Annotated in this window: 104 protein-coding genes and 1 tRNA gene (1 of these 105 only partly in view); 44 read left to right on the top strand and 61 right to left on the bottom strand. The window is 52.5% G+C overall.

What is annotated here, in order from left to right; all coding sequences use genetic code 11:
* Positions 1-92 precede the first annotated feature (92 nt).
* Complete coding sequence (locus V9K92_RS19060) at positions 93-590, top strand: hypothetical protein (protein WP_115052839.1); 498 nt, start codon at positions 93-95, stop codon at positions 588-590.
* Positions 591-644: 54 nt separating this feature from the next.
* On the opposite strand, the gene V9K92_RS19055 is transcribed toward V9K92_RS19060, so the two are convergent.
* Both V9K92_RS19055 and V9K92_RS19050 read right to left on the bottom strand, forming a co-directional pair.
* Positions 645-857 (bottom strand): hypothetical protein, encoded by a 213-nt coding sequence (locus V9K92_RS19055; RefSeq protein WP_337354671.1) that lies wholly within the window; start codon positions 855-857, stop codon positions 645-647.
* Positions 858-895: 38 nt separating this feature from the next.
* A complete protein-coding gene (locus V9K92_RS19050) occupies positions 896-1,144 on the bottom strand; it encodes a DUF2171 domain-containing protein (protein ID WP_115052837.1) in 249 nt (82 codons plus the stop codon).
* A gap of 128 nt (positions 1,145-1,272) precedes the next feature.
* Between V9K92_RS19050 and V9K92_RS19045 the strand changes: the two genes are divergently transcribed.
* A complete protein-coding gene (locus tag V9K92_RS19045) occupies positions 1,273-2,778 on the top strand; it encodes an NAD(P)H-hydrate dehydratase (RefSeq protein ID WP_337354670.1) in 1,506 nt (501 codons plus the stop codon).
* A gap of 240 nt (positions 2,779-3,018) precedes the next feature.
* Here V9K92_RS19045 and V9K92_RS19040 read toward each other — a convergent pair whose 3' ends face one another.
* Genes V9K92_RS19040 through V9K92_RS19025 form a run of 4 tightly spaced genes read right to left on the bottom strand, consistent with a single transcriptional unit; the run spans position 3,019 to position 7,624 of the window.
* Positions 3,019-3,978, bottom strand: coding sequence for a Csu type fimbrial protein (locus V9K92_RS19040; protein WP_307285501.1), 960 nt, complete (start codon positions 3,976-3,978; stop codon positions 3,019-3,021).
* Positions 3,975-6,404: a fimbria/pilus outer membrane usher protein gene (locus tag V9K92_RS19035; protein ID WP_443094476.1), complete on the bottom strand. Its 2,430-nt coding sequence runs from the start codon at positions 6,402-6,404 to the stop codon at positions 3,975-3,977. Before V9K92_RS19035 ends, V9K92_RS19040 begins: the two co-directional genes overlap by 4 nt.
* Positions 6,376-7,095: a fimbrial biogenesis chaperone gene (locus V9K92_RS19030; RefSeq protein WP_115052835.1), complete on the bottom strand. Its 720-nt coding sequence runs from the start codon at positions 7,093-7,095 to the stop codon at positions 6,376-6,378. The genes V9K92_RS19035 and V9K92_RS19030 overlap by 29 nt, the downstream gene beginning before the upstream one ends.
* A gap of 22 nt (positions 7,096-7,117) precedes the next feature.
* Positions 7,118-7,624 carry a Csu type fimbrial protein gene (locus V9K92_RS19025; RefSeq protein ID WP_115052834.1) on the bottom strand — a complete coding sequence of 169 codons (507 nt, stop codon included), beginning with the start codon at positions 7,622-7,624 and terminating at the stop codon, positions 7,118-7,120.
* 572 nt (positions 7,625-8,196) lie between these two features.
* On the opposite strand from V9K92_RS19025, the gene V9K92_RS19020 reads away from it, so the two are divergent.
* A complete protein-coding gene (locus V9K92_RS19020) occupies positions 8,197-9,450 on the top strand; it encodes an SAM-dependent methyltransferase (protein ID WP_115053282.1) in 1,254 nt (417 codons plus the stop codon).
* The gene (locus V9K92_RS19015; protein ID WP_115052833.1) at positions 9,447-9,806 is read left to right on the top strand and encodes an MmcQ/YjbR family DNA-binding protein; all 360 of its coding nucleotides are present in this window, start codon (positions 9,447-9,449) and stop codon (positions 9,804-9,806) included. Before V9K92_RS19020 ends, V9K92_RS19015 begins: the two co-directional genes overlap by 4 nt.
* Positions 9,807-9,966: 160 nt before the next feature.
* Here the strand turns inward: V9K92_RS19015 and V9K92_RS19010 are convergent, their stop codons facing one another.
* Positions 9,967-10,458 (bottom strand): Lrp/AsnC family transcriptional regulator, encoded by a 492-nt coding sequence (locus tag V9K92_RS19010; RefSeq protein WP_115052832.1) that lies wholly within the window; start codon positions 10,456-10,458, stop codon positions 9,967-9,969.
* Positions 10,459-10,607: 149 nt separating this feature from the next.
* Here V9K92_RS19010 and ald point away from each other — a divergent pair, with 149 nt between their 5' ends.
* On the top strand, positions 10,608-11,723 hold the full coding sequence (gene ald, locus V9K92_RS19005) for an alanine dehydrogenase (protein WP_115052831.1): 1,116 nt from the start codon (positions 10,608-10,610) through the stop codon (positions 11,721-11,723).
* A 47-nt stretch (positions 11,724-11,770) separates the two neighbouring features.
* Here the strand turns inward: ald and V9K92_RS19000 are convergent, their stop codons facing one another.
* The 7 genes from V9K92_RS19000 to V9K92_RS18970 form a co-directional block, all read right to left on the bottom strand.
* Entirely contained in the window at positions 11,771-12,241 is a 471-nt protein-coding gene (locus tag V9K92_RS19000; RefSeq protein ID WP_337354796.1) for a DUF1203 domain-containing protein, read from the bottom strand.
* A gap of 83 nt (positions 12,242-12,324) precedes the next feature.
* Positions 12,325-12,843 carry a GNAT family N-acetyltransferase gene (locus tag V9K92_RS18995; RefSeq protein ID WP_337354669.1) on the bottom strand — a complete coding sequence of 173 codons (519 nt, stop codon included), beginning with the start codon at positions 12,841-12,843 and terminating at the stop codon, positions 12,325-12,327.
* A 2-nt stretch (positions 12,844-12,845) separates the two neighbouring features.
* Entirely contained in the window at positions 12,846-13,697 is an 852-nt protein-coding gene (sseA, locus tag V9K92_RS18990) for a 3-mercaptopyruvate sulfurtransferase (RefSeq protein WP_337354668.1), read from the bottom strand.
* Position 13,698: 1 nt separating this feature from the next.
* Positions 13,699-14,445 (bottom strand): alanine--tRNA ligase-related protein, encoded by a 747-nt coding sequence (locus tag V9K92_RS18985; protein ID WP_115052827.1) that lies wholly within the window; start codon positions 14,443-14,445, stop codon positions 13,699-13,701.
* Positions 14,445-15,476, bottom strand: coding sequence for a cysteine synthase A (locus V9K92_RS18980; RefSeq protein WP_337354667.1), 1,032 nt, complete (start codon positions 15,474-15,476; stop codon positions 14,445-14,447). The genes V9K92_RS18985 and V9K92_RS18980 overlap by 1 nt, the downstream gene beginning before the upstream one ends.
* A gap of 175 nt (positions 15,477-15,651) precedes the next feature.
* The gene (locus V9K92_RS18975; protein WP_115053281.1) at positions 15,652-16,995 is read right to left on the bottom strand and encodes a DEAD/DEAH box helicase; all 1,344 of its coding nucleotides are present in this window, start codon (positions 16,993-16,995) and stop codon (positions 15,652-15,654) included.
* A gap of 315 nt (positions 16,996-17,310) precedes the next feature.
* On the bottom strand, positions 17,311-18,174 hold the full coding sequence (locus V9K92_RS18970) for a DMT family transporter (protein ID WP_337354666.1): 864 nt from the start codon (positions 18,172-18,174) through the stop codon (positions 17,311-17,313).
* A 150-nt stretch (positions 18,175-18,324) separates the two neighbouring features.
* On the opposite strand from V9K92_RS18970, the gene V9K92_RS18965 reads away from it, so the two are divergent.
* The gene (locus tag V9K92_RS18965) at positions 18,325-19,695 is read left to right on the top strand and encodes an aminotransferase-like domain-containing protein (protein WP_337354795.1); all 1,371 of its coding nucleotides are present in this window, start codon (positions 18,325-18,327) and stop codon (positions 19,693-19,695) included.
* Here the strand turns inward: V9K92_RS18965 and V9K92_RS18960 are convergent.
* From V9K92_RS18960 to ade, 3 genes are read right to left on the bottom strand one after another with little or no spacing between them, the layout of a single operon-like run.
* A complete protein-coding gene (locus V9K92_RS18960; RefSeq protein WP_115052823.1) occupies positions 19,671-20,201 on the bottom strand; it encodes a DUF1697 domain-containing protein in 531 nt (176 codons plus the stop codon). The two genes, V9K92_RS18965 and V9K92_RS18960, sit on opposite strands and share 25 nt — an antisense overlap.
* A gap of 8 nt (positions 20,202-20,209) precedes the next feature.
* Positions 20,210-21,469: a threonine ammonia-lyase IlvA gene (gene ilvA, locus V9K92_RS18955; protein WP_307285519.1), complete on the bottom strand. Its 1,260-nt coding sequence runs from the start codon at positions 21,467-21,469 to the stop codon at positions 20,210-20,212.
* A complete protein-coding gene (ade, locus tag V9K92_RS18950) occupies positions 21,466-23,277 on the bottom strand; it encodes an adenine deaminase (RefSeq protein ID WP_337354665.1) in 1,812 nt (603 codons plus the stop codon). Before ade ends, ilvA begins: the two co-directional genes overlap by 4 nt.
* 254 nt (positions 23,278-23,531) lie before the next feature.
* On the opposite strand from ade, the gene V9K92_RS18945 reads away from it, so the two are divergent.
* The 9 genes from V9K92_RS18945 (at position 23,532) to V9K92_RS18905 (ending at position 34,277) form a co-directional block, all read left to right on the top strand.
* Complete coding sequence (locus V9K92_RS18945; protein ID WP_115052820.1) at positions 23,532-24,509, top strand: tripartite tricarboxylate transporter substrate binding protein BugD; 978 nt, start codon at positions 23,532-23,534, stop codon at positions 24,507-24,509.
* 78 nt (positions 24,510-24,587) lie between these two features.
* A complete protein-coding gene (locus tag V9K92_RS18940; protein ID WP_115052819.1) occupies positions 24,588-25,049 on the top strand; it encodes a tripartite tricarboxylate transporter TctB family protein in 462 nt (153 codons plus the stop codon).
* Between the two features lie 9 nt (positions 25,050-25,058).
* Positions 25,059-26,561, top strand: a complete 1,503-nt coding sequence (locus tag V9K92_RS18935; RefSeq protein WP_337354664.1) for a tripartite tricarboxylate transporter permease — start codon at positions 25,059-25,061, stop codon at positions 26,559-26,561.
* A gap of 110 nt (positions 26,562-26,671) precedes the next feature.
* Positions 26,672-26,757, top strand: a tRNA-Leu gene (locus V9K92_RS18930).
* A gap of 142 nt (positions 26,758-26,899) precedes the next feature.
* Positions 26,900-27,658, top strand: coding sequence for a molybdopterin-binding protein (locus V9K92_RS18925; protein ID WP_115052817.1), 759 nt, complete (start codon positions 26,900-26,902; stop codon positions 27,656-27,658).
* A gap of 70 nt (positions 27,659-27,728) precedes the next feature.
* Positions 27,729-28,571 (top strand): universal stress protein, encoded by an 843-nt coding sequence (locus V9K92_RS18920; RefSeq protein WP_162802476.1) that lies wholly within the window; start codon positions 27,729-27,731, stop codon positions 28,569-28,571.
* 140 nt (positions 28,572-28,711) lie between these two features.
* Positions 28,712-29,209 carry a xanthine phosphoribosyltransferase gene (gene gpt, locus V9K92_RS18915; RefSeq protein ID WP_115052815.1) on the top strand — a complete coding sequence of 166 codons (498 nt, stop codon included), beginning with the start codon at positions 28,712-28,714 and terminating at the stop codon, positions 29,207-29,209.
* Positions 29,210-29,464: 255 nt separating this feature from the next.
* On the top strand, positions 29,465-29,896 hold the full coding sequence (locus V9K92_RS18910; RefSeq protein WP_336440212.1) for an NUDIX hydrolase: 432 nt from the start codon (positions 29,465-29,467) through the stop codon (positions 29,894-29,896).
* A 589-nt stretch (positions 29,897-30,485) separates the two neighbouring features.
* Entirely contained in the window at positions 30,486-34,277 is a 3,792-nt protein-coding gene (locus V9K92_RS18905) for a vitamin B12-dependent ribonucleotide reductase (protein ID WP_337354663.1), read from the top strand.
* A gap of 84 nt (positions 34,278-34,361) precedes the next feature.
* Here the strand turns inward: V9K92_RS18905 and V9K92_RS18900 are convergent, their stop codons facing one another.
* Entirely contained in the window at positions 34,362-34,628 is a 267-nt protein-coding gene (locus V9K92_RS18900; protein ID WP_337354662.1) for a hypothetical protein, read from the bottom strand.
* Between the two features lie 664 nt (positions 34,629-35,292).
* On the opposite strand from V9K92_RS18900, the gene V9K92_RS18895 reads away from it, so the two are divergent.
* Complete coding sequence (locus tag V9K92_RS18895; RefSeq protein WP_337354661.1) at positions 35,293-35,571, top strand: SRPBCC domain-containing protein; 279 nt, start codon at positions 35,293-35,295, stop codon at positions 35,569-35,571.
* Positions 35,572-35,717: 146 nt separating this feature from the next.
* Here V9K92_RS18895 and V9K92_RS18890 read toward each other — a convergent pair whose 3' ends face one another.
* The 6 genes from V9K92_RS18890 to V9K92_RS18865 all read right to left on the bottom strand — a co-directional run bounded on the left by V9K92_RS18890 (position 35,718) and on the right by V9K92_RS18865 (position 42,683).
* Positions 35,718-36,770, bottom strand: a complete 1,053-nt coding sequence (locus tag V9K92_RS18890) for a Stealth CR1 domain-containing protein (RefSeq protein ID WP_115052811.1) — start codon at positions 36,768-36,770, stop codon at positions 35,718-35,720.
* A 185-nt stretch (positions 36,771-36,955) separates the two neighbouring features.
* Positions 36,956-38,068 carry an ABC transporter permease gene (locus V9K92_RS18885; RefSeq protein ID WP_337354660.1) on the bottom strand — a complete coding sequence of 371 codons (1,113 nt, stop codon included), beginning with the start codon at positions 38,066-38,068 and terminating at the stop codon, positions 36,956-36,958.
* 1 nt (position 38,069) lies between these two features.
* Positions 38,070-39,230 (bottom strand): ABC transporter permease, encoded by a 1,161-nt coding sequence (locus V9K92_RS18880; protein WP_337354659.1) that lies wholly within the window; start codon positions 39,228-39,230, stop codon positions 38,070-38,072.
* Complete coding sequence (locus V9K92_RS18875) at positions 39,227-40,987, bottom strand: ATP-binding cassette domain-containing protein (RefSeq protein WP_307285549.1); 1,761 nt, start codon at positions 40,985-40,987, stop codon at positions 39,227-39,229. The genes V9K92_RS18880 and V9K92_RS18875 overlap by 4 nt, the downstream gene beginning before the upstream one ends.
* Positions 40,984-41,997, bottom strand: coding sequence for a secretion protein HlyD (gene hlyD / locus V9K92_RS18870; protein ID WP_337354658.1), 1,014 nt, complete (start codon positions 41,995-41,997; stop codon positions 40,984-40,986). Before hlyD ends, V9K92_RS18875 begins: the two co-directional genes overlap by 4 nt.
* Positions 41,994-42,683 (bottom strand): CerR family C-terminal domain-containing protein, encoded by a 690-nt coding sequence (locus V9K92_RS18865; protein ID WP_443094483.1) that lies wholly within the window; start codon positions 42,681-42,683, stop codon positions 41,994-41,996. The genes hlyD and V9K92_RS18865 overlap by 4 nt, the downstream gene beginning before the upstream one ends.
* Before the next feature lie 219 nt (positions 42,684-42,902).
* Here V9K92_RS18865 and V9K92_RS18860 point away from each other — a divergent pair, with 219 nt between their 5' ends.
* The 3 genes from V9K92_RS18860 (at position 42,903) to V9K92_RS18850 (ending at position 45,217) form a co-directional block, all read left to right on the top strand.
* Positions 42,903-43,232: a hypothetical protein gene (locus tag V9K92_RS18860; protein WP_115053278.1), complete on the top strand. Its 330-nt coding sequence runs from the start codon at positions 42,903-42,905 to the stop codon at positions 43,230-43,232.
* Positions 43,233-43,927: 695 nt separating this feature from the next.
* Positions 43,928-44,311, top strand: a complete 384-nt coding sequence (locus V9K92_RS18855; protein WP_115052806.1) for a YciI family protein — start codon at positions 43,928-43,930, stop codon at positions 44,309-44,311.
* A gap of 9 nt (positions 44,312-44,320) precedes the next feature.
* Positions 44,321-45,217, top strand: coding sequence for a dihydrodipicolinate synthase family protein (locus V9K92_RS18850; RefSeq protein WP_337354656.1), 897 nt, complete (start codon positions 44,321-44,323; stop codon positions 45,215-45,217).
* Positions 45,218-45,235: 18 nt separating this feature from the next.
* Here V9K92_RS18850 and modC read toward each other — a convergent pair whose 3' ends face one another.
* The 6 genes from modC to V9K92_RS18820 form a co-directional block, all read right to left on the bottom strand.
* Positions 45,236-46,318 carry a molybdenum ABC transporter ATP-binding protein gene (modC, locus tag V9K92_RS18845; protein ID WP_337354655.1) on the bottom strand — a complete coding sequence of 361 codons (1,083 nt, stop codon included), beginning with the start codon at positions 46,316-46,318 and terminating at the stop codon, positions 45,236-45,238.
* Positions 46,315-47,016, bottom strand: coding sequence for a molybdate ABC transporter permease subunit (gene modB / locus V9K92_RS18840; RefSeq protein ID WP_337354654.1), 702 nt, complete (start codon positions 47,014-47,016; stop codon positions 46,315-46,317). The genes modC and modB overlap by 4 nt, the downstream gene beginning before the upstream one ends.
* Positions 47,017-47,064: 48 nt before the next feature.
* Positions 47,065-47,859: a molybdate ABC transporter substrate-binding protein gene (modA, locus tag V9K92_RS18835; protein WP_337354653.1), complete on the bottom strand. Its 795-nt coding sequence runs from the start codon at positions 47,857-47,859 to the stop codon at positions 47,065-47,067.
* Positions 47,860-48,002: 143 nt separating this feature from the next.
* Positions 48,003-48,365 (bottom strand): DUF6481 family protein, encoded by a 363-nt coding sequence (locus V9K92_RS18830; RefSeq protein ID WP_115052801.1) that lies wholly within the window; start codon positions 48,363-48,365, stop codon positions 48,003-48,005.
* A 134-nt stretch (positions 48,366-48,499) separates the two neighbouring features.
* Entirely contained in the window at positions 48,500-48,709 is a 210-nt protein-coding gene (locus V9K92_RS18825) for a cold-shock protein (RefSeq protein ID WP_115052800.1), read from the bottom strand.
* A 159-nt stretch (positions 48,710-48,868) separates the two neighbouring features.
* Positions 48,869-49,228 (bottom strand): hypothetical protein, encoded by a 360-nt coding sequence (locus V9K92_RS18820; protein ID WP_337354652.1) that lies wholly within the window; start codon positions 49,226-49,228, stop codon positions 48,869-48,871.
* A gap of 137 nt (positions 49,229-49,365) precedes the next feature.
* Between V9K92_RS18820 and V9K92_RS18815 the strand changes: the two genes are divergently transcribed.
* Positions 49,366-50,697 carry a PQQ-dependent sugar dehydrogenase gene (locus tag V9K92_RS18815; protein WP_337354651.1) on the top strand — a complete coding sequence of 444 codons (1,332 nt, stop codon included), beginning with the start codon at positions 49,366-49,368 and terminating at the stop codon, positions 50,695-50,697.
* On the opposite strand, the gene otsB is transcribed toward V9K92_RS18815, so the two are convergent.
* Positions 50,684-51,487: a trehalose-phosphatase gene (otsB, locus tag V9K92_RS18810; protein WP_336439924.1), complete on the bottom strand. Its 804-nt coding sequence runs from the start codon at positions 51,485-51,487 to the stop codon at positions 50,684-50,686. The genes V9K92_RS18815 and otsB overlap by 14 nt on opposite strands.
* A gap of 149 nt (positions 51,488-51,636) precedes the next feature.
* Here otsB and V9K92_RS18805 point away from each other — a divergent pair, with 149 nt between their 5' ends.
* The 3 genes from V9K92_RS18805 (at position 51,637) to V9K92_RS18795 (ending at position 56,806) form a co-directional block, all read left to right on the top strand.
* Positions 51,637-53,061, top strand: coding sequence for an alpha,alpha-trehalose-phosphate synthase (UDP-forming) (locus tag V9K92_RS18805; RefSeq protein WP_337354650.1), 1,425 nt, complete (start codon positions 51,637-51,639; stop codon positions 53,059-53,061).
* A 29-nt stretch (positions 53,062-53,090) separates the two neighbouring features.
* Positions 53,091-55,694, top strand: coding sequence for a malto-oligosyltrehalose synthase (treY, locus tag V9K92_RS18800; RefSeq protein WP_337354649.1), 2,604 nt, complete (start codon positions 53,091-53,093; stop codon positions 55,692-55,694).
* 134 nt (positions 55,695-55,828) lie between these two features.
* Complete coding sequence (locus V9K92_RS18795) at positions 55,829-56,806, top strand: bile acid:sodium symporter family protein (RefSeq protein WP_336439921.1); 978 nt, start codon at positions 55,829-55,831, stop codon at positions 56,804-56,806.
* Here V9K92_RS18795 and V9K92_RS18790 read toward each other — a convergent pair.
* The 4 genes from V9K92_RS18790 to V9K92_RS18775 all read right to left on the bottom strand — a co-directional run bounded on the left by V9K92_RS18790 (position 56,799) and on the right by V9K92_RS18775 (position 62,386).
* Positions 56,799-58,181 carry a virulence factor family protein gene (locus tag V9K92_RS18790; RefSeq protein WP_307285596.1) on the bottom strand — a complete coding sequence of 461 codons (1,383 nt, stop codon included), beginning with the start codon at positions 58,179-58,181 and terminating at the stop codon, positions 56,799-56,801. The two genes, V9K92_RS18795 and V9K92_RS18790, sit on opposite strands and share 8 nt — an antisense overlap.
* Entirely contained in the window at positions 58,178-60,772 is a 2,595-nt protein-coding gene (gene mprF / locus V9K92_RS18785) for a bifunctional lysylphosphatidylglycerol flippase/synthetase MprF (RefSeq protein WP_443094482.1), read from the bottom strand. Before mprF ends, V9K92_RS18790 begins: the two co-directional genes overlap by 4 nt.
* A 191-nt stretch (positions 60,773-60,963) precedes the next feature.
* Entirely contained in the window at positions 60,964-61,443 is a 480-nt protein-coding gene (locus tag V9K92_RS18780) for a hypothetical protein (protein ID WP_115052791.1), read from the bottom strand.
* Between the two features lie 250 nt (positions 61,444-61,693).
* A complete protein-coding gene (locus tag V9K92_RS18775) occupies positions 61,694-62,386 on the bottom strand; it encodes a fumarylacetoacetate hydrolase family protein (protein WP_337354647.1) in 693 nt (230 codons plus the stop codon).
* Between the two features lie 400 nt (positions 62,387-62,786).
* Between V9K92_RS18775 and V9K92_RS18770 the strand changes: the two genes are divergently transcribed.
* Together V9K92_RS18770 and V9K92_RS18765 are read left to right on the top strand one after the other, a co-directional pair.
* On the top strand, positions 62,787-63,836 hold the full coding sequence (locus V9K92_RS18770; RefSeq protein WP_337354646.1) for a glucoamylase family protein: 1,050 nt from the start codon (positions 62,787-62,789) through the stop codon (positions 63,834-63,836).
* A gap of 44 nt (positions 63,837-63,880) precedes the next feature.
* Positions 63,881-64,825 carry a diacylglycerol/lipid kinase family protein gene (locus V9K92_RS18765; RefSeq protein ID WP_337354645.1) on the top strand — a complete coding sequence of 315 codons (945 nt, stop codon included), beginning with the start codon at positions 63,881-63,883 and terminating at the stop codon, positions 64,823-64,825.
* 12 nt (positions 64,826-64,837) lie between these two features.
* Here the strand turns inward: V9K92_RS18765 and V9K92_RS18760 are convergent, their stop codons facing one another.
* The 5 genes from V9K92_RS18760 to V9K92_RS18740 all read right to left on the bottom strand — a co-directional run bounded on the left by V9K92_RS18760 (position 64,838) and on the right by V9K92_RS18740 (position 67,745).
* Positions 64,838-65,266, bottom strand: a complete 429-nt coding sequence (locus V9K92_RS18760; RefSeq protein WP_337354644.1) for a hypothetical protein — start codon at positions 65,264-65,266, stop codon at positions 64,838-64,840.
* Positions 65,267-65,380: 114 nt separating this feature from the next.
* Entirely contained in the window at positions 65,381-66,259 is an 879-nt protein-coding gene (locus V9K92_RS18755; protein ID WP_443094475.1) for an alpha/beta hydrolase, read from the bottom strand.
* Complete coding sequence (locus V9K92_RS18750) at positions 66,256-66,957, bottom strand: XdhC family protein (RefSeq protein ID WP_337354643.1); 702 nt, start codon at positions 66,955-66,957, stop codon at positions 66,256-66,258. Before V9K92_RS18750 ends, V9K92_RS18755 begins: the two co-directional genes overlap by 4 nt.
* A 2-nt stretch (positions 66,958-66,959) precedes the next feature.
* A complete protein-coding gene (locus V9K92_RS18745) occupies positions 66,960-67,238 on the bottom strand; it encodes an XdhC family protein (protein WP_337354793.1) in 279 nt (92 codons plus the stop codon).
* Between the two features lie 51 nt (positions 67,239-67,289).
* Positions 67,290-67,745: a flavin reductase gene (locus V9K92_RS18740; protein ID WP_307286584.1), complete on the bottom strand. Its 456-nt coding sequence runs from the start codon at positions 67,743-67,745 to the stop codon at positions 67,290-67,292.
* A 186-nt stretch (positions 67,746-67,931) separates the two neighbouring features.
* Here V9K92_RS18740 and V9K92_RS18735 point away from each other — a divergent pair, with 186 nt between their 5' ends.
* From V9K92_RS18735 to purB, 5 genes are all read left to right on the top strand, one after another.
* Positions 67,932-69,014, top strand: coding sequence for a branched-chain amino acid ABC transporter substrate-binding protein (locus V9K92_RS18735; RefSeq protein ID WP_337354642.1), 1,083 nt, complete (start codon positions 67,932-67,934; stop codon positions 69,012-69,014).
* Positions 69,014-70,021, top strand: a complete 1,008-nt coding sequence (locus V9K92_RS18730) for a P1 family peptidase (RefSeq protein WP_337354641.1) — start codon at positions 69,014-69,016, stop codon at positions 70,019-70,021. Before V9K92_RS18735 ends, V9K92_RS18730 begins: the two co-directional genes overlap by 1 nt.
* Before the next feature lie 63 nt (positions 70,022-70,084).
* Complete coding sequence (gene rpe / locus V9K92_RS18725) at positions 70,085-70,759, top strand: ribulose-phosphate 3-epimerase (protein ID WP_307285621.1); 675 nt, start codon at positions 70,085-70,087, stop codon at positions 70,757-70,759.
* 59 nt (positions 70,760-70,818) lie between these two features.
* The gene (locus V9K92_RS18720; protein WP_337354640.1) at positions 70,819-71,496 is read left to right on the top strand and encodes a DUF2259 domain-containing protein; all 678 of its coding nucleotides are present in this window, start codon (positions 70,819-70,821) and stop codon (positions 71,494-71,496) included.
* Between the two features lie 101 nt (positions 71,497-71,597).
* Positions 71,598-72,914: an adenylosuccinate lyase gene (gene purB, locus V9K92_RS18715; protein WP_115052779.1), complete on the top strand. Its 1,317-nt coding sequence runs from the start codon at positions 71,598-71,600 to the stop codon at positions 72,912-72,914.
* A 239-nt stretch (positions 72,915-73,153) separates the two neighbouring features.
* Here the strand turns inward: purB and V9K92_RS18710 are convergent, their stop codons facing one another.
* On the bottom strand, positions 73,154-73,381 hold the full coding sequence (locus V9K92_RS18710) for a DUF1127 domain-containing protein (RefSeq protein ID WP_115052778.1): 228 nt from the start codon (positions 73,379-73,381) through the stop codon (positions 73,154-73,156).
* Positions 73,382-73,473: 92 nt separating this feature from the next.
* On the opposite strand from V9K92_RS18710, the gene V9K92_RS18705 reads away from it, so the two are divergent.
* The gene (locus V9K92_RS18705) at positions 73,474-74,907 is read left to right on the top strand and encodes an aminotransferase-like domain-containing protein (RefSeq protein ID WP_337354639.1); all 1,434 of its coding nucleotides are present in this window, start codon (positions 73,474-73,476) and stop codon (positions 74,905-74,907) included.
* A 50-nt stretch (positions 74,908-74,957) separates the two neighbouring features.
* On the opposite strand, the gene V9K92_RS18700 is transcribed toward V9K92_RS18705, so the two are convergent.
* Both V9K92_RS18700 and V9K92_RS18695 read right to left on the bottom strand, forming a co-directional pair.
* On the bottom strand, positions 74,958-75,395 hold the full coding sequence (locus tag V9K92_RS18700) for a VOC family protein (protein WP_115052777.1): 438 nt from the start codon (positions 75,393-75,395) through the stop codon (positions 74,958-74,960).
* A 111-nt stretch (positions 75,396-75,506) separates the two neighbouring features.
* Positions 75,507-76,427, bottom strand: a complete 921-nt coding sequence (locus tag V9K92_RS18695) for a LysR family transcriptional regulator (protein ID WP_115052776.1) — start codon at positions 76,425-76,427, stop codon at positions 75,507-75,509.
* 129 nt (positions 76,428-76,556) lie between these two features.
* Here V9K92_RS18695 and V9K92_RS18690 point away from each other — a divergent pair, with 129 nt between their 5' ends.
* Together V9K92_RS18690 and V9K92_RS18685 are read left to right on the top strand one after the other, a co-directional pair.
* Positions 76,557-77,714, top strand: a complete 1,158-nt coding sequence (locus V9K92_RS18690; RefSeq protein WP_337354638.1) for a M20 metallopeptidase family protein — start codon at positions 76,557-76,559, stop codon at positions 77,712-77,714.
* Positions 77,715-77,748: 34 nt separating this feature from the next.
* The gene (locus tag V9K92_RS18685; RefSeq protein ID WP_337354637.1) at positions 77,749-79,239 is read left to right on the top strand and encodes an AbgT family transporter; all 1,491 of its coding nucleotides are present in this window, start codon (positions 77,749-77,751) and stop codon (positions 79,237-79,239) included.
* Between the two features lie 29 nt (positions 79,240-79,268).
* On the opposite strand, the gene cckA is transcribed toward V9K92_RS18685, so the two are convergent.
* On the bottom strand, positions 79,269-81,866 hold the full coding sequence (gene cckA / locus V9K92_RS18680) for a cell cycle histidine kinase CckA (RefSeq protein WP_115052774.1): 2,598 nt from the start codon (positions 81,864-81,866) through the stop codon (positions 79,269-79,271).
* A gap of 310 nt (positions 81,867-82,176) precedes the next feature.
* Here cckA and V9K92_RS18675 point away from each other — a divergent pair, with 310 nt between their 5' ends.
* Positions 82,177-83,301 (top strand): hypothetical protein, encoded by a 1,125-nt coding sequence (locus V9K92_RS18675; protein WP_337354636.1) that lies wholly within the window; start codon positions 82,177-82,179, stop codon positions 83,299-83,301.
* Positions 83,302-83,412: 111 nt separating this feature from the next.
* Here V9K92_RS18675 and dksA read toward each other — a convergent pair whose 3' ends face one another.
* On the bottom strand, positions 83,413-83,829 hold the full coding sequence (gene dksA, locus V9K92_RS18670; protein WP_040854267.1) for an RNA polymerase-binding protein DksA: 417 nt from the start codon (positions 83,827-83,829) through the stop codon (positions 83,413-83,415).
* A gap of 383 nt (positions 83,830-84,212) precedes the next feature.
* Here dksA and V9K92_RS18665 point away from each other — a divergent pair, with 383 nt between their 5' ends.
* From V9K92_RS18665 to V9K92_RS18650, 4 genes are all read left to right on the top strand, one after another.
* Positions 84,213-84,728: a SixA phosphatase family protein gene (locus V9K92_RS18665; RefSeq protein ID WP_307285650.1), complete on the top strand. Its 516-nt coding sequence runs from the start codon at positions 84,213-84,215 to the stop codon at positions 84,726-84,728.
* Between the two features lie 122 nt (positions 84,729-84,850).
* A complete protein-coding gene (locus V9K92_RS18660) occupies positions 84,851-86,326 on the top strand; it encodes a YcjX family protein (protein WP_337354635.1) in 1,476 nt (491 codons plus the stop codon).
* Positions 86,323-87,402, top strand: coding sequence for a YcjF family protein (locus V9K92_RS18655; protein ID WP_337354634.1), 1,080 nt, complete (start codon positions 86,323-86,325; stop codon positions 87,400-87,402). Before V9K92_RS18660 ends, V9K92_RS18655 begins: the two co-directional genes overlap by 4 nt.
* A 122-nt stretch (positions 87,403-87,524) precedes the next feature.
* Entirely contained in the window at positions 87,525-88,061 is a 537-nt protein-coding gene (locus V9K92_RS18650) for a hypothetical protein (RefSeq protein ID WP_115052770.1), read from the top strand.
* Between the two features lie 60 nt (positions 88,062-88,121).
* On the opposite strand, the gene folK is transcribed toward V9K92_RS18650, so the two are convergent.
* Together folK and folP are read right to left on the bottom strand one after the other, a co-directional pair.
* Entirely contained in the window at positions 88,122-88,637 is a 516-nt protein-coding gene (gene folK, locus V9K92_RS18645; RefSeq protein WP_337354633.1) for a 2-amino-4-hydroxy-6-hydroxymethyldihydropteridine diphosphokinase, read from the bottom strand.
* Positions 88,634-89,473: a dihydropteroate synthase gene (gene folP, locus V9K92_RS18640; RefSeq protein WP_336439905.1), complete on the bottom strand. Its 840-nt coding sequence runs from the start codon at positions 89,471-89,473 to the stop codon at positions 88,634-88,636. The genes folK and folP overlap by 4 nt, the downstream gene beginning before the upstream one ends.
* A gap of 128 nt (positions 89,474-89,601) precedes the next feature.
* Between folP and V9K92_RS18635 the strand changes: the two genes are divergently transcribed.
* A complete protein-coding gene (locus V9K92_RS18635; RefSeq protein ID WP_337354632.1) occupies positions 89,602-90,225 on the top strand; it encodes a DUF922 domain-containing Zn-dependent protease in 624 nt (207 codons plus the stop codon).
* 160 nt (positions 90,226-90,385) lie between these two features.
* Here V9K92_RS18635 and V9K92_RS18630 read toward each other — a convergent pair whose 3' ends face one another.
* From V9K92_RS18630 to V9K92_RS18620, 3 genes are all read right to left on the bottom strand, one after another.
* Complete coding sequence (locus V9K92_RS18630) at positions 90,386-91,411, bottom strand: NAD(P)/FAD-dependent oxidoreductase (protein ID WP_337354631.1); 1,026 nt, start codon at positions 91,409-91,411, stop codon at positions 90,386-90,388.
* Positions 91,412-91,785: 374 nt separating this feature from the next.
* The gene (locus tag V9K92_RS18625; protein ID WP_115052766.1) at positions 91,786-92,106 is read right to left on the bottom strand and encodes a 2Fe-2S iron-sulfur cluster-binding protein; all 321 of its coding nucleotides are present in this window, start codon (positions 92,104-92,106) and stop codon (positions 91,786-91,788) included.
* An 85-nt stretch (positions 92,107-92,191) separates the two neighbouring features.
* A complete protein-coding gene (locus V9K92_RS18620) occupies positions 92,192-92,560 on the bottom strand; it encodes an Hpt domain-containing protein (protein WP_115052765.1) in 369 nt (122 codons plus the stop codon).
* A 304-nt stretch (positions 92,561-92,864) separates the two neighbouring features.
* Here V9K92_RS18620 and V9K92_RS18615 point away from each other — a divergent pair, with 304 nt between their 5' ends.
* Entirely contained in the window at positions 92,865-97,952 is a 5,088-nt protein-coding gene (locus tag V9K92_RS18615; RefSeq protein ID WP_337354630.1) for a kinesin, read from the top strand.
* Between the two features lie 261 nt (positions 97,953-98,213).
* Here the strand turns inward: V9K92_RS18615 and ftrA are convergent, their stop codons facing one another.
* Positions 98,214-99,236, bottom strand: coding sequence for a transcriptional regulator FtrA (gene ftrA / locus V9K92_RS18610; RefSeq protein WP_337354629.1), 1,023 nt, complete (start codon positions 99,234-99,236; stop codon positions 98,214-98,216).
* 66 nt (positions 99,237-99,302) lie between these two features.
* On the opposite strand from ftrA, the gene V9K92_RS18605 reads away from it, so the two are divergent.
* The gene (locus tag V9K92_RS18605) at positions 99,303-99,725 is read left to right on the top strand and encodes a rhodanese-like domain-containing protein (protein ID WP_307285686.1); all 423 of its coding nucleotides are present in this window, start codon (positions 99,303-99,305) and stop codon (positions 99,723-99,725) included.
* A 203-nt stretch (positions 99,726-99,928) separates the two neighbouring features.
* On the opposite strand, the gene V9K92_RS18600 is transcribed toward V9K92_RS18605, so the two are convergent.
* The 4 genes from V9K92_RS18600 to V9K92_RS18585 form a co-directional block, all read right to left on the bottom strand.
* Complete coding sequence (locus tag V9K92_RS18600) at positions 99,929-100,513, bottom strand: ABC-type transport auxiliary lipoprotein family protein (RefSeq protein ID WP_442958520.1); 585 nt, start codon at positions 100,511-100,513, stop codon at positions 99,929-99,931.
* 61 nt (positions 100,514-100,574) lie between these two features.
* Entirely contained in the window at positions 100,575-101,567 is a 993-nt protein-coding gene (locus V9K92_RS18595) for an MlaD family protein (RefSeq protein ID WP_115052760.1), read from the bottom strand.
* Between the two features lie 47 nt (positions 101,568-101,614).
* Complete coding sequence (locus tag V9K92_RS18590) at positions 101,615-102,493, bottom strand: ABC transporter ATP-binding protein (RefSeq protein ID WP_307285695.1); 879 nt, start codon at positions 102,491-102,493, stop codon at positions 101,615-101,617.
* A 45-nt stretch (positions 102,494-102,538) separates the two neighbouring features.
* Complete coding sequence (locus V9K92_RS18585) at positions 102,539-103,714, bottom strand: ABC transporter permease (RefSeq protein WP_115052758.1); 1,176 nt, start codon at positions 103,712-103,714, stop codon at positions 102,539-102,541.
* A 59-nt stretch (positions 103,715-103,773) separates the two neighbouring features.
* On the opposite strand from V9K92_RS18585, the gene dgcA reads away from it, so the two are divergent.
* On the top strand, positions 103,774-104,757 hold the full coding sequence (gene dgcA / locus V9K92_RS18580; protein WP_337354628.1) for an N-acetyl-D-Glu racemase DgcA: 984 nt from the start codon (positions 103,774-103,776) through the stop codon (positions 104,755-104,757).
* Between the two features lie 10 nt (positions 104,758-104,767).
* Here dgcA and V9K92_RS18575 read toward each other — a convergent pair whose 3' ends face one another.
* From V9K92_RS18575 to V9K92_RS18565, 3 genes are all read right to left on the bottom strand, one after another.
* Positions 104,768-105,970, bottom strand: coding sequence for an MFS transporter (locus tag V9K92_RS18575; protein ID WP_337354627.1), 1,203 nt, complete (start codon positions 105,968-105,970; stop codon positions 104,768-104,770).
* Positions 105,971-106,133: 163 nt separating this feature from the next.
* A complete protein-coding gene (locus V9K92_RS18570) occupies positions 106,134-107,207 on the bottom strand; it encodes a glycosyltransferase family 4 protein (RefSeq protein WP_337354626.1) in 1,074 nt (357 codons plus the stop codon).
* Positions 107,197-108,018: a UDP-2,3-diacylglucosamine diphosphatase gene (locus V9K92_RS18565; protein ID WP_115053272.1), complete on the bottom strand. Its 822-nt coding sequence runs from the start codon at positions 108,016-108,018 to the stop codon at positions 107,197-107,199. Before V9K92_RS18565 ends, V9K92_RS18570 begins: the two co-directional genes overlap by 11 nt.
* 195 nt (positions 108,019-108,213) lie before the next feature.
* Between V9K92_RS18565 and V9K92_RS18560 the strand changes: the two genes are divergently transcribed.
* Complete coding sequence (locus V9K92_RS18560) at positions 108,214-110,511, top strand: phosphate acyltransferase (RefSeq protein WP_115052753.1); 2,298 nt, start codon at positions 108,214-108,216, stop codon at positions 110,509-110,511.
* Positions 110,512-110,578: 67 nt separating this feature from the next.
* Positions 110,579-111,628 (top strand): DUF2865 domain-containing protein, encoded by a 1,050-nt coding sequence (locus V9K92_RS18555; RefSeq protein ID WP_337354625.1) that lies wholly within the window; start codon positions 110,579-110,581, stop codon positions 111,626-111,628.
* Here V9K92_RS18555 and gltX read toward each other — a convergent pair.
* The 3 genes from gltX to V9K92_RS18540 form a co-directional block, all read right to left on the bottom strand.
* A complete protein-coding gene (gene gltX / locus V9K92_RS18550; protein ID WP_115052751.1) occupies positions 111,546-112,919 on the bottom strand; it encodes a glutamate--tRNA ligase in 1,374 nt (457 codons plus the stop codon). The genes V9K92_RS18555 and gltX overlap by 83 nt on opposite strands.
* Before the next feature lie 66 nt (positions 112,920-112,985).
* Positions 112,986-114,800, bottom strand: a complete 1,815-nt coding sequence (locus tag V9K92_RS18545) for an ABC transporter ATP-binding protein (protein WP_337354624.1) — start codon at positions 114,798-114,800, stop codon at positions 112,986-112,988.
* A gap of 361 nt (positions 114,801-115,161) precedes the next feature.
* On the bottom strand, positions 115,162-115,343 hold the final stretch of the coding sequence (locus V9K92_RS18540) for an NAD+ synthase (RefSeq protein WP_336439894.1). 1,492 nt of this gene lie beyond the right edge of the window; 182 of the gene's 1,674 nt are visible here — the last part of the coding sequence; the start codon falls outside the window, past its right edge; its stop codon occupies positions 115,162-115,164.

The raw sequence follows: 115,343 nt of genomic DNA, 5'->3' as shown, positions 1-115,343 counted from the left end.
ATATTAATTCGCCGATCATCTCCCGTTCATTTTGGCAACGCTACGGTCTGTACACGGAGCGGACAATCCGCTCGCGCTACAGGAGAGAAAAAATGAAACGAATTATCGCTCTCGCTTTGTCCGGAACCTTTTTGACGGTCTTTGCTCTCGGCGGCGCGTTTGCCCAGACGCAAACACCCGAACAGCCTCCCGTGGCCAAAGAAGCGACTAAAACTCCGGGCCATGAGCATAAGAGAAATGCCCGGCTCGATGCGAACGACGACGGCGCCTTGGATCAGGCAGAATTTACCAATATTGATCGCCTGAAGGAAGCAGACACCGATAAGGACGGCACCCTTTCCAAACAGGAAATTGAAGCCATGGCGATGAAACGTCTGGTTGAGCGGCAAGCTCAGCGCATGACCAAGCGCCTTGATGTAAATGGCGACGGCGTGGTTACGATTGCCGAAGTCGAAAAGCAGAAGGCCAAACGCTTCGCCCTCATGGATCGCAATGAAGACGGGAAAATTGACAAAAGCGAAATGCGCCATGGCCACAAGAAGCACCATGGCCAAAGACATCATGACAAGAACATGCCTTCGAAAGGTTGATAAGCTCAGCACAAACGTAACGGTCGCTCATTGAGCGACCGTTTTGCTTTTTTTTCATACGTGCTGAGGCGGCTCGCGTACTTCGTCCGGATTGGGCAAAGGCAACTCATCCGGCAATTGCTCCGGCGGTGGCGGTTCTTCTATCGGAATTTCGCCGGGCAGCGGATTCGGTAGCGGCGGTGTTTCATCCGGACGCGGACCAGGCACCGGATCAACAGGCCGGTTCGTATCCGGACCCGGATCAGGAATTTGCGATGGATCACCCAAAGCGATTCTCCTTGCGAAAAATACAGTCGGTTTCTGGTTTACCTGTCGTCCGAAGCCTCTTCTTCGAACATGACCGCAACATCGGAATTTGCGGAAAGACGTACCTTGTCGCCTTCGACCTCCGCTACGAGTGCTGTTGAAATATAGTGATGATGGCCTTTATGGGAGCCCTCACCGCTGTCTTTCTTGGTCAGTTTAATGCGGCCACCCTCTACGCGGTCCACCGTTCCAACGTGAATCCCATCGGCACCGATGACTTCCATGTGTTCTTTGATACTTGTTGTCATGATTTACTCCTGGCGTGATAGATCACTAACGCGCGACGCGCAGTTTGGATGCATTGTCACGGCAAAGTCTTTCACCATAAAAATTTAGCGATTAAGCTCGAATGACAACGGCAGGAAACGCGCGCGACATGGCAAATGAGATTTTAACTCCCGCCGAAATGGCCCACGCCGATCAATCGACGATCAAGGCCGGTATTCATGACGGCTATCACCTGATGCTCAATGCCGGCAACGCTGTTGCACGCCATCTCCTGCGCCATCATGGCGATGCCAGCGCGTTTCATATTCTTTGCGGGCCGGGCAACAATGGCGGTGACGGCTATGTCGTGGCCAGCATTCTCGGCGCGAGCGGTGCCTCGGTAAACCTTTGGACGCATGGCGAGCCAAAGAACGGAACCGATGCCGCGCAAGCTGCGAAGCATTGTCCGATCAAAGTGCAGGACATTGCCGATTTCAAATCCGCACCTTCTGGCGTGATTGTCGATGCCCTCTTCGGCGCGGGCCTCAATCGCGCGGTGAGCGGCTCGGCCGCCACTGCCATCAGCACTGCAAACGGCTCCACCTGCCATCGCGTTGCCATCGACATACCCTCAGGGTTGGACGGGTTGACCGGTCAGGTTCTTGGTACGGCTTTTCAGGCAGACACGACGATCACGTTCTTCCGCAAGAAACCCGCCCATCTGCTTTATCCCGGACGCACTCTGTGTGGAGAAGTTATTGTCGCTGATATCGGTATCGCCGATAATGTTTTGACCGCCATCAGGCCTCAGTGTTTTGAAAACACGCCCGCCTTATGGAAAGCGCGGCTGCCGGTTCTGGAAGAAAACACCCATAAATATGCCCGTGGACATGTCGCCGTTTTTTCCGGCAATGCCACGTCGACAGGCGCCGCGCGTTTGTCGGCCTTGGCAGCGGCACGCAGTGGAGCTGGTGCTGTCACATTGCTCGCACCAGAAGAAGCGCTTGCGGCCAATGCCGCGCACCTCACATCGATTATGCTGCATAAATGCGAGAACCGGCGCGATCTCGCAACTTTCACGGAAACCCGCAAAGTTGCGGCGTTTGTACTCGGGCCAGCTTTCGGTGTAGGGCGGAAAGCCCGGGAATTTGCACTGGCTCTTCTCAGCGAAACCAAGGCCGGTGTCGTCTTCGATGCAGACGTGATCACATCGTTCAAGGATGAGCGCGAAACACTGTTTAATGCTGCAGCTGGACCCGGTGCCATCAGACTGGTGCTGACACCGCACGAAGGCGAGTTCAAGCGCCTCTTTCCAGAGCTAACGGAAACCAGCATGCCGTCCAAGGTCGAGCGTGCCCGTGCTGCGGCAAAGCTCGCTTGTGCAATCGTCATATATAAGGGAGCCGACACAATTATTGCATCGCCTGACGGTCGTGCTGCAATCAACACAAATGGCACGCCGCTTTTGGCGACGGCAGGCTCAGGCGATGTGCTTGCTGGCCTGACTGCGGGCTTGATGGCGCAAGGCATGCCAGCCTTTGAGGCAGCCTGTGCCGCAGTCTTCATTCATGGTGCGGCCGCCCATCATCTCGGCTTTGGCCTTATCGCCGAGGATCTCCCGGCTGCCGCGGGGAAAATTATCGGCAAGTTGCTCGCAAACCCGACCACTTTCTGATTTCCATTAACCCTGTCTTTACCTTGATCGTCCACCTTGGTCTCAAGCGCGATTTGTACTGCGTACGCGCTCAAGTTTCTTGGAGAATGTCATTATTCTGTCGCAATGAGAGGGTAATGGTTATGTATAGCGAATAGCTTATTTCCATTTTTGACCACGGATGTACTGGCACTGATGTTGAGATAAGTTTAGGAAGGTCGGGTAGCTCCCGGCCTTTTGCTTTTTCAAGGCTCCCACTGCTCAATAGGTTACAGTAATAACCACCGTATCTGTATAAGTCCCCGGTGATGGCGTGTTCTGTGGTGGAACCGTTGCATAAACGGGGATGTTTTGTGCCAAGCCATTTCCGGTACCGGCGACCGTATTGGTAGGAATAGTCTCACCCCACGGCAAAAGTCGGTTTACATCGCGATAAAGCCCGTAAGTTACATATTCTGTCCCCACGCCCTTCCTCATGCGCCGCGCGGTCGGAGCAGTGCCATTCAAACCATTTCCTAGAGAGACGGAGTAAGGCGTTGTTGCTGAACAGGTTACGTTCACTGCGCCGGTTGCATCAACGTTCGAGCTCAAAATACCCCGTGAGCCAAAATTGACATTAGTGGCAGAGACCAGGCAATCCTTGGCAACATTCAGGCTGGCGGTAAAGCTTGTCGCTGCAGTTGTTCCTGCACCACTTCCGCATCCGTTGCCATCATCAAACCGATATCGGAATGGCGTTTGCGCCCCGGAAAACACAGAACTGTAAGCGCCGGGTGGTGTTGTCGTCTGGTTGGGCAATATTCGTCCATAGATCGTCGTCGTAGTGGTGCCAGTGCCCAAGATCGGAAAAATACCGACCAGGATGGCAGGCGGTCTGGTGGCGAATGCCCAATTATACGAACCCCAAACAACTTGTCGCGCTGAGTCCTGATAGAGCTGGAACTGCAATGCAGTTGGCCCTGTCATTGTGCGGGCACCGGAAGCAACCGTGCCACCCGTTCCGGCATTAATATTTGGGCAGACCAAAACTTCTCGAAACAAACCCAGCACGGCCGTACAGGTTGATGTGAGGGTTGCAGTGGCATCGATCGCACCGCCTTGCAAAGGCGATCCGGAAAATGTCATGGCCGTGGTGGTGAATGTACAGGACTGCGCCAGTGCGGAAGCCGGAGCCAGTCCCAAGCCGAAGACAAATAGCATTCTCAAAACGAAAATCTTCATTGGCACACCACATTCTTTATTTTGACCTGTGTCCCGCGCGCAGCTTGATAGGCAAATCTGGCAGTGCAGGTGCTGCCGTCGGCGAGTTCGACGGAAACGCTGTTTTTCGCTTCCAGACCTGAAATATAGGCCTCGCCATCATAGCCGACGACGAATTCCTCTCCCGAATCGCCGACCCGCCCGCTCAATCCGGCATCCAGCGGCTTGCCAGCTGCGTCCATCAGGCTGACAAGCGCTGAGGCCGTGGTCTGCGCCACATTGAAGTTCACCACAACGCCGCTGCGATCGGCGGGAACCACAATATCGCGCGTTGAGCCTATACTGGCATCGACGGGCAAATTCGCAGGATCAATAGCAAGCGTGTTGGGCTCATAAGCCCGAAGGTCAGGCACCAATATTCTGCCCCGTCCATTGGTACGGCCGACCGGGCGATTCTCATAGCTGACATCGACGCCGGGCGCGCCCGCATCGACCACCGCAAAAGCATCATCAATGCGGTTAGTGGCAAATACGCCGCCACCGGCAACTGCAATCGCGCCTTCGATCTGAGCCGTGGCGCGCACATTGTCATCATATTGCTGTACGCTGCCTTCAACGCGAGCATGCCTGCCACGATAGCTGGCAGAGGCATAGCGATCTGGTGTTTCGCCCTCTCTCGTGCGCAAACGCCAGCCATAACCGCCTTCCACGCGCTGCTCCGACTTGGCAATCTCGGCAAATCCTGATGGGCCATCATTTGTTTGTTCGTAGCCGGTCGAAACGGAGATATTATTGTCAAACGGAATGGTCAGCCCGGCGAAAATACCGAAACTGCCGCTATCCTCCAGATCAGTGAAAGCAGTGGCAAAAAACGAGCTGCTCTTGAAGAGCTGCTGGTTGTAGGAGGCACTGACAATAGTACTCTTATCTCGGGATTCCAGCGTTTGCTGTGTATAGGAAAAGTTCATACTGCTGCCTTCAAACGGTCCAGGCATTGAAAGCGTGGCTTGCACCAGTGATTTCGGCACCCGTGTGCTGATAGCAGGCAGTCCGGAAACGCCGTAAATATAATTGAACTGGTCGCTCGCCGTCACCGAAGCAATATCGTCGTAGTTTCCGAATGTGTGCTGGACGCGGCCATAGATCGTGTACCTGTTCTTATAGGTCATTTCGATTGAGCCGTTGAGCAACAATCCCGTATCGCGGTCATGGTGGCTGCCGGCAGCTGCCAATGAGGTGACACCATATGCACCCAGCGGAAACGCAACGCCTAGTCCGCCATTCACCAGATCGGCGCCCCCTTCAAGATGGCCTTCCAACGTCAGCCAGTTGGTCAAGCCGTAACGCGTGGTAAGAGCGCCCATGACATCATCATCGTAATCGTTCGATTCCGTGCCAAAGTTACGCCGTGCCACGCCCACATCGGCTGAAAAATCCCATAATCCTTTGCGGAGCAGCGAGCTCGACGAATAGAATGGTACGGTTGTACGTGTCTCTCGCCCCAAGGTGTCCCGCAACACAATCTGCGCCTCGCCTTGTCCGGAAAAGACCGGGAAATTGGTGACCTCAAAAGGACCGGAAGCCACGTCGCCACTATAGGTTCGAACGTTCTGCGTATAGACTTCCAATGTGGAAGGCACCGCGGCGGTTCCTGAAAGTACCGGCACCGGCAGCGTTACCAAATCTGAGCGCAGGGTAAAATTACGCTGAATCTGCATGCCGCCAAGGAAAACGGGGCGTGTCCATGGCAATCCGCCGGAAATAAAGTCACCCGCACGGTAAGTAATGAGCCGTTCAGGATCAGAAAAGCTCCACGTGGTGTTTAACCGCCGAACTCCTTCCAGTTCTCCTTGCGATAAGTTTGCTGTGAATGACTGGCTCAGCGTCCCATAGGGACTGAAGAACCGAGCATCAAACCCGCCTGACACGCCTTGAAACGGTTTTACATTGCTCGACATCAAATCATCTGTGCTGGCAAACAGAGAATAATTCAGAACAGCGCCATAGCCCGATTGAGGTTTGGGGGTGTCCCTTTCAGGCCGTGGATTGGCATCGATAATTTTGGCGGATCGCGCTCCATTGTCAGTGTAGATATAGAGGCGCTGTGTTTCGACCTCGACACGAAATTCGACATTGGCGAGATGATTGATTCGAATTGATCCATCCTGATCCCGCGCATTGTCCATCGGCTTCAGACCAACCTCCCGTAATTCCTCGGGTTGTGCTGACAAATCACCATCGGGCAATTGTCTGAAGCTACCGATCAACCCCGTCGGTTCATCATTGATGTAGACTTCAAGATGTAGATCCTGCGCTTCCCCACTCGGGGACACAGACAAGTCAACAGGATCAACTTCTGGTTGTTGAGACTGTCCAATTGATACCATGCACAGACTTATGCAAAGGATGCCGCCGAGTTTAGCGGCCGCTGATCGCAACATCTGCATTGACAGGTCCGGCGTCGCTGAGAGCCTTAAGCGCTACCCGACCGGATGAGATTGATTTGCTTGCGCCAATGGGCCATTGCATGCTGGCGCCGCCAAGGACATATCCAACGAGCCCCCCGCGCGTGCCAAGGACACGTCCGCCTTGTGACAATTGCACTTCGGCCAATCGAAGTCGCGTATCACCCGTATTTCGGGCGGTCAGCATCAGCGATCCTTTTGTTTTTGCAACACCCCATGCGACCTTCGGCGGAGACGCATCCTGGCCTCTGAAGAATACCGGGATCGAATATCGCACCACCAAAGTCACCGTGCCCCCTTGCTTGCGCGATGGGTCGGGCAGTTCATCAACAACAACCCTGTAGCTTTCCTCTGCGGCAACAGGCTGTTTCGAAACGCGGACAACACGAACAGCATAGTCCTTGCCGCCAGTGAGTTTTGTTGAAGGCGGACTGACCACAACATCATTCGTCGGCTCAAGCCGCTCCACGCCATTGGCCTGTGTCCAGCGGAAAATACGTATCTGCACATTTATAGGCCGTTTGGCCTCATTGGTGAGCGTCAATACACCCGCGCTGCCCGGCGCAACCAAATCAATGTTTGTCGGGGAAACACGCAGTGAAGCGGCATGGAGTGGGCCAGAAAAAAGCACACAGAGGCTCATGACGCCAATGCTATAAAGCATGGATCGCACTTTGTTCTCCTTTGTGAAAAGGTCAGTAGGTAACTTCGATCGCGACTGTATCGGTGTATGTTCCGATGGCCGGTGTCGTTTGAGCCGTCACACGGCCATAGACCGTTATGGCTTGGCTCGCACCATTCCCCGTACCTGAAACCAGATCTGCCGGCACGGCATTGCCCCAGAGCGTGGTATAGGCCGCATCCTTATAAAGCGAGTAATTAACGGTTGCTCCGGCTGGGCCCGTCATTTTGCGTGATGCCAATGTAGCACCTGAACCCGCGCCAAGGCCGAGCCCGACTGTATAAGGTGTGCCATTGGTGCATTGAACCGTGAGGACGCTGCTCGAATCAACATTTGCTACGAGAAGACCGTGAGAGCCGAAGTCCAGCGTGCTGGCTGAGACGACACGGCATTCCGCCGTTATCTGAATCTGCACTCCAAGATTGCCGTTCGCCACAGCGGCAACCGCTGGAGCGCTGAACCCAAGCGCAGCAAAAATCGATGCCGCAACGACTTGGTTTACTCGATTCCCAGAACTCATTCATCCTCCTCATGATCGTATTAAAAAATACAACCTGCAGTTTTCACGAACTGATCCCCCGGACCATATTCCATTACAATAATTCTTATACCTTTAATTTTACTTAGCGGAAAGCCAGAATTGATAATATTGGTTATTGATGTTGTTTATCAGGCATTTATTTGCAAATGATATTTTCATAATTTACAGACTGGAGCAAAAAACTTCCGTAAATTTTTAAATACTTACTGCACATATAAAAACCAAATTGCCGTAAATGCTTAACAGAATCATGGCATGTACAGATGTTACTTATCACACGCATATGTATACAATTGACGCTTCCTGTCTAAACTTCATGTATTTTTGTCGTTTTTTGTCTATTTTCAAAGGCCAGATGGTCTACGCTGGAAGCCAATCCTTTTGCCTGGTGCAGCTTGCCCGACACCCATAGTTCTTGTCCTAGGCTGAGAGTTGCCGATCAGAGAAATGCAATCATCCCACGCAAGCTACGATGAGAAAAATCTCTTGAACTATTGTCCTTTGGGGGAAATATTAAGTCAGCGAACGGAAAGTCTGGACCGATGACCAATATTAAAAAGACCCTTTCCACCGATAGTCTAGCCCAATTGAAGTTGCTGACACCGGAAAATGTCGGCGCGGCTTTGAAGGGATTCCCGTTAAAAGTACAGGCTGCACTGCGGGCTGCGGTCCATCTGCCCCGTGGTACATTGACCATAACAACGCCCGACAAGCAGATATTCAAGGTAGGCGGCAAACAGACAGGTCCTGATGCTTCGTTGGTTCTGCACAATTGGAACCTGCCCCGCCGCGCTCTATCCAGCGGAACAATTGGGGTTGCCGAATCCTATATGGACGGCGATTGGGACAGTCCTGATGTCACCACTTTTCTTGAACTTTTTGTTGTCAATGAACAGGTTGGCGAAGACATTGCCGGCGGTTCAAGCTGGTTCGTCAATACGGTGCAGCGCTTACGTCACTGGCTAAACGAAAATACCCGAAGCCGTTCGCGCAAGAATATCTCTGCCCATTACGATCTCGGCAACGCCTTCTACCGTGAGTGGCTGGATCCCACCATGACCTATTCATCCGCCTTGTTTGCTGAAGGCGCAAACGATCTGGAAAGCGCCCAAACGGCAAAGTACAGCGCCCTCGCCCGCAATATTGGAATCACCGCTGATTCGCGCGTTTTGGAGATCGGTTGCGGCTGGGGTGGTTTTGCCGAATTTGCCGCCCGCGAAATTGGAGCCAAGATCACCGGTCTAACAATCAGCCGCGAGCAATTCGATTATGCAAGCCAACGCATTCAACGAGCCGGTCTTTCCGAAAAGGTTGATATCCGATTTCAGGATTATCGCGATGAGACCGGCAAGTATGATCACATTGCCTCTATAGAAATGTTTGAGGCGGTCGGCGAAAAATACTGGCCCGTATTCTTTTCAAAGGTCAAGGATTGCTTGAATCCCGGTGGCAGCGCTGGACTTCAGATCATTACCATCAATGACAAATCCTTTGAGCGCTACCGTAAGCGTCCGGATTTTATCCAGCGTTATGTTTTTCCGGGCGGTATGCTGCCAACGCCCACAAAGCTGAAAAGTCTCGGCAAGGACTTTGGCCTCGACATGTACCGCGAAAATATCTTCCCGCAGGATTACGCCCGAACTTTAGCTGAGTGGCGGGAGCGTTTCTGGGGATCATGGGATCGGCTGCGCCATCTCGGCTTTGACGGTCGTTTCAAAAAGCTTTGGGAATTTTACCTGTTCTATTGCGAGGCAGGCTTCCGCTCCGAATATATCGATGTACGCCAGGTCTTCTATAAATCGTGACCGACGAAAATCTAGAGCGTGCGTTTGAGCGTATCTGGAAACTGGCTGATGCCCTGCATTTACCAGAGCTCATAAAAAGCACAACTCACGGCACGCCCTCGTTGAAGGTCAAAACATCATTCATGGGGCGCTTGAAGGATGAATCGAGCTTTGCAATTTATTGTCCGCTGGAGGAAAAGCCTCTCCTTATGGAAAGTGCACCCAGCATCTATTTCGAGACCGACCATTATAAGGGATGGCCATATATACTAATTCACCTTGATGCCATTTCCGACGAAGAGCTCAGCCATCGGATAAAACTGGCTTGGCACACAAAGGCTCCTGCCAAACTCAAAAAGTCGATTACGTCAATTTAAGCCCTCTTGGACCACCACGGTCAGGAACAATGGAATCTTGAGGGAGTTTTAACGAATAATCATCTCCAACACAGAAATTTCCGCGACTTTTGCCGAAAAACCTCCGATTTTTGCCGAAGATTTTCAACCATGGAGAGAAAAATGGTTGTATTGACGCGAGTTACGGGTTCGATGAGATTTCTATCAAGCCCGTCTCCACTCCCAATCCGGTTCGGTCCGCGACTTCACGAAGAGCAAAAGATGAGTTGATTTTGGTGACATGCGGCATGGCTGAGAGCCAAAATTTATGAATACGCTCATAATCCTCAAGGTCTTTCGCAGCAATACGAAGCAGATAATCGTATTCACCTGACATGAGATAGCAAACCAGAACATTCGGACATCGCCGCACTGCAGTCTCGAATTCGCGAAGTTGATTATCCGCCTGTCCAGAAAGCGAAATATTGACGATTACCGTGACGGGATGACCGAGCAATTTGTTGGATAAACGTGCATGATATCCACGAATAACGCCGGACTTTTCCAGTATGTCCAAGCGCCGCGAACAGGCAGATTGCGACAGGCCAATTTTTTCCGCCAACGTCGCATTCGACATGCGTCCGTCTTTCTGCAAATTATCAAGTATAGCGATATCAATCCTGTCCAGCGACATTGTTCGAATAATCCATTACTTATAGCAATTACTACGCAAGAATACGCGAATAACCACCAACCGTCGAGGCCATTTGGCAAGGACATGCGATGGGAGATGTGGTGTTATATTGCTCCCCAATAAGCAAAGCAGAACAATGAGGAGGCATTATGCGCGTTGGTTGCCCTAAGGAAATTAAAAACCATGAATATCGCGTCGGCCTGACTCCGGGTGCCGTACGCGAATATGTTGCCCATGGCCATCAGGTCATAATCCAGTCCGGAGCTGGTACAGGAATTGGCGCAGATGATGGAGCCTATCAGGCCGCCGGTGCCAAAGTAGTAAAGACTGCAGAAGAAGTATTTCAGCAGTCTGACATGATCGTAAAGGTTAAAGAGCCACAGCCATCCGAATGGAGTCAGCTTCGTGAAGGTCAGCTTCTTTATACTTATCTTCACCTTGCTCCCGACCCCGAGCAAACCAAAGGTCTTCTCAGTTCCGGTGTGACGGCTATTGCTTATGAAACTGTGACAGACGAGCGTGGTGGTTTGCCGCTGCTTGCACCTATGTCAGAAGTTGCTGGCCGCCTTGCCATTCAGGCTGGCGCTACTGCTTTGCAGAAAGCAAATGGCGGTCGCGGTATACTTCTCGGCGGTGTTCCCGGCGTTCTGCCCGGCAAAGTTACCATCATTGGCGGAGGTGTTGTCGGCATCAATGCGGCGCAAATGGCTGCTGGACTTGGTGCAGACGTTACAATTCTGGATCGCTCGATTCCCCGCCTGCGTCAGCTCGACGATCTGTTCCGCGGGCGTATCCATACACGCTACTCCACCATCGAAGCCCTTGATGAAGAAGTGTTTTCTGCCGATATCGTCGTTGGCGCCGTTCTCATTCCAGGCGCTGCTGCGCCCAAACTGGTAACCCGCGAAATGCTTTCCGGCATGAAAAAAGGTGCTGTTATCGTTGACGTTGCCATTGATCAGGGCGGCTGCTTTGAAACCTCCCATGCCACTACACATTCCGAGCCAACTTACGAAGTGGATGGCGTCATCCATTATTGCGTCGCCAACATGCCGGGTGCAGTTCCCGTGACTTCTGCCCACGCGCTCAACAATGCGACCCTGCAATATGGACTGCAATTGGCTGATCGTGGCGTCAAGGCTTTGATCGACAACCCGCACCTGCGCAATGGTTTGAACGTGCATAAGGGCCGCATTACAAACAGTGCTGTTGCCGAGGCGCTCGGTCTTGAAATGTTCGAAGCAAAAGCCGTTCTAGCAGCCTGATTTTATTGATTATAATGAAAATCCCGGGTCAGTGACCCGGGATTTTCTCATGCCATTTCTATCCGGCACTGGAAGCAGTTATTTCTCGCCGAGCGCATATGAACATAGGCGACATCGTCCCGTTTCAATAATTCCGCAGCCCGGTCAGCGATCCCGCCAGTTTTGACTACTCCGCCGGTGCCGTAAACAATCCGGTCCTGACAAGAATAGCCGCGAAGGATGAAGTCACTGCTTTTATTGAACATTTCAGGCAGCTGATCTGTCTGCGCATATCGCTCGCATTCATCCGCATGCAGAAATATCGGCCCAGTTTCCGCATAGGGTTGCGGCGAAGGAAACGGCCGATGCGAAAGGATGAGATATTTGTCGCCGGCCCTCACATTATGCAAACAATGCCTGCAAGGCACTCCGTCCCCATCCGATAGGTGGGTTTCAGGCTTTTGGCCATTGGCGTCGGCACCACCGGCTTGATAGTGCCGCGCCATTGTTGTCGTCATTGCAATAAATCGAATTGTGATCATGACTGTCTCCTTTGATGCCAAAGAAAACACATTAGATTAGCGTCAAACCACCCGATTCATGCTCACGGCGGAATATGCAATCAATCCCAGGTTTCGATTTCAGCCTCAGCAAAGCTCACTGGCCTGAACCCCATTTTTTGATACATTTGCAACGCTCGTGGACTATCAAGCGTATTTGTTTCGATAATCACCTTCTGCGGGCTGCTCATCCAAGCTGTAGAGATGGCTTCATTCAGGAAGAACTTCGCAAGTCCAAGCCCTTGAAACTCTGCTACGAGGCCAAAATAGAGAATTTCAGCGACACCCCGCTCCTGATCTAGTACCAGCTCGAAAAACCCCGCAGGGGAACCTTCGACGTATAGAACATGGATATCGACATTGTCTCTATGGATGATTGCAGAAAGCGCTTCGTCATCAAGCTTGCGGTGGACTGACCAATGGTGTGGCTTACCCACTTGTTCATACAAAAATCGATAGAAGGGCAGCGAGATCTTCGTTGCCCGCATAATTGCCAGCTTGTAGCTGGCGGGCGTCGGAATCGCAGCGGTTGGGCGATCCGTCATTTCGAGATGGGTCACGCGTGTCTTGAGCGTAGGCATTATTAAGCTTCGCCGGTGGCTACGAGAGTATCCTTGGCACCGCCCCATTCCGTCCATGACCCGTCATAAAGCACGTTATTCTCGTGCCCTAAAGATTCGAGCGCAAGCGTAATGACAGCAGCGGTAATACCTGAGCCGCAGGTGGTCACGATGGGGCGCGACAGATCAACACCCGCATCATCGAGCACTTGCTTTAACCCATTGATATCTTTTAAGTATCCATTATCGACCAGAACTGATGAGGGAACATTGCGTGCATTTGGCATATGGCCGGATCGCAATCCCGCCCGTGGCTCCGCCTGAACTCCGGTAAAGCGCGCAGCGGCCCGGGCATCGGCTATCTGCCTCGTGCCCTCCTGGACTATCTCGTGCATATCGTCGAAACTTGCGATCTTCGCGGCATCGAAATCTGCCACAAATGCCGACGGCGCTATCTTTGTCACCTCATCGGTAACTGGCCTTCCCGCCTTCTTCCAATTGTCAAAACCACCATCAAGAACGAATACTTTTTTTGCGCCCATGATGCGCAACATCCACCAGACTCTGGGCGACGTAAACACTCCAGGCCCGTCATAGACCACGATGGTGTCATTATTGGTAATGCCCATGCTGCCAATAGCAGCAGCGAAGGTTTCAGGCTTTGGAAATGTGTGCGGCAAGTTGGAGTCAGGATCAGCCATTTTATCATGATCGAAAAAGACAGCGCCCGGAATATGTCCCGCATCATACTCTGCCTTGGGATCACGATTCTGGAACGGAAGATACCAAGAACCGTCGACGATACTCAGGCCAGGTTGTCCCAACCTTTCCTGAAGCCAATCCGGTGACACTACAAAAGCGCTTTTGTCGCTCATCTCATTCTCCTTCGGGCAAAGCGCCAAAACGGATACGAAACCGCCGGTTTTCCTTACCCTTCTTTTCTATTTTTCCAATGTGGATTTGCCCGATTTCGCCGGTCGTTGCGACGTGAGTTCCACCACAAGGTTGGGAATCTATGGCAGCATTTTCACCGATACAAACGAGCCTGATACGCCCCGTTCCCGTGGGTGGACGGACATTTTTCGACTTGATCAGCCCGGGATTTCCAGCGAGTTCCTCGTCGGTGATCCAGCGAGTAAAAATGGGATGATTGGCATTGACCAATTCCATCAATTTTGCAGTCGCACTTTCCTTGGTAACACCTGCGTCAGGCAGGTCAAAATCAACCCGGCTGTCTTCTTCGCTGACGGCCGCGCCGGTGATCGGATACGGGCAAACAACGCTCAGCAGATGACATGCTGCATGCATGCGCATCAATTTGTAACGTCGCTCCCAATCAATGCGAAGCAACAGTTTTTCGCCAATATCCGGCACAGGCTGATCAGAGGCAGGAACATGGATGACTTCTTCTTTTGTCTCACCTGTCACAGTTGCGGCGATAACAATTGTAGAACCATCCGACCGAACGAAAACACCTGTATCGCCAGGTTGCCCACCGGATGTGGCATAAAAATTGGTTTGATCTGTGAGGATGCCTCCCCGGTCGTTAACCGCTATTACCGTGGCGTTGGCCTCTTTCAGATAGGAATCATCGCGAAAAAGGATCGTCGTGTCATAAGCCATTATTCACTCGCAAAGGGTACAGAAATATCGATGTTTCTCTCCATCCACAGCGGTACCGGCAGGTCTTTCGAGCGCAGAAACTCAGGGTTGAAAAGTTTTGATTGATAACGATTGCCGTAGTCGCACAAGATAGTCACGATTGTATGTCCGGGACCGAGATCACGTGCCAAATGAATAGCACCGGCGATATTGATGCCGGATGATCCGCCGAGGCAAAGCCCCTCTTCCGTCACCAGATCAAACACAATTTCCAACGCTTCAGTATCCGGAATTTGATATGAAAAGTCTGGAGTAAAGCCTTCAAGATTGGCGGTTACACGGCCTTGCCCGATGCCTTCAGTAATCGAGCTTCCTTCCGATTTAAATTCTCCGGTCGTATAATAAGAAAATAGGGCTGCTCCGAGGGGATCGGCAATAGCGACTTTCACCGCTTCGTTCTTGGCTTTCAGCCCCATGGCGACGCCGACCAAGGTGCCCCCCGACCCAACAGCGGAAACAAAACCATCTACTTTCCCGTCCGTATCACGCCATATTTCCTGTGCGGTGGTTTCCACATGTGCCTGACGATTTGCAACATTATCGAACTGGTTGGCCCATATTGCACCATTTGGTTCGGTTTTTGCGAGTTGTTCCGCAAGACGGCCAGAAACCTTCACGTAATTGTTGGGATTCTTGTACGGGACCGCGGGCACTTCCACCAGTTCTGCCCCGAGGAGCCGCAGCGCATCCTTCTTTTCCTGGCTCTGCGTCTCTGGGATGACAATAACGGTGCGGTAACCGAGTGCCTTGGCAACCATGGTCAAGCCGATCCCGGTATTGCCCGCGGTGCCCTCGACAATCACGCCGCCCGGACGCAACTGGCCATGTTTTTCCGCATCACGAATGATGTAGAGTGCAGCGCGATCCTTGACCGATTGACCGGGATTTAGAAATTCGGCTTTTCCGTAGATCTCGCAACCGGTGAGATCTGACGCCTTTTTGAGGCGGATTAACGGTGTATTTCCAATTGCTTCGATCACGGATTTATACATTGCCTAGCCCTTCAATATACTGCCCTAAACCTATTTGTCCGGATCACACCGTTCAAGCGCATAATCTCACAATCTGTTGCCATGGGGATAAATCTTTGGGCATAAACAAAAAGGCCCCCGGCATTTAACGCCGAGGGCCTCTCAAAAAATTGAGGTTGCTCAATGTAAGCTCAAATTATGCAGCTTTGGAACCAAAGCCTTTTTTATTCCGGCGGAAAGGACGCTTCTGCGCGGGCGCACCGCCATCATTGCTCCAAATCTTCTCGCCGCGTGGTTCCCGAGGCTTGCCGCCAGCTGGTTGACCACGATGCGGCTTCTTGCTCTTTGCAGGCGCACCACTATTGCCACCTTCGCGGCGTGGCGGGCGTTGATCGCTGTTTGCCGCCCGGGCCGGCAAGCTGGAAAGATCAACCGGCGAATCTGCCATTGGCAAACGCATGCGGGTTACACGCTCCACAGCTTTGAACTTTGAACCTTCTTCAGCCGGATCGTAAAGCGTGATGGCATTGCCGGATGCGCCATTACGACCAGTGCGCCCAATGCGGTGAACATAGCTCTCCGGCTCATCTGGCAGGTCGAAATTGATCACGTGGCTGATACCGACAACATCGATACCGCGTGCTGCAATGTCAGTTGCAACGAGGATGCGGACGGACCCATCCTTAAAGCCATTCAAAGCGCGCTGACGGGCATTCTGAGACTTGTTACCGTGGATAGCTGCAACGTTGTAGCCGTCCTTTTCCAGAATACGGGTAACCGCGTCAGCACCGTGTTTCGTACGTGTAAATACGATAACGGAAGACAGGGTTTCGTCTTTCAGCATGGCCGACAAAACCTGCTTCTTCTGGCGGGTCGGGATCATATGAACAACCTGCTTGATCTCTGCTGCCGTGGTGCCTTGAGGCGCCACTTCAACACGCACAGGATTGCGCAAAAGGCTGGCTGCCAAGGTAGCAACTTCCTGAGGCATGGTCGCAGAAAACAGAGCTGTCTGGCGATCGCGGTGAGTACCTTTGGCGATTTTCTTGACATCATTGATGAAGCCCATGTCAAGCATGCGGTCAGCTTCATCGAGAACAAGCCAGCGGGTTTCGGACAAATCAATGCGGTTGTCGCGCACGAGGTCTGTCAAGCGACCTGGTGTGGCGATCAGAACATCGACACCGGCCTGCATCTTGTTGATCTGGGCAATGCGGGAAACGCCGCCAAGGACAAGAGCCGTTGAAATATGAGCGCCCTTCGCCAATGTACGGAAGGTTTCTTCGATCTGCACGGCAAGCTCACGAGTAGGAGCAAGCACCAAAGCGCGGGCAGTCTTGCCCTTGCGCTTATCACCGATAGTTATGATTTTTTGCAGGATAGGCAAAGCAAAAGCTGCCGTCTTGCCCGAACCGGTCTGGGCAATACCAAGAATATCCTGACCTGCAAGCTGTGCCGGAATAGCCTGTTGCTGGATTGGCTTGGGAGCAATCATTCCAGCTGCGTCCACTGCCTTAAGCAGAATCGCATTGAGGCCCATGGTGGCAAAGCCGTTTGTTTCAGTAGTTTCCAATTTAAACTCTCATCTTGGCCAAGCGTGATACATCGCGAGCCATATAACGCATCGCAGGGCGCAACCTGCATGCAACATTTTCGGATGAACGACGAGACGCGAAAAGCCCCAAAGGGATCAAGCGACTTGCGCAGCCGTGCCCACCGCATCATGCGGATGGGGCTCAGACGCCACAAGTCCTGTTTCGGAAGACCGGATTGCCCGGCCCAAGCGTCTGACCGGCATATGGGCTCTTCCCGCACAAAAAGCAAATGATTTTATTGTGCGACGCAAAACACCGCCTTACTTGGCGAAGCGTTTTGCCCCGAAAACGCATGCAATAACGGCAATTGTAACGACAATCATCTGCCAGCCAACTGTCTCATGCAGCAATGTGGCCGCGATCATCAAACCGAAGAATGGCTGCAATAGCTGAAGCTGTCCGACAGCCGCTATTCCCCCTTGCGCCAAGCCACGATACCAGAAAACGAAACCGATAAGCATTGAGAACAGCGAGACATAGATCAATCCGAACCAAGCCGGTTGACCGATCGTCATCCAATCTTGGGGTAATTGCAACAAGGTAAGAGGCAGCATCACAGGCAAAGATAAGACCAGTGCCCAACAAATCACCTGCCACCCACCCAGTTTGCGCGACAGGTGCGCACCTTCGGCGTAGCCCAAGCCGCAAGCCACGATAGCGGCAAACATCAAAAGGTCGCCGGTCAATGAGGCATCCAGATTTTGTGTGAGAGCAAAACCTGCAACCAATGCACTACCCAAGCACGAGAATATCCAAAACATTGGACGCATGGATTCCCCGCCCCGCAGAACACCGAAAATAGCGGTCGATAGAGGCAGAAGGCCAATAAAAACAATCGAGTGTGCCGACGTAACATGCTGAAGCGCCAGTGCGGTCAATAGCGGAAAGCCGACCACGACACCCATGGCAGTGACGAATAAATGCCCAAGATCGGACCTTGAAGGCCATTTTTCTTTAAACGCGAGCAAAAGCACCAGACCAAGCAAGGCAGCAATGGTTGCCCGCGCTACCGTCAAAAAAATTGGATCAAAATCTGCCACTGCAACACGTGTGGCGGGCAGTGACGCGCTAAAAATGAGAACGCCTACAAAACCATTGATCCAACCGCTCGTTGTCTTATCCATTCAATTCACCTCATCCGTGTCTTGCTCTAGCGCGCTTAAAGATGGATTTTCCAGATACGGTACAGTACAATTTATGCAAACTGTAATGGATAAGTGAGCAGTACAGATGGACAAACAAGGATATGTGGCGTGACGCGAGTCGAGCAAGTTATGCAGGCAATCCGGCAACGTATCGCAGCGCGATTGCTGCCTCCCGGCGCCAAACTTCCATCGATTCGAAGTTTCGCGGAAATCATGGCGACGTCAAAATCGACTGTCGTTGATGCATATGACAGACTGGCAGCCGAGGGGCTCATTCAATCACGGCGTGGATCCGGGTTCTTCGTTGCAGGTCATCTTGCTCCTTTAACTCTTGCCGAAATCGGCCCAAAACTCGACCATGCAATCGATCCGCTTTGGGTCTCAAGAACCTCATTGGATGCCAATGATGGCATGCTAAAACCAGGCTGCGGTTGGTTGCCCGCTTCGTGGATGCCCGAAGATGGCATTCGGCGTGCATTGCGGGCGCTAGCCAGATCGAATAGCTCAACGCTGACCGATTACGCATCTCCGCTTGGTCTGCAACCGCTTCGGCAACTCCTGTCGAGACGGCTGGGCGAGCACGGTATCGAAGTTTCGACCAATCAGATCATGCTGACGGATTCGGGAACCCAAGCAATTGATCTGCTATGCCGATTTCTGATTGAGCCTGGAGATACAGTGATCGTCGACGATCCATGCTATTTTAACTTTCACGCCCTGCTCAAAGCACATCGAGCCAATGTCGTGGGCGTGCCATACACGCCAAATGGGCCTGACATCGAATTGTTTGCACAGGCATTGAAAAGCCATTGCCCCAGGCTTTACATCACTAATTCCGCGCTTCAAAATCCAACAGGAGCAGCGCTATCTCCGCTAACGGCCCACCGGATACTAAAGCTTGCGGAATTGCATAATCTTACAATTGTCGAAGACGATATTTTTGCCGATTTCGAGCATGAGCCTGCTCCGCGACTCGCCGCATTTGATGGACTGAATCAGGTTGTGCACATCGGCAGCTTCTCCAAATCAATCTCAGCATCGCTCCGTTGCGGCTTTATCGCTGCCAGACAAGACTGGATCAACGGATTGATAGATTTGCGGATCGCCACATCATTCGGTGGCAACCGCATGGGAGCAGAGCTCGTGCTTTTTATGCTGAAGGAAGGCGCATATCGCAAGCATATGGATGGTTTGCGTACCCAACTCGCCCGTAGCATGGGAGATACGATCACCCGGTTGAAAGCGCTTGGCATAGTGCCCTGGAATGAGCCGCGCGGTGGCATGTTGCTATGGTGCAGATTGCCGGACGGTATCGACGCAGCAGAAATTGCAAAATATGGCCTTGAAAAAGGCGTGGTATTTGCCCCGGGCAATGTATTTAGCCAGTCGCAGACAGCCAATTCCTACATGCGCTTCAACGTCGCCCAATGCGGGAATTCCAGAATATTCGATGTTCTTTCCGAGGCGATAGCCGTTCAGGCAACTTCAGCTAACGCTTGAAGCTTCAACACTGTGTTCCAATTACGGGCTGTGGCGACCACGCCCAAAGTTCTTTCAATCTTGGGAAACAGACGAGCATTCGATATCCCCTGCGGCGTGTAGTAGTAAAGCACCCGGCCTCGTATCTGAAATTCGTCAGGACCCTCCGCCTTTGATTGCAATGCTTTTATTGCGACCTCATCCGGTTCGCGCTCCATAAGATATGCGTGAAGCTTGGTTGGCTCACAGACTGCGTTGGGAAACGGATTGTCAGCAATGAGTTTCGCCCATTCAGCTGTGCTGGCTATCAAAATGGCTTTTGAAAAATCAAATTCCTTCAAGACAATTGGAGTGATGCGCTTTAGGACTCTTTCCGATGTATCAGACGATTTCAGGACCACATTTCCAGTATTGATGTATGTCCTGACACCTTCAAACCCTTCCTCAGTCAAGGCTATCGCGAGTGGTTTCACCGGCAACAATGTCGCGCCACCCACGCCACGAAAGAGAATGATCCACGTCGTCATACGCCCTCCTAGATGATCATCCCGGCAATCGTTTCATTATCTGTGATGTCTTGATAAGCCCAGCCAGCCTCGTCGAACCGTTTGAACAATACGTCAAAATTCTTCCTGTTTTTGGTTTCGATGCCGATAAGCACAGAACCAAAGTTGCGCGCTGACTTCTTCAAATACTCAAAGCGAGCAACATCGTCTTCAGGACCGAGCAAATCCAGAAATGAGCGCAAAGCTCCCGGTCTTTGCGGGAACCGGAAAATGAAGTATTTTTTCAAGCCTTCATAGCGCTGTGATCGTTCTTTAAGCTCTGGCAGTCTTTCAAAATCGAAATTGCTGCCAGATATGACAAGCACGACCCGCTTACCTTTCAGATCGGCTTTTTTGAAATCCTTAAGTGCGTCAATGGCCAAGGCACCAGCTGGCTCAACTACGATGCCCTCAACGTTCAGCATCTCCAATATGGTTGAGCTGAGCCTGTTTTCCGGAATCAAAGTGACAGAGTTTGGACTGAAGCCTTTGAGAAGTTTGAAATTTTCACGCCCGATCTCGCCAACAGCAGCGCCATCAACAAAATTATCCACGGCTTCAAGTTTCACCCGCTTCCCGGCTTCCAAACTACGCTTTAGGCTCGGAGCACCTGCCGGTTCCACAAAACAAAATTGTGTTTCCCAGCCAAGATCAGAAAGATAACGCGTCACGCCCCCGGAAAGACCTCCGCCGCCGACGGGAAGAATCATCAAGTCGGGCTTGCGCTCATCGGGCAGTTGGGCTGCAATTTCATACGCAACAGTCGCCTGTCCCGTTATAATATCCATATGATCGAATGGGGGCACCATAACGGCACCCATTTCCGATTCGAATGTCCGCGCTGCTGCATAGCATTGATCGAAAATATCGCCGACAAGCCGGATTTCGATGAATTCGCCGCCGAAACTGCGCGTCTTGTCAATTTTCTGCTGCGGTGTCGTGACGGGCATGAAGACAACGCCCTTTTTGCCAAAATGCCGGCAAATAAAAGCAAACCCTTGAGCATGGTTACCCGCAGAAGCGCAAACGAACACCGCATCTGCGGATTTGTTCGTGTTTAGATAGTGCGAGATGAAATTGAACGCGCCTCTGATCTTATAGGAACGGACTGGCGATAAATCCTCGCGTTTCAACCAAATCTGCGCGCCATATTTCTGCGAAAGGTAGTGATTGAGTTGAAGCGGCGTTTCCGGAAAAAGCACACGCATCTTGGTGGTCGCTAAAGCGACAGCCTTGGCAAAAGCAGTCATAGAAACAAATCAACCTTTTCAAATGTTCGGACATCGATAATCCCGACATCGGAGATGCGCAATTCCGGAATGACGACGAGTGCCAGCAAGGAGTGCTGCATATAGGCGTTGTTGAGGCTGCACCCCATTGCCCGCATGGCATTCACCAGCTTGTCAGCTTTGGCCGCAACCACCTCAGCGCGCTGATCAGACATCAAACCCGCGATGGGCATTTCGACCAATGCCAACTCACGTCCCTTTGAAAACAGGACCACGCCACCGCCCACCTCACCGAGACGATTGGCGGCTTTTGCCATGTCTTCCTTATTCGTACCAACGACGATCATGTGATGACTGTCATGGGCGACCGTCGAAGCCATGGCGCAATCGAGCGTATAACCGAAGCCTGACACAAATCCGTTTACGACAGCGCCGGTTCCGCGATGACGTTCCACGAGAGCTATCTGGCAAACATCATTGCGGCGATCCATTTGCACGATGCCGTCAGAAACGGGCAAATCCGCTTCAAGCGCTTTTGTCGGAGCCTGATTTTCGATCACACCGATCACCCGCGCCGTCACATGTTTTCCGGGCTTGGGTGCGGCAATATCAAAATCTTTGGCTTTCAGCTTTTTACCCAGCTTAATCGTATTTTTGGCGAATGAGGGATAGTCATAGGCTGGAATGTCGGCAATCAACTTGCCTTTTTCTGCCAGAAGCGTCCCGCGCGCATAAACGCGATCAATAACGAGGCTCGGAAGATCTGATACGATCAGAAAATCCGCCAGCCGCCCCGGTGTGATTGATCCGATCTCGCGCTCAAGCCGGAAATGCTGTGCAGTATTAAGCGTCGCCATCTGAATTGCGATAACTGGCTTAAGTCCCTGTGCGATCGCATGTCTTACAACGCGATCCATATGCCCGTCATTGACCAACGTTCCCGAATGACTGTCATCGGTACAAAGGATGAAATTGCGGGAGTCGAGCCCCTGCTCGGTTACCGCCTTGATCTGGCTTGCAACATCGTACCAGGCAGAGCCGAGGCGCAGCATCGCGCGCATACCTTGGCGCACGCGTGCCATCGCATCTTCCATTCGCGTGCCTTCATGATCGTCTTCGGGACCACCAGCCACATAACCATGGAAAGCGCGCCCCAACTCCGGTGAAGCAAAATGACCGCCAACGGTTTTGCCAGCTTTGACTGTGGCATCAATGCCGCCGCGCATCGTGGCATCATTATTGGCAACACCTGGAAAGTTCATAACCTCGCCCAGCCCAACAATATTGGGCCAAGTCATCGCCTCGGCCACATCCGATGGACTTATGGCTGCGCCTGCATTCTCCAAACCCGGAGCTGACGGCACACAACTAGGCATTTGCACATGCACGTTAATCGGCATGCCAAGTGCTTCATCATGCATCAGGCGTACGCCTTCCAATCCCAAAACATTGGCGATTTCATGCGGGTCTATAAACATTGATGTCGTGCCATGCGGAATAACGGCACGGGTGAACTCAGTAACGGTGACCATGCCGCTTTCGACGTGCATATGTGCATCACAAAGACCCGGCACCAAATAACGCCCGGCTGCGTCAACGACTTTGGTTTTTGGCCCGATGCAGTGTTCCGCGCCATGACCGACAAATGCAAAACGCCCGGCAATAATGGCAATATCAATACCCGCTATTATTTCACCGGAATATACGCTTACCAGACGGCCATTTCGCACGACGAGGTCCGCAGCGTGGCGTCCCATGGCTACATCCACCAGCAATGGGGCTGATTGCGTCCAGCTCTCTGGCTTGTTGGCCCTATCCTGCTTTGACATCCAATTACCTCGTATCGTCTTTTACATCTCACTCATGCATATACGAAAACGGCTTTGAGCACTCTACTTCAAGAGATTTTCTCAAAAAATTATGCGAAGCCCATGAAATGCTTGACATACTGGCCGCGCTTGCCTCCGATAGAGCGCTAATGGAAATCATACAGATTCTGCCAAACCTCGGAGGAGCCCGGCAATATCTGTTTCGTAAAAAAGGCTAGCTCTATTTACAAGCCGTATTCTGGGAGGAGTGTTTAATGCGCAAGATACTAATTTCTCTGGCAGCCACCGCAACATTTGCCTTGGCATCCAGCACTGCTTTTTCTCAAGGTTACCCCGAGCGCAACATTACAATGGTTGTGCCATTTGCTGCGGGCGGCCCAACCGACACTGTTACCCGGCTGGTAGCAGAAACAATGTCAAAAGATCTCGGGCAACAAATTCTGGTGGAGAATGTCGGTGGCGCCGGCGGCACTTTGGGTGCTTCTCAGGTAGCCAAGGCCGACCCCGATGGTTACACGTTGCTTTTGCATCACATTGGCATGGCAACCAGCGCAACGCTGTATCGTAAGCTTCCTTATGATACGTTGAATGCGTTTGAATATGTTGGCCTTGTGACCGACGTGCCAATGACCATCGTTGCGAAGAAAGATTTCGAAGCAACCGATCTGAAAGGTCTCGTAGAATATGTGAAGGCCAATGCGGACAAGATCAGTCTTGCCAATGCCGGTATCGGCGCTGCCTCGCACCTTTGTGGCATGTTGTTCATGAATGAAATCAAAGTTCCGCTTGTGACTGTTCCGTACAAGGGTACAGGACCTGCGATGACCGATTTGCTCGGCGGTCAGGTTGATTTGATGTGTGATCAGACAACCAATACGACCAAGCAGATCAAAGGCGGCACCATCAAGGCCTATGCAGTGACGTCAGCGAAGCGTCTCGATGCCCTTCCAGATGTCCCAACTGTTGAGGAAGCTGGCCTTCCAGGAATGCAAGTAGGCATTTGGCACGGTATCTACGCTCCCAAAGGCACGCCGAGCGAAGTGACTGAGAAACTATCAGCGTCGCTGCAAAAGGCCCTGAAGGATCCGAACATTGTTGCCCGATTTGCCGAACTTGGCACAGTGCCCGTGACAGATGCGGAAGCTACCCCGGCAGGCTTGAAGTCAAAGCTCGAAAGCGAAGTGACACGCTGGAAGCCTATCATTGAAGCTGCCGGTCAATACGCAGATTAATTCAGCATTTACCGGGGCATTACGATGCCCCGGTCCTTTTGTTTAAGCAAAGCCGGAAAACGGCGACTGGGGGGATAAATGAAATCCTTGAGTTTCAGTACTCGCGACATTGTATGCGGTCTATTTTTCATTCTTGCGGGTTTGTTCTTTGCGATACAGGCTTATGGACTTGATCTCGGAACAGCATTTCGAATGGGCCCTGGCTATTTCCCTTTCGTGCTGGCTGGAATCCTAATCGTCCTGGGCGTAATCGTTATCATTCAGGGAACGCAGATCGAACATGAGCCGATGGGCCCAATCGCATGGCGCGGGATGCTGCTCATCCTGCCAGCTCCTATTTTTTTCGGCCTTACTATTCGCGGCCTGGGATTTGTTCCGTCGCTGTTTTTAACTGCTTTGATTGCAGCATTTGCAAGCAACAAAATGCGCCCTGGGATGGCGCTGCTTCTTGTCTGCGGTCTGACGATCTTCTCCGTCGTCGTCTTCAGTTACGCATTGGGACTGCCATTTCGCCGCTTTGGCCCTTGGCTCGGACAGTGAGGACACATCGTGGAACTCTTTAACAATCTTGTACTCGGGTTTACCACCGCGGGCGCCCCATGGAACCTCTTCTTTTGTTTCATCGGCGTTATCCTCGGCACACTTATCGGTGTATTGCCCGGCATCGGCGCAACAGCAACGATTGCGATGCTCTTGCCAATTACTTTTCAGCTGGAGCCGGTATCTTCGCTGATCATGTTGGCGGGCATCTATTACGGCGCCCAATATGGTGGTTCGACAACGGCTATTTTGATTAACATGCCGGGTGAATCGTCTTCCGCCGTCACAGCAATTGATGGCTATCAAATGGCCAGGAAAGGTCGAGCAGGTGCCGCATTGGCTATTGCCGCTATTGGCTCTTTCTTTGCTGGAACAGTTTCCACCATATTGGTTGCAGTCTTCGCCCCCCCGCTGACCGCAGTTGCGTTGAAGTTCGGTTCTGCCGAATATTTCTCCCTTATGATCGTCGGTCTTGTTTCATCCATTGCCCTCGCCCATGGTTCAGTGGTCAAGGCACTGGGAATGGTCGTTCTAGGACTACTATTGGGGCTTGTCGGCACCGATATTTATACGGGAACGCCTCGGTTCAATCTTGGGATCTTGGAGCTTTCAGACGGGTTGAACTTTGTGGCCGTTGCGGTTGGCGTCTTTGGTATTGCAGAAATTCTCCGCAATCTCGAAAATGAACATGACCGGGATGTCATGATTAAAAAGGTCACTAATCTTTGGCCAACCAAACAGGATTGGAAGGAGATGACGGCGCCGATTTTGCGAGGCACTGCTATCGGCTCTGCACTCGGCATATTGCCTGGGGGCGGCGCAATTCTCGCATCTTTTGCCTCTTATACTGTCGAAAAGCGCATGTCGAAAACGCCTCAAGAGTTCGGCAAAGGCGCTGTGGCTGGCGTTGCGGGTCCAGAATCTGCAAATAATGCCGGCGCTCAAACATCATTCATACCAATGCTGACACTTGGCATTCCGGCCAACCCGGTCATGGCGCTGATGATCGGCGCTATGATCATTCAGGGCATTGTCCCCGGACCAAATGTGGCGACTGAACAGCCAGCTCTTTTTTGGGGCATCATCGCATCAATGTGGATCGGTAATCTTATGCTGATCCTGCTAAACCTGCCGCTGATTGGTCTTTGGGTTAAGCTTCTGACTATTCCCTATTATATGCTTTTCCCGGCAATCATCGCGTTCTGCTCCATCGGTGTTTACAGCGTTAATTCCAACGTCTTTGATCTCTACGCGGTCGCATTCTTCGGGCTGATTGGGTATGTTCTGGCCAAGCTCCGCTGTGAACCTGCACCCTTGCTGCTCGGCTTTGTATTGGGTCCGCTTCTGGAAGAACATCTGCGGCGTGCCATGATCATGTCACGCGGCGATGCCACGACATTTGTCACGCGGCCAATCAGTTTGACGCTATTGCTGCTTGCGGCAGCTGTACTTGTGGTAGTGCTCCTGCCCAGCATCCGCAAAAAACGCGATGAGGTGTTTGTCGAGGATTGATCAAGGCAGTTATGGATATCGGTCCGAATTCATTTCGGACCGGTATCAATGCGATAACTTGCTAAAACACCGTTGACGGAATCGATTGAACCGTTGAAAAGCATAGTCACGCGGACGTGGTGGAATTGGTATACACAACAGACTTAAAATCTGTCGGCCATTGGTCATGCGGGTTCAAGTCCCGCCGTCCGCACCAACATGAACCCGGCTTTCCGCCGGGTTTTTTGTTGTTTTGCAATGTATTTACGACCAGGCCAACACAATGAACAGTTTGTCTGGCGGGGCTTGCAGCGGTACGTTTCGGGAACTACGTTCCTGTTCCCATCAGGAGTGTTTCAATGACTAATGACAATAAAATCGTGACAGCCGCCATGCTCGCGATTGGTGATGAATTGCTCTCCGGGCGCACCAAGGACAAAAACATCGGCCATCTTGCCGATATTCTGACCGCCATTGGGATTGATCTCGAGGAAGTTCGCATAGTTCCGGACGAACAAGGCCGAATTGTTGAGGCATTGAACAGCCTGCGCCAGCGTTATGATTATGTTTTTACCTCTGGTGGTATCGGCCCGACGCATGACGACATCACCGCTGATGCTGTCTCCGTAGCATTTGGTGTGCCATGCGAACATGACGCCAAGGCGATGAAAATCATGGGGGACAATTACGCTTCAAGGGGTATCGAGTTTACAGAAAGTCGTCAGCGCATGGCGAGGATGCCAAGAGGTGCAATCCATATAGACAATCCGGTTTCAACCGCTCCCGGGTTCAACCTGGAAAATGTGTACGTTATGGCCGGCGTACCTTCCATATTTCAAGCTATGCTGGACAACGTTATTCCAACATTGAAAGTAGGCACGCAGCTACTTTCGCAATCAGTGAATTGTCCATTTGGTGAGGGCTCCATCGCGGTTGCATTGGGCAACATACAAGCTGAAAACCCAGACACAATCATAGGGTCATACCCTAAATATGAGAATGGTCGTTTTTCAACGGAGCTTGTTGTCCGTGCCCGGGACGCGGCGAAGCTGGCCTCTGCTGTATCTGCCGTTAAAGCCATGATCGCAAATCTGGAAGCAACGCAACTTCCACGCTAACGCACGGCTCGTTCTGGCTGTATACTGTAGTCAGCCATGTTTCGATGGCACAAAGACAATGGAGGCCAAAATGGCATTTCGCACCATCATCGCTTTTATTCGCAGTGAACGGGAAGCAAAACGGGTTATCGGCGCTGCCAGATTGATCGCCTCGTCGAGCGAGCGGACCCATATTATTGGCCTTTATACAATCCCCTCACCCATCGTTTATGCTGATCCCACAGGCTTTGCTGACACGACATTGTTTGAGGCACATGAGCAGCGGCATAAAGAAAATGCAGCGGCAATAACCGCAGCGTTCAACGCAGAAATGGCGAAAACAACGATTTCGCATGAATTTCGTATCGTGCGCTCGGAGAGCAGCAGTCCATCAGCGGGCGTTACTCAAAGCGCCCTGCGCGCAGATATAATAATTGCGGGTCAGCCTGACCCTAGTGACCCTGATAGCGTCAATGACGTCACTGACCCCTTAGTCATGGAAAGCGGGCGTCCTGTGCTTTTCGTGCCGTACAAGACACAACTGCCCGAAAAGATTGACCGTGTGGTCGTTGCATTCAACGGCAAGCGCGAAGCTTCTCGCGCCGCGTTTGATTCCCTGCCATTGCTGATCAAAGCGGAAAGCGTTGACATTCTTTGGGTTGATCCAAGAAAGTCTACCGACCCGAATGTAGATATACCCGGCACGCCACTTTCTGATGCGCTTCGTCGTCATGGTGTGAACGTAAATCCGTCAACCATTGATTCCAATGGCGAACCGACCGACAAGATCCTTAGGCGCAGAATTGCAGATAATGGGGCAAATCTATTTGTTATGGGCGCTTACAGCCAGTCGCGCCTGAAGGAATGGGTGTTTGGTGGGGTAACCACGTCGATGATGAATGATATGCCGTGCTTGACGCTGATGTCGCGCTAAACTGTCATAAGTGCCAGGTTAATTGCACTAAACGTGGGTAACCAATGCAAGCTGCTTGCCATGAGCCAGCATTTCCCGCTATTGCGAGTTGCATTCCTTGCGGTTTCCCGCTTCCTCGCTTGATCTATGGAGTGCATCCAATGTCCCTGCCCGACAAAGCCTTTCCGGTATCCTGGGATCAATTCCATCGCGATGCCCGTGCATTGGCATGGCGTGTTGCTGGTATGCAGCGTGAATGGCGAGCTATGGTCGCAATTACCAGAGGCGGCCTCGTTCCAGCTGCAATTATTTGCCGCGAACTCGGCATACGCATGATCGAGACTGTCTGCATTGCCTCCTATCATGATTACGATGAGCAAGGAGAACTCAAAGTTCTCAAAGATGTGGATGCTCGCCTTCTGGAAAATGGCGGTGAGGGAATCCTTGTGATCGACGACCTGACCGATACTGGGAAAACGGCCGCTATTGTTCGCGCCATGATGCCAAAGGCACATTTTGCTACTGTTTATGCAAAACCCAAAGGTCGACCACTCATTGATACCTTTGTGACCGAAGTCTCTCAGGATACATGGATTTATTTTCCTTGGGACATGGGCCTGACATATCAGGAACCTATAACCAAAGGCCATAAAGGGTGATGGATCGGTAGATCACCGATCATCCTACCGATAAAAATAAGCAAAACGAAGGAACAAGAGGTTCCGCTCATAGTTGTGATCTTTTTGCACTGCTGTTCAAAAAAATGTCACAAGTCGCGTTTAAGCAAAGAAGTGTAGCCGATGATCAGTTGCGATTTGCACGAATCGGTTCAATCTTGCTGATAACAAGAAAGAATGAGTGGAACCTTGAATATAGTCTACAAAGACGAATTGGTGACTGCGAAACGGACCGAGATGCCTGATGGCCGGGTTCGGCAGGTTGCTGCGCTTGTTTATAGATTAAAGAAAGACGTTCCCGAAGTTCTTCTGATCACCAGCCGTGGCACTGGCCGGTGGGTCTTGCCGAAGGGCTGGCCACAGGTCGGTAAAACTTTTGCATGCTCTGCGGAAGCGGAAGCATATGAAGAAGCAGGAGTCAGGGGCGACATCAGCCCATTCTCAGTGGGCACATATCGTTACGAAAAGGACGATATGTGTGAAGGTGAGATCGGTGATTTCATTGTAGATGTTTTTCCGCTGGAATTTATCCGCCAGGAAAAGAAATGGCCCGAACGTGGTGAACGACGGCTCGAATGGGTCAGCCTTGAAGAATCTGCGTCACGCGTTGAAGAGCCCGAACTTAAAGCTCTTCTGATGAGCTTCGATCCCTACCGGATTCCTCGCTGACCACAGACCGCCCACTCTAAACTCCACAGTTTTTGTCGACGTGGAGTTGTACCGTTTTATCAATGCGGCTAATCAGTTCTCCCCGTTATCCACATATGTGACACACAAGATGTTGCGGTCATAAATTTGTCAGAAACTATTTCTTGACGCAAACCATCGAGTCACTTTTTATAGGAGACCGTTGCGTTAGTAGCGTGACCGGAGTGTCGGTAACCGGTTTTTTTCCAGTTTGAGCAAAGTCTTAGACGCTGTTTTCTTACGAAAACACGTTCGGTGAATTTGTGCACTGCAGGCAGATGAGAGAGCATTCAAAATTTGAATTATTCTCTTGTTAATACTATATTTAGCGTTTGCAGGCAGAATTTCTACCAGATAGTGTGATGCGGAAATAAGGTAAGAATCGAACCACAGACGTTCAAGAGAACCATCCGGTTCGAAAATGTAGCGGTAGCGCACATTGAAGACGGATCGGAATGCAGAACTGGTTTCAAGCATTTGACCAGGGACAATGGGATTGCGCTCAGGGCAGGCTCAACGCTTCACATGGCGCCGGTTGAACACTATATATAGAGAGACAAGGACCAAACAGATGCGGATCGAACGGCGTTTTACAAAAGAGAACCAGTCTGCTTACGCGGATCTAGAGTTTCGCGTGGCGACAAGCGAAATCAAGAACCCGAACGGATCGGTTGTGTTCCGCCTCGAGAACATCGATGTTCCGGCCCAGTTCAGTCAAGTGGCGGCCGATATTCTGGCTCAAAAATATTTCCGCAAAGCCGGGGTGCCTGCCAAGCTCAAGAAGGTTGAAGAGAACTCCGTACCATCCTGGTTGTGGCGTTCTGTGGCTGATGAAGAGGCATTGGCCGCTCTGCCAGCCGATGAGCGTTATGGTTCTGAGATGGATGCGCGCCAGGTTTTCGATCGCCTGGCGGGTACTTGGACCTATTGGGGCTGGAAGGGTAAGTATTTCGATAGCGAAGCGGACGCCCTCGCCTTCCGAGATGAACTTGCCTATATGCTGGCAACACAACGTGTTGCGCCGAATTCGCCGCAATGGTTCAATACCGGCCTGCACTGGGCTTACGGTATTGATGGCCCGGGTCAGGGACATTATTACGTTGATCCCGAGACCGGCAAACTGACGAAATCAAAATCATCCTATGAACATCCGCAGCCTCATGCCTGCTTCATTCAGTCTGTTGCTGATGACCTTGTCAACGAAGGCGGCATCATGGATCTTTGGGTTCGTGAAGCCCGTCTCTTTAAATATGGTTCAGGCACAGGTTCAAACTTCTCTTACCTTCGCGGCGAAGGCGAGAAGCTTTCCGGTGGCGGTCGTTCCTCCGGCCTTATGTCGTTTCTGAAAATTGGCGACCGTGCTGCTGGTGCGATTAAATCAGGCGGCACAACGCGTCGCGCTGCCAAAATGGTCGTCGTAGACGTCGATCATCCCGATATTGAGGATTATATTGATTGGAAAGTGAAGGAAGAGCAAAAAGTTGCTGCTCTCGTCACAGGGTCCAAAATCGTCAAGCAGCATCTTACTGCAATCATGAAAGCTTGCGTCAACTGCGAAGCTGACAATGGGGATTGCTATGAACCTTTGAAAAACCCCGCTTTAAAGCGTGAAATCAAGGCCGCGAAGAAGAACCAGGTTCCAGAAAATTACATTCAGCGCGTTATCCAGTTTGCCAAGCAGGGTTACACGGATATCGACTTCAAAACCTATGATACAGATTGGGATTCTGAAGCCTATCTGACTGTGGCTGGCCAGAACTCAAACAACTCCGTTTCTCTGAAGGACGAATTCCTGCGCGCCGTAGAAAATGATGGCGACTGGAATTTGACTGCTCGCAAGGACGGCAAGGTCATGAAGACCCTGAAGGCCCGTGACCTATGGGAAAAGATTGGCTATGCGGCTTGGGCCTCGGCTGATCCGGGTCTCCATTTCAACACAACAATGAATGACTGGCACACCTGCCCCGCCGCCGGTCCGATCCGCGCCTCCAATCCATGCTCGGAATATATGTTCCTTGACGATACGGCTTGTAACCTCGCTTCGATCAACCTGCTGACCTATCGCGGCAAGGATGGCAAGTTCGATATTACAGGCTACGAACACACTGCTCGCCTATGGACAATCGTACTTGAAATTTCAGTAATGATGGCGCAGTTCCCTTCAAAGGAAATTGCCAAATTATCCTATGAGTATCGTACTCTCGGTCTTGGCTACGCCAATATTGGCGGACTTCTAATGACCTCCGGCATTCCTTATGACAGCGACGAAGGCCGCGCCATTGGCGGCGCCCTCACCGCCATCATGACGGGTGTCTCTTATGCTACCTCCGCTGAAATGGCGAAAGAACTCGGCGCTTTTGCCGGTTATGCGCCGAATGCAGCGAACATGTTGCGTGTCATACGCAATCATCGTCGTGCAGCCCATGGCGAAAAGCAGGGTTATGAAGGCCTTGCAGTAAACCCTGTCGCATTGATCGCCGATCACTGCCCGGATCAAGACCTCATTACGCATGCAAAGTCAGCTTGGGATAAAGCACTCGAGCTCGGTGAGAAGCACGGTTTCCGTAATGCGCAAGCCACGGTCATCGCCCCAACTGGCACAATCGGCTTGGTCATGGATTGCGATACAACTGGTATTGAGCCAGATTTTGCACTCGTGAAGTTCAAGAAACTTGCTGGCGGCGGTTATTTCAAGATCATCAATCGCGCCGTTCCGGAAGCATTGCGCACTCTCGGTTATTCGGAGAGTCAGATTGCTGAGATCGAAGCATATGCTGTCGGGCACGGCAATCTCAATCAAGCTCCGGCGATCAATCCCGGCTCGCTGAAGGCCAAAGGCTTCACGGACGAGATCATCGCAACGCTCAATACCGCATTGAAATCTGCCTTTGATATCAAATTCGCAGTGAACAAATGGACCATTGGTGAAGATTTTGCCAAGAATGTTCTCGGCTTCACCGATGAGCAGCTCAACGACATGTCCTTCGAGATTTTGCCAGCTCTTGGCTTCTCGAAGAAAGAAATTGAAGCCGCCAATGTGCACATTTGCGGTGCCATGACCTTGGAAGGCGCTCCATTCCTCAAGGAAGAGCATTATCCGGTGTTTGATTGCGCCAACCCATGCGGCAAGATCGGGAAACGCTATCTCTCGGTAGATAGCCACATTCGAATGATGGCCGCTGCGCAGCCTTTTATTTCCGGTGCGATCTCCAAGACCATCAATATGGCCAATGAAGCCACTGTCGAGGATTGCAAATCCGCTTACATGCTTTCGTGGAAACTGGCTCTCAAGGCAAACGCGCTTTACCGCGATGGTTCCAAGCTTTCTCAGCCACTCAACGCCTCCCTTCTCGCCGATGAGGACGAAGATGCGGATGATGCGATCGAAGCCTATGTTGAAGCCCCGGCTGCCGCTCGCGCAGTACAGATCACTGAAAAGATCGTAGAGCGTATTGTCGAGAAATATGTTCATGATCGTGAGAAATTGCCGAACCGCCGCAAGGGATATACTCAAAAGGCAGTTGTTGGTGGCCATAAGGTCTATCTGCGCACCGGCGAATTCGATGATGGGCGTTTGGGCGAAATCTTCATCGACATGCACAAGGAAGGCGCTGCCTTCCGGGCAATGATGAACAACTTTGCCATCGCGATCTCGCTTGGCCTGCAGTATGGCGTGCCGCTTGAAGAATATGTTGAGGCATTTACCTTCACGAAGTTTGAACCGGCTGGCATGGTTCAGGGCAATGATGCGATCAAGAATGCAACATCGATCCTTGATTATCTCTTCCGTGAATTGGCTGTCTCCTATCTTGATCGCCATGACCTTGCGCACGTCGATCAGTCCGACTTTTCGAACACGTCACTTGGGCGCGGCATTTCAGAAGGTAAAGCCGAACCAGTCTCCAAAGGCTTGACACGCGGCGCGTCCCTTACAGTTGTTTCGCCCGGCAAGGCTGATCCAAAGGGTTTTAGCAACGCAGGAGGGACAGGCGTGGTTAGCGCGCCAAAGGCAGCTGCGTCATCAAATGTCATGACCCTTGCCAGCCGCTCCGCAACGGCGCTAGCAACAAAACCTGTCATTGCTGCCACAACGCAGGAATCCACTGGCTTCAAACGGGATTACGAAGAGCAGTCTAAACCGGAGCAAAGCCCGTCAACTGCATTGTTTGAGGACACCGATGCGGAAGCAGCGGCCGAAGAAGCTAAGGCAGCAGCGAAGAAAGTTATTTCCGATCGCCGCATCAAATCGATGATGCAAGGTTATACCGGTGATAGCTGCTCCGAATGCTCCAATTTTACGATGGTGCGCAACGGAACATGCCTCAAGTGTGACACGTGCGGAAGCACAAGCGGCTGCAGCTAACTGTCGAAATATTTCCGAAGAAAATGGGTTTCCCAACTTGGGGAACCCAAAAATAGCGTTCTATAGCGGGAAGTTTCGGCGTCGTTACTCAACGGGAACTTTCTTTACAATGAAGTTTGCCCAGACCGTTCTCGATATTTCTTCTTTATCGGGGTTCTCAGTTTCGTAGTCATATTCTTCGAGAACAGTGAGAAAGCCATTTAAGGGCGACAAGAGATCGTCTGGAGTGATGAAGCCAGTTTCGCACTCTTCGCAGTGCGCGTAAATGTCACCGCTACTGAGATTACGCTGTAATATCAGCCAGCCTTGGCGGCAACCCGGACATTGCCCAACATGAAACAGTTCACCCATTGCACTTCTGTGCCATAAACCTTCATCTGCCTCAAGTTACTGCTCCGGGCTGGGTTCGACCCGCAACTCCTTGTTGGAATGGCACCAATGTGCAGCTCTGGCGTTTCTCCACTCCGACAAACTGAAAGAATCTGTGACCGCTATTGGGCGGCATTCGATGTTAACGTCGATGTACGCGGAGCTTTAATTGATGTCCCATCACTCTCAAGGTTTCCCCATAAGAACGTGGCTTGCGGTCAGCGCATTGCTGTTTATCTCTACACCATCGATTGCTTGGTCATTGCCAATATTCAGGTGGGATTCAAATGATAAGGGTTTTTGGATTGTCGCAACCAATCCAGAAAACCGATCATACAACTGTTCCACGACATATAAACTTTCATACAGTGGCCAGGAAAATACCCATACAACGAGTTTTTTTGTTTCGCCGAAATTCAGTGGGGTTTCGTTTGTGCAAACAGTAAATTTACCTCCAAATATCCCGTGGACCGTCGTTCAAATAGGTCAGCCTGATTGCTATTGAAGTTTTCACCGGCATTAAACTCTTGCTCCTGAGCATCGGTTTTGGTCACGATAGACAGAGACTTTACCAGACGGCGCGCTTTCGCGCTTGAACAGCCGAGGGCGACCGAGAAAGAACCGGCTTGTTTTAGGAGGTGATCTCATGAGCCCTATACCAACCGGCCACGTCAGTGGCAATAATTTGATCCTCCTGCGCAGGTTTCTCGCAGATGAAACTGACGTTTGGTCGAGTTTAACCAAGCCCAAACAAACTGCTCTCTGGTTCGGTCGCTGGGAAGACAATGCGACGCCAGGGAAGATCATTCGCGTGCAAATGGCTCATGAGAAAGGTCAACCATGGGCCAACATCATTATCGAAGAATGCAGTGCGCCTAACCGCCTGGTAGTCACAGGAAATTGCAAGGGCTCGCCTTCGATGTGAGCGGGAAATCCAGCCCAACTTCGATGATCGCTGTGTCGTGGGCAATCGAGACAACTGCGACGGTGAAAGATTCCGCTGCCGGTGTAGACTAAACGCAAGATTGGGCCGTCTCCATCTGGAATATGAGGGCTATAAGAGACGCGTTCTCAATCGTTAAATGTAATTGTTTCGGGCAGGAATTGACCGAGTTTTTGTCTCATTACTTTTCGAATGAGACGTACTGCAGGCCCGGAAAAACCATCAAGACTTTGAATACAGCCAAATACTCTGTGATGACTGCGGACTTGCTGGGCAAAGCGGTAAATAAAAAGAAGAGCGTGTGGTGTCACGTAGGCGATATCAACGGGCTTGTGAATATAGGCATTGCGAGCGGCGATTTCCAAATGGTTGATGAGCGCGACCGGAGAATATTGCTCTATATTCCGCGTACGAAACTTGATTTGTTTGTAAAGTATCTCTGGTTGGCTTTGATAATACGCTTGCTGGGTTGATTTGCGCATGGGATGCGGAAGGTGATCGACCAGCAAAAACTTTTTCGTGAAACCGGCAATGCGAGCGCCGAGTTCATGAGCGAGCCTGTATGTTGGCCGCTTATTCGGTTGAACAGCCTTCTGAACTCTCAAAGCATTGCGGAAAAAGGTTTTGAGACGCCAGCGCTGTGGTGGAGCCCACTTTCCAAAAATCACAGGCATCCCATTCCGAAAGAAAAAATCCGGCGTCAGACTTCTGTTCATGAAGAAATCGTCATTCAGATAGATGTAGTGCTCACTGAGTTCGGGGATGCGCCAAAACATTGCTTCTATCGTTCTGGCGTTGAACGTTGGCAACACTTCTTCAAAGCCTGCAAACAGTACCGTGTGATCAATAATCTGGATGAAGTCCTGTTCGCACAGGCCAGCCTTCGCAAATTCATCGATAAATTGTGGTTTCTGATTATCCGAGACTATCCAAATCCGCCGGATAAAGGGGGCAAATTTGAGAATTGACGCGATGCAATAATAGATTTCGCCATTGTTGGCATATCGCGTCGCCTTTCCGAGCATACGGCCGTCCAGATGTTCTTGCATCTTGGCGAAATGCTTTGGGTCAGATCCATCGACCCAAGCTATCACAGCATCGATTTGTGGATTAATTACAGAGTCCAATCGCTCAAAACTCTCCCCCATGAACTTAACTGGATAACGATTATTTAATCTCATACAATAATAATCAAGCGCAAGGATTAGCGTTCCAATGATTGATAATTATGTTTGGGATATCTACCTCGAGACGCTTCGTCAGAACTTCTTTTCCCCTTGGAATCAACGAAACGGAAAACAAGCTGATCGTCTGCTATTGTGAGGCTGTGATGTGCTTTAAAGAGTTCAGCACATCATCCTCTTAACTACTCCAAGCGGCGCTTGAATAGCCACGCCGCCGCTGACAAAGTCACGCCAGCTATCAATGCGAGTGGGATTGTCTGGTGCAGTACTTCCAGAGACCCGATATCCTTCAGAAAAAGCCCTTTGATTATCACCAGAAAATATCGAAGTGGATTTATGATGGTAATCGGCTGCAGCCACTGGGGCATATTTTCGATCGGCGTTGCAAAGCCTGAAAGAAGAATAGCCGGGACGATAAAAAGGAATGCTCCGAGAATAGCTTGTTGCTGTGATTTCGACAAAGCTGAGATGAACAATCCGATCCCGACGATCGCTGCAAGATAAATAATGCCACTGCCGTAGAGATAAATCAGCGATCCCCGAAACGGAATCTGGAACAAAAATATCGCGGCCAGCAAATAGACTGTCATGTGAAAAACGCCGATTAACATTGGAGGTATCAACTTGCCGATGACCATCTCATGCGTCCGCAATGGGGAAACAATCAGTTGATCGAATGTGCCGAGCTCCCGTTCTCTGGCTATTGATAGGGCAGTAACAATTAGACCAATCAGCATTGCAATACTTGCAATCAAGTTTGGCACCATGAACCATTGGAAATCCAAATTGGGATTAAACCAATTGCGCGGCATTACGTTTATCATCGCGCTCTGCGTTTTCATCCCCAATGGGGTTTCAAGGGAAAGTCTTCCGGCAATCTGGCTTAGATAGCCCGCTACTATCTGTGAAGCGTTGGATTTACGCCCGTCTAAAATGATCTGAATTGTTGCCGGAAAACCCGCTTCAATGTCGCGGGAGAAGCTTGGACCGATCTCCAATGCAGCTATAACTGTCTGATTGCTGATTGCATCGTGAATACGCGATTGATCCTGCGTATGCGATACAGTGCGGAAGGTTGGCGAGCCTTCAATCCGCGTTATCAATTCTTCGCTCCAATGACCACTGTCACGGTTTAGAATCAGGACGTCTACATTCCGGACTTCAAGGGTAGCCGCATAGGAGAACACCAAGAGCTGGACGATAGGCGGCACAATCAAGATCATCCGACTCTTTGGATCGCGGAGCACCGCGAGAAGTTCCTTGATGATCAATGCTTTCAGCCGCGTCCACCACATATTAATCGATCCGTTTTCGTGTACTACGGGCGGCCAGAACAAAGAAGACGCTGCCGATAAACAGCATGATAGCCATTGCCTTCAAAAACATCGGCCATATATCCCCGGCCAGAAAAAGTGTCTGCAAGCTTGGTATCAGGTAACGGGCGGGTACGACGAAAGTGATCCATTGTATGACCACCGGCATAGAATTAATTTCAAACAGGAAACCCGAAAGGAGAAATGCCGGAAGAAAGGCCGAGATCAAAGCAAGCTGCGATGCCAGGAATTGGTTTTTTGTTGCAGCTGATATAAGCAATCCCTGACCAAGAGCTGGCACAAGAAATGCCGCTGAGAGCAGATACAATGCAACGATTGATCCTCGGAAGGGCACGCCAAACAGGAATACCGCGATTATAACGCAAAGGGTCATCGACAATATTCCAAGCACGAAATAGGGCAGGATTTTTCCCATCAGCAGTTCCGCAGATGTCACCGGCGTTGCCATAATTGCTTCCATGGTTCCGCGTTCCCATTCCCGGGCGATGACCAATGACGTCAGCAGGGTTCCGACGAGCGTCATGACGATGGCGATTGATCCTGGAACAAGGAAAAAGCGGCTCGTCAGTTCCGGATTAAACCAGAAGCGCTGCTCTACGCTGATCGCTGAGGCGCTGCCATCTTTTTGAACTCCCATATCTGCCGACCGGATAGCCACCCACCCTGCAATGACGCCTTGCGCATAATTCTGAACGAAACCGGCGGTATTGGTATCAGATCCATCAACAATCACTTGAATCTGCGGGTTCATTCCTGCCGCGAAGTCGGAGGTAAAGCCGGCAGGAATAATGACGATTCCTCGAATTTCGCCGCTTACCAGTTTTGCATCAAACTCCCTTCGATCCCGACCTGTTTCAACATCGAAATAGCGCGATCCCCGGAAGCTGGCAGCAAGATCGCCTGCCAGTGGCGTCTGCTCTTCAATAACAAGGCCCATACGGGTTTGGCCCGTGTCGAGCGAAACGCCATATCCAAACAGAAATAATAGAACGACGGGTAAAACAAAGGCGATGAGAATACTACTTGGATCCCTCAAAAGCTGGAAGGTCTCTTTGCGGACAAGCGCAAAGAATCGCCGGACGCGTGCTGGTTCCGTCGTTTTACTTAGCGATACGGAGGTCATGCCGCTGCCTCCCGCTCGGAGGCCTCCACCAAGGCGATAAACGCATCCTCCATGGTGGGATCCGGCTGCGCCTTAGTCGCGACCCCCGCCTTGAGTTCATCGGGCGAACCCAGAGCAATCGAACGACCACGATAGATAAGAGAAATACGATCACAATACTCGGCTTCATCCATGAAATGTGTGGTGACAAGCACCGTCACGCCTTTCTCGACAAGGCCGTTAATGTGTGTCCAAAACTCACGTCGTGTTATGGGGTCTACGCCGGATGTCGGCTCATCTAGAAAAAGCGCTTCTGGTTCGTGCATAACGGCACAGGCGAGTGCAAGGCGTTGTTTTAGGCCAAGAGGCAAATCCTTTGCCGGCAGGTTATCGCGAGCGGCAAATGAAAATATCTCATTCATCAAGCTTACGCGCTCGCGTTTACGTGACCCGCTCAAACCATAGACGCCGGCGAAGAAATCCAGATTCTGTCCGACGCTCAAGTCACCATAAAGCGAAAATTTCTGCGCCATATACCCTAGACGATTGCGCGCCTCGGCACCATCCCGCCGCAAATCAAACCCGGCTACCCTGCCCTCACCCTGCGTAGGTTTTAGAAGCCCGCACAGCATCTTGAACGTGGTGGATTTTCCCGCACCATTTGGCCCAAGAAGCCCGAAAATCTGACCTCGTGGAATGTCAAATGTAATGTCCTTCGCTGCGGTGAAATCACCAAAATTCTTCGTCAATCCATGGGCCTCTATGACGGGCTTTCCATTCTGATCATCGAGCCGTGTGGCCGCTTCAGCAAGCTTGGAACGCCCCCCGGGGCCACCTCCAAGCATATCAACAAAAGCGTCTTCGAAACGCGGCTCTGTGGCACGTATCTTGGCTGTGTTTCCCGCGATTTTCGTCAACTCACTTCGTTTCGCTTCCGCGCTGGTAACAATGCGCACTGCGTCGCCTTGAATGACACCATCAACCACGCCTTGCTGTTCCAGGATTTTCGAGAGTGCCTGACGGCGACTGCCGGATATGCCAGTGAACTTGAAAACCCGATCTTTAACCCGATTTGTCAAATCCGCAGGCGGTCCGGAAAATAGCAGTTCGCCCTTATTGAGAAGCAACACCTTATCGCAGGCTTCAGCCTCATCAAGATAAGCAGTTGACCAGAGGACCCCTATGCCGTCCTTGGTCAGGTCTTTTACCATCTTCCACAGGTCGCGGCGGGAAATCGGATCGACGCCAACACCTGGTTCATCCAAGAGCAAGAGTCTGGGTTTTTTCAAGAGAGCGCAGGCAAGCCCAAGCTTCTGTTTCATTCCGCCCGAAAGCTGACCAGCGAGCCGCCCGGTAAATCGCTTTAGATCAGTGAACGTCAAAAGCTCATCAAATGCTGCCGGACGCTCGCCCAGCGGGAGACTACGCAAATCAGCATAGAGATTGAGATTTTCCTGAACCGTGAGGTCTTCATAAAGTCCGAAACGTTGAGGCATATAACCGATTAGAGCCTGAATGCTTGGTGCATGCAGTTTGGTGTCGAATCCCAGAACATTGATCGAGCCTCCGTCCGGCTGCATAAGTCCGGTAATCAGACGTATCAGCGTAGTTTTACCAGCACCGTCTGGACCAACCAGTCCTGTAATCCTGCCTCCGCTTATGATGCCGGACACATCTTTCAATGCTTGCGCAGCTTGACCAAAGCTCTTGCTGACATCTGCGAGACGAACAAATTCGGATCGGGCATCATCATCGGTGGATGGTATCCGGTCGGTCATAGCTCACGGCCTGGTTCCATCGGCACTCGAAGGGTGACAGGCATTCCCTGTCGCAAATCTTGGGTTGCCTCATCAACAATGATGCGTAACCGATAAACGAGATCTGTGCGCAGGTCCGGCGTCTCCACTGATTTGGGCGTGAATTCAGCCACTGGCGATATAAAGCCGATCTTCCCTTTAGCGGGTTTACCGGGTTTCGTATCCGAGTACACATCGACGACCATGCCAGGATGTATGCGGCCTAGATCAACCTCAGAAATATAACTGCGAACCCAGATGGGTTTCAGTAGCGACAATACGACCACAGGATCACCTGGCGCGACGATGGAACCTGCCTCACGAACGCGGGAAAGAATTATCCCATCATTAGGCGCATGCATTTGAGCATCATCCAGCGAAGTCACGGCGCTGGAAAGTTTCGCTTCTGCAGCTGCAAGGTTGGCTTTCGCTGCTTCAATGTCCTCTTTACGTGTTCCTTCTTTAAGAAGCGCCAAAGCTGCCCGCGCCGAAGCAGTCCGTGCATTCGCTATCGATTTTGCTGCAATTGCCTCATCCAAACCGGACTGGGAAATGGTTCCATTCGGGCGGAGGCGGAGGGCACGCTCATAGGAGAGAGTTACATTTTCAAGATCGGCAAGCTGCTCATTCAGCGCGGCTTCTGCTTGCACTATCTCAGTCTGGCGTGGCCCTGCTATTGCCTTTTCAAGTGTCGCACGCAGCGCAGACACTTCAGCCTTTGCGGCATCAACAGACTGTTGATAGGGCGCTGTATCCAGGCTCGCAATAACTGCGCCAGCTGCAACGGTATCACCCTCGTCAAACATCAGTCTTTCCATGCGGCCATTGACCCTGAAACCAAGTGGCACCTGACGGATATCTACATTGCCGTAAAGCGTGAGTTGCGTCGCTTCCGATTCAACCCAGCCCATTTTGCGTGGAAGCTCAAACCACCACGCCAAGCCTGCGGCAACCACAACAACCAAGATCAATATAATGATCAGCCGCTTCATGATCGCACCTTGACGGGCTGTATGGCAGCAACAAGTTCCTCCGCTAAATTCTGTATAGTTTTAACTTCGCTTGCACCAATACCGCTCCACTCGAGCTGCAGCATCGCAGAGGCGTGGGCTGTGCGGTACACAAGAACACTGCCGAAAAGAGAAATCATTCGTAAGCGGACATGTTCGGATAAAGGATCTTCGTCAAGCAAGACGCTAATGAGTTGGATGCCTGCCTCAAGCATAGGCTTCATGACTGCGATATATACTCTGTTGAATGCCTCTGTCGGCTCCATCTGTTCTCGTATCAAAAACCGTGCCCACGGCTCGGATTCCTTGCTTACAAACAGAGTTGCCATCTTTTGGAGTATCTCTGTCAGGAAAGCTTTTGCTTCTTCGCGTGACAGACTTTGCCCGGCTGCCGCCAATTCTTGCAGTCGTCCTCTCACCTTGGTTCGCAAGCCTGAAACGTGGGAATTGATCTCTCCGCCAAGATATTCCGCCGTGGCTATATAGAGCCCTTCTTTGCTTCCGAAATAATAAAGGATGGCCTGTAGATTCACACCTGCTGCATCACGCAACATCCGCGTACTCGTGCCCTCGAAGCCATATCGGCCAAACAGGTCGAGCGCGACGACGATGAGCTTTTCGCGGGCAATTTCTCCGCGAGCGGACTGACGTTTCCTCTGCTTGGTTATATTTTCCATATCCGTAATTTACATCGTAGCAAATAATAAGTCAAACGAATGAATTTTTCATGTTGCATTACAATTGCGATAACTGACTAGGTTAAGCCGGAACTTTTACGCTGGCTGCGATCTATCGCGCGGATGGTGCGGCCAAAAATACAAATGCTATTGTTGAACCCGATCGAGCGGTGTTATTTCGAGCACCCGCTCTTCTTCAATGGAGATGTTATGACAATCTCAGGCATGCTGCAGCTTGCGGCGTCGACACTGGTTTTTCTACTTGCGGCTGTCGGAGCCAAACACTGGGCAATATCGCCCACATTCCCGAAGCTGGCTATAACGCTGATTTTATATACTATCGGCAATCTGATTATGCTTCGGCTGGTGCGTGAGTTTGGAATGGCCTCGGCCTTCACCCTTTCTGCATTGCTGCAACTGGTGGCCATCAACGCAATTGCAATAGTTTATTTCGGCGAGAAACTGCCAACAACTCAACTTGCCGGAATAATGCTGGCAATCATTGCCGTGGGACTAATTACGTTCGCCCCGTCGGAATAGCCAATCAAGAACTGCCTCTGGGCGTAACCACAATTGCGAATGCATAGGCATGGCATCTGGAACAATGGGCGGGTTAACGGGTTTTTCGTCTTGGAAGGGAGACCATGGCCTAGCGTCCGAGGCGCGAAGACAATGGCTACACCACGCAGGTTTCAAATCGTGGGCATCAAACGAATGGACGTCAGAGTGGCGGTGCAAAGGAGCAGAAGGGAAAACATTCTGCCGGTGCAATTTCAGACGACGCAATGCCACACCTTCTATTGTATCAGTCGGAAGCAATGCATGGCGAAAAAGCCGGGCGCGGCGTGTGTCGATGCTGGTCGATACTTTACACCCAAACAATCAATGCCCGGATTAAGCAAAGGGATGAATCCTATTCCGGATCACCGTGAAAATTCGTACAAAGGCTCGGGAAAATTGACCGGAAAGCGATCCGTTGTCGAGTTATGTTTCTGGAGCAACGATTGCCGTCACTGGCGGTAAGCCCATAATTTGATGGTGGCAGCTCATGACCAAGCACTGGCACGGGGAAGCCATTCTATTGCCATTATGCGGTTTTCCCGACCGGGATAACTGTCATGGAGAACATTTTCTTCTTTTGCTCAAGGAAAATTGAGCTTTTGCTCTGAACTCAGTTGCAGAGCCAACTGACTTGAATAGAATCCCCGGCTATGAGTTAAAGAGGATCATAATCCATGTTTTATGCAATTCTGGCCTATCACGAAGAGGAAGTCGTCTCTTCCTGGACCAAAGAGGAAGACACGGCCCTTATGACCGAGCTCTTGGAGATTAATGAGCGTCTCGTTCGTGAAAAGACTCTCGGGCCAGCCGCACGTCTTGGTCCCACAGGCCGTGCAGTAACGCTGCGCGGTAAGGACGCCGAAATAGTAATCGATGGTCCTTTTGCCGAAACCAAAGAGCAATTGCTTGGTCTATATGTTGTTGATTGCCCGTCACTTACTGCTGCCGTAGAAACCGCACGCGAGTTGCGCCGCGCCAATCCGACAGCCGTTTACGAAATCCGGGAGATATTGCTTTATCTTCCCGGAGCACCGTTAAGCGCCAGCGCGGAAAGCTAGGATAGCAGCATGAACTCTTCGATCTTCCATGGATTATCGGCCTTTCCCATTACTCCTTGTGATCCGTACGGCCGCGTAGATGAGGGGGATCTTTCAAAGATCATCAGTAACCTTGCAGATGCCCGCGTGGATTCTATCGGCCTTCTGGGAAGCACTGGCACATATATGTATCTTGACCCGGCGGAACGGCAACGCGCAGTCGAGATCGCTGTGAAAGCTGGCAACTCGACTGTGCCAATTGTCGTCGGAGTTGGTGCCATGCGTACCGACGAAGCAGAGCAATTTGCAAAGCATGCCGAGCAGGCCGGCGCTTCAGGACTGCTTCTTGCACCAGTTTCATATACGCCGCTGAACGATGAAGAAGTCTTCCAGCATTATACTGCAGTGGCTGGTGCTACCCGCCTTCCCCTTTGCATTTACAACAATCCGACCACAACACATTTTACGTTTGGCGTTCCACTCATTGAGCGGCTGTCAAAAATTGACAGCATAGTTGCGCTTAAAAATCCGGCAGCACCAGCTTCTGAAATGCCTTCCATAATCCAGCCGCTCAGCAATGCACTTCCCTCGGGGTTTGCCATTGGGTTTAGTGGCGATTGGAATGCGGCGAATGCCTTGATGGCTGGCGGACATGCTTGGTACAGTGTGGCTGGAGGTCTGTTGCCTGTTCCATGTCTTGCACTAACACGTGCCGCTCAGGCCGGAAAAGATGGTGAAGTTCAACGGTTAGATCAACTTTTGCAACCATTGTGGGATTTATTTAAGGAGCTTTCCAGCATTCGCGTCATGTATGCTATCGCCAACATAATGGGACTAACACATTCCAATCCGCCACGCCCCATATTGCCGATCGAAAAGTCTGAGTACAACCGCATCGCGCAAGCTCTGGAAGGACTATCCTTTTAGGCACAGACCCTGAATCTCTTATGGTCCTCGTGATTCCAAGGCGACCGTTTTAATAATGGCATAAACCGTCATTCCACCTGTGAGCTTTAGCCGGTCGCTTGAAAGCGAGGTAATTCGCGAAACCAGAGCCGTTCCCTCGCATTCAATATGCACATCCACTGTGCCGTCTGAATTGGAAAGGATTATCGCAACCTCTCCTCGCAGGATGTTAAGAGCGCTCACGCCTTCCGGATAAACGGTGGAAAGCATGACATCCTTTGCAAGAATATACATGCGGACGGTCTTGCCGATCGAAATCTCAGGCCCGGGAACAAAGAAATGATGGGAATTGAACTCGATTGTCATCAGTCTGTGCTTTATATCGTACTGGATTACTTTCCCTTCGATCAGCGTTCCTCTGTCTTTCCGGTTTTGCATCGAGGAAACGGACGGTTGATTTAGCACATCAGCAACCGGCCCAGCCATCGTAACACTGCCATTGTCCAGTACGACAACTTTATCGGCCAATCGCGCTACCTCCGTCACTGAATGGCTAACGTAGATGATCGGAATGTTCATCTGATCGCGCAGCGCTTCGAGATATGGCAATATTTCCAATTTCCGCGTCTCGTCCAATGCAGCAAGCGGCTCATCCATCAAGAGCAGACGAGGCGAAGAAAGTAACGCACGGCCAATTGCCACCCGCTGTTTTTCGCCGCCTGAAAGATTTATCGGCCGCCGGTCGAGCAAGAAATCTAGTCCCAGCAAATCAACGATGGAGGCGAAACTATCATCGTTCTTAGGCTTTGAAACGAACCATCGACCGTAGTTAAGATTTTGACGAACCGACAAATGGGGGAACAACCGGTTGTCTTGGAAAACAACACCAAAACGGCGTTTGTGCTTCGGAATAGATATGCCTCGGGTGGTATCGACAATAACATCGCCATCAAAAATCACACGCCCCTCATCAGGGTGAGCCAGCCCGGTTAACATGCGAATGATGGAGGTTTTACCCGATCCTGAAGGACCAAACAGCGCAGTTACGCCGCCTTCGGACGTAAATGCCGCATCCAACTGAAATGCACCGAGCTTCCATCGCGCCTCGAAAACCAACTTCATGGTGATGTGACTTTGCGAGCGAAGAGATAGGTCATGAATTCTGAAGCCATTAAAGCGGCCATAGAAATGATCACGGAGATAATAGTCAGTTTGAATGCGCCAGCATCTCCGCCCGGCACCTGCGTGAAGGTATAGATCGCCGCTGACAAAGTTTGCGTTTCACCTGGAATATTGGAAACAAAGGTGATTGTTGCTCCAAACTCTCCCATTGCTTTTGCAAATGAAAGTATCATACCAGCAATAATGCCCGGCAAGATCAGAGGCAAAGTTACGGTCATAAAAACCCAGCCCGGGCTAGCGCCCAATGTTGAGGCAGCATCCTCCAATCCCCTGTCTACTGCTTCAACCGAAAGGCGGATGCTACGAACCAATAAGGGAAAACCCATCACAGCGCAGGCCAAGGCGGCACCAGTCCATCGAAATGACAGAACAATCCCGAGATTCTCGGCAAGAAATGCCCCGAGTGGTCCGCGCCTCCCAAAAAGGATCAGCAGGAGAAAGCCGGTAACAACAGGTGGTAAAATCAATGGCAGATGTACCAAGCCATTCAAAAGTGACTTTCCCCAAAAACGCCCTCTGGCCAACAACACGCCGACCGCTATGCCAAAAGGTAGACTGGCAATCGTAGCAACAGATGCAATACGCACACTGAGATGAACAGCCGTCCATTCTTCTGCGCTTAACGAGAACCAATTCAAATCGAAAGCTCGCTGTGTTTGTGGCGGTCCCTTGCCGGAAGTACGCGCCTATTTGAGTGTGGTAAAACCATGTTTTTCGAACAGCGGCACAGCTTTATCTGATTTTATATAGTCAAGCAGTGACACAGCATCAGTATTCTTACTGTCAGCCAGCATCGCAATCGGGTAGACGATTGGCCTATGGCTATCGTCCGGAAAGGTACCGGCAATCGCCACTTCTTTGTCAGTTACAGCATCAGTTTTGTAGACGATCCCGTATGGTGCTTCGCCACGAGAAACGAGAAGCAACGCAGCACGAACATTCTCTGCACCAGCGATCTTACTTTCCACTGACGACCATATGCCTAACGTTTCCAGAGCAGCCTTGCCATATTTGCCTGCCGGTACCGAATCAATCGCGCCCATCGCCAAACGGCCGTCACCGAGAAGCCCTGCCAGATCCAAACCCTTTTTGATGTCTACCCGCTCAACATTGTCTTTTGATGTTACGAGAACGATACTATTGCCAAGAAGGCTCTTGCGTGTGGCTTCATTAATAAGCTTCTTTGCCGTAAGATAATCCATCCAATCCAAATCTGCGGAGATGAAAATATCTGCCGGAGCACCGGATTCGATTTGTTTGGCCAATGCTGAACTCGCAGCATAAGAAGTTGTTACTTCCTTGCCAGTTTCAGCCTTCCATGCTGACGTGACCTCATCAAGTGCATTCTTAAGACTTGCGGCTGCAAAAACCGTAACCTTCTCAACCGCTTGGGCTTGATTGATCTGAAAAGATATTGCCAAGGAAATAGCTGCCAATATGGCTGTAAAATATTCCAACCAGTCACGCCATTGAACACTCATCAAACTCTCTGCTCCACCGTAATATTCTTATGAATATATCGGTGATCAACAGATAGCTAGCGTTATGTTCGAAGAAACATAACCAAAAGTACCCCACGGTTTAAAGCTGTGGGGCACAATAAACGGGACAGAAAGGCTGACAGTTAGCGCTGTTTGGCTTTGCGAGCGGCATAACGGCGGTCACGTTCCGCCTTACGTTCGGCTTCATCCAGAACAACTCTGGCGATGCGATTCTTTGCTTCGGCAGCAAGTGCTTCGGCTTCCGCCGCTGCAGCATCCGCAAGAGCTTGAGTCTCCGCGAGCTTGCGCTCTTCTTCAAGCTTGGCCAAACGATCACGATCAGCTTTTCTTGCTTCACGGGCGGCAACGATAGCTTCACGTTCAGCCCGCTTGGCAACCACCTCAGGGTCATCGGCCTTTGGTGCTGACTCAAATTTCTTCAGCAGAAGCTTTTTTGCTTCTATCGCCGCGGCGCGGCGTTCGTTCAATTCTTTAAGATTTTTCAATAGAAAGTAGTCCTGTCGTTGCAAGCAATCGGCTTTTCAATTGCCAGTAGATGGAAAAAGGCCGGACACATGCCCAGCCTTTCCTTTAATCCTACCACGGAAGTCGCTGGCAGCGAACACCGTGGCCATTATTATTATACAGCTGCGAGCTGATCAGCTGACATCTTGCCAGACTTCTTGTCGCGAACTAGCTCGTAGCTGATCTTTTGACCTTCAACGATATTACGCATGCCAGCGCGTTCAACTGCAGAGATGTGAACAAAAGCGTCGGTGCCGCCGTCATCCGGCTGAATGAAACCAAAACCTTTTGTTGAATCGAACCATTTAACTGTGCCTGTGGCCATGATGGACCTCCGTCTAGCAACAACAACTGGCACCCAACTAAAGGTGCCTCCTAATAATCGAGTTTTGAAGAAGGAGCTTGTCGAAGCGCTAGAAAGCGTAAAACAAAGTCAGACGATCCAAAATCCAATGCTTCTATTTACAGGCCCAACCCGCAGGGATCAACCCACGGCAGGATTTGTTTTTACGTGTAAAATTCTGACCGGCTTATTTGCGACAAACTCATGAAATTCGTCCGGTTGCCCTTCAATCTCTGTCGATACCACAAGGGCTAATTGGTTTTTGTCAAACAGATCAAACCATTCATCCCATTCCACAAGGCGGGGGCGTCCCAATTCGTCCGGACGGTCGGCGCCACTATCGTCATTGTCCGCGTACGCCCCTTGTCCGAATTTTATCATCAAAACCGGTTCGGTAATGCCGATAAGGGCAGCTCGGTCACGTATGGCAGGCACTCCTGAACGGGTACCGGCCCAATCGCGAATGGCTTGGTGGTCTGTAAGCAATGTGGTTTCAGTCATTTGTTTTCTCCTGTCCGAAACTTAACGTCGACATAACAATGAGGTTCCGTAGCTGATGCTGTTTCAGCTGGACGGAGTTATTGGAACACTCACCCTTTACAGGCATTATGATTTAACGCCGATGAGAGGATAAATTGATGAAAACCCTTGCTAAAATCGTGTTGGTCTTCGTTGTGCTTGCCGGACTTGGCGCTGCAGCCGTCTATGTCTATTCACAAGAATCAGCAACCATCGCGATTGAACAAGGCTATGGTCCCAACCCCACACTTCCTGCACCCAATCCCAAGCCCATACCAACTGTAAACGTTGCGAAAGCCAGCAAATGGCCGGAAGGCGTCACGCCAAAAGCCGCGCCAGGTTTGAAAGTCAATGCTTTTGCCAAAGACCTTGATCATCCACGCATGATTCATGTTCTGCCTAATGGCGATGTTCTCGTTGCCGAAAGCAATGCGCCCACGAAGGAAAATCAAGGTTTCAATATTCGAAACTGGCTGGAAGGCATGGTGATGGGTCAAGCGGGTGCAATGGTTAAAAGCGCAGACAGGATCACGCTGTTACGCGACGCCGACAATGACGGTGTTGCGGAGATACGCAAGACATTTCTGCAAGGTTTGCGTTCTCCCTTCGGTATGACACTTGCAGATGGGAAACTCTATATTGCGAACACCGACAGTATCGTCGCAGTGCCCTATCTGGATGGCGATACCGAATCTACAGCCCTACCGGAACAGATTGTTGATTTGCCCGCGGGCCCAATCAATCGCCATTGGACTAGAGATCTGATTGCGAGTGTCGATGGCAAGAAACTGTATGTAACAGTCGGATCCAACAGCAATATTGGTGAAAACGGCATGGCTGCAGAGAAGAACCGGGCGGGCGTTCTCGAAATTGATCTAGCAACCGGCCAACAGCGTGTCTTCGCATCTGGACTACGCAATCCCAACGGCATTTCCTGGAATCCTGACAGCGGCCAGCTTTGGGTCGCAGTCAATGAACGTGACGAAATCGGTAGCGATCTTGTCCCGGACTACATGACATCTGTCAAAGACGGTGGATTTTATGGCTGGCCCTACAGCTATTACGGTCAAAATGTTGACGTGAGAGTAAAGCTGCAAAACCCGGAATTGGTCGCGAAGGCTATCAAACCGGATTATGCGCTCGGCCCGCATACTGCTTCGCTCGGATTGACGTTCAATACGGGATCGCTCCTAGGGGCGGAATATCAAAATGGTGCATTTATCGGCCAACATGGATCGTGGAACCGCAAACCCAGAAGCGGCTACAAAGTGATTTATGTGCCGTTTGCCAATGGCAAACCCAATGGCCCGCCAAAGGATATTCTTACGGGATTCATAAGCGGCAACGACGAAGCATTGGGTCGACCAGTTGGCGTAGCGATAGCCAGGAACGGTGCGCTCCTTGTCGCTGATGATGTGGGAAATACGATCTGGCGCGTCAGTCCTGAGTAGAAAGTGGAAACAACTCAGGCGATTTTTCCGTTTGTTTTGGGGCTCCCGTCAGAGCTGCAATCCATCCCCTCACCTCGTTGGGGGAGTTGACCTTATATTGCGCATCACTTTGAAAAAGTGGCTGACCAACTCTGACGGAAAGACCGTTTGATCCGTTAACAAAACGGAACATGGCCTCATCCGTAAGATCATCACCAATAGCCAGCGGCTTTCTACCCTTAAAGGGAGCCATTGTCATAAAATCTGCTACTGCAGATCCTTTATCAGTACCCGACGGCAGCAGTTCCACAACCATTTTCCCGTTCTGGAGTTTCCATCCCTCGCCAAGTCTGGAATGAACCGTGGACATCGTGGCCTGCACCGCCCTTTCAGCCTCGGGAACCAAACGATAGTGCATGGCGATAGCCAAGCCCTTGTCTTCAATAATGGTTTGCGGCCAACGCGCCGTCAGCTTTTCCAGCTCCTGGCGTGCTTGATCAAGCGCCAAGCGATTAATCAGCTTTCTACCGAGATTTCCTGACCCATCCCGAACTTCCGAGCCGTGCATCCCTGCAACAGGAAACTGAAAAGGGGCAAACATGGCGTCGACAGATTCAATTGAGCGCCCTGTTACCAGAGCCATGGCTCCATCCAGCTGCGTGAAAAGCGATAATAATTGTCCCGGCAATTCTTGCGGTATCTTCACGCCCGTGGGCGTGGAGGCAAGATCGATCAGTGTTCCGTCAACATCCAGAAACAAGGCCCAGTTATGGAGATCTTTTGGAAGTACTCCCGTTGAATCAGATTTCATCTATAAATTTCGCCGTGTTGGTGGAGCTAGGGTGGTGCTGTTTAAACTCCACGCGACACAAATGGTTCATTACTAATTCGAAAAAAATGGGAACCATCTGCGCCCGAGCGGATTGGGTTTATTCAACTCGAATGCAAGGGACTTAATCTATGGGACGGTTGGTTGTTGTTTCAAACCGAACGGCGAACCTCACTAAAAAATCACAGGCAGGGGGATTAACAGTCGGAATCGTCGATGCTTTGAAAAGCCAAGACGGCCTGTGGATGGGTTGGGATGGACGTATTTCGGAAGATATTTCAGCCCCCAAACAGGAAAAGTACGACAACGTAACAACGCTGACGACATCCCTTACCCCAGAAGAGCACGAGAAATATTATCTCGGTTTTTCAAACAAGGTGCTTTGGCCAGCCTTTCACTATCGGCTGGATTTAATGGACTATCGCACCGAGTTTGCTGATTGCTACGCTTCAGTCAATGAGCGTTTTGCGGCCACGCTTGCCCCCCAGCTTAAGCAGGATGATGTGATCTGGGTTCATGATTATCACATGATCCCTATGGCAGCGAAACTGCGCCAGAAAGGTTGTGGCAATAAGATCGGCTTTTTCCTGCACATCCCCTTTCCTTCCATTGACGTATTTTCAGCGGTTCCAAGACATGAATGGCTGCGATCATGTCTACTCCAATATGATCTCATAGGGTTTCAAACGGTAAACGACGTTCAGAATTTTCATCGTTATCTTAAAGAACATTCCGACGCAGATATAATTTCGCCGGAATTAGTGCGGGTTGAAGGTCGTACAATTCATATCGGGCATTTTCCAATCGGGATCGATGTGAAGCAATTTGCCCAGACATCCAGCAAACCGGATGACACGGTGGAACTCGAACGCATCCGCCGGAAAATGTTAAAACGGTTCCAGATCATATCTGCTGACCGTCTCGATTACTCCAAGGGCTTGCCACATCGCATAAAAGCATTTCGAAAGTTTCTTGACCTTTATCCTGAGTACCAAGGGCATGCTGAATACCTACAGATTGCGTCTCCTTCACGTGAAGACGTAACAGCTTACGGCGACATCAAATCAGAGCTTGAACAACTCGCTGGCGCAGTCAACGGCAAGTTTGCCGATTTCAACTGGGCGCCGATCCAATATATCAACCGCAGCATTGCGCGCTCTAAACTTGCCCCACTGTTCAAATCAAGTTTGATAGGCTTGATTACGCCACTGCGCGATGGAATGAACCTTGTCGCGAAAGAATATGTCGCTGCGCAGGACGATGCAGATCCCGGGATTCTCATACTGTCCAAGTTTGCTGGAGCCGCCGAGGAGTTGAGCGAAGCTCTGATCGTAAATCCCTACGATATCAATGACGTGGCACAAGCTATTCAAAAAGCTGCGACTATGCCACTCGCCGAACGGCAATTGCGGCACCGCAAGCTTTTAAAACGCGTCACAGAGCATGATGCTCAATGGTGGCAGCGCGAATACCTTGATGCGCTTCTCGGCAAAACTGAACGACCTCAGCTCATACATCAGTTCACAAAACACTCGCCCATCCACCTGACAACTTAACTGAGCGTGATCAGGAGTAGTGAATCAGAATGCCAAAACGGAATGACGTACCGACATCAGCCTATCGCTTGCTTTTGAAGAATGGTGTTACTTTCAATCATTTGGCGTCGAGAGTGCCCTATCTGAAACGACTGGGGATAGACTGCGTCAGCGTTTCATCTGTTTTCGATACAAGCGATGCTGGAAACGGGCGTCGATCTTTTGACCCAACTACGCTGGATCGGAAATCGGGCGGCGAACAGGGCTTTGCAAGACTTATCCGCGCATTGGAAAACGCCGGTATCAGTCTTTTGATCGATATCAATCCTAATCAAATTCCTGCTTCTTACGAAAACCCGTGGTGGAGATCGCTGCTTGAGTGGGGTAAAGATGCCAAATACGCCAAGTATTTTGACGTCGACTGGAGCAGTCGACTAAGCCTGCCGGTGCTGGAGCGCCCGCTTGTTGAAGAACTCGATAATAGTGCGATCAGCTTGGTATTTGATACTGCGGCGAATGTGCTGGGAATATCACACGCGCAAAATCTATATCCCTTGTCACCGCCATCTTATGCGACAGTCTTGCAAGGACTCGATAGCGAACTGGCCAACCAATTTCGTGAAGCAGCAGCCAAAGCTCAGCCATCCCATCCCGACCAGTTTCATGAAAACTTGCGGGTAATATACGGACGGAGCAGCGTTTCCAATCGTCTTGCTCTGGCTGATCACCTCAACAGGCTAACCGTTGACATCTCATCCTTAAAGAAAGTTCTGACAGAGCAGCATTGGATTTTAATGACCATCGCTGACGCCCGCAAACACCTGAGTTACCGACACTCATACGACTCCCTTTATTCTGTGGGGGCAAATGTGAAGGACCCCGATGTTTTCAATGACTTTCATAAAACAGCATTGGAACTAACCAAACTAAGTGCAGTAAGCGGATTTCGAGTGAACCAAATAGATGGTCTTGCAGATCCCGCTGGATATTTGAAACAATTGCGTCACGCCACCGGCAGCAATGCTTACATTGTCACCGACAAAATTTTTCTGAATGGAGAGGTGCAGTCAGAAGAGTGGGATGTGGATGGAACGGCCGGCTATGAGTTTATTGCCGTCGCATCAAATGTCCTGGTGAATCACGCACAGCTTCCAACTCTAGAACAAGCCCATGCGACAGTAGCGGGAGTTGAACGGTCTCGGGAGAACCATTACCGGGATGCGAAGCACGCCATTCTTCACAAGAAACTCGCGCCGGAATTGAACGCGTTGGCGCGTTTTCTTTTGCAGTTCTCGCCCGCGGACATTGATGAACTTGAAATAAGGCGCGCAATTTCCGAAACTATTACAGAACTACCAGTGTTTCGAACTTACCCGAGTGATCGACAGGATCACCACACAATGATTTTGCAAACCGCAGGGATAACAAGATCGACCCTGCCGCCAAAAATATATGACGAATTTGATACTCGCTACCAACAGCTATCGGCTGCAGTTATGGCTCAAGCGGTCGAAGAATCCTATCGTTATGACCGTGGCCCGATTTCGGTTGATGAAATTACGGTCTTCTCTGCCGATGCGAAACGGCCGGTTGAGGCGTTTCACACACACATGGCTCAAAAGGCTGCAATGATGCCTTTGGGCATGAATGCCACCAGCTTTTCCTACGCTACTAAATTTGGTGAAGATGCCCGCATGCGTCTTTTGGCGCTCACAGAATCTCCGGCGAACTGGATACAATGCGTGTCGGACTGGCGAATACGCTTCGCTCAAAACGTCAAGATGATTGAGGGCGCCCTGGTTCCACATCCAGAAACAGAATGGCTGATTTATCAGACCATGGCTGCAATTTGGCCTCCCCAACTCCATCTCGATGATCAAAAGTCGCTCTTGGCTGTTCAAGATGAATTAACAGGCTTTGTAATCAGAGCTATCCGGGAAATGAGAAAGGACGCCTTTTGGACGGAGGTCAACCGCCCCTATGAAATGGCAGTCGCCGACTATATTGGCAGCGTCTTCCTCGATCGTACATTTCTGATGGAGTTCGCAGATAGAATGAGGCCGTATTGGGTTGCGGGAGCAGTCAACAGCCTTTCACAAACCGTCCTTAAAATGACAACGCCTGGCATGCCGGTCATACAAACTGGTTCTGAAACCTGGGATTTTTCGCTTTCTCAGACAGGTGCGCCTGACGATGCTGGCTTTGAAAAACTGAGTGCGCAACTAAACTATGCCGAGCAATCTCCGTTCACCAATTTATTGGCGGATTGGCATTCGGGCGCTTTGAAGCAACGTATTATCACAATTCACCTTCGACTAAGACAGCAATATCCGGAATTGTTTTTGCGGGGAGATTACATCCCTCTACAGATCAGCGGTATCTATTCAGACCACCTTTTGGCCTTCTTGCGCCGCAACGAATCCAGTTCATGTATTGTCGCGGTTCCCCGCTTGCCATTTGAGGCGGTCTCGAAATTTCAGGAGCCGTTCATGCCCATTCCCGCTTGGGGAGACACCACCATCCATGTGCCGGAAACGATATCATCGGCAGTGTTTCAGAACGTCCTGACAGGTGAGACGATTTTGCCAGGCGACGCGCTGCTCGCTGCTGATGCGATGCGTGACTTTTCTACGGCAACGCTTATCGCCGATTAGGCCGACACTCCTATTTATTCCCTACAATAGATCGGGCCGATAAGTGGCAAACGGTGCTTGTTTTGCTGCGACGTTATTGGCACTGGGCGGTGCGGTTCATGCAGCGTATTAGGCTGTCTCGTCTTGGAAAAATCATGTCACGTTTTCTACCTGATACCTTCACCGTGCTGCTTGTCCTCACAGTGATCATTGCTTCTTTTGCTCCGGTCAGCGGAACGACCGCAGAATATTTCGGATACGCCACCAAGATTGCGATTGGTCTTTTATTTTTTCTCCACGGCGCGCGTCTTTCTCGCGATGTGGTCATTGCCGGCTTTCTTCATTGGAAGCTGCATTTGACCATTCTTGCGTCAACCTTTGTGCTGTTTCCTCTGCTTGGGTTGGGAATTGGCGCCTTGGTACCGGCTGTTCTTTCGCCGACCTTCTACGCAGGTGTCCTCTTCCTTTGCGTCTTGCCATCTACGGTTCAGTCGTCGATTGCGTTTACTTCAATTGCCGGCGGCAATGTACCCGCAGCAATTTGCGCGGCAACAGCATCAAATATCTTCGGCATGTTTTTAACACCGGTTCTCGCGGGCATACTATTATCAGCCCAAGGTCATGCAGACTTTTCGCTGGAAGCACTCCGGTCGATACTTCTTCAACTGCTGGCACCATTCATTCTGGGGCAGATACTTCAGCCGTGGATTGGTAACTTCCTTCGCAGCAAGAAAACAATTTTGATGCCGATTGATCGAGGATCAATCCTGATGGTCGTTTATCTTGCTTTCAGCGAATCTGTTACTGAAGGCCTGTGGCGGACGATCTCGATCAGTGATCTCGTCATGCTCATCGCCATCGATATCATTTTGCTGGCGATTGTGCTCACCGCCACGATGTTTGGCAGCCGGTGGGCCGGTTTCTCGCGAGAAGATGAAATCGCGATTACCTTTTGCGGCTCCAAGAAAAGTTTGGCGAGCGGCGTTCCCATCGCAACGATAGTTTTTGCAGGGCAGAGCATAGGCAGCATCATGCTGCCATTGATGCTATTCCACCAGATTCAATTGATGGCCTGCGCCGTCATCGCCCAACGCTACGCCAACAAACTGTTCAAAGCGTCTAACGCTATTTGAGTTGACGAGCTGCCACTGCCTCCATCAGCTTTGCGGCAAGAAGTTCGTATTTCTCATCATAGTGATGATCGCCCGGAAGCTCGATTTTTTCCACGGCACTTAGCGACGGATCGGTACATGCCGTGTCGTCTTCCTCTGATCCATAGACGCAAAGCACCTTGGCAGTCGGTACTTTAGTGATTGCTGGCGCAACCTCATTGTCGCCGCCCAATCCCAGCCAAGCGCCAACAGAGACCTGAAAAGGAGTCGTCTTTTCCGTACCGATTAACCCGACAAGGCTGATACGGTCTTGAAGCTCTTTGGGAAGATAGGGCCAAGCAAAAGGCACCGTATTGGCTCCGAAGGAATATCCCAGCAATAATACAGGTAATTTCCCGCTAGGATCGGCCTTGGCAACCATTCTTTGTATGTCTTTCGCAATGCCTTCCGGCTTGCGAAGCGACCAATAGTAACGCAGTGAATCGATGCCAACCACATGGGTGGACTCTTTTGAAATTATATCGCCAACCGATTTGTCGATATCTCGCCATCCGCCGTCACCGGAAAAGAATAGAGCCACATATTTTGCCGGGCCATTGGCTGAAGGAATATCGATCACTGGTAGTGCTTCCGCGGAAGCATCTTCTTTCGCTATATCCACGGCAGCGTCCGCCGCCAACTCCAGCCGTTCTGCTATCGACGAGCCTATTTTTTCCTGCGCTAAAAAGAATCCGGCGCTAGGCGGCCCTTTCGGCTCAGTGTCAGATTTCTCGCGTATTATTGTCGCCGGATTTGGCAGGTCTGCATCGTAAGAATAACTGAAGCCCTGCCCTGCAACTGCTTCATAATCTGCGCCTTCACACGACGGCAGCTTCGTATTGAGGGCAGGCGATGGATCAACAATTACTGCGCCGGCAATTGTTGCCGCAGGCGTATCTGCAACCGACGCATAGGCCAATACACCACCCTCACCTATCCCAACAATCACGGGATGCATGTAAACATCAACAGCGATCATTCTCTGCGCCTCCTTGGCAATTCCCTCAAAGTCCGACACGAAATAGGTGCAATCGCCCGTATCCTCGTTGAGCACCTTGCGCCATTTTTCCAGATCAACCGTAAGAACAAGAAAACCTCGATCGAGAAGTAGCTGCGCCAACTTCGTATCACCAGCGGCAAGACCACCCCTCTGCGAAACAAGAATCGCCAGTGCCTTTGGTTTGCCCGAAGGTTGTAGAAGCGGCACGTCAGTAAGACGTTCCGATGAAACCAGCACAGGTCTGCCCGATGAGCGGAAACCCAGCTGTGGTGCAAAGTGCAACCCGGCAACCAAAACAATACTGACAGCCAGAAGAGCCGCGACGATCAATGTGTAGCGGTTGCGTAAAAACTTCATCGTTTGAAAACCTCGAAGGGGCTTCCGCTCACAAGATTGGTCGCATCAATAAGCGAGCGGGGTGTTGCAAGCCCCGGGGGACAGATTAGGTAGTATGGAGTCCATTTTGGACCGAATTTATCCTTGAAAGCGCGAAGTCCATCAAATCGGTAAAACTCAGCTCCGCGCCGGTAAATGAATGAACCGATGCGATTCCAACGTGATGCGAGATGGCTATCGGAAAGCCCCGAAAGCGGCGCTGCACCGAGGTTAAACCAACGGTATCCCTCATTTTTGGCGGCAACCAGCAGGTTCGCAAACAACCCATCCATAACGACACTTGAAGCATCGGGTAAATGTCGCATGAGATCCACAGCGACTTCCCCTTGCCCTGCACCGCGCCAAAGGTTTGCGAAAGCAACAATTGCTCCTTCTTTTCGCAAGATTGCGATGTCAAAATGGGCAAGATAGGCATTTTCAAACGAACCCAGCGAGAATCTTTTCTCCGATCCGGACTTCATGGCCAGCCAGGCATCCGAAATCGTACGCAACTCCTGCATGACTTCACCAGTTCGCTCTCGTGGGAGTATTTCAAAAGTCACTCCCTCTTTCTCCAAACGCCGCGCCGCATAACGCAGCGGTTGGCGCTTCGATCCCTCAAGCGAAAATTCGGTGAGATCAACCCGTGCAACCTCACCGAGCTTTAACGCAGTTAATCCCATATCAAGAAATAGTGGCAAGCGCTCTGGTCCGACGCCGTAGAATACCGTTCTGGTTCCCGTCCGATCAGCCAGCCCGCGAAAAGCCCAAGCAAGATCAGAGACAGTTTTATCATCAGTACCAACTGGTTCACCCATGGAAACCAAGCTTCCGCCTGAACGGGCATACATGACAAAACCATGCCCGGCATCATCCATCAAAAAGCGCTTGTCACCGAGCAAAGCCAATGCATCTGATGCACGTGCCGATTGAGCAACCAATGCGGGCACTTCATCTGGTATCGGCTGGGCACGTAGCTTGATACGCCCTACCCCATTTATGATCGTGTTAATTGTTATGGCAGCAAGACAAGTTAAAACCAGAACCAGAGCGCGCAGAAACCGCGATGCCTGAGCATCCCATGCAAATTCCCACCAAAGCTCATTGGCATATTCAACATGGCGATAGGCAAAGAATCCCAACCAGATGATAGCAAAGGCTGTCGTTCCAACGCTGGCCAGCCATCCCCACGACAAGGCAAAACTCTCGCCAAGTGGCTTACGATAGAAGGATTCACGAAAGAGCAGCAGAATACCCGCCATCAATGTGAGCAGCAGCGCCTCTTCCCATGCAAGACCTTTGATCAAAGCGAATACAGCACCCGCGCTGAACAGTCCGAGCGCAACAAGCCAAGCGCGCCAAAGGCGACGCGCCAATCCTCTTGCCACGATCAGAAGAGCTAGCCCAACAAAGCTCGCACCCAAGTGCGACATTTCGAGAAAGGGCATCGGAACAATACCCGACAGCGCTTCTAGCCGATAATGCGTGCCGGGAATCACCGTCGAAATTAGAAGCACAATCCCGCCTAGAAAGGCTATTCCTGCCGACAACGGAGGGATGAGCGGCTCAAACATCCTCACGGCAGTCTGGGTTGATGCAGTGAGCACGTGCCGTTTCCGCAGGATTTCAGACAAGGCAAAGCCGGCAACGGCAATCAAAAAGGGAAAGAGGGTGTAGATGGCGCGGTAAGCCACCAGTGCAGCAATTGCATCGGGATTTTGCCCAAGCCCGAGACCAGCGATGATGGTGGCCTCAAAAGCACCAATTCCACCCGGCGCATGGCTCACAATGCCGAGTGCTACGGCGACGACATAGACGAGAGCAAAGGCAGGAATACTGCTAACCGATCCGGCAGGAAGCAGGACGTAAAGCGTTGCCGCAGCAGCAGCGACGTCAACCAAACCGGAAATGATCTGCAGCAGCGCTCCCTGCGTCGAAGGGAGCTTGACTGACATTTTGCCCAACCGCAGAGTCCGCTCACGTCTAGAAAGCCAATACAGTAGCAACGCTACGCAAGCGAGTACCCCAGCCCCGATAATTTGGTCCACAATGGGTCCGAACGAAACAACCCATGGAATTCGCGAAGGATCAATAACAAGTGCAACAGCAATAAGAATGATGAATGCAAACCATATGGCCATCCAGGATGTACCAATGATCCGGCCGATATCGGCTGTATCTATCCCCTCGGCAGCATAGATTCTGTAGCGTAATGCGCCACCTGTGAGCAGAGAGAAACCAAGTGCATTGGAGATAGCGTAACCAGCACCTCCAGCCATCGCGGAAATTCGGTAAGGTATTCGTCCCGGAGCAATTGTCTCAACAGCAACGACATCATAAATGGCAACGGCTGCGAAGCTCAAAATAGTGAAGGCAAAAGCCAGAAAAACCAGATTTCTCGGTATTTCGCGTAGCGATTGGCGAACGTCATGAAGATAGATATCGCTCGATAAATGACTGAGGACGAGCAAGCTTATCCCGGCGACGGCGATACCGAGAAATGCAAACAGAGCAGACCGGGCTTTAACGCTCCAGGGGTTACTGGATTCCGTTCGTGCTTCTATTTTGCGGATTTGCTTTTCACTATCAACAATTGGCGTCATTGCAGGTACCGGCTTAAAAACGGTTTCTAAATACTGCCAAGTTCACCATGAAATTGGGGTAGCGTCACTAGCAATCCAATAATGGCGGGATTGCGCCAAAATTTAAAAAAACGATGCGCTGAAACGGATGGCGCTCAACATCTTCTAGGCGGGGCTCTGTTTTACGCCGCATCAAGTATGAGGCGCCGATAACTTCCAGGAGCCTTTACCCTACCAACGGCAGCTGAAGGCGGCGTCAATTTCATCGCCTCGGTTACCGCGCTCGCCACAGAATTGCTGTTTTGGAGCCAAAAGGAATAACGCAGGCCAGATTGGCGGATGCGCTCTGCTAGATCAACTGCGGCGCGCCAGCGAGCTGCGACCGAACTATAACTGCCTTCTAAAAGAAGTGACGTTATCGACGTTGGCCGCAAATAGAACTCTGGAAAGTATCGCAGATCACGATGAGCATAATCGGTAACGACGGCCGTCAAAGGCCCTCGAATGGCGCAATAATTAAAACTGCCATCTGAATTGGAGGCACCACCATTTATCTCGAAAATCGGCCTGCCGGTTTCATCGCACATCACAACAAAATTATGGCTGGCTATCCCGGCAAAACGTGGGATGGGATATGAGCCAAACAGTATTTGGTAGTTCATCAAGCGCCAACTTTCGAGCCAATTCGGGTGTCGTCACTTATTAGATAAAGCATTTATTTTCAAAGACAACACACGAATTTTCAATCAAATCCCCCTGCGAATTTAGTTAGCCGGCAAATACTTCACTCCAGGTCGATTTTAAACGCTTTTCTACAACCCTTACTGGCATTTCGACCGAAAAAAATATTTCCAAACAGCCTGCTTGTTTGCATCAAAAACAATCATCTTTGTTGGCAAAATTTAGATTGCATCAAACAACGCCCACTTCAATTTCCGAAATCCCGTCCACTCCACCGACCATTTTATCCCCGCGTTGTATTGCTCCAACGCCAGCCGGCGTTCCTGTAAAGATGAGATCTCCGGCTTTAAGACTGAACAATGTCGAGAGATAAGCAACAGTTTCGGGCACTTTCCAAATCATCTGACTGAGATCACCGCGTTGACGTTCAACCCCATTTACGTTGAGCCATATCGCGCCTTTTTCGGGGTGGCCGATTACTGAAGCTGGTACAATCGGTGAACAGGGTGCAGATGATTCGAACGCTTTACCGACCTCCCATGGACGACCGAGTTTTTTCGCTTCTCCTTGCAAGTCACGACGCGTCATATCCAGCCCAACAGCATAGCCGAATACGTGATCAAGGGCTGCATCATTGGCAATGTCGATCCCATCCTTCCCGATAGCAATCACGAGTTCCATTTCGAAATGAACATCGCTCGTCGCCGGTGGATAAGGAAAATCCTGGCCCTGTCTTACGAGCGAGTCTGGATTCTTCTGAAAGAAAAATGGTGGTTCACGATTCGGATCATGACCCATTTCGATTGCATGGTCGGCATAATTGCGCCCAACGCAATATATTCGATGTACAGGGAAAAGTTTGTCCGTGCCGGAAATCTCCAGTCCTGGTTGTGGGACAGGTTCAAAAATATACTCATCGGGCATGATTGTTTTCACCGCTTATTGATCGCTGGACTCTTTCTGGACTAGATCATCCCTACTACATGCTATCAAGACCAGAAAACGTTCATCAAGCCAATGCCACACGTCGCAGCGGGGACTTGCGTCTTTCATGCATCTGAAATTTGATCCGGCGTATCCAGCAGAAATTGCCCAAGCTGACGACGACATTCTGCTCGAACAGGTCCAGCACGCAAGCTTCGCCTATTTTTGGCACGGCGCACACCCGAAGAGCGGCTTGGCGCGGGACAGATCTGGCCGAACGGCTGATCCAGCCAATGACCTCGTAGCGATTGGCGGATCGGGTTTTGCATTTATGGCGATTCTGGTTGCTGTGGAGCGCGACTGGATTTCGCACCGGCAAGCCCGCGAGCGCGTTAATATCATGCTGTCTGCATTGGAACACACCCAAAGATATCGAGGTGTTTTTCCCCATTTCATCAATGGCAACGATGGCTCTACCGTTCCCTTTTCAAGACTGGATGATGGAAGCGACCTTGTTGAGACTTCATTTCTCATTCAAGGGCTGGTTTGTGTAAGGCAATATTTCAACTCTGCCAGCGCCGAAGATCTGGCGATACGAGAGCGTATTAATCGCATCTGGAGAGATGTGCAGTGGAACAGCCACGTAAAACCAGGTCGTAACGTTTTATACTGGCATCATAGTCCGAAATATCGCTTCGCCCGGAATGTGCCAATTCAGGGATGGAACGAAGCACTGGTCACCTATGTTCTGGCAGCCTGCTCTGAAGAATACGGCATTCAATCCGATACTTATCATGATGGATTTGCACGCAACGGAGTATTTCTCAACGGACGTGACTACTATGGTGTAAAATTACCTCTAGGAGCCGACTATGGCGGCCCTCTATTCTTTGCACATTATTCATTTTGTGGATTGGATCCGCGAGGACTGTCCGATCAATATGCGGATTATTGGGAGCAAAATCAAAATCACAGTCGGATCAACTATCTGCATAGTGTCCATAACCCACATGGTTATAAGGGTTATGGCGCCAATTGCTGGGGGCTGACATCGAGCCACGGACCAAAAGGGTATCTAGCCAGTTCACCGGCATCCGATTTCGGGGTGATCGCACCGACGGCTGCTTTAAGCAGCATGCCCTACACACCCAGAGAATCCATGCAGGCACTTCGCCATTTTCTCAGCTTGCCCAACGGCAAGATGACAGGTCGGTTCGGGTTCGTTGACGCATTCTCGCCTGCTACTGAATGGTATGCACGGACTTATCTTGCAATCGATCAGGGGCCCATTATCGCCATGATAGAAAATCATCGGAGCGGCCTGCTTTGGAAGCTGTTCATGAGCGCTCCGGAGATAAAGCACGCATTGCTGAAACTGGGTTTTCAAAGCCCGCATATGGAAAATCCGGGGAACCAAATCACCGCTGAGCCATTGCGTCAGTTCATATAACCAACCAGTTTTCAATTAAGTTCAATTCAATCCAGGGGCCGGTAATGAAAGTTCACGCCGTTTTCAACCGCGATGGCGGCACATTCCGCACGATGGACATGGATCTGTTTACACAGACCGCAAAGGACATTTTCGAAAAGCACGGGCACAGTTTTCAAAGCGAAGTCGTTGCGGGGAAGGATGTTGTAAAAGCCTTGAAACGTGTGGCAACTGAGGCTGGTGCACATGTACTCATGGCTGGCGGCGGTGATGGCACAATTTCCGCGGCGGCCGACATCGCCTGGAAGGCAAAAGTGCCACTTGCAGTGCTGCCTGCCGGCACGATGAACCTGTTCGCACGGGCATTAAAAATTCCATTGGAGCTCAATGCCGCTCTCGAAAGTCTTGCGAGCGGGCAGATCGAAGCAGTGGATATCTCTACTGCCAACGATGAAAGCTTCGTGCACCAGATATCCATCGGTTTTCAACCGCAGATGATCAAATTTCGCAATACGCTCACATATCACTCCCGTTGGGGTAAGCGATTGGCGAGTTTTCGCGCTTTTCTTAAAGCGATGGCCAAGCCACCACGCTTTTCCGTTAGAATGACCGTCGACGGATTTCCCACCGAAAGAACGGTATCGGCGATTTCAGTATCCAATAATCCATACGGTCAGACCATGCTGCCCGTTCCAGATGACGTAAATAAGGGTGAGCTGGGAGTCTATATCGCGGGCAGCCTCACGTCTGGGACACTTATGAAGCTGACTTTGTCGGTTATTACGGGCTCGTGGCGCCGGAATGCAGATGTCGAGGAGGTATTGGCGAAAGAAGTACAACTTCACTTCCCGCACAAGAGAAGAAGCGCCAAGGCAACGATCGATGGAGAACTGATAGCGTTGCCCAAAGACGTGGAAATTAAGATACATGCAGGCCAGCTGAAAGTGCTGGTCCCGCTAAGACCAGATCAGGAACAAGACAGGGCGACTGACGCCGCCCCGCCTCTCTGAAATGATGCTGAGTTAGCTCTTCTTCTTTGACTTTTGCACAGGTGCTGCCTGGACCGCAGTTTTCTTCGCAGCTGCGGCTTCTTCAGCAGCGACCTGATCTGCACTTTTCGGCATGGTATCGACTATCGAACGCACCTTGCCCTTATCGGTAACGGTACACATGGCATCGCGAATATCCGCCCTCAGGCGCACCTGATTTACGCCGCCGCCAATTGGTTCAGCATCCACAGCAGTTATATGATTTTCCGTTAGAAAATATTTCGACGCCGCAGCAGATATGCATGGATCAGCCAGCGCTGCATCAACAGGTGGCCGAACAGGGGCAAAGGTCGGAATGATTGTAGGCCGCATATTCGGTTCGCTCGTCGTGGAACACGCTGCCAAAGGGATAAGAATCGCCAATGGGGCAATCCGGCATAGGATGTTGTTGGGCAGGCGCATTGCTCTCTCCGCAAAAGTCGTCTCGAAGGGTGTTGTATAAGGCGGAAACTATTCGCTTTTTAACAATTGTCGAGTGGCACAACTGCCACAATGGGACTTTATTGCAACATTCATTCAGGAGGGAATGGATAGCATCCAATTCAACACCAGTCGCCAATCGGTCATGCGAATAGGTGTCCCGTGATTACCACTCTCAAATCTGTGAAATTTCACCGGATACGCGGACACCTGCGCTCGAATTTTCCGATAGAATGCCTCTTGATTGCTGATCGAAAACACAGGATCACGACTCCCGTGGCCGAAAAATACGGGAATTCGGCGTTTAAAAGCCGCAGAACTAAAAAACTCGTCGTCCCATAACGAACCGAGCAAGATCAAACCAGATATGTTTTTGGAAGCCGCAGTGTCGTTTGCCAAACGCCAACACAACTGCCCTCCCATCGAACCGCAGGCGACGATCAGCTTCGCTCTGGGTGATTGAGCTTTAAAATAGCTGATGAGACTTGAAATTTCGTTCGCGCCCTTTTCCCCGAAATCGCTAAAATCCGGAGAAAGATACAGCCCGTCATTCTCGTTCAGCAGGTTCTTGAGGCGATTGAAATTACCCCCAAAAGTGTAGTCGTTCATCCCTTGTTGACGGTTGCCGCCCTGACCATGGAGATAAATCACTATAAATGAGGCACCGCCGGTAGCTTTGCCAATCGTCATAACCTTCATCGCACCGGCATCTGTGGTAACCGTCAGATCCTTCTGCGTACGTTTGGACTGCATTGACAGATAGGTCTGCTTGACACGCCGCTCCGGGATTTGGTCGCGTCCGTTAATATCGCGCATTTCATTGTAATTGATGACGACATAATCGCCGTTGTCACCTGTTTTCAAAATTTCCGGATAGGCAAATAAACTATCCTTATATGGAGCGATTTGAGCTGCTGACGCTGGGCCGCAAAAAAATATAATGATCAATGCCGCCAAAAAACCGAGCTTGTTCAATTTCCATCCTTGCCTAGATTGTCGCGAGCGCGAAACGCCTTGATTACACCCCCGATGATCGCAACTGCAATCTCCTGCGGGCCAACAGCACCGATATCCAGACCGATCGGGGCATTGATCGAGCTTATATGATCGTCATTAAATCCCAGCGATTTCAATCGTTCAATGCGTTTTGCATGAGTGGTGCGGCTACCAAGGGCTCCGATGTAAAAACACCCGGCTTTCAGGGCCATTTCCAATGCCGGATCATCAATCTTTGGATCATGTGATAAAACCGCCATGGCGCAATAGCTATCAAGAGGGCGTTCGAGCAGCACGTCATGCGGCCAGTCGGCATAGACCGCCACATCTGGAAAGCGCTCTGGTGTCGCGAATGCGGATCGGGGGTCGATGATCTCCATCTCGTAACCAGCGGCCTTTGCCATTGGAGCAAGTGCTTCGCTGATATGAACGGCACCTATGACAACGAGGCGCGGTGACGGCAGATAGACGTTCAGAAAAAAAGAGCTGCCGTCGATCTCGATAACGCCAGATTGCCCTGTCAAAAATGCTTTCCTGATGGCCTCGCCCAATTTACCAGCTACAGGGTCCGTTTCTTTTACTACCCGATCGCGCCCATCTGTGAGGTCAGTCAAGAGAATTGCGGCGCGACGTTCAAGCCGCTCTTTATTGAGTTTCTTCAGGCAAAAGGGATCCATAGTTAGCCCAGGCGCTCAACGTAAACTTTGATCCGTCCACCACACGACAGTCCCACTTTCCAAGCGGTTTCATCGGCAACTCCAAATTCAAGCATAGCCGGTTGACCGTGGCGGATCACATCGGCAGCTTCTGCGATCACGGCAGCTTCAACGCATCCTCCGGACACGGAACCTTCAAAATTCCCCGAATTATCAATAACCAACTGACTTCCTGCCTGGCGCGGTGACGATCCCCATGTCTCTATGACCGTGGCTATTGCAACATCCCGGCCTTCCAGCATCCAGCGTTCGGCAATGATTAGCGGATCTGGCGGTTGTTGTAGAACCACGGCCTATTCTCCAACGCGATGATAGCCACGGTTGAGGTAGACCAGCGAGTTTTCATAATCGCCCATATTGATAGCGGTCACTTTGCCATAAATTACGTAGTGGGTGGCGACTTCATGGGTATCGATAATCCGACAATCGAAACTTGCAAGCGCATCTACCAATACGGGGGCGCCAGTTTGCGCCGTATGCCAGTTTCCAAGTGCGAATCTGTCAGCCTGTGAGAGATCACCCTTGCCTGAAAACGCTTCCGACAGCGCTTGCTGCCTATAAGACAGCGTATTCAAGGCGAAGACCTGATTTTCGATAAAGAGATGATTGAACTCATGCTTGCGGTTTAGGCAAACGAGCATGGTCGCAGGGTCGTCAGATACCGAACAGACAGCCGATATTGTTACGCCGCGACGCCCGGCTGGGCCATCAGTGGTCAGGATATGGACGGCTTCAGCAAAATGGCTCATCGCATTGCGAAACGCGAGGGGCTCTATCTTCTGGTCTTTGGCGATAAACACAGTACTTTTTCCATTTGTCCTCGCATCACTACCGCAAGATGTATCATTTATATAGGGTCGGATTGCACTAAGTGAAGGAAACAGTTACCGAAAACAGGCTATTGGTTACAGATACGAGGAAACGGCAATTTTTCGATGACTTTACTGATCCGCGCGACAACCTTCGCCCTTGGCTTGGTTTTCTGCACTACCGCATATGCCGAAGACAAAATTGGTGTTGTCGCGCCAATCTCGGGCACGTTTTCGCGCTTGGGCAATCAGTTGGTGGACGGCGCTGCAATAGCAATCGCATCAGACAAAAGCGGGCAAGGGGCATCGATAGTAACCGCTGACGACACTTGTACGGCAACGGGCGGCGCTGAGGCTGCGAAACAACTGCTTCAATCGGATGTGCTGATTGTCGTGGGATTTCTATGTACAGAAGCGCTTGAGGCCGCTTTGCCCATTCTTGGTCAAAAAGGTATCGCAATCATCACGCCAGCTATACGTTCGCAAACGCTGACGGAGCTACGAACCGACCAACGCTATCCTGTTTTCAGGCTTGCTCCTTCAAACCGGAATGAAGTGAACGAAACCAGCGCCATACTTTCTGACCGTTGGCGTTCCACGCCCTTTGCCATAATTGATGACGGAACAATCTTCGGGCGTGAGCTAACCTCCGGTATTCGTGCACGGCTTGAAGAGAAAGGCCTAAAGCCGGTATTTTCAGATACGTACAGGCCGGGCCTCGACAACCAGAATGCCCTCGTCGGACGCCTCAAACGCGCTGGTGCCACTCAGGTGTTCGTTGGTGGGGAACGTGATGATGTCGCAGCAATTGGTCGTAGCGCCGCGATATTGGATTACCCCTTGACGATTATCGGAAGTGAGGCGCTAAACGCCTTAGGCCATGAAAATGACCTTGCAGTGGGTACGCTCATGATCGCGCCCCGTGCACCGCAAACATTGGAGAGCGCTCGCGCCGCCAAGAACGCCATTGAGCTCGCAGGCAAAGTTCCAGAGGGCTATACGATCGCTGCCTATGCCGCCGGAGAAGTTGCTTTGGGCGTGCTGCAAGCCGCAAAGTCTCAGGCGGGTTCAATTAACGAGCTGCTCCGCAAAACTACTTTTGAAACAGCGCTCGGACCTGTGCAGTTCGATGCTGCGGGCGAACGTATTGCCGACACTTATCGCTTGCAAAAATACGATGGAAAACAATTTGTTCCGGAGACCAATTAATGGCACTGCGGGCCGGAGCTCTCAATCTCATTACCGATGTTGGCGGCCTTAAGGTCGGCAATGCTTCAAGCGAACATGTGAAGTCCGGCTGCACCGTCATACTTTGCGACACACCGGCAACAGCAGCAGTCCAAATACTTGGCGGAGCGCCTGGCACGCGTGAAACGGATTTGCTGGAGCCGCATAATACGGTTGAAGCCATTAACGCACTTGTTTTGTCTGGCGGCTCGGCTTTCGGACTTGATGCCGCATCGGGTGTTCAAGCGGCGTTGCGCGAAATGGAAGTGGGTTTTGAAGTCGGCACTCAAAGGATACCCATTGTTCCTGGAGCAATCCTTTTCGATATGCTCAATGGCGGCGACAAGAATTGGGGCCGGTATCCACCTTATCGCGAAATGGGATATGACGCCGTGCATTCTGCTTCGAGGGACTTTGCTCTTGGCACGATGGGCGCCGGAACAGGAGCAACAGTTGCCGGGCTGAAAGGTGGTTTGGGCTCAGCATCGGCTGCACTGGACAACGGAACAACCATCGGTGCTCTTGTTGCCGTCAATGCGCTAGGCATGGTTACCGTCGGAAATACACGGCATTTCTGGGCTTCTCCATTTGAAATTGCCGAGGAATTCGGAGGCCTTGGCCTGCCCTATCCTCTCCCCGGCGAAGCCGCTGATATCCGTACGAAATTCAGTGATGCAGAACACAACGCCAACACAACAATCGGCGTCATTGCCACAGACCTCATACTTACCAAAGCTCAGGCCAAGCGTTTGGCTATAGCCGCTCATGATGGTTTTTCCCGCGCGATATGGCCATCCCATACACCGTTCGATGGCGATCTTATCTTCGCTCTTGCTACAGGAACAGCGGGCAGAGCGCCGGAAATCGGGGAGTTCATTGAACTTTGTGCAACCGCAGCCTCCACAATGGCGAGGGCTGTGGCACGCGGTGTCTATGCCGCCACCCCGGGCGATAATGATCCCCACCCTGTCTGGAGTTCTCTGAGCTAAGCTTGTGCGGTAAAGCTGCACATGATAGGTCCGCGCCAACCATTTCCCTATCCGGAGACTACCATGAGCCGTCCGCTCGTTATCGCCCCGTCCATTCTGGCATCGGATTTTTCCAAGCTTGGCTCAGAGATAACCTCCGTGCTGAACGCTGGTGCAGACTGGATACATATTGATGTCATGGACGGACATTTCGTGCCCAATATCACCTTCGGCCCGGATGTTGTGAAAGCGATCCGGCCTCTGACCGATGCGGTGTTCGACACGCATTTGATGATCGCCCCATGCGACCCATATATTGAAGCCTTTGCCAAGGCGGGTTCAGATATCATTACGGTTCACGCGGAAGCAGGACCACATTTGCATCGTTCCTTACAAGCCATTCGCACCTTTGGGAAAAAAGCTGGCGTTGCGATCAACCCCGCTACGCCCGAATCCGCAATCGAATATGTTCTCGATAATGTTGATCTAATTCTGGTGATGACTGTCAATCCGGGCTTTGGCGGACAGAAATTTATCGCTGAAATGCAGGATAAATTGAGGAAAATCAAAACGATGATAGGCGGCCGGCCTATCGATATCGAAGTCGATGGCGGTATTACGGCAGAAACAGCGCCATTGGCGGTCGCCGCCGGAGCCAATGCGCTTGTTGCAGGTTCAGCAGTTTATAAAGGCGGGACAGAAGCGCATTATAAAGCTAATATCGACCTGATACGGAGCTCGATCAAAAAGGGATCGTAATGCCACACCGCCAATTACCGAGATTGAGTCTGTTGGCCGTAATGGTTACGATGCCAAACATGGCTCAGGCTGGCGATGCAGCAAAGCTTGATATTATTGGTTTTTCCAAAGATGGCGGCATTTTCGCCTTTGAAGAATATGGCATACAGGATGGCTCGGGCTTTCCATATGCAAACCGGTTCTATATCGACACAGCCACTGACAAATTTCTTGCAAAAACGCCGGTACGTATAAGGCTGGACGACGAGAATTCGTCCGTCGAAAAGGCTCGCAGCAAGGCGGAACAGGACGGTCAAAATCTGACATTTTTGCCTGATACCGAGCTACGCAAAAACGCTGGTCATACGGTTGCATTCAATCCCGTAACAGAGCTTTCTTCCGATCCATTCAAGGTGATCGTCAACCCAAGACCGGTCTTTCCGGCACTTGATACCAGCCTGATAATTACACTTCAGGAGATCCCTGCCCCCGCCAGTGAAACATGCAATAAAATGGGTGAAATCAAAGGGTTCCGGCTTACGCTTGCTGAGGATAAGCCTGACGCCAAGCCCGAATTATTGCATGAAGACCAAGCTATTCCCACCAGTCGCGGTTGCCCTCTCGGCTATAGTATCGGCGCTGTCCAGACCTTTTATCCGGACAATGGCAAGCCTGTTGTTGCTGTCATGATTTCGGTCCGCGGCGTCGGTTTTGAGGGCCCTGATTACAGATGGCTGGCGGTGACGAAACAGCCATAATCCACACCAACCAATGCCAGCCGCAAACTGGCATTGAGTGATGCGCCCCGGTCTGATAGACCGCACAGAAATCCAAGACACACCCGCCGACAGGAAAACATATGATCCCGCGCTATTCGCGGCCCGAGATGGTCGCAATCTGGTCTCCCGAGACAAAATTCCGTATCTGGTTTGAAATCGAGGCACACGCCTGCGACGCACTTGCCGAGCTGGGCGTGATCCCGAAAGAAGCTGCAAAAACGATCTGGGAAAAAGGCGGCGCGGCGACATTCGACATTGATCGCATCGATGAAATCGAGCGCGAGACAAAGCACGATGTCATTGCTTTCCTTACACATTTGTCCGAAATCGTCGGACCGGATGCGCGTTTCGTGCACCAAGGAATGACCTCATCTGACGTTCTCGACACCTGCTTCAATGTGCAACTCATGCGTGCCAGCGATATCCTTCTGGATGACCTGGATCGGCTATTGGCAGCCTTGAAAGTTCGCGCTTTCGAGCACAAGGATACAGTCACGATCGGTCGCAGCCACGGCATTCACGCCGAACCGACAACCTTCGGCGTAAAGCTGGCTCAGGCCTATGCGGAATTCGAAAGATGCCGCAACAGACTGGTGGCTGCCCGTGAGGAGATTGCAACCTGCGCCATTTCCGGCGCTGTCGGAACTTTCGCCAATATCGACCCACGCGTCGAAGAACACGTGGCTAAAGCATTGGGAATGCAGGCAGAACCAGTTTCCACGCAGGTTATTCCGCGCGACCGTCACGCCATGTATTTTGCAACCTTGGGTGTAATTGCTTCTTCGGTTGAGCGTTTGTCGGTCGAAATACGCCATTTGCAACGCACGGAAGTATTGGAAGCGGAAGAGTATTTTTCACCCGGGCAAAAAGGCTCTTCGGCCATGCCGCATAAGCGGAACCCAGTTCTAACCGAGAACATGACCGGCCTCGCCCGCATGGTTCGCGCCTTCGCACTTCCTGCAATGGAAAATGTGGCGCTTTGGCACGAACGCGATATTTCACACTCATCGGTTGAGCGCATGATCGGTCCGGATGCGACAATCACCCTGGATTTCGCCTTGGCCCGCATGGTTGGCGTGATCGAAAAGCTGCTGGTCTATCCAGATAACATGTTGAAAAACATGAATAAATTCCGTGGCCTGATTCATTCTCAGCGCGTATTGCTTGCGCTGACGCAGGCCGGCGTTTCGCGTGAAGACTCCTATCGCCTCGTCCAACGCAATGCGATGAAAGTGTGGGAACACGGCGCAGATTTCCTTGAAGAACTGCTGGCCGATGCTGATGTTCGAGCTTCTCTTCCGGAGGAAGTCATTCGCGAGAAGTTTGACCTCGGTTATCATACGAAACATGTCGATACGATTTTTAACCGGGTGTTTGGCTCAACCAACAACAACTAAATTGAAGCTTCCGATTGAAAAAATGCAGCAAAATTTGCCCATTCTTCAGCAAGATTTCAGAAATCTCGCGCAATATCCCGGAAGAATTTCAATTTGACTGGTGGAAAAAGGCCTTTTGGCTAGCAAAAACGGCATAAATACTGAAAATAACAAAAAAAGAGGAATTGAACGATCGTTCAATTCCTCTTTTTCATTCAAGCCAAGAATTGGACAAGACGAGCGCTCAACCATCACGGCCTTCAATCCCAAAAGGACCGTTCAACTTCGCGGCGAGCTTCGCGTTTTGAAATGCCGATATCCCGAAGTTGATCATCAGTCAGTTCACTGAGATGAATGCGGGTTCTCCGCTTCATCATAGCCAAGCTGAACCAGTTGAGCGCTGCCGAAACCCGATTGAATAGGCTATGGCGCGGCTCAACGAACTCGTTTGTCTTGCAACAGGCATCAATTGTGTCAATTGTACTCATTTTTATCACCTTTCAAGTCGAAATTGACTCGAACATTGTTCGATACTCTAATGAATTGACTCCGTTTGAATCGCAATATATTCATTGTCACCATGACAAATTGGCTTCCGAACCTCGAAACTGACATTGAACCCCAACAACGCCGCGGCCCGCTCTATATGCGGCTGGCAAACCGGATTGAATCCGACATAGCGCAAGGGGTTCTTCCGCCCGGCACCAAGCTGCCGCCGCAACGCAATCTCGCCTTCGATATTGGCGTGACGATCGGCACGGTGGGCCGCGCTTATAATCTCATTCGCGAACGAGGATTGGTCACGGGAGAAGTCGGGCGAGGCACCTATGTCACCAGCCACAAGGATGTTCCACTGGTGGAGCGTTCAAATCAGTCTACGCCCTTTGGCGGAACGCGCGGCGCAATTATTGAGCCGGGTAATATCCGCCTCGACTCGACCGCTGCCATTGATGTCGGCCAATCTGAGTCGATAGAACGGTTGCTGCAAAACATTGTGCGACAATACCCCCGCGAGGTAACCAGCTATTCCCGCACCCTGCCCCAAGGCTGGCTTGAGGCTGGAAGCAAATGGCTCTCAACCGCAGATTGGGCGCCAGAGCCCGCATCAATCGTGCCAACACTTGGTGCCCATTCGGCAATTCTTGCGATCATTGCAGCGGTCACTGCCCCCGGTGACAAAATCGCTTTTGAGGATCTGACCTATTGTTCTGCCGCGCGCAGCGTCAATCTCATGGGGCGACGCAGCATCATCATGCACACACAGGCCGGATATGCGACACCAGACGATTTTGAGCGGCTTTGTGCGCAACAACACCCGAAACTCGTCTTCCTCATGCCCTCACTGCATAATCCTACAGCGACAAGCATGCCTGAGGACTATCGCCACGCATTTGCCGATATCGCGCGCCGCTATAATGTCTGGATCATTGAAGATGATTTATATGGTTCGGTGATGAAGCGTGAACTTACAGCTATCGCGCGTCTGGCGCCGGAGCGCACATTTTACATTGGCGGCCTATCTAAATCGGTCGCAGCCGGCGTGCGCGGCGGCTGGGTGGCCTGCCCGCCAAACCTGGCGACCCGCGTTTACACCGCCCATAAAATGCTTACCGGCGGAATGCCGTTCACTATGGCGGAACTTGGCGCACAATTGGTCAATTCAGGTGAAGCGGATATAATCCGCAACAAGGTTTGCGAAGAGATCCAAGCTCGTGAAGCAATTGCGCGCAGCATATTTGCGGGATTGGATTTCAACTCACAGCCGCTTGCAACATTTCTCTGGGTAAAACTTCCCGATCCCTGGCTTTCTGCGACATTCAAGAATGCCGCCCTCAATGAAGGCGTGCTGATTGATGACGAGGATGAATTCAAGCCCGGCCGTACGGAAAAGACCTTTCATCGCGTGCGGCTTGGGATAACAGTGCCTGCAACCCGTGAGGAACTGACCCAAGGGTTTTCAATCGTCCGCCGCCTGATGGACACGGATAATGCGAGTTATGACAGCTATTCGTGAAGCCGTGCGGGATACTCGCATGGCTTTCATTAAGGTCTTTAAAGGCGCGCTCAGTTGAGTTCTTGCGCTAGTCCGATGAGAAGTCCTTCAGGACCGCGTATGTAGCAGAGCCGGTATATCTCTTTATATTGCACGACTTCACCTACGAGCTGCGCGCCGCGTTTATAGAGCCGTTCAAGCGTCTCATCGATGTCATCCACGGTGAACATGGCGCGAAGGTAGCCCAAGGCGTTTACCGGAGCATTGCGGTGGTCCGCGACAACAGCCGGTGCGAGGAAGCGGGATAATTCGAGCCGGCTGTGCCCGTCAGGCGTACGCATCATGGCAATCTCGACGTGCTGATCGCCGAGCCCTGTCACACGCCCTGCCCATTCTCCTTCGATCGTGGCCCGACCTTCAAACTCAAGGCCAAGCTCAGTAAAGAATTCAATCGTCTCTTCGAGGTCCTCGACGACGATTCCTACATTGTCCATCCGTTTGAGCGCCATGGGCCCAAGCTACCCAATCTGCAAGGTGCCGTCCAGCCCAACAACGAACACGTCATTCAACAGTGCTCGCGGGCAAGCCTATAAGTATTCAAGGATTTTCAATCGCCCTCATCAGGCAAACTTGTCTGTCTCTCCGCGCTCAGAGGGATGCAAATTATCCAACAGCATGTCGAGAAAAGCGCGGACCGCGACAGGCAAAGTGCGATCTTCCATTGTCAGTATATGCAATACGCTGTCAGTCATAACCTCGTCATCAACTGGAACAGCGATAAAGTCCCCCATGTCCGTACGCCCGGGCGTACGGATTGCACTGGTAAAATGTATGCAGTCGGCAGCGTCAGAAAAGCGTCGCAAGGCTGAAATGCAGTTGGTGGACATGACAGGCTCCACGACAAGCCCTTGCATGGCAAAAGCTGCATCGATCAGATGGCGCTGTGTTCGCCCCTTGTCCGGCAAGGCAACAGGATAGTTCAGCGTCTGTGTCATGGTCACGGATTCGAGGCTCGCAAGCGGGAGATGTTTTGGAATCAACGCGTGCATCGGACGGCGGACAACCTGCTCGATTTTTACGCCGCGAGGCGGCGCCAGATTAAAGGTCGTACCTATATCGGCCTCGCCGTCTTGAATGAGTTGCGCCACTTCCACCGAGTTTCCAACCCACAGATGAAAGGTTACGCCGGGAAAGCGCTTGCGGAATTCGGCAATGGCTTCGGAAAGAATATCGACGGCAAAGCCTTCATAGCTGGCCAGACGCACAAATCCCCGATCCGGCACCTGCAATGCTTTGATCTCGGCGGTGACGCGTTCAGCATCAAGCATGGTTCGCCGTGCATGAGCAGACAGAACCTCGCCCGCCGCGCTCGGAACCATGCCGCGCGGCCGTCTCTCGAACAATTCGACACCCAATTCCCGCTCCAGCTTGGCAATTTGCCTGCTGATTGCAGAGCTTGCAACATTAAGCCGGTAGGATGCATCGGCAATTGAACCCGACTTTACGACCTCGAGAAAGTAACGAAGTGACGTGCTTTGCATGGCGTTCCTGCGTTGCCATTTTGGCAATGGTTTATACGAATTAAAGCGATTGTGGCATGTTTGTGACGCTGATATCAACGTCAAAAAGGTCAATCAGGCCGTGTGTGGAACATTAAATTGGGAGTCTCGATGAACGCGTTTTCTATCGAAGCCATCAAATATGCAACGGAAACCCGGCACTACATTCATACAAATCCTGAACTGAAATATGAGGAGCATGGCACTGCCGATCTGGTGGCAAGCCGACTTCGCAGGTTGGGTTATGATGTTGTTACAGGCCTTGCCGAGACGGGTGTTGTCGCCACTCTGGATACTGGTCGTCCCGGCCCAACAATCGCGTTCCGCGCGGATATGGACGCATTACCCATCATCGAGGAAACAGGACTACCCTACGCCTCGAAAATCCATGGGAAGATGCATGCCTGCGGCCATGACGGGCACACGGCCTCGCTGCTTCTGGCCGCCGAAGGACTGGCGGAATCAGCTGACCGGTTTACAGGCCAGCTAAAGCTCATTTTCCAGCCAGCTGAAGAAGGCGGGCTTGGGGCAGCCCGAATGATTGAAGCGGGTGCATTGACGGGCGTGGAAGCCATTTATGGCTATCATAACCGCCCGGGATATCCACTTGGCCGTGTCTTTGCCAAATCCGGCCCAACCATGGGCGGCAGTTCGCTCTATGAAATATCAATTTCCGGCAAAGGCGGACACGCGTCGCGACCCGATCTTGCTGTCGATCCGATCTTCGTGGGAACCGCTGTGGTACAGGGCCTACAAAGCGTGATCTCACGTCGCCTATCGCCGCTCGAATCCGGCGTGGTCACCGTCACACAATTTCACGGTGGAAACAGCCACAACATTATCCCCGTCAACGCCTCGCTGATCATCAACACACGCGACGGATCGCCCGCCGCCTATGCGGTGATCGACAAGGAACTGCGGCTGGTCGTAGCGCAGATCTGCGAAGCGCATAATGCGACAGCCATGATTAGCCAGCAAATGCGTATCCCCGCTGTTGTGAACAATGCGGAGGAGACCGAATTTGTGATTGCCACCGCCATAGATACCGTAGGCGCTGATAAGGCTGGCAGGATCGATACGCTTCCAACCATGGGCGCGGAAGACTTTGCATTCTATCTGGAACGCATACGCGGCTGCTTCTTCTTCGTCGGCAATGGCGAGGACGGCGCCTATCTGCACCACCCGCTTTACGACTACCGCGATGAAATACTTCCCGTGGCGGCGGGAATGTTTACGGCCATAGCAGCCCGACGCCTTGCGCCGCGCTGATTTATTTCTTCCATTCTGATTGAAGGATATTCGCATGCAGCGATTTCTCAGCATTATTGAACGGGCCGGCAATCGCTTGCCCCATCCATTCATTCTCTTTCTCATTCTCTGCGTTGTTGTCGCCATAGTATCCTGGCTGATGGCTATGGGTGGTGCGAGCGGCATCAATCCCAAAACAGGCAAGGAGGTTTTCGTACAAAGCCTCATTTCCGGTGAAGGCCTCGTATTCGCCCTCACCACCATCGCCAAGAACTATGTCATGTTCCCGCCGCTCGGCGTGATCCTCGTCATCATGCTGGCAATCGGCGTTGCCGACCGTGCCGGACTGATCGCCAGCCTGATGCAGATCAGTGTCATGAAAGCACCCCGGCAGTTGACGACATTCGTCATTTTCCTCGTCGGCATGTGCAGCCACGTCGCTTCCGATGCTGCCTATATCGTATTGATCCCGCTCTCAGCGATGATCTTCCAGGCTGTGGGGCGCAACCCGCTCGTCGGCGCTGTAACGGGCTATGTTGCAGTGGGCGCTGGCTACGATGCCAGCTTGCTGATTACGCCGGTTGACGTGATACTTTCAGGAATAACGACAAGCGCCGCTCATACGATCAATCCGCAGGCCTATGTCTCGCCGCTTGACAATTACTACTTCATCGCCTGTTCGGCCGTGCTGCTTTCGCTTGTGGGTACATTCGTCATTGAGCGGATTGTCGAACCGCTGGCTGGTAAATATCACGGCGATGTGGTTCTCAATCTGGAACCTATCGGTGCAACTGAGATGCGCGGCCTGAAGCTGGCAGGCTGGGCAGCACTGGCTTTCGTTATTGTCGTGGTTGCCATTACCTTGCCTGCCGCCTCGCCTCTGCGCAATGAGACAGGGGGGTTGGTACCCTCGCCGCTGCTTGAAGCCATTGTCGCGCTGCTGGCCGTCTTCTTCCTGCTTGTCGGCTGGATATACGGCAAAGCCGTCGGCAAGATAAAGAATGCCCGTGATGCGGTTTCCCTGATGTCAGAAGCGTTGAAGGATCTTGCGCCGACATTGGTGCTGTTCTTCGCAATCTCGCAGTTTCTTGCGTGGTTCAAATGGACGAATCTTGGCGAATGGATCGCGATCAGCGGCTCGCACGTGCTTGATGCCAGCGGTTTTGCCGGTACACCCCTTGTGCTTGCCTTCATCATGCTGGCGACCGTCATGAGCGTTTTCATCACCTCAGGTTCTGCTCAATGGTCGCTGATGGCACCCATATTCGTGCCGATGATGATGCTGGTGGGTCTAGAACCAGCGCTGGTGCAAGCGGCTTTCAGAATATCGGATTCCGCTACCAACGTAATTTCGCCCATGAGCCCGTATTTTGCGGTCTGCCTTGCCTTCCTGCAGCGCTACCAGAAAGATGCTGGCATCGGGACATTGGCCGCGATGACGCTGCCCATATCCATCGGATTCCTGGTTGCCTGGACAGCCTTCCTCGTTTTCTGGATTGAAGTCGGGCTTCCGCTGGCACCGGGCGTTGGTCTGTTCACGAAATAAACGAACCGGAGAGCGGATCGCAATAAACGCTATTCGCTCTCCAGCATTTCCTTGACCGCTGTTGCCAGTTGCTTGAGCGAGAACGGTTTCGGCAGGAAGCCGAATTTCGCATCTTCCGGCAGGTTCTTGGCAAAAGCATCTTCCGCATAGCCGGAAACGAAGATGAACTTGATATCTCCGTAATCCTTGCGCAGTTCACGCAACAAGGTCGGACCATCCATCTCCGGCATGACAACGTCAGACACAACAATGTCGACCTTCCCATCCAGCTCTTTCATGACCTCCAGCGCCTCAACGCCGCTTGACGCTTCATGCACCGTGTAGCCACGGGATTGAAGCGCGCGCAGGCCGCCCATCCGCACGGCGTCTTCATCTTCAACCAGAAGCACGGTTGCAGTGCCGGAAAGGTCGGTTGCCTTTTCGGGCTTCTTTTCTTTCTTCGGCGCTTCGATCTGAATGACTTCGCCTTCGGCATTCAATATTTGCGGCTCGGCACCTTCCACGAAGCGTGGCAGCAGGATGCGGAATGTTGATCCCTTGCCAAGCTCGGATTCGGCATGGATGGAGCCACCAGTCTGCTTGATGATGCCATAGACCATGGAAAGGCCAAGGCCTGTGCCCTTGCCCACTTCCTTGGTGGTGAAGAAAGGCTCGAAGATCTTGGCAATGGTTTCGGGCGTCATGCCTGTGCCGCTATCGACAACCTCGACCACCACATAATCGCCGGGCACGACATCGCGGTAATTAAGGCGGGCCGTTTCCGCCTCACCCATATTGCGGGTGCGGATGATCAAATCGCCGCCTTCAGGCATGGCATCACGCGCATTAACGGTCAGATTGACCACAACCTGCTCAAACTGGCCAAGATCGGCCTTGACCTGCCATAGATCGCGGCCATGCTCGATCCTGAGGTTGACCTGCGTGCCGGCAAGACGCGTCAAGAGCATCCGCACATCGGCAATAACGTCAGTAAGGTTGAGAACCTCCGGGCGCAATGTCTGGCGGCGCGAGAATGCCAGAAGCTGCCGCACCAGAGATGCCGCCCGGTTTGCATTCTGCTTTATATTCATAATGTCGGCAAAGGATGGGTCCGATGCGCGATGATTGGTCAAAAGCAGATCGGACGACATGATGATTGCCGTCAGTACATTGTTGAAATCATGCGCAATGCCGCCTGCAAGCTGCCCGACAGCCTGCATCTTCTGGCTTTGCGCCATGGTGGCTTCAAGCGCTTTCTGCTCGGTGGTTTCAACCACGGAGACAATGGCAGCCTCTTCAGCTCCATCCTCTCCACCGGCATCGAAAACGGGGCTGATGTAGAACCGCAAATGCCGGTCCTCATTGCCCGGAATAACCGTATCGACTGGAGAAATTTCTGCTTTTCCGGCAAAGGCTGAGGCCAATGCACGATCAAACGCCTCGCGGTCACGTTCATGCACCACGGTTTCCAGCGGGATGCGCCGGTCAATATCATCCCGGTCGACCACGGGAGCAAAAAGGCCAAGGAAACGCGCATTGGTGCGCAATATCTTGCCGGTTGAATCGACAGCGGCAATAGCCATAGAGGCGGAATTGAAAAAGCGCGTGAACCTTACTTCCGCAGCACGCAGCGCCGCCGAGGTATCTTCGCCCTCGGCCCGATCAAGGACTATTGTGCGCGTCGGACCACGCTTGCCGTCGCGCTGTGCCTGAACCCGGTGGTAGAAGCGAACGGCAAGACTCTGGCCATTGGCCTTTTCCAGATCAAGATCGATAACGGTATTGCGGCTTGTTCCCGCTTCCGTCTTGACTGCATTTATCAGCGCCATTCCATTGCCGGCTACGATCTCGCGCACGGTCATGGAGCCGGGTGTGAAGCGTGTCAGATCAATGCCCAACCACTCGGCCAACGTCGCATTGATATAGATAATGCGGCCATCGGGATCGGCGGAAAAGAAACCGGCGGGCGCATGATCGAGGTGATCAATGGCCTCCTGAATATCCTGAAAATAGCGCTCCTGCTCGGCGCGCTCGGCGGAAATATCGGAAATCTGCCAGGCATAGACAGGGGCGGTCTGATCGGGAATGCCGGCAACGGCGCGCGCCTTGACGCGGTACCAGGTCGGCACCGGTTCGCGCGATGGATCAAGCGGGCGTGACAGGCGAATCTCTTCCTGTCCGGAAATTCCATCACGCAAGCCATTGGCAAGGCGGTAAATCGGATCGGATGCAGCTGGCTCACCGGAAAGAATATGTTCGATCGGGCGCACATCATCCGAACTCGTTACGCCCGTCATCTCGGCATAGGCACGATTGGCATAAACAATACGCCCCTTCTGGTCGCAGACGACCGTACCTTCCGGGTAAGTATCGACAAAGGCGCGGGTCAGCTCATCACTCGTGCCGCGTGGCGTAAACTGAATGACATTAATGGCCGAGCCAAACAGGTAGAAAACGCCGGTCATGGCAAGCAAACCAAGCAGGCCAAGCAGGAATTGCTGGCCGAGCTGGTCGCGATAGATGAAATAGAGGACGGAAATCCCGACCAGCACGATACCCAGCAGGATCAGGCGCAAGCCTGCCCTGTTCGATTTCGTGTTGGCGATGATCGGTTCCGGATAAAGATCGCTATTCGTTTCTCGAGACATATGTCTACTATTCGCTTCTTGAGACATATGTCTCAGGCCCCTTTTTCATCGCCCAACCAGCATGCTGCCGTTTGGCCTGCTGCTTGTGTCATACTTCTCGAATCGGTTGGATCATATCTTTCACCGGCGTTAAACCCTATCCTTTATCGGATAAGCTTTATTCCACGCCTTATAGGGTAAAACTGTTTTAAAATCATCAGGGTTGCGACTGTGAAGTCCACTCTGTAGTGTCACGCGAAATTATGCTGCGAAGCCCGTGTCGGGGAACAAGTTTTCGGGCTTGGTGGAATATTATTGAGGAGAGTTTGTCATGAATGCATGGCTTGCCACTATCGTCGGCGATACTGCCGCCCCCATTGTGGGATTCATTCTTCTGTTTGCACTGGTCATTGCGCTGCTCTTGCTTGTGTTTGCCGTGTTGCGGCGGGTAACAGGCGGCACGTTCGTGGCGGGTGGGCGCAACCGGCAGGTTCGGCTCTCGGTGACCGATGCCGCTGCTGTCGACAACCGCCGGCGGCTTGTGCTCGTGCGGCGCGATGATGTCGAGCATCTGATCCTCATCGGTGGGCCCAGCGATATCGTCATCGAGCAGAACATCCGGCAATTTGCCAAACAGTCCTCGCGTATCGAACCTGCGGCAACCACTTCCCCCGAGCCTGAGCCAAAAACAGAGCGCAAACCCGTCGAGCCGCCGCGCGCCGAGCCGGTTTCTCCGGCACCACAAGCAACCGCGCCAGTGACACGGCCGGCACCACCCTTGCAACAGGCGCCGCAAGTACCGCTGCGCACGCCAACGCCAACGCCAACGCCAGCGCCACAGCCGACGCCGCCTCGCGATGTCAGGCCGCCTGAGCCGCGCCAGCAGCCAGCGACGGCGCCTTTGCCTCCTATCCCGCCAATGGCACCCATTCCGCCCATTACAGCAACGCCTGAGCCTACACGGCCACTGCCCTATATGCCTCCGACGGTCGCTGCGGCAGCAGCAATTGCAGCAGAAGCGGCTCCCACCATTACAGTGCCAGTGCGTGACGCCAGCAATGGCTGGGAACGCACCGCTTCGCCGTCTTTTGGCAGCGAAAGCAAGGCTGAGCCCGTGGTGGATGCACCGGAGCCGCCAATTGACGCGCCGGAAGCCGTCAGGCAGTTTTCCGGCGAACAAAGAGCCAGCACAGCCGCGGCATTCCCGTTTGCCGCCCGCAATGAAGCGGTCTACCGCGAGCCTTCACTCGACAATATCGAGCCTGAGGAGACTTCCGAGCCGGAGATCACGCTAAGCGACGCTGATTTTTCGGACGCTTTCGATCCGGAATTGGCGAGCGAACTCAATATCGCCCCCGGTGAAGAGATCGACAGGGAAGAGCAACCGAAAAAGGCTGACGATATCGAGGATGAGATGGAACGCCTGCTCGGCGATCTGTCGCGGCCGGATCGTTAGAGGAGTACGGACCGATTGCATAAGAGCATCTGCGTGGTTCGAACCACGCAGAAATATATCCGCAAAAATAAAAAAGCCCGGTTTCCCGGGCTTCCTTTTTAAAACTTAAGCTCAATCGTCGCGGTAGACTTTCTCGCGTCGCTCGTGACGTTCCTGAGCTTCGATGGACAATGTTGCGATTGGGCGTGCATCAAGCCGTTTGAGGCTGATGGGATCGCCTGTTTCTTCGCAGAAGCCATATGTTCCATCATCGATGCGCTGCAAGGCTGCATCAATCTTTGAAATCAGCTTGCGCTGACGATCACGAGCCCGAAGCTCGATGGAGCGGTCTGTTTCTGAAGAAGCACGATCAGCAATGTCCGGCAGATTTGCATTTTCCTGCTGTAGGATTTCGAGCGTTTCGCGGGCTTCCCGCAAAATGTCGTTCTTCCAGTCAATCAGTTTTTCACGAAAGTAGGATTTCTGCCGATCACTCATGAAGGGCTCGTCATCCGTGGGCTTATAGTCAAGATCGATAAGTTTATTCATCATTGAATCACCCTGCACCTTTTAGACGCGAGGAGGCCTATATAGGTCGTGTCCGATGAGCGCACAACTACAAAAAGACATAGTAAATCAATAAAGAAGCAGGGCGAAATCGCTTAAAATAGTGGCATTTAAGCCGGATAAATGGAATTTTCGCGACGTCAGAGCAGGGAAACAAGGCCAAAACTTGGCATTTCTCACCCTCAGAGCTCTACTTGCGGTTGCGCTTTGCCTCGCAAAATTGCACCTCGCACAGAATATTCGCAGGCAGGTTTTGCACACTTATTTGAGAAATGGTGCATTTGCCGCATGATCCAAAGCGGATATTTGCGTCAAAGAGTGAAGCATGGCACCTTTCCAGCCTGTTCCAGAACGGAGATAAGTAAATGAGTCTCGTCTACCTTCTCCGTCATGCCAAGGCGGTCTGGCCAACACCGAGTCAGAAGGATTTTGACCGTACGCTGGACAAGGATGGCACGGAAGCGGCCAAAATCCTCGGGCTGGAGATGAAGCGAGCACAACTGAAACCGGATGTCGTGCTGTGTTCAACTGCAATCCGCGCCCGCCAGACGCTGGAATATGTAGGGTTGGAGCCACCCTTTATATTACAGGAACTCGAAAAACTATATTCCGGCGGTCCAGACACCTATCTGATGGCCATTCGCATGGCCGGTCTGGAGCATGAGGGCAGCCAATCGGTTATGCTGGTGGGCCATAACCCCATGATGGAGGAAGTGGCCATGGCACTGTCTGGTCGTGGCGATCCCCCTACGCACCCGACATTTGTCTCCGGATTTCCCACAGCCGGTCTTGCGGTGATCGAGTTTGAGGAACCCTTGGCGGAAATTCGTCCCGGCAAAGGAACGCTGCGGGAGTTCTTTTCACCCTCGGAGCATTTGTGAGATTCGGATTGCACACACTTTGTGCGTGGTTCGCACAACAATCCTGCAAAACAACGTACCTTGAGTTTGACACAAGCAGCCCCCAAATGGGTCGCAGAAGAACGCCGCAATAGGATTGTCGATTGGGAACATTCACCACAGGACTGACGAGTTGGGCCGACGAGGCAAGAATTGCGCTGGATACGCTGACCGAGCGTACAACTTCCTTAGCCTCCCCCTCCGTCCGCATCGGCGTGACAGGGCTTTCCCGCGCAGGCAAAACAGTCTTCATCACCGCGCTCGTGCACAATCTGATCCATGGCGGGCGCTTGCCGCTGTTTGAAGCGCAGAAATCCGGCCGGATTGCCAAAGCCTATCTGGAGCAGCAACCGGATGATGCCGTTCCACGATTTCAATATGAAGACCATCTGAAAGCATTGATCGAGGACCGTATCTGGCCGGATTCCACCCGGGCGATCTCCGAATTGCGCCTGACAATCGAGTATGAATCCGCATCCGCATGGGGACGCATGTTTTCCGGCGGCAAGCTTTCTGTCGATATTGTCGATTACCCCGGTGAATGGCTGCTCGATCTGCCACTACTCGGCAAGAATTATAATGAGTTCTCGCAGGATTCATTCGAATTGGCGCAGCTGGAAAGCAGGCGTGATCTGGCTGAAGATTGGCTCAAAGCCGCAGCGTCAGCAAATGCATCTGCCGATGCCGATGAAATGACAGCGCAGAGACTAGCAAAAAGCTTTACCGCCTATCTGAAGGCGGGAAAGGCCGATGAAAGGGCACTCTCCACGCTGCCTCCGGGCCGTTTCCTGATGCCCGGAGATCTGGAAGGCTCACCCGCCCTGACATTCGCGCCCTTACCCGGATTGGGACAGGAAAAACACAAGTCCGGCTCGCTCGGCGCCATGATGGAAAGGCGCTACGAAGCCTATAAGACGCACGTGGTAAAGCCGTTCTTCCGCGAGCATATTGCGCGGCTGGACCGGCAAATCGTTCTGGTGGATGCCATGCAGGCGATGAATGCCGGTCCCTCCGCTGTTGCCGATCTTGAACGGGCATTGACGGAAATCCTTTCCTGTTTTCGTCCCGGCAGCACGAATTTTCTGACCGGGCTCGTACAGCGGCGCATCAGCCGCATTCTTGTTGCAGCAACAAAGGCAGATCATTTGCACCATGAGAGCCATGACCGGTTGCAGGCCATCGTACGCCGCCTTGTCGATCGCGCGATAAGCCGCGCTGATTTCACCAGCGCTAGCGTCGAAGTGTTGGCGATGGCCGCTGTGCGAACAACCCGCGAAGCAACCGTCACCCAAGGCAAAGACATATTGCCGGTCATCGTCGGGACACCACTGAAAGGCGAGACAATAGACGGCGAGAAATTCGACGGAAAAACCGAAACAGCCATATTTCCCGGTGACTTACCGGAAAAACCGGATTCAATATTTGAAGAACCGGAATCAGTATCTGAAGATCCTTCTATCCGCTTTGTCCGTTTCCGCCCTCCCAAACTGGAGAAAACGGCAGAAGGCGTTACGCTTTCACTGCCGCACATAAGGCTGGATCGGGCCATACAATTCCTCATTGGAGATCGCCTCGCATGAGTGAAAAACGCAAGCCAGCTTCGTTTCGCATGGACCAGCCGGAGGAAGAAAAAGCCTCTGCAAAGGCTGTCGAGGCAGCACCAGCGGCACAGCGCAGGCCAACAGCGATCAAGGATATTGCTGTTGTAACGCCCGCCGCGGTCGATGTGTTTGACCTTGATCCTGAAGCTGCCAATGAGCTGGACGCCCTGATCTCGCCGCCAGCTCTGGCGAATAGAAAGAAGTTTTCATTCGCCACAGTCTTTACCGGCGCAATTGGGGTGCTTGCATCGTTGGCGTTGGGCCTTTGGGCCGACAATCTTATCCGCACGCTTTTTGAACGTGCGCCATGGCTGGGCTGGGTGGCGCTTGGGGTCACGATACTCGGTGCCTTGGCGCTAATCGCTATTATTGTGCGCGAAACACTGGCCTTGCGCCGCCTCGCCTCAGTGCAGCATTTGCGTGACGAGGCAGCCAAGGCCGCCAGCGAAAATGATCCGGTACAGGCAAAGGCTGCTGTGGCCAAGCTCGTCAGCATTGCCGAAACCCTGCCCGCCACCGCCAAGGGCCGCGCGCTTCTGCACGACTTGCGTGATGATGTCATCGATGGACGCGATTTGATACGCCTGACGGAAACCGAATTGCTGCGCCCGCTTGACCGGCAGGCGCGCGAAATGATCCTTGCCGCGTCCAAGCGCGTTTCGATTGTCACGGCGGTCAGCCCCCGCGCGCTGGTTGATATTGGCTATGTCATTTTCGAATCAGCGCGGCTTATCCGGCGGCTATCTGAACTCTATGGAGGCAGGCCGGGAACGCTTGGCTTCCTTAAGCTCACGCGCAATGTCATCGCCCACCTTGCCGTGACAGGAACAGTGGCAATGGGCGACAGCATCATTCAGCAACTGGTCGGCCATGGTCTTGCCGCCCGGCTTTCAGCCCGGCTTGGCGAAGGTGTGATCAATGGCTTGATGACGGCTCGCATCGGCATTTCAGCGATGGATCTGGTGCGGCCCTTCCCATTCAACGCTGAAAAGCGACCGGGAATTGGTGATTTCATCGGCGATCTGGCAAGGATCGGCGGTGTTAAAAAGCCCTGACCGGGCAATAGAAGCATTTCATATCCCCAAGTTTTATGGCATTGGCAACCATCTGTTAACCATTCCAACCCATGATTGGTTCGAAGCAGCCATTCCAATGATTAGAGTTTGAGTCCGTGTCGATGAAAACAAGCGCAGCAGTCGCCGCCCTGTCCCTTTTCGCCTGCGCGCTATTGGCGCTGCCGGCGCAAGCTAAGGATAAAGATGCGGAATTCTTCGAGAATGTCCAAGGCCAGTGGGTTGGCCCCGGAGAAATCGTGGCGGGCAAATATAAGGGTACAAAATTTACCTGCACGCTGGAAGGTTCCACACCGGCCGCCGCAACAGGCATGACGCTGGATGGCAACTGCCGTGTCGGTATTTTCAATCAACCGATGAAGGCAACGATCGCCCGCAGCGGCAATAGCTACAAGGGCACCTTCCTAGACGGTTCGGCTGGCAAGGGTCTCGACATTACCGGCGGCAATGTCTCAGGCAATCGGGTTGTTCTTGCAATCAACCGCAGACAGCTCAGCGGTGCCATGCAGGCGAAATTCAACAATGATAACAGCATGAATGTAACGATTTCCGTTCATCTGGAAGACCAGTTGATTCCTGTCGTCGGCATGTCCTTGAAGCGCGTTGATACAACTGCCGTGGGCAGCGTCGCTAAGAACTGATTGTATATATGTCCTGCTTGGTTCGAAAAGCTCACCATGTCGAACCACGCACCTGTTCTGCTATTGAACGGACCACCAGCCCGCATCATCGCGGGCTTTTGTCATTCCGGTACTATCTGCCAGCGCCGCCCAATGCAAAACGCTCATTCCCTCAATCTTCAGATCGGGGGCGATATCACCAAGCGGCACGAGCACGAATGCGCGTTCCGTCATGCGCGGATGCGGCAGAATAAGGCTTGAGCTTTCAAAGCGATCAATCCCCTCATAGGCCAGCACATCAATATCGATAATGCGCGGGCCCCAGCGCTCCAGCCGTTCGCGTTTCATTACCAGTTCAATATTGAGACAGACCGCCAGCAGGGATTCCGGTTCGAGCTCAGTCGCAAGCTCCGCGCAGGCATTGTAGAAAGAAGGCTGATCGCGCTTGCCCCATGGCGGCGTATTATAGACCGGCGACACGATGTTGACCGAGGTATCAGCCCGGCTATCCAGCGCGCGCAGAGCCTGCCCCATGGCCACGATCGGATCGCCAAGATTGCCGCCAAGACCGAGCCAGGCTTTACGCAAGATAGTCATGGGCGCTTGCCGCGATTATCCAGCATTGCATCGGCGAGGTTGAGCGTGCTGCGGCTCATGGCAATATCATGCACACGGAAAATATCGGCTCCGGCAAGCCGTAAAATAGCCGATGATGCAGCTGTCACCACGTCTCTTTCATTGGCTTCACCACCGGAAACGGCGCCGAGAAATCGCTTACGCGACGTGCCCGCAAGGAATGGGTAGCCGAAGGCGGCAAGTTCTGAAAAGCGATCCATCAACGCAATATTCTCATCGGTATCCTTGGCGAAACCAAATCCGGGATCAAGCACGATCTGGCTATCCGATACGCCGGCAAGCCGTGCGATTTCCAGCGACCGATTGAGAAAGGCAAACTGATCGGCGATCACGTCCGGATCGCGTTCACGCTCGCGGCCTGTATGCATGATGACAAGCCCCGCGCCGGTGCGCGCAGCAAGATCAGCAATGGCGGGCTCCCGCTGTACCCCCCATACATCATTGACTATATGGGCTCCAGCCTCCACGGCAAGCCGCGCCGTTTCCTCGCGATATGTGTCAACCGAGATAATTATATCGCCCTGCTTCGCCAAAGCGTCGATGACCGGTAAAATTCGTGATTGCTCTACCGAAGGTTCAACCCGCGCTGCGCCTGGCCGTGTGGATTCGCCGCCCACATCAATGATCGATGCCCCATCTTCGATCATCTTGCGCGCGCCCTGCAAAGCTTGATCCAGCGAATAATGGACACCGGCATCGGAAAACGAATCGGGCGTCACATTGAGCACGCCCATAATCAATGCGCGTGGCCCCAAGGTCAAAGACCGGCCATGTGCCAGTTGCCATTCCCGATCCATTCCTACGCTCCCATTGATTATTCGCTGTCTGGTTTTTTATCACATTGCGCGGAACGTCAATTCATCTGCAAGGTTTTTGACGATACTGTTTGAATGATGCACACTGGCCAAAGAAAAGGAAAAGCTGAATGCATATTTTGGCCAGATTAGCCGCCGGCTCGATTGCGGTCGCTATTGCCTCCAGTTTCGTTGCTCCCGCCAACGCGGCAACCGTCCTGCGAAAATACCAGTATTTCACATTGAATGCGGATAATGCAGCCGAACTCGACAAGGAGTTGAGCCGCAGGGGACCAGTATTGGCGAAGACCGGTACACGGCATCCCGGCATGACGCGGATGCGCTTTGACAGCAAGGTGAAGTTTGGCTCCAATGGCAAGAACTGCCAGGTCGTCAACGCGGATATCACCGTGCGCGCAACTGTTTACCTGCCCCGCTGGAAACAGCGCCGCAGCGCAAAGCGGGATCTCGCGCTTGTGTGGGACACACTTTCGGCGGATATCAAGCGGCATGAGGAAAGCCATATCGTCATTGCGCGCACCGCAGCTGGCGATATGGAGCGTCAGGTCAAAGCCCTGCCCTGGCGTAGCGATTGTATGAAGTTGAAAGCCGATATTGACGCGCTGACGGCAAAACTGCTCAAGAAACATGATGCAGATCAGGTGCGTTTCGACCGCATTGAAACAGTCAATTTCGAGACACGCTTCGAGCGCCTGTTGGCTTACCGCATGGTGAAGGAACTGTCTAAGCCTTGAGAAGGTAGTGCGCCGCCATCAATAAAGTACAAACATCTCCGTCATCCTCGGGCTTGAAGCGGGGATTTATCAGTCAATTTTGTTGTGTAGCGCAACTCCGGGTCCTCGGGTCAAGCCCGAGGATGACGGAGAGTTTTGTGTTCAATAGTAAACTACCCCCTCAGTTCACCCCAAGTTTTTTCTGCAAACTGGTTGATGAGGTTGTGTATTGAAACACAACGCGCTCGCCGGGATTGACGATGCGCTTTGCCGCCTGGGTCATCAATGCAGCTTCGTGGAAGCCCGACAGGATCAGCTTGAGCTTGCCCGGATACCAGTTGATGTCGCCAATGGCGAAAATGCCGGGTTCTGATGTTTCAAAAGTCTCGACATTCACCGAAATAAGATTTTCATGCAGGTTCAGGCCCCAATCGGCAATCGGGCCCAGTTTCATGGTCAGGCCGAAGAATGGCAGGAGGCGCGTCACAGGAATCTCGACCTCGCCTTCTGCCGCCTTGATGACAGCGTGGGTCAGTTCGCCATTATCGCCTTTGAGGCCAGACACTTGTCCCAGCTCAAAACGAACGCTGCCGCTTTCCACCAGTTCAAACATTTTCTTGACGCTATCGGGCGCAGCGCGGAATTCTGCGCGCCGGTGCACCACGGTCAGGCTACGGGCAATCGGCTGCAAGTTGAGCGCCCAATCCAGCGCACTGTCACCGCCCCCCACAATAAGAACATCCTGATCGCGGAATTCTTCCATGCGGCGCACGGAATAAAACACGCTCTTGCCTTCATAGGCCTCGATACCGGGAACCGGCGGGCGCTTGGGCTGGAAAGATCCGCCACCGGCTGCAATAACGACCACCTTGGCTTCGAACACTTCAGCATCATCCGTCTCGACGCGGAATGTTCCTTCTTCGAGACGTTCAAGTCCCGTCACCATGCGATTGAAATGGAATTGGGGTGAAAACGGCTTGATCTGCTCCATCAGCTTTTCAGTCAGCTCATTGCCGCTGATGATGGGCCATGCCGGAATATCGTAGATCGGCTTTTCCGGATAAAGCTCTGCACACTGGCCGCCGGGGCGATCAAGAATATCGATGAGATGGCATTTCAGATCGTAAAGGCCAAGTTCAAACACCGCAAACAGGCCGACGGGCCCTGCGCCAATGATGACAACATCGGTTTTGATAATCTCGCTCATCGCAAATTCCTCATGCCGGACGGTCTGCATGCCGTGCAGATAGAAAAAGGGTAATGGCTGGCGTGTTCAAGACACACGGGCTGCCATGCGCGTAACGATTGCTTGTCCCAAGGTCAAGACAATGCCGCCGCTCAAGCTATGAAAAGCCGTTCTGCGGTTTGATTCTAATGGGTCAATGAGAAAATATCAGCCTGTGAGCTGCAATTATCGTCCTATGAGTGGCAATTCTATTGTGCGTGGTTCGACAGGGCTCAGCATGAGGAAGGTGAGTTGGCTGCAGGCAGGTCACCGTGCCCGGCGCCATCTATTGCAAATACACCAACATTCCTCATCCTGAGCTTGTCGAAGGGCGCACGACAGAACTGCAATAAATATCAGGACTGACGTTCCGGAACGTGCACCACGAGGCCATCCAGTTCATCAGAAACGTGGATCTGGCAGGAAAGCCTTGAATTGGGACGCACATCATAGGCGAAATCGAGCATGTCTTCTTCCATGGCCTCGGGTTCGCCAGTAGCAGCCTTCCATTCTTCATCCACATAGACATGACAGGTGGCGCAAGCGCAGGCGCCGCCACATTCCGCATCAATACCCGGAACAGCAAAGCGAATGGCACTTTCCATAACGGTAGAGCCGTTTTCGGCGTCCGCCTCGATGCGTTCGCCACCATGAGTGACAAAGGTGATTTTCGCCATGAATTAAGGCCCCAGTGATCAAGTTACCGCTGACATAGGGCTTTAAAGGCGTAAGTCAATTGTACTCCCTGACGCAGCGCAAACTTCAGCGCGTTATTGCCGCTATGTAATCGCGCGCATCATCAATGGCAGGGCGAAGGTCCCTGACCAGTTTCGAATCGGCTGGAGCCTGCTCGACCGCCTCTGCCAGTTCGGCCACGCGAAATGCGCCAATTGCATTGGCCGAACCCTTGAGCGAGCGGGCAAGCCGGACGCGATCATCAGGATTTGCGTGGATAAGTCTGTCCACGATGCCGCAGGTCTGACGGGAAAACAGGTTGAGGATTTCGGTTTCGAGAGCGCGGTTGCCGAATGTTTCACGGGTAAGGTGAACAAGATCAATCGGGCGCTTTCGCGCTGGCTTCGATCGCTCGCCACCTGGCGAAGCAAATGCCATCGATGCCTGTTGGGCCATGGGATATTCTCCTGAACGCTTTTACATTTGAACTCACGAGCCTAAGCTGATGACGCTGATTCAAGGTTAAAACGGGGCGGAAATCGTGCTTAAATGGTGCCTTATGGTGAACGCCGGGTAAATTTTTGCCTACAATTGAAATTTTATGAGAGGCCCAAAAATTAACCTTGTGTTTAAACTTTTAAGCATTTCCTGAATCCATTGTTTCTTTCCAAACCATGTGCCAGTACATTAAAGTAGCGGCGTAAAGAGTATGGCGCGGTTGGCCCCACATGTGGCCACCGCCCAATATTGTGAGGAAAACATGGCCACAGCCCCGAAAAGCAAGGCTTTCAAAGCCGAAGACGAGCTCGGTGAAGCCCTTGAAAAGGCTCTAGAAATCGATTTCGACGAGTCAACGCTCGGGATGGATATGGATCTGTCTCCACTTGACGATGATCTCTTGTCCCTGAACGATCTCGAAGCCCAGATTTCACAGGCAGCGCAAGAGCTTGCCGCCGAGAAATTTGAGACACCTGCCGCGGCCGAACCTGTGAAATTGCCCGAACCTGAGGTAACAACGCCGCCTGTTGCCGCCATTCCATTGCCTGCGCCAAAGCCGCAGATCAAGGCTGCCAATCCCATTCCCGCAGCTCCACCCGCGCCACCAAAGGCTCCGGCTGTTCCATCGCAGCCCTCCTTCCGGCCAGCGAATGACGACCTGCTTCAAGCCGCCAAGACCACGTACTCCACCAGTTCCGTTGTGCAGCCAAAATCCTATAGTCTGATCACAGGGATCATCAGTGTTCTTTGGGCCGGCAGTGTCTTGGCACTTGGCAATGCTCTTTACGGTCCATCGCTCTGGTCGATCCGGTCCTTCTCTGATTTTGCCGCAGCGCCTTACGCAATTGGCCTAGCGGTAGCGATCATCGTTCCAATCATGCTTTTCTGGGCATTCGCGATCATGATCCGTCGTGGTCAGGAAATGCAGTATGCTGCGCGTTCCATGGCGGAAGCAGCAATGCGCCTGTCCGAACCGGAAATGCTCTCATCCGACCGCGTTGCTTCGCTGGGTCAGGCTGTGCGCCGCGAAGTTGCGGCCATGAGCGAAGGTGTCGAGCGCACGCTGGCGCGCGCAGTTGAACTGGAAACCTTGGTCCAGACCGAAGTGAACCAGCTTGAACGCGTCTACACCGACAATGAATACCGCATCCGTACCCTCGTTGACCGTCTCGGCGGTGAACGCGAATCGGTAATCGGCCACGCAGAACGCGTGCGCGCTTCTATTTCCAGTGCCCATGAGCAGTTGAAAGACGAGCTTTCACTGGCAGGCGATTCCTTGCGCGAACACCTTTCCAGCGCGTCCACCAATCTTAGCATGTCGATAAACCAGTCTGGTGAGTCGCTCATTGAACGACTGACACAGAGCGGACAGGTAATTTCCGAGCAGATCGTTTCCCGTTCGGACGACATATCAAACAAGATCAGCACTTCCGGCGAAGCCTTTGCAAATCTTCTGGAAATGCGCATTGCAGCTCTGTCCGAACAGACAGATTCTGTAACAATGAAACTGGCTGATACGCTCGACGGCCGCACCAACAGCATGTTGTCGCTGCTGGGCAATGCCACGCAGACGCTGGTTGGCGAATTCGACACACGTCTCGCCGGGCTCGATACAACAATCAACGAACGCGGACGCTCACTGCTTGCAGAGTTCGAAACACGCGCCCATTCGCTGGATGCCAGCACCGAGCGTCTCAATTCGGCCCTCGAAGCCCGTGCGCGCCAGATCAACGAACAGTTGATCGAACGCACTCGCGACATCGCCAAGACCTTTACCGATGGCCGCGCTTCGATTGACGGCATTGTCGATGAGACAAAAGCAAAGATCGGCAATGATCTGTCGACGCTTTCCGAGCAGGTAGGCAGCCTTCTTTCCACCAATGCGGCGGCTCTTTCCGACCGCCTTGTGGAAAGCCGTGAAGCGCTCGCTGCCAAACTTGCTGAAGAACGCGATGCCCTCGCCGCGACATTGATTCAGGAAACCGACCGCGCTGCCATCGTTATTCGCGATCAGGCAGGACAGATCGGCGATCATACCTCAAACCTTAAATCCATCCTGGAAAGCAGCACTGCAGCTATTGGTCAGATCATCGAAGGTCATGGCTCGACCCTCGAAGAGCGTACTGCTGGTCTGCGCGCATCGCTTGTGGATAATGACGCCCGCATCGGTGCCACGCTCGAACAACATGCCAAGGCAATTGAAAACCGTACTGCCGGCATTCATACGCTGCTTGAAGACAATGAAGCCCGTATTGGTGCAACACTCGAACAGCACGCTAAAGCAATCGAAGATCGCACAGCCGGCATGCACGCTGCCTTTGCGGACACTGATACACGCATTCGCGACACGCTGGACGAACATGCTCGCAACATCGATCTGCGTAGCGCCAATATTGAAACAGCGATACACGCCACCGACACACGCATTGGCCAGACACTTGATGCCCATGCCAAGATCATCGATGAGCGCACCATTGGAATGCGTGCGGCATTTGTTGAAACACATGCCAAGATTGCGCAGACGCTTGATCAGCACAATCGAAGCCTTGACGAGCGCAACCAGGAAATCCAGCTGGCTCTTTCCGGCAGCGATGCCAAACTTGGCGAAACGCTTGCTGCTCATACGCAGGCTATTGATGCACGCAACGCCGAAATTCAGGCCACGCTGCTTAATAGCGGCACACGTATCGACGGCACATTGAGCGGCTTTATCGACAGTGTGGATGACCGTACAGGTCGCATCGAGTCGGCTTTGACCAGCAGTGACGCGCGTATCAGCGATGTTCTGGCCTCGCATGCCAGCGCCATTGAAGAGCGTACGGCCGGTATCGGTCAGGCCCTGATCGAAAGCGACTCGCGCATCAGTAATATCCTTTCCTCGCATGCAAGTTCCATCGACGAGCGGACAGCGGGAATCGAGCAGGCGCTCAGCAATAGCGATCAGCGTATCGGCCAGACTTTGGCTTCGCACGCTTCTTCGCTGGATGAGCGTACAGCCGGTATTCAGGCAGCGCTTGAAAATACCCATGCCCGCATCGGCGAGACACTGGCACAGCATGCTAGCGATATTGAAGAGCGCACAGCAGGCATCCGTTCTGTGCTCGACAGCAGCAATATGCAGATCGGCGACACGCTGGCTTCCCATATCGGAACGCTGGACGAGCGCGCTGCCGCTATTCGCGCAGCCTTGGCCGAAAGCGATACCCGCGTCGGCGAAACGCTCAACGATCATGCGACCATTCTCGACCAGCGCATTGCAGCCATTCGCGCAGCCATGGAACAGGGCAATGCTGCTCTGGGTCAGACGCTGGACGACAAGGCAGGTGCTATTGGCGACCGTACGGTAGCCTTGCAGGCGGTCCTGCAAGACAGCGCAGACGTGCTTGCCAAGGCCTTCGAAAACCATGGCGGTACAATCGACGAACGCACCACAACCATGCAGAATGCACTGGCCATTGGTGTCGATAATGTTCGCAAATCGCTCGAACAGAGTGCTTCGGTTGTCGCCCGCACGCTGCGTGAGAAAATCACAGAAGCTGCTTCTACCCTTACCGGTGAAGCACAGAAGGCCGGCGAAGCTCTTGACGGCCATGGCGAGGCATTCAGCCAGCGCATGAATGAAAGCCTGGCGGAAACCGAAAAACGGCTTGGTCAGCGCGCAACGGAGGCCGCCGCCAATCTCGAGGCTTTGGAGGCCCGCTTCTCGGCAGCCACCAATACGACCGCATCGAAGCTTGCGGAAAGCACCCGCGAATTGAACGAGGTTCTCTCGGCCCGTTCGCAGGAAATCATCAGCATTCTCGACAATACGGCTCAGCCGCTGGTCGAAAGCCTTGCCGATAATGGCCGTACGCTCGCCTCGCAGCTCGTTGAAGCAACCACATCCGCAACTGAACGCCTGCGGGTTGAAAATGCGGCTCTGATCAATGCTATCGCCAGCCGTACCGCAGAGACAATCACTGCTGTTCAGGCGGCCAAGGCTGGTCTGACCGATGATGTGAGCAACCTTATCGACCGCCTCTCCTCTTCAAATGCGAAGCTTGGGGAACTCATCGATATGGCGACCAAGAACCTTGGCGACATTGACGGACGCCTGCTCGACACGACGACGGCCTTTGCGGAGAACGCCACGAAGGCTGCTGAATCCTTCGAGACCTCAACCCGTCTGATTGATGGCAATCTCGGCAAACTGTCACAATTGTCCAACAGCACGCTAACCGACATTGCTTCCATCGCTCAGCGGTTTGACGAGCACGGCAACATGCTCAACAAGGCATCGGAACTGATCAACGCATCGCAAACCAACCTCGCCTCGACTTTTGACGAGCGCCAGGAAGCTTTGCAGGCATTGGCATCAGGTCTCATCGCCAAGTCGGAAACAATCGAGAAGACAATGCGTTCGTTCGAATCGCTTGTTTCCTCGGCATTCGACCGCGCCGAAGGCCGTGCAAACCAGACAACCGAACAGATCCGCAATTCCATCTCCGAAGTTGTGGAACAGGCATCGCAGAAGTTTGCCAACGCGACCGATGAAATCCGTCGTTCTTCCGCAGCGATCCGTACGGAGCTTGAACAGACCCGTTCCGAATTGCAACGCGGTGTGATGGATATGCCTGAAGAAGCCAAGCAATCCACGGCACAGATGCGCAAGGCTGTTTCCGAACAGATCAACGCATTGAAGGAACTCTCGGAAATCGTTCAGAAATCCGGGCGTCTTACTGACGTTGGCGAAGCACGGGCACAGCGCGCAGCGCCAGCCCGCGCAACAGCCGCAGTGGCAGCACAGCCACAACGGACCGAAGCGGTCGCTCCGGCACCGCGTCCTGCGGCGGCACCGACAGCATCAGCACCGGCTGCGCCTGCAATGCGCGGCACACTCGACACACGTGGCAATGCTGAACCGGCTCGTCCTGCCGGTAATGGCTGGGTGTCCGATCTCCTGCGCCGTGCTTCGACCGATGAAGCCGAGGCAGCGCCAAAGGCACCGGCAGGCCGCTCACCCGGTCAGGTTGTCGAGTCGCTCAATTCGCTATCGATTGACATCACCCGCGCCATCGACCACGAGGCTTCCGTTGAACTCTGGCAGCGTTACCGGGCTGGTGAGCGCAATGTCTTCACCCGCCGTCTCTACACGCTCAAGGGCCAGCAGACTTTTGACGAGATCAAGCGCAAATATCAGTCGGACAGCGAGTTCAAGCGTGCTGTTGATCGTTACATGGATGACTTTGAGCGCTTGCTTGAGGATGTCACACGCAACGATCGCGACAACACAACGACCCAGGCCTATCTGACCTCCGACACAGGCAAGGTTTACACCATGCTTGCCCATGCGAGTAATCGTCTGCGTTAAGAGCCAATTGGTATGAAAACAAAAAACGCGGTCTTCGGGCCGCGTTTTTTGTTAATATGCGTGGTTCATTGCTGAGAGCAACGTAGTCTCGCATTCCGGTAGCTGCCTGATTCGACGAGGCTCACCATGAGGAAGGTGGTTGATTGCAGATTAATTGCCAAACTTGCAGGATATAACGCCCTGCAAATAGCAATCTTCCTCATGGTGAGCCTCGTCGAACCACGCACAAGTCAAATGCAGCTAATCTGGATGATACAACACTCAAGCCCCTTCCAGCTCTGACACCTTCCCGAACATATCCCTGTAGGCTGTGGGCGTGGTGGCCAATTGCTGGCGGAAGTGATGCCGCAGCGTAGCGGCAGTGCCAAAACCCGTGTGCAAGGCAATCGTCTCAATAGAAAGCGTAGAGTTTTCCAAAAGATCGCGTGCTTTACCCAACCGCTCGGATAATAGCCATTTGGCAGGCGTCGTGCCAGTTGCAGCTTCAAAGCGGCGCAGGAAGGTACGTGTACTCATACCCGCAGCTTTAGAGAGGCTGGCAATCGAAAAATCCTTATGAATATTGTTCCGCATCGTTTCCAGCAGCGGAGAAAGCCTCACTCCCTCATGGGCTGTGGGGACTGCCTGTTCGACAAATTGAGCCTGCCCGCCATCACGGTGGGGAGCCACAACAAGGCGCCGCGCAACCTTATTGGCGGCCTCGGTACCAAAATCGCGGCGAATAAGGTGCAGGCAAAGGTCGATGCCCGCCGCACTGCCAGCTGAGGTCAGAATATTGCCCTCGTCCACATAAAGCACATTCGGCGCAAACTCTATGTCCGGATAACGCTCGGTCAACAGATCGGCGTAGCGCCAATGGGTCGTAGCGCGCCGCCCCGATAAAAGGCCGGCGGCGGCAAGCACAAAGACGCCCGAGCAGATTGAAAGAATGCGCGCGCCCTTGGCATGGGCCTTTTGCAGAGCCTGTACCAACGGCTCCGGGACAGAATGTTCAACCCCGCGCCAGCCCGGCATGATAATCGTTCCAGCCTGCTCGAACAGGTCAAGGCCGCCATCGGCAAGCACGCGCACGCCGCCTGTGGCGCGTAGCTCGCCCATTTCAATGCTGGCGACAGCAAATTTATACCAGTCATCGCCCATTTCAGGCCTTGGTAACCCGAACATCTCGACCACAACACCGAATTCGAAAGTGCAAAGACCGTCATAAGCAACGGCGACCACAAGCGGATTATCAAGACGGGGCGGATTTGAAGCGTTTGACATGATATTGACGATATATGGCATTCTTGCCAACTACCAGCAATTTATCACCTGTTCTACTTCTTGCTCATCAACACGAGGAGAGACAGAATGAGCTACGTAACCGAGATTGCCCCGGCCCCAGCCGATCAGGTCATTGATCATTTTTCCAGGCGTCTATCGCTGGAAACCGACTGCGCCGACGTGGCACAGGCGCTGAAGGATAGACCCGACTTCACCCTTTTGCATGTTGTAGGAACAAGCGCTGCCTATGAGCGTCGCCATATTCCCACTGCAATCCACCTGAACCACCGAGATATTTCAGCCGAACGCATGGCTGAATGGCCTCTGGATACGATTTTTGTCGTCTATTGCGCCGGACCCCATTGCAATGGTGCAGACCAGGCTGCGCTTAAGCTGGCGCGTCTTGGGCGGCCTGTGAAAATCATGATCGGTGGAATAACCGGTTGGGCCGACGAAGAATTGCCGTTTGCAACTGGACCGGAAGCTGGCAGCTTTAAGCAAGCAGCTTGATCACTCATCTCATCGAGTTGCTGAAACTGGCACCAATTTACTGCGTGGTTCGACAAGCTCACCATGAGGAGGGTTCATGGGTTGCATGAACAAGATCACCGACATTAAAGGCTAGCTTTGCAGATCACTAATCTTCCTCATGGTGAGCCCCGTCGAACCACGCATTGAATGGAATGCCAAATAGCCGGTATTGAGCTTACGCTCTAAATAACCGAAAGGGTCCAGGTGACGATATCGCTGGTGGCAGTGTCGAAGGCGCTATCAAGCGCGGCAATATAGGATGCGTTGCCTGCGCCCCTTACGGGCGATGTCGAACGGAAGACCTTTGTCGCACGCACGGTGCCATTCTTGTCATTCAGTATCTTTATGGCAATCTCAACAACGGCCGTTTCACTGCCGGAAGCATCAATGTTGAAAGTGCGAATATTGCTGATCACCTGATAATCGATGGCAAGGCCATCGCCCGGACGACCAACACCGCCAAGCCGTCCAGTGCTTTCAAATGCCTGTGCGAGGCGGGACTGCACAATATTGGGCAGACGATCCGCCCACTGCGCACCTTTCAAAAAGGAAATTGAATTGGGACCGGAACGAACAACGACATTTTCACCGTCGAGCGCTTTCAATGCGGACGGGGCAGCGATCAATATCTGACGGCCCTGCTTCCTTGACGAGGTGACTTCCGGCGATGGGCTGGAAAGATCAAATGTATCGAGCTTCTTGGAACTGGCACAGGCCGACAAGGACAAGGCGATAACCAACGCTGCAATTACTGTCTTCGATTTCACCACTTAACCAATCCCACGCGTAACAGTTCATTAACTTTCATGCGATGCGAATCCATCAAAGTCAACGGCGCGTCCGTCCGTCATATTCAGGAACATTGCCGCTACCGCCGAAAATCACCCGCTGCGGGTTTTTCTCAAGATCTGTAATAGCGCGCTCGATGCGTTGAACCGACTGCCGGCTCTCATTGACAAGAGACTGCACGTCACGCAATCCCTGCCCTGAAAAGCGGTTGAGATTGTCGGTGATTGGTCCAAGTCTCGCATTCAGATTGTCTGCTACGGAACGATAGGATTGCAGCGTCTGACGGGCTTCGCGTACAACGCTGCCATCCTCGTCGGAAAGCTGTTTGTCCAGTTTGGCCAATACGCCGTCCACACGCGTTGACGCATTATTCAGTTTTTCCATCATCTGCCGTGCTTCAGCCACGACAGCCTGAACATCTTCAGCACTGCGGCTAAACTTTTCGATGACATCGGAATTCTTTGCAAGCGCATCGGTAAACTGCTTGGTATTGTTGACCGTATCGACCAAAGGCCCCTTCACTTCCGTGATAAAGCTCTCAATCGATCCCACCGCGCCATCGACGCGTTCAAGGATGGTTTGGGCCTTTTGCAGAAGGTTGTTCACGACAGACGGATCGGCATCAATGCGGGCAATGGAGTCTTCCTTTGCCGCTTCCACAAGCAGCATCGGTTCATATAGCTTTCCGCCCTTCAACTCGATAAAGGCCTGGCCGGTCAGACCAGCAAAGCCCAGCGTGGCTTGGGTGGAACGCGTAATAGGTGTTGTTGCATCGACTTCCGCCTGCGCAATCACAGCATCAGGATTATTGTCGTCAATTTTCAAGCGCCGGATTGTACCAACCTTGATACCGTTGAACAGCACCTGACTGCCGTCAGCCAAACCTGTTACCGAGCCGAGAATACGGATTTCCAAAGTTGCAGTCTCGGTTTTGTCACCATAACGCGCAATCCAGTAAACAAATCCGAAGGCCAGCATGCAGACAGCAAGCGTGAAAATACCGACCAGAACATAATTGGCTTTTGTTTCCATGAATTACTCTGCTCGACCCTGTTGTTCCGCTAGTGGTCTGATAAAATTCACTCCACTAGCCTGTTCTGCGGTGGTACATTTGGCGTTGGCGCAGCTTCACTACGCGGCGAACGCCGCCTGTTATCGCCATTGGATACAATTTGACGAGCACGCTTTCCACGGAAATATTCTTTCACCCACGGATCGTCAAACGCCAACATATCCTCAATGGTTCCTTCGATCAGAACCTTCTTATTGCCCAATACAGCGATTCGGTCACATACAGCGAACAGACTGTCGAGGTCATGGGTGACCATGTAGACGGTAAGCCCCATCGTATCGCGCAGATCCGCAATCAATTCGTCGAAGTCAGCGGCACCAATAGGATCAAGGCCTGATGTCGGCTCGTCAAGGAAGACGATTTCGGGATCAAGCGACAGGGCGCGGGCCAAGGCCGCACGCTTGATCATTCCGCCTGAAAGCTCCGATGGAAACTTGTCTGCGGTATCGGGCTTGAGTCCCACGAGTTCGATCTTGAGCCGAGCTAGCTCATCCATAAGCTTTTGAGGAATATCGAGATATTCACGCATCGGCACCTGAATGTTTTCAAGCACGGTCAAGGACGAAAACAGCGCCCCATGCTGGAAAAGAACCCCCATACGCATATCGACAGCGAGTTTGTCCTGCTCGCTCGCCTCGTCAATATCGTGACCGAAAATGCTGATCTTGCCCTTTTGCTTCTGGTTGAGGCCCAGAATCGTCCGCATGAGAACAGACTTACCCGTTCCTGACGCTCCGACGAAACCAAGGATTTCGCCGCGATAAACATCAAGATCAAGATTGTTGAGCACAGTCGAACGACCGAAGGAGACACTGACATCTTTCACAGAAAGGATGACGTCGTCAGCCTTTGTGTGCGTGCTCTGGTTACTTTCTTTCGGATTCATGCGCCTCGATCTACTTTAAGCAGGCTTCTGCCTGGGGCTTCAGTTTTAAAAATTGATGGACGCGTAGAAGATGGCGAAAATGCCATCGACCACAATGACGACGAAAATCGATTTGACCACAGATGCTGTAACCCGTTGTCCCAAAGATTCAGCGCTGCCACCGACCTTCATGCCTTCAACCGAAGCCATCACTCCGATGATCATGGCCATGAAAGGCGCTTTGATCAGACCGGCAAGGTAGCTGGAAAGATCGACCGCATCGCGCAAACGCTGGATAAAGGCATCCGGCGGAATTCCAGAATAGGCCCATGTGATGACCATGGCGCCGCCCAATGCCGCGAAATCCGCAATAATTGTCAGCAATGGCAGCGAGATCACCAATGCAACGAGACGCGGGAAAACCAGAACACCGACGGGATTGAGACCAATAACAGTCAGTGCATCGGTTTCTTCGCGCATTTTCATTGAGCCGATTTCGGCGGTGATCGCGCTACCCGAGCGGCCTGCAATCATGATTGCCGTCAAAAGCACACCGATTTCACGCAGCACCAAAATGCCAACAAGATCGACAACGAATATTTCGGCACCGAAGTAGCGCAACTGGAAAGCGCCCTGCTGCGCGATAATTGCACCAATAATGGTCGACATAAGCACAACCACCGGCACCGCGCCGATGCCCATACTGTCTATTTGATGAATAATTGCCGCCGGGCGAATACTGCTTCTGCTGCTGCCCTTCATCTGCGCGCCGCGAACGGTTGCGCCGAGAATGTGCATCGCCTTGATGAAATCATCGCCAAAGGCATAGACCATGCGACCAATCGATTCAAAGAATCGCGTTATCAAGGACGGGCGGTCAATATGAATGACTTCCGGAGGAGCAGCCGCAATATCGCCAACGGCCTCAAACAGAGCACCCCAGCTTTCGGACTGTCCTTCAATGGAAACTGTTTTGCCGGATTTTTCCAGCGCGGTGCGCAGACGCTCTACCAGCCAGGTTCCGGCAGTATCCAGCAATTCCACGCCGGACAGATCAATAACGGCGCTAGAAAACCCGTTATCAACTTCGATATCGCGCATGGTTTCGTCCACGCGGCGAACATTGCGTGTGGTCCATGCCCCTGTAAGTGTAACTGTAGCGCGATCCCCGTCCTTGTTGAACTCAACATGCGGAGGCGCGGCAGTAGAAGCACTTGAATTGTTTGCTCTATCGGTCAACATCAACAACACACATATCGAGTCTCCCGACCGATGTCACTGGAACAATTAAGGCGCAGATTATGATAATTAGCTTGGATATAGCGGTAGAACGATGGCCCATTGCCGGAACGTTTACGATCTCCCGTGGTTCCAAGACTGAAGCCGCAATTGTCGTGTGCTCGTTAAGTGACGGCGTGCACAGCGGGCGCGGTGAATGCGTGCCCTATGCGCGATATGGTGAGAGCATCGACTCGGTTTGTGCCGAGATTGAAGGTCTGCGCGATGCTTTGAGCAAGGGCGCGACACGCAACGATCTGCCGGGGCTCATTCATGCAGGCGCGGCACGCAACGCCGTAGATTGCGCCTTGTGGGATCTCGAAGCCAAGCGCCAAGGCACAAGCGTGACCTCTCTACTGGGCCTGCCAGAATTGCACGATTTGACCACCGCCGTGACTGTTTCGTTCGGTGATGCTGCAACAATGGCAAGGGCAGCGAGCGGCTTTGCCGACAGACCCTTGATCAAGGTCAAGGTTGGCGGCGAAAATGATGCAGAGCGGATAAGAGCCGTAGCACTAGCCGCGCCATCAAGCCGCATTATCATTGACGCGAATGAAGGCTGGACCAATGCCAATATTCTGGAAAACATGCTTGCCTGCGCGCGGGCCGGTATTGCGCTGATCGAGCAGCCACTGCCCGCCGGAAATGATGCCATCCTCGCTGAAATTCCGCACCCTGTGCCCATTTGTGCCGACGAAAGCGCTCACGGCACGGATGATCTGCACAAATTGCTGGGGCGCTATGACAGCATCAATATCAAGCTGGACAAGACCGGCGGACTAACCGAAGCGCTGCGCATGCATAATCGTGCCCGCGAACTTGGCTTTGGGATCATGGTCGGTTGCATGGTTGGCACATCCCTGGCCATGGCTCCGGCTGTTATCGTGGCTCAAGATGCCGATTTTGTCGATCTGGACGGTCCCTTGATCCTCAAGCAGGACCGGACGCCGGGACTCGAATTTAACGGAAGCCGGGTTTCGCCGCCTAAATCGGAATTATGGGGCTAGACCAAATTTTCTAGGTCTCGCGTTGCTCAAGCCTCAGAGACACAACGGCGAGGAACAGACCGATAGCTGCAAGGGCCACCATCGCGTAAAAGCCGTAAATGCCGGTGGCCGAGTAGAGCGGCCCTGACGCCATCGTGGCAATGGCCAATGACGTGCCGATGAAAAAGGTTGAAAGCCCCTGCGCCGTGCCGCCGCGCTCTTCGGGAATGGTAAGGACGATCATTTTTTGCATGCCGAGAAATGACAGGGCAAATGAGAAGCAGTGCAGGCACTGCACGACCAGAAAACCAGCAACGCCAAGTCCGGCGGGTTCGATCAAAGGAAAGGCGGCCCAGCGGAACATTGCCACGGCAGACCCGATCATCAGCACCTTGGCGGGATGGAGACTGCCGAATATGCGGCGGAAACAGGTGAACATGATCACTTCCGCAACGACAGAGATCGACCAGAATGCCCCGATTACGGTTTCTTCTATGCCGATCGACTTCCAGTAAATCGCCGAGAAACTGTAGCCATAGGCGTGACTCGCCTGTGTGATGCCTGTCGCGATGAGAAATGTTACAAAGGCCGGACGGCGTAGCGCCCTGCCCGCATTTGCTATATCGACATCGGAAAGTGGGGAAAGCCTGCGTGGTTTGCCGATTCTGGGTACGATAAAGCTCATGCCGCATGCCAGCACCAGCGCGCCGAGCAAAGCCCAAGGGATAATGTGCTCGCCCAAACGCTGGATGAAGATGCCCGCCACAAACGAAGTGAGCAGGAAAGAAATTGAGCCCCAAACCCGCATCTTGGCAAAATCGGCGCCGTAGCGGCGAACGCCCGAAAGGGCAATCGTATCTGCAACGGGTACCTGTGAAGTCCATGGCGGCGAAAGCAGCAACGACACAGCGAGAATACCGACAAAGCCGAAGGGTACGAAGTAGAACGCCGCGACGGCTACCGCCAATATAGTGCACAAGGTCAGAATATGCGCCCGGTCGTTGGAGCGGTCTGCCAGCATCGAAACCAGAGGTGCCGCGATGACCCGGACGAAAAGGGGCATCGACAATACGATGGAAATTTCTGTCGGAGTCAGCGACCGATATTCAAGCCAGAGCGGAAAATAGGGCAGATGCAACCCGTTCGACATGAAAATAGCGAAATAGGTCAACGCAATCCGCAACTCAAAGCGAGACGGTTTCCCTTGGCTTAAATCCGCAACGGCGGCTGTCATTCGGTGGGACTTTCGGAAAAATACGAAGCTGTTCAGGCAGAATCACAACCATGCGTTGCCTTGAGCTTGGCCATTATCATGAAACTTAGCTGGTTCATAGAAATAGCGGTCGGCTCATGCGCATAATTCATTGCGTTTTTTGGAATTGTATAGGTTGAGTACCCTACCGCACAGAAATAGTCTGCCCAGATTTGACCGTATGACCGGGCACTTCGCGCGAAACGCCGATCCTTGTCAGGATACTTTCGAAAATATCGGCGCAGGCTTCCCAGCTGAATCCCTGCAACGTCGCTTCGGGGTCGACGCGGCCCATCGCAAGAGCAGCCAGAACCGCCTCTCCCAAGTCCTCGGAGAGAACCCCAGCGCCGGTTGCGTTGATGACATCCTTAGATCCCGGCACAGGATAGGCCGCGACCGGCAGACCGGAGGCTATAGCCTCAAGTAGCACCAGCCCGAACGTGTCGGTCCGGCTTGGAAAGACGAAGACATCCGCCCCCGCATAGAAGCGTGCCAGCGCCTCACCTTCATGCTTGCCTGCAAAAACGGCCTTTGGATATTTGCGTTTCAGATTTTCGAGGTCGGGACCATTACCGACTATCAGCTTCGTGCCCGGCAAATCCAGCGAAAGGAAAGCTTCGAGATTCTTCTCGATAGCGACCCGCCCTACACAGATGAAAACCGGTCGTTGCAAGTGCAGATCAACGTCTGGTTGCGGCCGGAACAATTCCCGGTCTACGCCCCGCGTCCACACCTTCAGGGTTTCAAATCCTCGCACAATCAGCTCATCATGAATTGACTGCGTTGGTACAAGGCAGGATTCGGCAGCATTGTGGAAGCGCCGCAGCCAGCCATAGGACCATGACAGCGGGACCGGCAAGCGCTTGCGCAGATATTCAGGAAAACGGGTATGAAAGCTTGTGGTAAAACGCCAGTTATTCTTGATGCACGTGCGGCGCGCCATCATGCCCAGCGGACCTTCCGTCGCGATATGGACATAGGCCGGTTGTATGGCCTCAATCCGTGCCTTGACCGCCGATGGCAGTGTCAACGCAAGCCGGATTTCCGGATAGGTCGGGCAAGGCACAGAATGATAGTCGGCCGGGGAGATGATCGTCACCTCAAAGCCCCGCGCCTCCATCTGCTCGCGTACTTTCGTCAGGGTTCGCACGACACCATTGACCTGCGGATGCCAGGCATCCGAAACAATGACGAGCCGTTTAATCTCGTCACGCTGCATTCGCCGCCTTTGGTCGCTTATCGGCAATCTGGATCACTGGCGCGAAGCCTGCATGCTCGCTGATGAGATGTGTCCAGGATAGAAGTTCCATCCTTCCGTCAAAATGTTCCACGATAGCCGTACAGCTTTCCACCCAGTCGCCCGTGTTGATATATTCGATACCGTCTATCTGTTCGATGGTCGCATGGTGAATGTGTCCACAGATAACACCATCGGCACCGATACGCCGCGCCTCGTCGGAAACAACTGTCTGGAACGAACCAATGAAATTGACTGCTTTCTTGACGCGAAATTTTGCCCATGCGGAGAAGGACCAATAGCGCAGACCAAGACGGCGGCGCACCTTGTTCATCACGGTATTGATAGCAAGCGCTGCATCATAGGCCCAGTCACCCAGATATGCGATGTGGCGGGCATTGCGCACAACCACATCGAACTGGTCGCCGTGAATCACCAGAAACTTACGGCCATCAGCCGTTTCGTGCATCAGGCGGTCGGTGACTTCAATACCGCCGAAATGCGTGCCCTGGAAGTCACGCAGAAATTCATCATGATTGCCGGCGACATAATGAATTGTCGCACCTTTGCGGCTTTTGCGTAGCAGCTTTTGCACAATATCATTATGTTCCTGCGGCCAGTGCCATGACCGGCGAAGACGCCAACCATCGACAATATCACCGACGAGATAGATGGTTTCGGCATCATGGTGCTTCAAAAAGTCCAGCAAAAAGCTAGCCTTAGCGCCTTTTGAGCCAAGATGGATATCGGACAGAAACAGCGTGCGGAACTTTTTAGGCTCGGCCTCGACCATGATGCGGATCTCCGTATCGCGCTGACGCAAACGCGTCTTCTGCGCGACACAAACCCGATTCATGTCACAGTCTTATGACGGCAAGGAAAAATGCAGATTTGAACGATAAAGACTTGTATCAAATCTATGTTCATTTATGCCTCAAGATAGATATCCGACGACGACCCAGACCGATACTCCGGAAGGAAGCAATTCATGGCCCAGGACAATACGCCCGGCAATTCAGAACTTGATGAAAGCGCGCTGTTTTATCACCGCTTTCCCACGCCGGGTAAGCTGGAAATTCAGGCGACAAAGCCGCTTGGCAACCAGCGTGATCTTGCCCTTGCCTATTCTCCCGGCGTTGCCGCGCCCTGCCTTGCCATTCACGCCAACCCGTCTACCGCTGCCGATTACACAAGTCGCGCCAATCTGGTTGCCGTTATTTCAAACGGCACTGCCGTGCTTGGCCTTGGCAATATCGGACCGCTGGCCTCCAAACCAGTGATGGAGGGCAAGGCCGTCCTGTTCAAGAAATTTGCGAATATCGACGTATTCGACATTGAGATTGACGCGCAGGAAATCAACAAGATTGTTGACGTTGTTGCTGCCTTGGAACCCACTTTCGGCGGCATAAACCTCGAAGATATCAAAGCACCGGAATGTTTCGAAGTTGAAGAGCAGCTTCGTGAGAAGATGAATATTCCGGTATTTCATGACGATCAGCACGGCACGGCGATCATTGTTGCCGCTGCGATCATCAACGGCATGGAGCTTGCCGGCAAAGATCTTTCCAAGGTCAAAATCGTGGCTTCCGGTGCCGGTGCCGCAGCACTTGCCTGCCTCAATCTTCTCGTCAAGCTTGGTGCGGACCGCAAGAATATCTGGGTCTGCGATCTGGATGGTGTGGTCTATGAGGGCCGTAACACGCTGATGGACCGCTGGAAGTCTGTCTATGTGCAAAAGACCGATGCGCGCGTTCTTGCCGACGTTATCGGTGGTGCTGATGTGTTTCTTGGTCTGTCGGCAGCGGGCGTGTTGAAACCTGAACTTCTCAAGCAGATGGCACCCAATCCGTTGATTATGGCGCTTGCCAATCCAAATCCGGAAATCATGCCCGAAGTGGCCCGCGCAGCACGTGCTGATGCCATGATCTGCACGGGCCGTTCGGACTTCCCAAATCAGGTCAACAACGTTCTTTGCTTCCCCTATATTTTCCGTGGCGCGCTCGACTGCGGCGCAAGTGCGATCAACGAAGAAATGAAAATGGCGGCAGTTCAGGCCATCGCCGCCCTTGCCCGTGAAGAGCCATCGGATGTTGCAGCCCGCGCCTATTCTGGCGAAACACCGACATTCGGCCCCAACTACCTGATTCCTTCGCCGTTCGATCCGCGTCTTATTCTGCGCATTGCGCCAGCGGTGGCAAAGGCAGCGATGGAAACTGGCGTTGCTGAACGTCCCATTGAAGATTTCGACGCTTATCTCGACCGGCTAAACCGCTTCGTGTTCCGCTCCGGCCTTATCATGAAGCCAATCTTCACTGCGGCAAAAACCGCCGAGAAGAAGCGCGTCATCTATGCGGATGGTGAGGATGAGCGCGTATTGCGCGCAGCTCAGGTGGTGCTGGAAGAAGGTATCGCCATTCCAACACTTATCGGTCGTCCCCAGGTCATCGAAACGCGCCTTCAACGCTACGGCTTGAAAATCAAGATTGGACAGGATTTCGATATTATCGATCCGGAAGACGATCCCCGCTATCGCGACTATGTTGATCTGCTCGTTAGCCTGACAGGGCGACGCGGCACGACACCGGAGGTTGCTCGCACAATGGTTCGCGCCAGCGGCACCGTTATTGCAGCGCTTGCCATCGTGCGTGGCGAAGCCGATGCCATGATCTGTGGTCTTGAAGGTCGCTTTGAGCGGCACTTGCGCAATGTCGAGCTCATTATCGGCAAGTCAGAAGGCATCCGTAATTTCTCCGCCCTCAGCCTGCTCATCTCACAGCGCGGCGTGCTCTTCCTTACCGACACCTATGTGAGTATCGATCCGACTGCGGAAGAGATCGCGGAAAAAACCGTCCTTGCTGCGAACGAAATCCGACGCTTTGGCATTGAGCCTAAAGCTGCCTTGCTCTCACATTCGAACTTTGGCTCACGCGATTCTGAAAGCGCAGCAAAAATGCGCAACGCTTCAGAAATCCTGCGCGTAAAGGCTCCGGAACTTGAGCAGGACGGCGAAATGCACGGCGATAGCGCGCTTTCACAAATTCTGCGGGAGCGCGTACTGCCCCATTCCCGCTTGACGGACGAGGCAAATCTCTTGGTTTTCCCCAATCTTGATGCAGCCAATATCACGCTCAATGTCGTCAAGTCGGTAACAGATGCCCTGCATGTCGGCCCGATCCTGCTGGGTGCTGCCAAGCCCGCGCATATTCTGACGCCTTCAGTGACATCGCGCGGTATTGTCAACATGACGGCGCTGGCAGTTGTGGAAGCTTCACAGCGGATTGAGTAAAACTTTCGTCTTATTGCTGCCGCATCAACATGGATGGTTTCGCCTATACTCCAAGAAGAGACCATCCATGCTCCGGACATCTTTTATCATCGTTGCCGCATTTGGCGCTGTACTGGCTGCGACTGGTTTCTCCCATGCGCAAAGCGATACATGCGTGCGCATGCAAGAGCGTCTCGACAGGCTGAACAGTGATCCAACGCTGGATGATTACGAGTTCAATCTGCGCCGGGATCGTATCGAGGCAGCGCTGGATGCCAATAATTGCCCTGTAAACAATTATCAGTATCGCGATCTGCCGCGGCTGGATGAGGAAGAGCCGGGATCCTACGAGATTTATGGAGGCCGCGAACCGCAACCTGTAGGGCCTGGATCAATCCCGGTCCCCATCGAAGGCGGTCAATACCAGACTATGTGCGTTCGCACGTGTGACGGTTATTATTTTCCGCTGACCTATGAAACCGGAGCGGAGAATTTTGCGCGCGATCAGGCGCAATGCCAGGCACAATGCCCCGGCGCGCAATTGTTCTTCAAGCCAACAGGCGAAGAGCGGCCGGAAGCCATGATTTCTCTGAGTGGTCAGGCTTACCGGGATATGCCGAATGCTTTTAAATTTCGCAAGGCTGGTGCTAATGCCACGCCGCAATGCACATGCCAGAAAACAGCCGGCAATTTTTCGACCATGGGCAATCCGCGTGAACTGGCGAAACAACCGCCAAAACCAGCTTCGCCGCCAGTCGCGCGGCCCGCACCACAAACTCCGCCGATTGCGCCAGCGCATCCGCAACAGCCAACAGTGACAAAGCAGGAGCCGCTTCCCGCTGCGACACCGCCCGCAAATCCGGCATTGACGGAACCTGTAAAGCCCAATGAACAACCGCCGGTTCAGACCAAGATTGAACCTTCGACCCTTCCAACAAAGCCAGTTGAAAAGCCATCATCCATCATTGAATTGGGCAAGCCCGCAGCGGCGCCCAACGAAGCGCCCCTGCCCAAACCGTTGAGCGTGGACAAGCCAATCGATCCAAACCGCAAGGTCAGGGTCGTCGGGCCAACGTTCCTTCCCGACCAAGGAGGGGCAAAAGATCCGCAAGCTCAGGACCGGAAGATCGCCCCGTAAGCGCAATACGCAAAGGCATGAACAAGCCTTTGCCTTTACGCCCGCTCTGTACCTTCACAGCATCGGTCCATGATTTCCAAGTCTCATGGTTCCAAGGCTCGGATGGCAGAACATCGAAGGCAGCGCGTGCAAATTCACGATCCTCGTCGGCAAGAGGTTCGTCGCTCGAAGGGCCATTTTTGACAATTGCCCACCACTGCGCGGCATCGGATACGAAGGTAAGATTGCTGCGCACAGCCAGCCAGAACGCCTCTGCATTATCACCTTGAATACCAAGCGCAGCAAGCCTGTCTTTGGCATCGCTAAAGGGCATGGCGTGGATCAGCGCCCGGTTTAGCGCATCGAGGTCGGCAGGATCAAACTTGGAAGATGATTTCGAGGTGGAAGCCGGATCAAATATCGCCGCCAACGCATTCATATCGGGCATGGCGACAACATTTTCCGAAGTGCCCGTGAGCACGGCAAGGCTCGCAACCGCCATGGGTTCATAGCCGGCGCGGCGCAGACTGCCCACCGACAAAGCGCCAGTACGCTTAGACAAGCCCTCGCCCGTAGCAGTCGTCAGCAGATTGTGATGGCCGAGCTGCGGTGACTTTGCGCCCATCGCCTCAAAAATGGAAATCTGCACACCGCTATTGGTAACATGATCATCGCCCCGAATAATATGCGTGATGTTCATGTCGATATCGTCGACAACAGAGGTGAATGTATAAAGATAGGTACCATCTTCACGGATCAGCACAGGATCTGACAGAGATGCCAGATCGACAGTTTCCGGTCCGCGCACCAGATCGTCCCAATGCACTTCTGTACGTACCGGGGCGAAAGGGTCGTCCTTGAAATTCGGAAGAAGGAAACGCCAATGCGGGCGCTTTCCTTCCGCCTCAAGCTTGGCTTTGTCTTCGTCCGACAGCTTCAGCGCGTCGCGGCCATAGACTGGCGGCAGACGTCGCGCGAGCCGCAGCTTGCGTTTCAAATCAAGTTCTTCGGCAGTTTCATAGCAGGGATACAGAAGACCAGCGGCCTTCAATCTTTCGGCTGCTGCCGCGTATTCAGCAAACCGCTTCGACTGATATTCGACGCGAAAAGGTTTGATACCCAGCCATTCGACATCTTCGGCAATGGCTTCGACATATTCGGTCTTGGAGCGCTCGACGTCCGTATCGTCGAAACGCAGGACCATTTGTCCGCCATTTTTCAGCGCAAACAGCCAGTTGAACAAGGCAGTGCGTGTATTGCCAATATGGATATAGCCCGTAGGCGATGGTGCAAAACGTACGATTGGGGTCATGATCGGGGCATATCGGATGCGGCGATGAATGGCAATATGGGCCGCGTTTTCACGCGGCCCATATTGTTAGCTGTCCTGAAGCATGAGGCCCTTGGTCAGTTCCATCGCCTGCAATTCGAACAGACCGCGATAGATACCGCCCTTGAGCCCGATCAGCGCTTCATGGTTACCCTCTTCTGCGATGCGGCCATGGTCGAAAACCAGAAGCCGGTCGAGAGAGCGCACGGTCGACAGACGGTGAGCGATCACCAATGTCGTCCGGCCAAGCATCAGCCGTTCCATTGCCTGCTGGATCAGCATCTCCGATTCTGAATCGAGACTGGAGGTAGCCTCGTCCAGAATAAGAACCGGTGCATCCGCGAGGAAAGCACGGGCAATGGCAACACGCTGGCGCTCACCACCTGAAAGCTTCACACCGCGCTCGCCAACGAGCGTGCTGTAGCCTTTCGGCAGATTGGTGATGAACTCATGCGCACTTGCCTGTCGCGCAGCTTCCTCCACCTCGGCCTGCGTTGCTCCCGGCCTTGCATAGGCAATGTTTTCCGCCAGCGTCCGGTGAAACAGGATCGGCTCCTGCTGCACGATGGCAATTTGCTGGCGTAAAGATGCCTGTCTGACATCGGCAATGTCCTGACCGTCAATGCGGATCTGACCGGACTGCACATCATGCAGACGCTGGATCAGCTTGACGAATGTGGATTTGCCCGAGCCCGAATGCCCGACCAGACCAACCCGCTCGCCCGTCCGGATCGTTACCGAAAACCGGTCATAGAGCGGCAGTCTGTGCGCGCCATAATGGAACGTCACATTGTCGAACTCGATCTTGCCATTGGTGATCTGTATCGGCTTTGCGCCGGGTCGATCATCAATGCCGAGTGGTTGACTCTGAATATCAACCAGCTCTTCCATGTCATTGACAGAACGCTGCAAATTGCGAATGTCCATGCCAACTTCGCGCAAATAGCCCTGTAAGATGAAGAACGAGGTGAGCACAAAGGTAATGTCACCCGCACTTGCATGGCCTTTGGACCACAGAAGCAAGGCGGAGCCAATCATTGAAGCTCTCAATACAAGAAGCATCGAGCCCTGTGTTGTGCCGTTGATCGTTCCGCGCCGCCACGTACGCGCCGTACGGTCACGCCACTTCGCCACGACCTTGGCAAGACGTGCATCTTCGCGCGCCTCAGCACCAAAGCCTTTGACAACCATATTGCAGCTAACCGCATCGGCCAATGCACCGCCAAGCTTTGTGTCCCAACGATTGGCAAGACTTGCCATTGGAGCAACAAAGCCAAGTGACATCAGCACTGTAACAACAACGAACAGCAGTGAACCAAGACCGACAATGATGCCCATGACAGGCCAATACCAGGCCATAAGCACTGTCGAGCCGATAAGCATGATGATGGACGGAAACAGCGCCAACAACAGCGTATCGTTCAACAGATCAAGCGCCCACATGCCCCGCGTGACCTTGCGAACCGTAGAGCCGGCAAAGCTATTGGCATGCCAGTCGGTCGAGAAACGCTGAATACGGTAGAAGGCATTTGCAGCAATATCGGACATCATTTTCAATGTCAGCTTGACCACCGTCAAGAAAATGATGTGCCGCAAGACAATCGCCCCGAACGACAGGGCAATGAGCGTTGAAAAGGCTGCTATTGCAGCATTCCATGCCAGTTCGTCCTGCGGACTGCCTTTGACGATGGCGTCAACGAGCCGCCCCGAATAAAGCGGGGTCAACACATCGGCCAATGTCGACAGCAACACTGCGACAAGCGTTAGCGACAGGCGCAAAGGTTGTGCCTGCCAATGTTTCCAGGTGAATCCGAGAACGCTGCGGAAAGCTCCGCCCCGGATGGCGAGTCGAAAAAAAGCCATGACAATTGTCCGGTACATAAGCACCGGCCTCAATAGGGAATTGTAGAAGAAAGATGCCGCGAGTAGGAAAGTGAATCAGTACGGCATTGTGGTCTGGCGACTTGACCGAATACGGACAAGGCCAATGTCGGCGATGAGTTCTTGACTTGTGAAGCCAATAGAAAAGCCAGAAGGCTTTTCGCCGTCACATATCAGAAACTGGCGCCGCCCCGTGGGGACATGATGAAAGCTGCCATTCTTAAACCTCCCGGTCGAAATTGCCGGAGATTGGCTTATAGATGAATCGCTTTGCGTCGCCAAGCGCCTATTTTTTGGGCAAATGGCTTTGATTGGCTGGTGCGGCCAGATTGCAACAGTTCGCTTACTGCCTGTCACGGAACCTGTTGGTGATCGGATAACGGCGGTCACGACCGAAATTTTTCTTCGTGACCTTCACACCCGGAGCCGACTGGCGACGCTTATATTCGGCAATGTAGAGCAGATGCTCGATACGCTCGACCGTGGCCCGCTCGTGCCCGCGCGCAACGATTTCATCCACCCCCA

The sequence above is a fragment of the Phyllobacterium sp. CCNWLW109 genome (genome assembly GCF_037203905.1).
GTDB classification, from domain to species: Bacteria; Pseudomonadota; Alphaproteobacteria; order Rhizobiales; family Rhizobiaceae; genus Phyllobacterium; species Phyllobacterium ifriqiyense.
Note: the sequence above shows the minus strand (reverse complement) of the source record. Positions and strands in the feature narration are given on the sequence as shown.

Bases quoted from the DNA above. Each gene is read 5' to 3' on its own strand.
- V9K92_RS19060 (WP_115052839.1), top strand. From the start codon at position 93: ATGAAACGAATTATCGCTCTCGCTTTGTCCGGAACCTTTTTGACGGTC.
- V9K92_RS19050 (WP_115052837.1), bottom strand. From the start codon at position 1,144: ATGACAACAAGTATCAAAGAACACATGGAAGTCATCGGTGCCGATGGG.
- V9K92_RS19045 (WP_337354670.1), top strand. From the start codon at position 1,273: ATGGCAAATGAGATTTTAACTCCCGCCGAAATGGCCCACGCCGATCAA.
- V9K92_RS19040 (WP_307285501.1), bottom strand. From the start codon at position 3,978: ATGAAGATTTTCGTTTTGAGAATGCTATTTGTCTTCGGCTTGGGACTG.
- V9K92_RS19035 (WP_443094476.1), bottom strand. From the start codon at position 6,404: ATGCAGATGTTGCGATCAGCGGCCGCTAAACTCGGCGGCATCCTTTGC.
- V9K92_RS19025 (WP_115052834.1), bottom strand. From the start codon at position 7,624: ATGAGTTCTGGGAATCGAGTAAACCAAGTCGTTGCGGCATCGATTTTT.
- V9K92_RS19010 (WP_115052832.1), bottom strand. From the start codon at position 10,458: ATGTCGCTGGACAGGATTGATATCGCTATACTTGATAATTTGCAGAAA.
- ald (WP_115052831.1), top strand. From the start codon at position 10,608: ATGCGCGTTGGTTGCCCTAAGGAAATTAAAAACCATGAATATCGCGTC.
- V9K92_RS18995 (WP_337354669.1), bottom strand. From the start codon at position 12,843: ATGCCTACGCTCAAGACACGCGTGACCCATCTCGAAATGACGGATCGC.
- sseA (WP_337354668.1), bottom strand. From the start codon at position 13,697: ATGAGCGACAAAAGCGCTTTTGTAGTGTCACCGGATTGGCTTCAGGAA.
- V9K92_RS18985 (WP_115052827.1), bottom strand. From the start codon at position 14,445: ATGGCTTATGACACGACGATCCTTTTTCGCGATGATTCCTATCTGAAA.
- V9K92_RS18980 (WP_337354667.1), bottom strand. From the start codon at position 15,476: ATGTATAAATCCGTGATCGAAGCAATTGGAAATACACCGTTAATCCGC.
- V9K92_RS18975 (WP_115053281.1), bottom strand. From the start codon at position 16,995: ATGGGCCTCAATGCGATTCTGCTTAAGGCAGTGGACGCAGCTGGAATG.
- V9K92_RS18970 (WP_337354666.1), bottom strand. From the start codon at position 18,174: ATGGATAAGACAACGAGCGGTTGGATCAATGGTTTTGTAGGCGTTCTC.
- V9K92_RS18965 (WP_337354795.1), top strand. From the start codon at position 18,325: ATGCAGGCAATCCGGCAACGTATCGCAGCGCGATTGCTGCCTCCCGGC.
- V9K92_RS18960 (WP_115052823.1), bottom strand. From the start codon at position 20,201: ATGACGACGTGGATCATTCTCTTTCGTGGCGTGGGTGGCGCGACATTG.
- ilvA (WP_307285519.1), bottom strand. From the start codon at position 21,469: ATGACTGCTTTTGCCAAGGCTGTCGCTTTAGCGACCACCAAGATGCGT.
- ade (WP_337354665.1), bottom strand. From the start codon at position 23,277: ATGTCAAAGCAGGATAGGGCCAACAAGCCAGAGAGCTGGACGCAATCA.
- V9K92_RS18945 (WP_115052820.1), top strand. From the start codon at position 23,532: ATGCGCAAGATACTAATTTCTCTGGCAGCCACCGCAACATTTGCCTTG.
- V9K92_RS18940 (WP_115052819.1), top strand. From the start codon at position 24,588: ATGAAATCCTTGAGTTTCAGTACTCGCGACATTGTATGCGGTCTATTT.
- V9K92_RS18925 (WP_115052817.1), top strand. From the start codon at position 26,900: ATGACTAATGACAATAAAATCGTGACAGCCGCCATGCTCGCGATTGGT.
- V9K92_RS18920 (WP_162802476.1), top strand. From the start codon at position 27,729: ATGGCATTTCGCACCATCATCGCTTTTATTCGCAGTGAACGGGAAGCA.
- gpt (WP_115052815.1), top strand. From the start codon at position 28,712: ATGTCCCTGCCCGACAAAGCCTTTCCGGTATCCTGGGATCAATTCCAT.
- V9K92_RS18910 (WP_336440212.1), top strand. From the start codon at position 29,465: ATGCCTGATGGCCGGGTTCGGCAGGTTGCTGCGCTTGTTTATAGATTA.
- V9K92_RS18905 (WP_337354663.1), top strand. From the start codon at position 30,486: ATGCGGATCGAACGGCGTTTTACAAAAGAGAACCAGTCTGCTTACGCG.
- V9K92_RS18900 (WP_337354662.1), bottom strand. From the start codon at position 34,628: ATGGGTGAACTGTTTCATGTTGGGCAATGTCCGGGTTGCCGCCAAGGC.
- V9K92_RS18895 (WP_337354661.1), top strand. From the start codon at position 35,293: ATGAGCCCTATACCAACCGGCCACGTCAGTGGCAATAATTTGATCCTC.
- V9K92_RS18890 (WP_115052811.1), bottom strand. From the start codon at position 36,770: ATGAGATTAAATAATCGTTATCCAGTTAAGTTCATGGGGGAGAGTTTT.
- V9K92_RS18885 (WP_337354660.1), bottom strand. From the start codon at position 38,068: ATGTGGTGGACGCGGCTGAAAGCATTGATCATCAAGGAACTTCTCGCG.
- V9K92_RS18880 (WP_337354659.1), bottom strand. From the start codon at position 39,230: ATGACCTCCGTATCGCTAAGTAAAACGACGGAACCAGCACGCGTCCGG.
- V9K92_RS18875 (WP_307285549.1), bottom strand. From the start codon at position 40,987: ATGACCGACCGGATACCATCCACCGATGATGATGCCCGATCCGAATTT.
- hlyD (WP_337354658.1), bottom strand. From the start codon at position 41,997: ATGAAGCGGCTGATCATTATATTGATCTTGGTTGTTGTGGTTGCCGCA.
- V9K92_RS18860 (WP_115053278.1), top strand. From the start codon at position 42,903: ATGACAATCTCAGGCATGCTGCAGCTTGCGGCGTCGACACTGGTTTTT.
- V9K92_RS18855 (WP_115052806.1), top strand. From the start codon at position 43,928: ATGTTTTATGCAATTCTGGCCTATCACGAAGAGGAAGTCGTCTCTTCC.
- V9K92_RS18850 (WP_337354656.1), top strand. From the start codon at position 44,321: ATGAACTCTTCGATCTTCCATGGATTATCGGCCTTTCCCATTACTCCT.
- modC (WP_337354655.1), bottom strand. From the start codon at position 46,318: ATGAAGTTGGTTTTCGAGGCGCGATGGAAGCTCGGTGCATTTCAGTTG.
- modA (WP_337354653.1), bottom strand. From the start codon at position 47,859: ATGAGTGTTCAATGGCGTGACTGGTTGGAATATTTTACAGCCATATTG.
- V9K92_RS18825 (WP_115052800.1), bottom strand. From the start codon at position 48,709: ATGGCCACAGGCACAGTTAAATGGTTCGATTCAACAAAAGGTTTTGGT.
- V9K92_RS18820 (WP_337354652.1), bottom strand. From the start codon at position 49,228: ATGACTGAAACCACATTGCTTACAGACCACCAAGCCATTCGCGATTGG.
- V9K92_RS18815 (WP_337354651.1), top strand. From the start codon at position 49,366: ATGAAAACCCTTGCTAAAATCGTGTTGGTCTTCGTTGTGCTTGCCGGA.
- otsB (WP_336439924.1), bottom strand. From the start codon at position 51,487: ATGAAATCTGATTCAACGGGAGTACTTCCAAAAGATCTCCATAACTGG.
- V9K92_RS18805 (WP_337354650.1), top strand. From the start codon at position 51,637: ATGGGACGGTTGGTTGTTGTTTCAAACCGAACGGCGAACCTCACTAAA.
- treY (WP_337354649.1), top strand. From the start codon at position 53,091: ATGCCAAAACGGAATGACGTACCGACATCAGCCTATCGCTTGCTTTTG.
- V9K92_RS18795 (WP_336439921.1), top strand. From the start codon at position 55,829: ATGTCACGTTTTCTACCTGATACCTTCACCGTGCTGCTTGTCCTCACA.
- V9K92_RS18790 (WP_307285596.1), bottom strand. From the start codon at position 58,181: ATGAAGTTTTTACGCAACCGCTACACATTGATCGTCGCGGCTCTTCTG.
- V9K92_RS18780 (WP_115052791.1), bottom strand. From the start codon at position 61,443: ATGAACTACCAAATACTGTTTGGCTCATATCCCATCCCACGTTTTGCC.
- V9K92_RS18775 (WP_337354647.1), bottom strand. From the start codon at position 62,386: ATGCCCGATGAGTATATTTTTGAACCTGTCCCACAACCAGGACTGGAG.
- V9K92_RS18770 (WP_337354646.1), top strand. From the start codon at position 62,787: ATGCTGTCTGCATTGGAACACACCCAAAGATATCGAGGTGTTTTTCCC.
- V9K92_RS18765 (WP_337354645.1), top strand. From the start codon at position 63,881: ATGAAAGTTCACGCCGTTTTCAACCGCGATGGCGGCACATTCCGCACG.
- V9K92_RS18760 (WP_337354644.1), bottom strand. From the start codon at position 65,266: ATGCGCCTGCCCAACAACATCCTATGCCGGATTGCCCCATTGGCGATT.
- V9K92_RS18750 (WP_337354643.1), bottom strand. From the start codon at position 66,957: ATGGATCCCTTTTGCCTGAAGAAACTCAATAAAGAGCGGCTTGAACGT.
- V9K92_RS18745 (WP_337354793.1), bottom strand. From the start codon at position 67,238: ATGCTGGAAGGCCGGGATGTTGCAATAGCCACGGTCATAGAGACATGG.
- V9K92_RS18740 (WP_307286584.1), bottom strand. From the start codon at position 67,745: ATGAGCCATTTTGCTGAAGCCGTCCATATCCTGACCACTGATGGCCCA.
- V9K92_RS18735 (WP_337354642.1), top strand. From the start codon at position 67,932: ATGACTTTACTGATCCGCGCGACAACCTTCGCCCTTGGCTTGGTTTTC.
- V9K92_RS18730 (WP_337354641.1), top strand. From the start codon at position 69,014: ATGGCACTGCGGGCCGGAGCTCTCAATCTCATTACCGATGTTGGCGGC.
- rpe (WP_307285621.1), top strand. From the start codon at position 70,085: ATGAGCCGTCCGCTCGTTATCGCCCCGTCCATTCTGGCATCGGATTTT.
- V9K92_RS18720 (WP_337354640.1), top strand. From the start codon at position 70,819: ATGGCTCAGGCTGGCGATGCAGCAAAGCTTGATATTATTGGTTTTTCC.
- purB (WP_115052779.1), top strand. From the start codon at position 71,598: ATGATCCCGCGCTATTCGCGGCCCGAGATGGTCGCAATCTGGTCTCCC.
- V9K92_RS18710 (WP_115052778.1), bottom strand. From the start codon at position 73,381: ATGAGTACAATTGACACAATTGATGCCTGTTGCAAGACAAACGAGTTC.
- V9K92_RS18705 (WP_337354639.1), top strand. From the start codon at position 73,474: ATGACAAATTGGCTTCCGAACCTCGAAACTGACATTGAACCCCAACAA.
- V9K92_RS18700 (WP_115052777.1), bottom strand. From the start codon at position 75,395: ATGGCGCTCAAACGGATGGACAATGTAGGAATCGTCGTCGAGGACCTC.
- V9K92_RS18695 (WP_115052776.1), bottom strand. From the start codon at position 76,427: ATGCAAAGCACGTCACTTCGTTACTTTCTCGAGGTCGTAAAGTCGGGT.
- V9K92_RS18690 (WP_337354638.1), top strand. From the start codon at position 76,557: ATGAACGCGTTTTCTATCGAAGCCATCAAATATGCAACGGAAACCCGG.
- V9K92_RS18685 (WP_337354637.1), top strand. From the start codon at position 77,749: ATGCAGCGATTTCTCAGCATTATTGAACGGGCCGGCAATCGCTTGCCC.
- cckA (WP_115052774.1), bottom strand. From the start codon at position 81,866: ATGTCTCGAGAAACGAATAGCGATCTTTATCCGGAACCGATCATCGCC.
- V9K92_RS18675 (WP_337354636.1), top strand. From the start codon at position 82,177: ATGAATGCATGGCTTGCCACTATCGTCGGCGATACTGCCGCCCCCATT.
- dksA (WP_040854267.1), bottom strand. From the start codon at position 83,829: ATGAATAAACTTATCGATCTTGACTATAAGCCCACGGATGACGAGCCC.
- V9K92_RS18665 (WP_307285650.1), top strand. From the start codon at position 84,213: ATGAGTCTCGTCTACCTTCTCCGTCATGCCAAGGCGGTCTGGCCAACA.
- V9K92_RS18655 (WP_337354634.1), top strand. From the start codon at position 86,323: ATGAGTGAAAAACGCAAGCCAGCTTCGTTTCGCATGGACCAGCCGGAG.
- V9K92_RS18650 (WP_115052770.1), top strand. From the start codon at position 87,525: ATGAAAACAAGCGCAGCAGTCGCCGCCCTGTCCCTTTTCGCCTGCGCG.
- folK (WP_337354633.1), bottom strand. From the start codon at position 88,637: ATGACTATCTTGCGTAAAGCCTGGCTCGGTCTTGGCGGCAATCTTGGC.
- folP (WP_336439905.1), bottom strand. From the start codon at position 89,473: ATGGATCGGGAATGGCAACTGGCACATGGCCGGTCTTTGACCTTGGGG.
- V9K92_RS18635 (WP_337354632.1), top strand. From the start codon at position 89,602: ATGCATATTTTGGCCAGATTAGCCGCCGGCTCGATTGCGGTCGCTATT.
- V9K92_RS18630 (WP_337354631.1), bottom strand. From the start codon at position 91,411: ATGAGCGAGATTATCAAAACCGATGTTGTCATCATTGGCGCAGGGCCC.
- V9K92_RS18625 (WP_115052766.1), bottom strand. From the start codon at position 92,106: ATGGCGAAAATCACCTTTGTCACTCATGGTGGCGAACGCATCGAGGCG.
- V9K92_RS18620 (WP_115052765.1), bottom strand. From the start codon at position 92,560: ATGGCCCAACAGGCATCGATGGCATTTGCTTCGCCAGGTGGCGAGCGA.
- V9K92_RS18615 (WP_337354630.1), top strand. From the start codon at position 92,865: ATGGCCACAGCCCCGAAAAGCAAGGCTTTCAAAGCCGAAGACGAGCTC.
- ftrA (WP_337354629.1), bottom strand. From the start codon at position 99,236: ATGCCATATATCGTCAATATCATGTCAAACGCTTCAAATCCGCCCCGT.
- V9K92_RS18605 (WP_307285686.1), top strand. From the start codon at position 99,303: ATGAGCTACGTAACCGAGATTGCCCCGGCCCCAGCCGATCAGGTCATT.
- V9K92_RS18595 (WP_115052760.1), bottom strand. From the start codon at position 101,567: ATGGAAACAAAAGCCAATTATGTTCTGGTCGGTATTTTCACGCTTGCT.
- V9K92_RS18590 (WP_307285695.1), bottom strand. From the start codon at position 102,493: ATGAATCCGAAAGAAAGTAACCAGAGCACGCACACAAAGGCTGACGAC.
- V9K92_RS18585 (WP_115052758.1), bottom strand. From the start codon at position 103,714: ATGTTGACCGATAGAGCAAACAATTCAAGTGCTTCTACTGCCGCGCCT.
- dgcA (WP_337354628.1), top strand. From the start codon at position 103,774: ATGATAATTAGCTTGGATATAGCGGTAGAACGATGGCCCATTGCCGGA.
- V9K92_RS18575 (WP_337354627.1), bottom strand. From the start codon at position 105,970: ATGACAGCCGCCGTTGCGGATTTAAGCCAAGGGAAACCGTCTCGCTTT.
- V9K92_RS18570 (WP_337354626.1), bottom strand. From the start codon at position 107,207: ATGCAGCGTGACGAGATTAAACGGCTCGTCATTGTTTCGGATGCCTGG.
- V9K92_RS18565 (WP_115053272.1), bottom strand. From the start codon at position 108,018: ATGGTCGAGGCCGAGCCTAAAAAGTTCCGCACGCTGTTTCTGTCCGAT.
- V9K92_RS18560 (WP_115052753.1), top strand. From the start codon at position 108,214: ATGGCCCAGGACAATACGCCCGGCAATTCAGAACTTGATGAAAGCGCG.
- V9K92_RS18555 (WP_337354625.1), top strand. From the start codon at position 110,579: ATGCTCCGGACATCTTTTATCATCGTTGCCGCATTTGGCGCTGTACTG.
- gltX (WP_115052751.1), bottom strand. From the start codon at position 112,919: ATGACCCCAATCGTACGTTTTGCACCATCGCCTACGGGCTATATCCAT.
- V9K92_RS18545 (WP_337354624.1), bottom strand. From the start codon at position 114,800: ATGGCTTTTTTTCGACTCGCCATCCGGGGCGGAGCTTTCCGCAGCGTT.